This is a genomic window from Pseudomonas fragi (assembly GCF_025426255.1).
Taxonomy (GTDB): Bacteria; Pseudomonadota; Gammaproteobacteria; order Pseudomonadales; family Pseudomonadaceae; genus Aquipseudomonas; species Aquipseudomonas kulmbachensis.
In genome coordinates this window covers 4,233,373-4,345,346 of sequence record NZ_CP104861.1, presented here as the reverse complement: position 1 = coordinate 4,345,346, position 111,974 = coordinate 4,233,373, and the positions used below count along the sequence as shown (strand labels likewise).

The window sequence follows — 111,974 nt, the reverse complement described above, 5'->3', positions numbered from 1 at the left end:
TTACGCCGCCCATGGTCGCGGCCAGGCCGAACTGGCCCTTGGCGAGAATGATCGGGGTAATGAAAGCGAAACTCGAAGCCAGAAAGACCGGCACCTGGCGGCGGGTCACGATCTGGAACAGCAGAGTCCCGAGACCCGCCGTGAACAGTGCAACGTTGGGGTCGAGGCCGGTAATCAGTGGCATCAACACCAACGCGCCAAAGGCCACGAAGAGCATCTGTGCGCCAGAGATAATCTGGCGCCAGAGCGGGTCGTTGAACTCGTCCTGCATGTTATACGTCCTTTTGCTTGGTGCCGAAGATCTTGTCGCCGGCATCGCCCAAGCCCGGAATGATGTAGCCGTGCTCGTTCAAACGCTCATCAATAGAGGCGGTGTAGATGGTCACGTCAGGGTGAGCGGCTTCAACCGCAGCAATCCCTTCTGGTGCAGCAACCAGCACCATGGCGCGGATCTCTTTGCAGCCGGCTTTTTTCAGCAGGTCAATGGTTGCAACCATCGAGGAGCCAGTGGCCAGCATCGGGTCGATAATCATCGCCAGACGCTCGTTGATTTCCGGCACCAGCTTTTCCAGGTAGGTGTGGGCCTGGAGGGTTTCTTCGTTACGGGCAATACCGACAGCGCTGACTTTAGCGCCTGGAATCAGGCTGAGTACGCCTTCGAGCATGCCGATACCCGCACGCAGAATCGGTACGACGGTAATTTTCTTGCCAGCGATTTTTTCAACCTGGACGGTGCCGCACCAGCCTTCAATCTCGTAAGTTTCGAGGGTCAGGTCTTTGGTGGCTTCGTAGGTCAGCAACGCGCCGACTTCCTGAGCGAGCTCACGGAAGTTCTTCGTGCTAATGTCTGCGCGGCGCATAAGGCCGAGCTTGTGACGGATCAGCGGATGGCGGATCTCACGGATGGGCATAAGTAAAGGCTCCGGTTGGGCAGGCAAAAAAAGCGGCCTAGATTAATCTAATCCGGGGTGATGTCCTACAGACATTACTGCACGTTAGTCCATAAATGCTTGATCTGAGCCATGCGGATGCGTACCTTTGCCCGCTTTTCTTGCACAACCCCCCCTGGAGAGCGTCATGTCTGCTGATCTCGAGCATATCCGTCAAATCATGCGAGAGGCTGACTGCCTGTACACCGAAGCTGAAGTCGAGGTGGCAATTGCCCGCGTAGGTGCGCAAATCACGGCTGAAATGGCTGAGACCAATCCAGTGGTATTTTGTGTGATGAACGGCGGCCTGATTTTTTCCGGCAAGCTGCTCACCCATCTGAAATTTCCGCTTGAAGCGTCGTACTTGCACGCCACGCGCTATCGCAATGAAACCACAGGCGGTGATCTGTTCTGGAAGGCCAAGCCAGAAGTATCGTTCATTGACCGTCACGTGCTGATCATTGATGACATCCTGGATGAAGGTCACACCCTGAGCGCGATCGTCGAGTTCTGCAAACACGCCGGTGCCCGTCAGGTGCATACCGCGGTATTGATCGACAAGGACCACGACCGCAAGGCGCGCCCGGACCTGAAGGCCAACTACGTAGGTTTGCCGTGTATTGACCGTTACATCTTCGGCTACGGTATGGACTACAAAGGCTACTGGCGTAATGCCGCTGGCATCTATGCGGTCAAAGGCATGTAACAAAGGATGTTGAAGCTTTCATCACGAAAGCTTCAACCCGGTTCTACCTCCATGAGTGTGCTGACATGCTGGCTATTTTCCTTCAGACGCTCACGATCACAGCCCCGGTGTTTGCCATGCTGTTTTTGGGCGTGGTACTCAAGCGTGTGGGCTGGATCAATGACAACTTTATCCATACAGCGTCGGCCCTGGTGTTTAACGTCACCATGCCGGCGTTGTTGTTTCTGGGTATTTTGCATGCGGATCTGAGAGCTGCCCTGCAGCCCAAGGTGCTGGCTTACTTCGTTCTGGCAACTTTTCTCAGTTTTGCGCTGGCGTGGGGTTGGTCGATCTGGCGCTGCCCGCGTGAAGATCGCGGGATCTACACCCAGGGTGCATTTCGCGGGAACAACGGGGTTATCGGCCTGGCGCTGGCGGCCAGCATGTATGGCGATTACGGGATATCGTTGGGCGCGGTGCTCGCCGGTCTGGTGATTCTGCTCTACAACACCCTGTCGACCATTGTGCTGGCAGTCTATAGCCCGGTGATCAAGTCCGACCCCTGGAGCATCTGCAAAAGTGTGTTCAAAAACCCACTGATCATCAGTGTGCTGGCTGCTGTGCCGTTCGCGGTGTTCAAGATCAGCTTGCCCGGCTGGTTGCAGGCATCGGGTGAGTACCTGGCGGCGATGACCTTGCCGCTGGCACTGATTTGCATCGGCGGTACGCTGTCGTTGGCGAGTTTGCGTAAAAGTGGCGACATGGCGCTGAGCGCCAGCCTGGTGAAAATGGTCAGCATGCCGCTGTTGGCAACCTTGGGTGCCTGGCTCTGCGGCTTTCGCGGGCCGGAACTGGGGATTCTGTTTTTGTACTTCGCCAGCCCGACGGCCGCTGCCAGTTATGTCATGGCGCGGGCGGCCAATGGCAATCACGAGTTGGCCGCCTCGATTATCGTGATCACCACCTTGATGGCAGCCATCACGACCAATATCGGCATTTTTGTGTTGCAGTGGGGCGGTTGGATTTAGCCTCTGCGGCTCAGTGCTGTCGCCGCCATGCGCGCAGGGTGCTGAACAGCAGAAACAGCAGCAGCGCCGGCAAGATAAAGAACAGCATCAGGTGTTCAAGCTTGCCGGCCAACGGCATGCCGGTGGTGAAGGACACCACGTGCAGGCCATAAGCCAGATACAACCCCAGAAACAACACCCCTTCGCCACGGGTCACGCGGTAGCCGGTGTAGAACACGGGCAGGCACAGCGCCGCAACACCCAGCATCACCGGCAGGTCGAACGCCAGCGCATTGGGCGACACGGACAAGGGTGTGGGTGCCACCAACGCAGTCAGGCCGAGAACACCCAACAGGTTAAAGACGTTACTACCAATCACGTTGCCGACGGCAATTTCGCGCTGGCCGCGAAACGCTGCAATCAGGGAAGTGGCCAGTTCTGGCAGCGAGGTGCTGACGGCAATGATGGTCAGCCCGATTATCCGCTCTGACAGTCCCAGTTCAGTGGCTAGCGTGACTGCGGCCCCGAGCAGCAGATGCCCGGCAAGCCCGAGCAGACCCAGAGCTGCGAGCATCAGCAGTAAGTTGTGCAGCCAAGAGGTACGGGGCAAATCGTGGCTGACGTGATGATGGCCGCTGTGGCGAGATTGGCGCAGCAGCAGGGCCAGATAGATCAGTAGGCCGCCTAGCAAGACCACGCCGTCCAGGCGGTCGAGTTGTTTGTTCAGCGCCAGGGCGAATACCAGGCCGCTGGCCAGGATCATCAGGGGTATGTCCAGCCGTACCAGTTGACGGGACACGCGCAGGGGAATGATCAGTGCCGAGAGCCCGAGGGTGACCAGGATATTGAAGATGTTACTGCCGATCACACTGCCCACGGCAATGTCGGCGGTGTCATTGAATGCAGCCTGCAGGCTGACGGTCATCTGCGGTGCGCTGCTGCCCAGTGCCACCACGGTCAAACCGATCAGCAGTGGACGCACTTTCATGTTGGCAGCGATGCGCACGGCGCAACGCACCAGTAATTCGGCTCCTGCGATCAGCAGCACGAGGCCACAGAGCAATTGCAGCAAGTTCCACGGTGATAGAGCGCTCAAGCCAAAAATAGCGACAACTCCCTCAGTTAATCACTCAAGCCCTGAACCCGGACTTTGGCTGTGCCTGTACGCAGCATATCCAACTGCTGGGCGGCCTTGCGCGAAAGATCGATCAGGCGGCCACGGGTGTGCGGCCCGCGATCATTGATGCGCACCACGACGGATTTGTCGTTGCTTAAATTGGTCACCAGTACCCGCGTGCCGAAAGGCAGGCCAGGGTGGGCGGCAGTGAGGGCATGTTGGTCGAAGGGTTCGCCGCTGGCGGTTCGCTTGCCGTGGTGGCGAGCGCCGTAATAGGAGGCAATGCCGGTTTTGTCATAGCCGCGGGGGTCTATGTCATGGCTGGCACAGCCAGCGAGCAAGCTGAGCAGGGCGCAGGCGCCGAGTAGCCGCTTCATGGGGAATCCTTTTTGTTAGCCGTTAAATAAGCTGTAGCCGCTGCTGCAGGCTGCGATGGGTTGCATAGTGCCCCCGCTTTTTTATCAAAAGCGAAGGTCCTGCGGCCCTTGTCGCAGCCTACGGCAGCGGCTACAAGCTTTGCTTTTAGCCTTCGAGCTTGCTTTTGAGCAGTTCGTTGACCTGTTGCGGGTTGGCTTTGCCTTTGGAGGCTTTCATCGCCTGGCCCACAAAGAAGCCGAACATCTTGCCGCGCTTGGCTTCGTCTGCCGCACGGTATTGCTCGACCTGTTCTGCGTTGGCCGCCAGCACTTCATCCAGCACCTTTTCAATCGCGCCGCTGTCGGTGACTTGCTTGAGGCCGCGCTTTTCAATGACATCGTCGGCAGTGCCTTCGCCATTGGCCATCGCTTCCAGCACGACCTTGGCGATTTTGCCGGAGATGGTGTTGTCCTTGATGCGCTGCAGCATGCCGCCCAGTTGCTCGGCGCTGACCGGCGACTGGTCGATGTCCAGGGCTTGCTTGTTGAGCAGGCTGCCCAACTCGACCATCACCCAGTTGGCCGCCAGTTTGGCGTCGCCACTGATGCTCACGACTTTCTCGAAGTAGTCTGCTTGTTCGCGGCTCGAAGCCAATACGCTGGCGTCGTAGGCCGACAGGCCGAACTGGGACTGGAAACGCTCGCGTTTCTGCGGTGGCAGCTCCGGCAGGGTGGCGCGCACGTCTTCGATAAACGAATCTTCGATGACCACTGGCAGCAGGTCCGGGTCGGGGAAGTAACGGTAGTCGTTGGCTTCCTCCTTGCTGCGCATGGCGCGGGTTTCGTCCTTGTTCGGGTCGTACAGGCGGGTCTGTTGAATGACCTTGCCGCCGTCTTCGATCAGTTCGATCTGACGTTGTACTTCGCTGTTGATCGCCTTCTCGATGAAGCGGAACGAGTTGACGTTCTTTATCTCGCAGCGTGTACCGAACTCGGCCTGGCCAACCGGGCGAATCGACACGTTACAGTCGCAACGCAACGAGCCTTCTGCCATGTTGCCGTCGCAGATGCCCAGGTAACGCACAAGGGCGTGCATCGCCTTGACGTAGGCCACGGCTTCTTTGGCGCTGCGCATGTCCGGCTCGGACACGATTTCCAGCAGCGGCGTCCCCGCACGGTTCAGGTCGATGCCGGTGGCGCCGCTGAAGTCTTCGTGCAGGCTTTTGCCAGCATCTTCTTCAAGGTGGGCACGGGTGATGCCGACGCGTTTGACGGTGCCGTCTTCCAAGGTGATATCCAAGTGGCCCTTGCCGACAATCGGCAGTTCCATTTGGCTGATCTGGTAGCCCTTGGGCAGGTCCGGGTAGAAGTAGTTTTTGCGGGCAAATACGTTGTGCTGAACAATTTCAGCATCAACTGCCAGACCGAACATCACGGCCATGCGCACGGCTTCCTGGTTCAGCACCGGCAGTACGCCGGGCATGCCCAGGTCAACCAGGCTGGCCTGGGTGTTCGGTTCTGCACCAAAAGTGGTAGCGCTACCGGAGAAAATCTTCGATTGGGTGGCGAGCTGGGAGTGAATTTCCAGCCCGATCACAACTTCCCATTGCATATGTTTTTCCTCAGAAGCCGGCAGGTGAGCGCGTGTGCCAGTCAGTGTTCAGCTGGTACTGATGGGCAACGTTGAGCAAGCGACCTTCCTGGAAGTAAGGCGCGAGCAATTGCACGCCCACTGGCAAGCCATCGACAAAACCGGCTGGCATCGACAGGCCCGGCAGGCCCGCGAGGTTGGCGGTAATGGTGTAGACGTCTTCCAGATAGGCCGAAACCGGATCGCTGTTTTTAGCGCCGATTTTCCAGGCCGGGTTAGGCGTGGTCGGGCCGAGGATGATGTCGACTTCGTTGAACGCAGCCATGAAGTCATTTTTGATCAGGCGGCGGATTTTTTGCGCTTGCAGGTAGTAAGCGTCGTAGTAACCCGCCGACAGGGCGTAGGCACCGACCAGAATCCGGCGCTGTACTTCCGGGCCAAAGCCTTCGGCGCGCGAGCGCTGGTACAGGTCAGTGAGGTCTTTCGGGTTTTCGCAGCGATGGCCGAAGCGTACGCCGTCAAAACGCGACAGGTTGGACGAAGCTTCGGCTGGCGCGATCACGTAGTACGCAGGAATCGCGTGCTGCATGTTCGGCAGGCTGATGGGCTTGATCACGGCACCGAGCTTTTCCAGCTCTTTGATGCTGTTGTGGACCAGCTCTGCGATGCGCGAGTCGAGACCTTCGCTGAAGAACTCCTGAGGCACGCCAATGCGCAGGCCTTGCAGCGAACCATTAAGGTTGGCGCTGAAGTCCGGCACGGGTTCGTCGATGCTGGTGGAGTCTTGCGGGTCGAAACCGGCCATGCCTTGCAGCAGGATGGCGCAGTCTTCGGCCGTGCGGGCCAACGGGCCGCCCTGATCGAGGCTGGAGGCGTAAGCAATCATGCCCCAGCGCGAAACACGACCGTAGGTCGGTTTCAGGCCGGTGAGATTGGTCAGCGCTGCCGGCTGTCGGATAGAACCGCCGGTGTCGGTGCCAGTCGCGGCAGGTAACAGACGAGCGGCAACGGCTGCTGCCGAACCGCCAGACGAACCGCCCGGAACATGCTCAAGGTTCCACGGGTTTTTGACCGCCCCGTAGTAGCTCGATTCGTTGGCCGACCCCATGGCGAACTCGTCCATGTTGGTCTTGCCCAAGGTCACAGCGCCAGCGCTAGCCAGTTTGGCAACCACGGTGGCGTCATACGGGGCCTTGAAGTTGTCGAGCATTTTGGAGCCGCAGCTGGTGCGTACGCCCAAGGTGCAGAACAAGTCCTTGTGACCGATCGGCGCGCCCAGCAGGGCACCGGTTTCACCGTTGGCGCGACGTGCGTCAGCGGCCTTGGCCTGCTCTAGGGCGAGGTCTTCGGTGAGGGTGATGAAACTGTTGAGCTGAGGATCGAGCTGGGCGATACGCGCCAGCAGGGTCTTGGTCAGCTCTTCGGAGGAAAACTTTTTATCGGCGAGTCCGCGGGCGATCTCGGCCAGAGTCAATTGATGCATGCAGGCTCTTTCCCTTTACTCGATGACTTTCGGAACCAGATAGAGGCCGTTTTCGACCGCTGGTGCGATGGACTGATAAGCCTCGCGATGATTGCTTTCAGTCACGACGTCTGCGCGCAGGCGCTGGCTGGCTTCCAGTGGGTGGGCCAGAGGCTCGATACCGGTGGTGTCGACGGCCTGCATCTGATCAATCAGCCCCAGAATGCTGTTAAGGGCTTCGGTGGTGCGTGGAATATCGGCATCATTGAGGCCAATACGGGCCAAATGAGCGATTTTTTCCACGTCGGAGCGGTCAAGCGCCATGGGATTCTCCAGTGGAAAACAGGACGGATGCTATCCGTGTGTTAGATTGTCGGAACACTACCGCATTTCTACGGTCATATGGCCGCGATTATGGGCATTGGTGCTCGGAAAAGCGTCCAATTTAACATATTGGCGCCTTGCCCAAAATCCCTGTCGTTGTTAGAGTTTGCCGCACTTTTTTACCCACGCGTTGCCTAGGGTCCCTTTCCCATGTTCAAGAAACTGCGTGGCATGTTTTCCAGCGATCTTTCCATCGACCTGGGCACTGCCAACACCCTTATTTACGTGCGTGAGCGCGGTATTGTCCTGAATGAGCCATCGGTTGTGGCTATTCGGACACACGGTAACCAGAAAAGTGTCGTTGCCGTCGGCACCGAGGCCAAGCGCATGCTTGGCCGTACACCGGGCAACATTGCTGCCATTCGTCCGATGAAAGACGGCGTTATTGCCGATTTCAGCGTTTGCGAAAAAATGCTGCAGTACTTCATCAACAAGGTGCATGAAAACAGTTTCCTGCAACCTAGCCCGCGAGTTCTGATTTGTGTGCCTTGCAAATCGACTCAGGTAGAGCGTCGTGCCATTCGTGAATCGGCACTCGGTGCCGGTGCCCGTGAAGTGTTCCTGATCGAAGAACCAATGGCTGCTGCCATCGGTGCCGGCTTGCCGGTTGAAGAAGCACGCGGTTCGATGGTTGTCGATATCGGTGGTGGTACCACTGAAATCGCCCTGATCTCCCTGAACGGTGTGGTTTACGCCGAATCCGTACGGGTGGGTGGCGACCGTTTCGACGAAGCGATCATCACTTACGTACGTCGCAACTACGGCAGCCTGATCGGTGAGTCGACTGCCGAGCGCATCAAGACCGAAATCGGTACGGCTTTCCCTGGCGGTGAAGTACGTGAAGTCGACGTGCGCGGCCGTAACCTGGCAGAAGGCGTACCACGTGCCTTCACCCTGAACTCCAATGAAGTGCTTGAGGCTCTGCAAGAGTCGCTGGCAACCATCGTTCAGGCTGTGAAAAGCGCACTGGAGCAGTCTCCGCCAGAATTGGCTTCGGACATCGCCGAGCGTGGTCTGGTACTGACCGGTGGTGGCGCCTTGCTGCGTGATCTCGACAAGTTGCTGGCTCAGGAAACTGGTCTGCCGGTGATTGTTGCCGAAGACCCGCTGACCTGCGTTGCGCGTGGCGGTGGCCGTGCGCTGGAAATGATGGATAAACACACAATGGACCTGCTCTCCAGCGAATAAGATCGTGTGGTGCAGTCCTTTGGTTATCATCAGAAGGTAGCACTTTGCAGTGCTGCCTTTTGGCGTTTATCTTCTGTCAATCTTCATCCAGGCCGCTTGAAGCCGTATGAATAAATTGAACACTTGCCCGGGAGGAGCGGCTTATTAAACCGCTCTTTTCCAAAGGCCCCTCATTGGGCGTGCGCTTTTTGGTGCTGGTCGTGCTATCGGTCACGCTGATGGTAGTGGACGCTCGCTTCACGTTGCTCAAACCCGTGCGCAGTCAAATGTCGCTGGTGCTGATGCAGTCCTACTGGATTACCGATTTGCCGCAGCGCTTGTGGCAGGGTGTGGCCAGTCAGTTCGGCAGCCGTACCGAGCTTGTGGCGGAAAACGAGAAACTCAAAACTGAAAACCTTCTGCTTCAAGGCCGCATGCAAAAGCTGGCCGCCTTGACCGAGCAGAACGTGCGCCTGCGCGAGTTGCTGAACTCATCCGCGCTGGTCAACGAAAAGGTTGAAGTGGCCGAGTTGATCGGCATGGACCCTAACCCCTTCACCCATCGCATCATCATCAACAAAGGTGAGCGCGACGGCGTGGTACTGGGGCAGCCCGTGCTTGATGCCCGTGGGCTGATGGGGCAAGTGGTCGAGCTGATGCCCTACACCTCGCGTGTCCTGCTGCTCACCGATACGACCCACAGCATTCCGGTGCAGGTAAACCGTAATGGCTTGCGCGCGATTGCCAGCGGTACGGGTAATCCGGAGAGCCTGGAACTGCGTCATGTTGCAGACACTGCGGATATCAAAGTGGGCGACCTGCTGGTCAGCTCGGGCCTGGGGCAGCGTTTCCCGGCCGGTTATCCGGTGGCAACGGTCAAAGAAGTGATTCACGACTCGGGCCAGCCTTTTGCCATTGTGCGGGCAGTGCCGACGGCGGCCTTGAACCGTAGCCGTTACCTGCTGCTGGTGTTCAGCGATAGCCGAACCCCGGAAGAGCGGGCCAATGACGCTGCCAAGGCCCAGCAGGCAGAGCAAAACGGTGAAGCACCTTCCATTGTTCCGGCGACAGTGCCAAAACCTGCAGCACCGGTGGCTGCACCTGCACCTGCACCTGCACCTGTAGTTGCACCGTCGGTGGCGCCTGTGGCCGCCAAGCCTGCTTCTGCCAAGGCCCCGGCTGCCAAGGCCCCGGCTGCCAAGCCTCCTTCTGCAACCCCCGCCGCAGCCAGGCCGCCAGCCGCTGTGCCGGCCACTACTCGGGAGAGGCAATAATGGCGAGTACGCGTTCGAGTAACAGCTGGCTGATCTGGCTGACATTTGCCATCGGCCTGTTGCTCAGCATTTCACCGATGCCGCAGTTCATGGAAATCCTGCGCCCGCTCTGGCTGGCCTTGTTGTTGGCCTTTTGGGCCTTGTACATGCCGCATAAAGTGGGAATGCTCACTGCGTTTTGCCTGGGGCTGGCCGAGGATGTGCTGTACGGCACGTTACTGGGGCAGAACGCCCTGACACTGACCCTCATCACCTTCCTGGTCTTGTCACTGCAGCAGCGCCTGCGGGTGTTCCCGATGTGGCAGCAAAGCCTGGTGATTCTGGTGATTTTCGGTCTGGCTCAGCTCGCCCAGTTGTGGCTCAGTGCCTTGACCGGGAACCGCCAACCGACCCTGGCGCTGATCTTGCCGGCTTTGGTCAGTGCACTGCTGTGGCTCTGGATCAGTTACGGGCTTCGCGGGTTATGCAGACGTTTCAAAATCAATTAATCGGATACGAGCCATTTCCTGGTTTGTGCACCTCGACAGGGAGATGTCTTGATGATCTCGCTTTATCTGGCCTCTGGCTCACCGCGCCGACGCGAGTTGCTGACTCAAATCGGCGTGCCGTTTCAAACAGTCAGTGCGGCCATTGACGAAACCCCCCTCCAGAATGAATCCCCTGTGGCCTATGTCGAGCGCCTGGCGCGTGAAAAGGCCCAAGCTGGACGCCAGCAACTGCTGGCATCGAAACCGGACGACGGGTTTTGCGTGCTGGGGGCCGATACGGCTGTGGTGCTCGATGAGCACATTCTCGGTAAACCAGTCGACGAGGCCGACGCCTTGGCTATGCTCATGGCGTTATCTGGCCGGGAGCATGAGGTGTTGACCGCCATCGCGATTGTGGATGCCGGGCGTTGCGAAACTCGAGTGGTGCGCAGCCAGGTCCGTTTTCGAAACATCGACAAACAAGAAGCCAGCCTGTACTGGGCCAGCGGTGAGCCGCAGGATAAAGCCGGTGGTTACGCCATTCAGGGCTTGGCAGCGGTGTTCGTGGCGGGTCTAAATGGCAGTTATTCAGCCGTTGTTGGGTTGCCCGTGTGCGAAACCGCAGAACTGCTCGGGCATTTCGGCATACCCTGTTGGCAAAACCTTACCGTGCGCTGAATACCGCACCTACGAGACGTGGCACTACTGTGATGACGCCTGAACGAGACCCAGCCATGAGTGAAGAGATCCTGATCAACATCACGCCGATGGAATCGCGCGTGGCGGTGGTAGAGAACGGTGTTCTGCAAGAGGTGCATGTCGAGCGTACCCAGCGCCGGGGCATTGTCGGCAACATTTATAAAGGCAAAATTGTCAGGGTTTTGCCCGGCATGCAGGCGGCCTTTGTTGATATCGGGCTGGACCGCGCGGCCTTTATCCATGCCTCCGAAATTTCCCTGCGCGAAGGCCAGGCCGTTGAAAGCATCAGCACGCTGGTGCACGAAGGCCAGAGCCTGGTGGTGCAGGTTACCAAGGATCCGATCGCTTCCAAGGGCGCACGTCTGACTACTCAGCTGTCGATTCCTTCACGCTATCTGGTGTACATGCCGCGCACCGCGCATGTTGGTATTTCGTTGAAAATTGAAGACGAAGCCGAACGTGAGCGTTTGAAGCGGGTGGTCACCGATTGCGTGGCCCAGGAAGGCATCCAGGAAGCCGGTGGTTTTATCCTGCGTACGGCGGCCGAGGGCGCCGGGGCGGATGAAATCCTGATGGATATTCGCTACCTGCGCCGCTTGTGGGACCAGATCGGGGCCCAGATCAAAACCGTTGGTGCGCCGACTGTGATCTACGAAGACCTGGGCTTGGCACTGCGCACATTGCGCGATCTGGTCAGTCCCAAGATCGAGAAAATCCGCATCGATTCGCGTGAAACCTTCCAGAGAACCACTCAGTTTGTTGCCGAACTGATGCCTGAAATTGCCGACCGCCTTGAGCACTACCCAGGCGAACGGCCGATTTTTGACTTGTACGGCGTGGAAGACGAAATCCAGAAAGCCCTGGATCGCAAAGTCCCGCTCAAGTCCGGCGGTTATCTGGTGGTCGATCCGGCTGAGGCCATGACCACCATTGACGTCAATACCGGCGCATTTGTGGGCCATCGCAACCTTGAAGAAACCATCTTCAAGACCAACCTCGAAGCGGCCACCGCCATTGCCCGGCAATTGCGCCTGCGCAACCTGGGCGGGATCATCATCATTGACTTCATCGACATGGAAGATGAAGAGCATCAGCGTCAGGTGCTGCGCACCCTCGAAAAACAGCTGGAGCGTGATCACGCCAAGACCAACATCATCGGGATTACCGAGTTGGGTCTGGTGCAGATGACCCGCAAACGCACCCGCGAGAGCCTTGAACAGGTTCTGTGCGAGCCGTGTGTGTGCTGCCAGGGTCGGGGCAAGCTGAAAACCGCTGAAACCATCTGCTATGAAATTTTCCGTGAAATCCTGCGTGAGGCCCGGGCCTATCAGGCGACAGGTTATCGGGTGCTGGCCAATCAGAAAGTGGTCGACCGCTTACTGGACGAAGAGTCGGGCAACGTTGCGGAACTGGAAGGTTTTATCGGGCGTACGATTCGTTTTCAGGTCGAAACCATGTATTCCCAGGAACAATACGATGTGGTGCTGCTCTGAAGTATCAGACGTCGTATAGCGTTAAAAAGGGGCTGAGCTCAGCCCCTGTGATCATTACTGAAGGGGCCACCTGACATGGAGCGTCTGACACGCTTTTTTGCCGCGCTGACCCGTTGGGGGTTGGGCCTGTGCGCCCTGGTTTTAGTGTTGACGGCGCTGTACGTCAGCCTCGGCCGTGAATTGACCCCGCTGATCGCTGAATACCGCATCGAGGTGCAGAACAAAGCCCGCGAAGCCTTGGGCATGCCATTGACGATTGGCAGCCTTGAGGGGCGCTGGAGCGCCATGGCGCCCATATTGCTGGCACACGATGTGATGATTGGCGAGGGCAACAGTGCCTTGCGCCTGGATGAAGTGCAGGTGGTGCCCGACGTGTGGGCCAGCCTGTTGAGCCGTGACATCCGTATCGCCCGCGTGCAACTCAATGGTCTGCAACTTAGCTTGCGTCAGGACCAGGACGGCCATTGGGCCCTCGAAGGGTTGCCGGTACAGGACGACCAGCCACTGGATCCTGAGCAATTACTCAATCAGCTGCAGCGTGTATCGCAGTTGTCGGTGCTCGACAGTCAGGTGACGCTCGAACCCTTCAAGCACGCTCCGCTGACCATGACCTATGTAGGGCTGACGCTGGACGTTGGCGCCTCGGATCAGCGCCTCGACGCGCGGCTTACCTTGCCCGATGGTCAACCTGTAGCGCTGAGCCTCAAGACCCAGGTTCAGGCTAGCCAGTGGCGAGATGGTGCGGCCCAGGCTTATGTCAGCCTGCCCCAGAGTGACTGGGCCAAATGGCTGCCCGCCACGCTGCTTCAACCGTGGAAAGTGTCTGAACTCAAGGCGGGTGGCGAGCTCTGGTTTAACTGGAAAAAAGGCTCGGTACAGAGCGCGGTTGCACGCTTGAATGCACCAAGAATCAGCGGTGCCTACGCCGACCGTAAAGCCGAGACCATTGACAGCCTGGCGCTGCATGCCTGGGCTGAACGGGGCAAGCAAGGTTTCAATGTAGTACTCGATTCGCTGGCAATGGACCTGGGCAAGACCCGCTGGGAAACCCGCATGCAGTTGCAGCAGTTCGCGGCGACCGACAAGGAGCAGGAACGCTGGCACTTGCAGGCTGACCGCCTGGACCTGACCCCGATTACACCGTTGCTCGATTCGCTGGCGCCGTGGCCCGACGGTTTGGCCAAGGTGATCGACCAGCTCAAGGTCACGGGTACGCTGCGTAATGTGCTGCTCGACTACCGTCCCGACGCGACAGGCGATGAAAAGCTCAGCTTCGCTGCCAATCTGCAACAGGTCGGGTTCAATGCCACCCACGGTGCCCCGGCTGCGCGCAACGTCAGCGGCCTGATCAGCGGTGACCTGGGCAAGGGCGAACTGCGGCTCGACAGCAAGGATTTCATGCTGCATCTGGAGCCGATCTTCGCCAAGCCCTGGCAGTACCTGCAAGCCAATGCTCTGCTGACCTGGACCTTGAACAAGGACAGCTTCACCCTGATCGCGCCGTACATCAAAGTGCTGGGGGAGGAGGGCAAGATCGCGGCTGACTTTTTGATTCGGATCCACCTCGACCATTCCCAGGAAGACTACATGGACCTACGGGTCGGTCTAACGGATGGCGATGGTCGTTTTACCCCCAAATACCTGCCTGAAGTGTTGAGCCCGGCGCTTACCGAATGGCTGAGTACCGCGATTATCAAGGGCGCGGTCGAAGAAGGTTTTTTCCAGTACCAAGGATCGCTGAGCCACGACGCCGTTGCGGCGGCACGCAATATCAGCCTGTTCTTCAAAGTGCAGGGTGCAGAACTGGCGTTCCAGCCCGGCTGGCCCCATGTGCGCAATGTCTCGGGTGATGTATTTATCGAAGACAGCGGCGTGCGGATCATGGCCAGCAAAGGCCAACTGCTCGACACGCAGGTTCGCAACGTTGCGGTGAGTATTCCCCATGTGCCCAGCGGCAAGGTCAGTCATCTGTTGCTGGATGGCGATTTTGACGGTGGTCTTGGTGACGGCCTGAAAATTCTTCAGGAGGCGCCGATTGGCACCGCTGAAACCTTTGCAGGCTGGCAGGGGGAGGGCTCGCTCAAAGGCCGGGTCGATCTGGATATCCCGCTGGGCAAAGGTGAAGAGCCGAAAATCCTGGTGGATTTCAATACCGACAAGGCGCGCTTGAAAATCAGCGAACCTGAGCTCGAACTCACTCAACTCAAGGGCGACTTTCGCTTTGACAGTGCCAAGGGGCTGAGTGGCAAGGGCATCAGCGCACGTGCGTTTGATCGTCCGATCACGGCGCAGATCTTTGCCGACGGCAAGCCCGGTCGCATCAGCACCCGTGTGGTGGCAAGCGGTCAAGTGGGGGTTAAAAAACTCACTGACTGGCTCAAGTTCAATCAGCCGATCCCGGTGACGGGTGATTTGCCTTATCAGCTACAGCTTACTCTGGACGGTGCCGACAGCCAGTTGCGCGTCAGTTCCAGCCTCAAGGGCGCTGTGGTGGATTTACCAGCGCCGTTCGGTCTGGCGGCCAATGAGAGCCGCAACAGCGTGTTCCGCATGACCCTGCAAGGGGCCGAGCGCCGCTACTGGTTTGACTACGGTGACCTGGCCAACCTGACCTTTGCCGCCCCCAATGGCAAGTTTGAAGACGGGCGTGGCGAATTGTTCCTGGGCGATGGCGACCCGGTGCTGCCTGCCAGCAAGGGCTTGCGTATTCGCGGCGTGCTCTCGGAACTGGACGTTGCCCCGTGGCAGGCGCTGGTCGAGCGTTATGCAGGCAAGGACCCCGGCGGCAGTGCCAAGCAACTGCTCAACAGCGCGGACTTTAAAGTCGGCAAGTTGATCGCCTTCGGCACTCAACTGGATCAGGTTCGCTTGATGATGAAGCGCAATGCCGCCTCCTGGGCGTTGCAAATCGACAGCAAGCAGGCCCTCGGTGCGGTGACTTTGCCAGATGCCAAAAACGCCCCGATTGTGGTCACGATGCAGAACATTCGTCTGCCCGCGCCCGACCCCAAAGTGGTGGCCGACGAAAATGCCCCGGACCCGCTGGCGGCGGTTGATCCGCGAAACATTCCGGCGCTGGACATCGTCATTCGACAGCTCTACCAAGGACCGGACTTGCTTGGCGCCTGGTCGCTCAAAGTACGGCCAAACAGTCGTGGCATTAGCCTCAACAGCCTGAACCTGGGGCTCAAGGGCCTGCTGCTCGAAGGCTCGGGTGGTTGGGAAGGCGTCGCGGGTAGCAGCAAGAGCTGGTATCAGGGCCGTCTGGGTGGCGGCAATTTGGCTGACGTACTCAAGAACTGGGGCTTTGCCCCCAGTGTGACCAGCAATAATTTTCATCTGGACGTCGATGGCAACTGGCCGGGTTCACCGGCCTGGATCGGCCTCAAGCGTTTTTCCGGTACCCTGGATGCTTCACTCAATAAAGGCCAGTTTGTGGAAGTCGATGGCAGCGCCCAGGTGCTGCGCATTTTTGGTCTGCTGAACTTCAACGCCATTGGCCGTCGCCTGCGTCTGGACTTCTCCGACCTGTTTGGCAAAGGCCTGAGCTACGACCGGGTCAAGGGCGTGCTCAATGCCAGCAGTGGTGTCTATAGCACCAGCAAACCGATTCTGATGACCGGGCCATCTACCAACCTGGAGCTTAATGGCACGCTGAACATGGTCACCGATCAGGTCAACGCCAAGCTGCTGGTGACCTTGCCGGTGACCAACAACCTGTCCTTGGCCGCGTTGGTGGTGGGTGGGCCAGCGGTAGGTGGGGCGGTATTTTTGCTCAACAAGCTGATCGGCGATCAGGTGTCGCGCTTCGCCAGTGTGCAATACAGCATTCAAGGCCCGTGGAACGATCCGAAGATCACCTTCGACAAGCCGTTTGAGAAAAAATAGGAGCGCGTCATGTCGTTTGCAGTGATTCAAATGGTCAGTCAGAGCGATGTGCTGGCTAATCTGGCTCAGGCTCGACGCCTACTGGAAAAGGCGGCTGCTGGCGGCGCGCAACTGGCCGTACTGCCTGAAAACTTTGCCGCCATGGGCCGTCGTGATATTGCCGATATCGGTCGCGCCGAGGCATTGGGTGAAGGCCCGATCCTGCCATGGTTGAAACAGGCCGCTCGCGACCTCAACTTATGGGTAGTTGCCGGGACGTTACCGTTGCCGCCAGAAGGCCAGCCAGATGCCAAGGTCAATGCCTGTTCGCTGCTGATCAATGCTGACGGCGAGCAAGTGGCCCGCTACGACAAACTGCACTTGTTCGACGTGGATGTGTCTGACAGTCGTGGTCGTTATCGTGAATCTGACGACTATGCTCATGGTGAGCGAGTGGTGGTGGCTGATACTCCAGTCGGCAAGCTGGGCCTGACCGTGTGCTACGACCTGCGCTTTCCAGAGCTGTACAGTGAGTTACGAAGCGCTGGCGCGGAGCTGATTACTGCACCCTCGGCATTTACCGCCGTGACGGGGGCGGCGCATTGGGACATTCTGATTCGCGCGAGGGCCATCGAAACCCAGTGTTACGTGCTTGCAGCGGCCCAGGGAGGCGTTCATCCGGGCCCGCGCGAGACCTACGGGCACGCTGCCATCATCGACCCTTGGGGGCGGGTGCTGGCCGAGCAGGCGCAAGGCGAGGGCGTATTGCTGGCCGAGCGTGACTCCGTCGAACAGGCGGATATCAGGGCGCGCATGCCGGTGGTGAGCCATCGGCGATTTTTTTCGCAGGGTGCGCAGACGCGCGTTTAGAAGCACGGTTTTGGTTGGATGCATTTTTTGTGGGAGCTGGCCTGCCAGCGAAAACATTACTGCGCTGAGCCAGGCAGACCGAGTCGCCTGGATCGTCAGCAGGCTGGCTCCCACAGTAATTTTCAGGCCCGTGGGTTCAGCACTCAAAGATGCTGATGCGGGGGCCAAGACGGAGTGAGTATGAGCGAGTTGTTGACCTCAGTCAGCGAACACCTGTTGGCACCGGGCGGTGTCACCATCGAAAGTCTGCAAAGCGTATTGGGTGACCTGGCCGGGCCAGGTATCGATGCGGCAGACCTGTATTTTCAGGGCCAGATTTCCGAGTCTTGGGCACTTGAAGACGGCATCGTCAAAGAAGGCAGCTTCAATCTCGATCAGGGTGTAGGCGTGCGCGCCCAGTCTGGCGAGAAAACCGGTTTTGCCTACAGCAACGCGATCACCCTGGAAGCCCTGGGGCTGGCTGCTCGTGCTGCTCGTTCCATCTCCCGCGCTGGTCAAAACGGCACGGTGCAGGCATTCACCACCCAGGACGTGGCCCAGCTGTATGGCCCGGATAACCCGCTGGAAGTCATCAGCCGCGCTGAAAAGGTCGAACTGCTCAAGCGTATTGATGCCGCTACCCGCGCCCTCGATCCGCGTATTCAGCAAGTCACCGTGAGCATGGCCGGGGTCTGGGAACGGATTCTGGTGGCCTCCACTGACGGTGGCCTGGCGGCAGATATTCGTCCTCTGGTGCGTTTCAATGTCAGCGTCATCGTCGAGCAAAATGGTCGTCGCGAACGCGGCGGGCATGGCGGTGGCGGGCGTACCGATTACCGCTATTTCCTCACCGACGACCGTGCCATGGGTTATGCCCGTGAGGCACTGCGTCAGGCGCTGGTCAACCTTGAAGCCGTACCGGCACCCGCAGGCACCATGCCTGTAGTCCTTGGTTCTGGTTGGTCTGGTGTGTTGCTGCACGAAGCCGTGGGCCACGGTCTGGAAGGGGACTTCAACCGCAAGGGCAGTTCGGCCTACAGCGGCCGCATGGGTGAAATGGTTGCCTCCAAGCTGTGCACCATTGTCGATGACGGCACCCTGGCCGGTCGCCGTGGCTCGCTCAGCGTCGATGACGAAGGCACCCCGACCGAGTGCACTACTCTGATCGAAAACGGCGTGCTCAAGGGCTATATGCAAGACAAACTCAATGCTCGCCTGATGGGTGTGGCCCGCACCGGCAATGGCCGTCGCGAGTCCTACGCGCATCTGCCAATGCCGCGCATGACCAACACCTACATGCTGGGTGGTGAAAGTGACCCGGCCGAAATTATTGCCTCGGTGAAAAAGGGCATCTACTGCGCCAATCTGGGCGGCGGTCAGGTCGACATCACCAGCGGCAAGTTCGTGTTCTCCACCAGCGAGGCGTACATGATCGAAGACGGTAAAATCACTTACCCGATCAAAGGCGCAACCCTGATTGGCAACGGGCCGGAAGCGATGAGCAAGGTGTCGATGGTCGGTAACGATCTGTCGCTGGATAGCGGCGTGGGGACATGCGGCAAGGACGGACAGTCGGTGCCGGTAGGCGTTGGGCAGCCAACCCTGAAGATTGACGCGATTACTGTTGGCGGTACGGGCGGTTGATGGAAGTTTCCGGGAAGGCTGCCAGGCAACCCTCCCGGATACGAGGCTTAACGCAGACCGCGTTGAGACTCGTCCAACCCACGAATGTACTTGAACAATTTGCGGCTTGAAGCCGGTGCCTTGTTCTGAGCCAGTTCGTGTTTGGCCTGACGTATGACCGAGCGCATTTGCTGGCGATCAGCTTCAGGGAACTCGGCAACAAACTTTTCCAGTACTGCGTCATCACCTTCGATCAGGCGATCACGCCAGCGCTCGAGGTTGTGAAAACGTTCGTTGTACTGGCGAGAAGAGGCATCGACTTGATCGATCAAAGCAAGAATTTCATCAAGCGGTTGATCGCGCATCAGTTTGCCGATGAACATCATATGGCGCTTGCGCGCAATATTGGCCGTGTGTTTTGGAGCATCTGCCAGAGCCTTTCGCATTGCGTCAGTCAGGGGCATTTTGTTCAGCAAGTCAGGCTTGAGTGTCGTGAGACGCTCGCCCAGATCAACCAGAGCATGAAGCTCGCGTTTGACCTGCGATTTGCTTTTTTCGCCGTCGAAGGCGTCGTCGTAAGAATCAACCATGGTGGCAGTCCGCAAAGAAACGCCGCCATGATAACCAGTCGGGGGCCGCTTGTCCGGCCCGGTCGCTCGGCGGCCCTGCCGAAAACAGAATTTGAGTGGAGAAAACCATGAGTGCAGTACAAAGCGTCGGCCCGCAGGCCTTGTCGGCACTGCAAGAGCAGGTAGAGCAAATCATCGCCGAAGCCAAGCGTCAGGGCGCCAGTGCCTGTGAAGTAGCTGTGTCGCTGGAGCAGGGCCTGTCGACCTCGGTACGTCAGCGCGAAGTCGAAACCGTTGAGTTCAACCGCGATCAGGGTTTTGGCATCACTCTTTACGTGGGGCAGCGCAAAGGTTCGGCCAGCACTTCGGCCACCGGCCCGGATGCGATCCGCGAAACCGTCGCCGCGGCGTTGGCGATTGCCCAGCACACCTCCGAAGATGAAAGCTCGGGTTTGGCTGATGCCAGCCTGATGGCTCGAGACCTGAAAGATTTCGATGTGTTCCACACCTGGGACATTACCCCTGAGCAAGCCATCGAAAAGGCCCTGGCCTGTGAAGCCGCAGCGTTCGAGGCCGACAGCCGGATCAAGAACGCCGATGGCACCACGCTAAGCACGCATCAGGGTTGCCGCGTATACGGCAACAGCAACGGCTTTATCGGTGGTTCGGCTTCGACCCGTCATAGCCTGAGCTGCGTGATGATCGCCGAAGGCGATGGCCAGATGCAGCGCGACTACTGGTATGACGTCAATTGCCAGGGTGAGCTGCTGATGGACGCCGCAACCATTGGCCAGCGCGCTGCAGAGCGCGCCGCTCGCCGCCTGGGTTCACGCCCGGTGCCGACCTGCGAAGTGCCGGTCCTGTTCTCGGCCGAGTTGGCCGGTGGCTTGTTCGGCAGCTTCCTGGGCGCAATCTCGGGCGGCAACCTGTACCGCAAGTCATCGTTCCTGCTGGATACCATGGGCCAGCAGATTTTCCCTGAATGGCTGACCCTGGATGAGCGTCCGCATTTGATGCGCGCCATGGGCAGTTCGTCGTTCGATAACGATGGTTTGGCCACTTACGCCAAACCGTTTATCAAAGATGGCGAATTGGTGTCCTACATCCTCAGCACCTACTCCGGGCGCAAGCTGGGCATGCCAAGCACCGCCAACGCGGGCGGCGTGCACAACCTGTTCGTGACCCATGGCGATGAGGATCAGGCCGCATTGATCCGGCGCATGGGCCGCGGCCTGTTTGTCACTGAACTGATGGGCAGCGGCTTGAACATGGTCACCGGCGACTACTCCCGTGGCGCGGCGGGCTTCTGGGTCGAAAACGGCGAAATCCAGTTCCCGGTGCAAGAAGTGACGATTGCCGGCAACATGCGCGACATGTTCAAACAGATCGTGGCCGTGGGCAACGATCTGGAACTGCGCAGCAACATCCGCACCGGCTCGGTGCTGATCGAACGCATGATGGTGGCGGGTAGCTAAGCGCGAGTCATATGGGGCTTGCGCCGTACTCTGTAGCCGCTGAGGAGCTCCGCGAGGCTGCGTCCGGCTGCGCAGCAGCCGTAAACCATACAACCTGGGTATATCAGAGTTTTAACCATTGCCGGGTTTACGAGGACTCTGTCCTCGGACGCAGCCTCGTTCTACTCGTCAGCTGCTACAGATCGCAATCGTTGCAAAAACACCGTAGCCGCAGCGAGGCTGCGATGGGTTGCGCAGCATTTGAAGGGCCTTCGGCCCTTTTCGCAGCTTCGTACCTCGACAGCGGCTACAGGTTTTACTGCGCCGCTAGTCATAGTTGAGCGATAGCGGGATGGAGTAGCTGCCTATCCCCGTCGTACCATCGCGTCACTGCTCAGATTACGCACCATGACACTGGCTTCTTTTTTATTTCCTTCAAATACTGCTCTGGTTGAATTGAGCGTAATTGAGGCCTCTGCTTGACTGTACAGAAACACGGTAAACAGAACGGCGACTATGTTCAAACTTTGAAATAACATATTAATAGTCTCGGTGCGCGTGTGAAAGTTAAGGAAAGGCAGAGGTCTTTCTTTGTTGTTACTTAGTCGTAAATAAACGTAAAACCATGCTTGCATTGGCAGCGCCAGCCGCCAGTGATATGCCGCTTTTGATATATGCGGCGCACAGATCTATTTTTGCAGTGGCCGCACCCGTGCCATTAACCGTGGGTGGTGTAGTTAGACGATTACCAACATCAATATTAAAAATCGTGTTGTTGTCCATCAGCAACCTCTAAGGGTGTAGGAAGCTGCAGTGGGTACTGAGTGAATACGAGGGAGATGATAGGTTTCTGGCTGCAGTACGGATGTGGGATGAGACCCTATTACTTGTAAGGATTTTCCTAATACTTCTATGGCCAGCAGTAGCACCACCGGCGGAGTGAGATTTTTCTCAGGCAATAAAAAGACCGCGATCAATGATCGCGGCCTTGCGGATCCGGGAGCAGGGCTCTAAGCCATCATCAGGCTTGTTTTGATAATCAATATCGCTTAATAATGAATCTCATTATCGAGTGAGCTTGGGTCATGAGTTCAGCCTTGCGTGAAGGGCCGTATCTAGAAAGCTGGCGTTGGATGAGCCGCCAGATCCGTTGCGGGCTGGCGCCGAACGAGCCACGCCTGATCGAGCATTATCTGGCTGAAGGCCGCTATCTTGCGGGCTGCACGGCGACCTCGCCGTGGATGATTGCCGTAACTACCTTCCGGCTGCTGCTGGACACCGCAACCGATACCGCGCTGCCGTGGCACTGGCGCACTCAGTGTCTGGACCACGCGTGGCGCCCGCTGCGCGACCTCGAAACCCAAGCCCTATGTAACTGCCGACTCAAGCGCTGGCAAAGCTGTGCCTGGCAGTTGGCGACCTGCGAGCTCGAGCCTTCAATTTCTTTAACAGAACTGGTGCAAGGATTTCCTGATGAGTAACACTCGTATCGAACGTGACAGCATGGGCGAATTGCACGTACCTGAGGCGGCGCTCTATGGCGCACAAACCCAGCGTGCAGTCGACAACTTCCCCATCAGCCATCAACGCATGCCAGCGCAATTCATTCGCGCACTGATTCTGGCCAAGGCCGCAGCCGCCCAAGCCAACATTGAACTCAAGCAAATCAGCGCTGCCCAGGGCGAGGCCATAGTCGAGGCCGCCCAGATTCTGCTGACCGGTGACTTTATGGAGCACTTCCCGGTGGATATTTTCCAGACCGGATCGGGCACCAGTTCCAACATGAATGCCAATGAAGTGATCGCAACCCTTGCCACGCGGCTGCTGGGTGAGCCGGTTAACCCCAACGATCACGTCAACTGCGGGCAAAGCAGCAACGACATTATCCCGACCACCATCCATGTCAGCGCGGCTCTAGGCTTGCACGAGCAACTGCTGCCCGCGTTGACGCATCTGGTGCAGGTTATCGAGCACAAAGCCGAGCAGGTTCATCAGTACGTCAAAACCGGCCGTACGCACTTGATGGATGCCATGCCCGTGCGCATGAGCCAGGTGCTCAACGGCTGGGCGCAACAGCTCAGGGCTAATATCGAACATTTGCACAATCTGCAGCCTGCGCTGCAATCGCTGGCGCAGGGCGGTACGGCGGTGGGCACCGGGATTAACGCGCACCCGCAGTTTGCCGCTTTGTTCAGTCAGCAGCTCACGGCCCTGACCCAGGTGAAATTCACTCCGGGCAAAGATCTGTTTGCCTTGATTGGCTCGCAGGACACGGCCGTGTCGGTGTCGGGGCAACTCAAGGCCACTGCGGTTTCGCTGATGAAAATTGCTAACGACCTGCGCTGGATGAACTCAGGTCCCTTGGCAGGCCTGGGTGAGATCGAGCTTGAGGCCTTGCAGCCGGGCTCTTCGATCATGCCGGGCAAGGTCAACCCGGTGATTCCGGAAGCCACGGCAATGGTCGCAGCTCAAGTGATCGGCAACGACACGGTGATCACCATCGCGGGGCAGTCCGGCAACTTTGAACTGAACGTGATGTTGCCGGTAATTGCCCAGAACCTGCTGAGCAGCATCGAGCTGCTGGCCAATTCCAGCCGCCTGTTGGCCGACAAGGCCATCGCCAGTTTCAAGGTCAACGAGGGCAAGCTTAAAGAAGCGCTGGCGCGTAATCCGATTCTGGTGACGGCCCTGAACCCGATCATTGGTTATCAGAAGGCTGCCGAAATCGCCAAGACCGCCTATCAACAAGGCCGCCCGGTGATTGATGTGGCCCTCGAATACACCGACCTGCCACGCAGCCAGCTTGAGGTCTTGCTCGACCCCGAGAAGTTGACTGCAGGCGGCGTTTAACGCATCGACACTGCTTTGGAGGCTCACATGGAACACTGGAAACGCACGATCGAAAGAGCCAATCGCTGTTTCGCCGAGGGCGAGCTGGTCGATGCGCGGGAGCATTACTTGCAGGCGCTGGCGCTGGCACAAGTTCTGTTCGAGCGCTGGAGTGATGCCGACGAAGCAGTAGCGGCTTGTGTCATTTCGCACCACAACCTGGCGGATCTGCACCTGCGGCTCAACCAGCCGGAGGAGAGCGTCGAGTACCTCTGCGCGATCCACCAGCGTTTATTGCAAACCATGCAGAACGCTCGCCTGTCGTCGGCCTTGCGTGAAGCAGCGTTGCGTCAGAGCAGTAAAACCTATGTTGAGCTTTTGAACTTTATCAGTGAGCACGGTGAGTACCCGCGCTCCAATCTTTTACTCAAAAGCAACCTGGCTCAGAGCAGCCATGAATATTCGACAGTTAGCGGCCATCACTTGGGAGCACATTGATATGACTTACACCTTGCCTGCCTTGCCTTATGCCTACGACGCGCTCGAGCCGCACATTGATGCGCAAACCATGGAAATCCACTACACCAAGCATCACCAGACCTATATCAACAACCTGAATGCGGCGGTGGAGGGCACGGAGTGGGCCCAGTGGCCTGTGGAAAAACTGGTGGCCAGTGTTAATCAGTTGCCCGAAAAGCTGCGGGCAGCGGTGATTAACCAAGGTGGCGGGCATGCCAACCATTCGCTGTTCTGGGAAGTTATGAGTCCTCAAGGCGGTGGCAAGCCCGAAGGTGAGTTGGCCAAGGCGATTGATCAGCAACTGGGCGGGCTGGAGACCTTCAAGGAGAACTTCACCAAGGCAGCGCTGACACGTTTTGGTAGTGGCTGGGCCTGGCTGAGTGTGACCCCGCAAAAAACACTGGTGATCGAGAGCAGTGGTAACCAGGACAGTCCGTTGATGAATGGCAATACGCCGATTCTCGGGCTGGACGTATGGGAGCACGCCTATTACCTGCGCTATCAAAACCGTCGCCCGGAATACATCAATGCGTTTTACAACGTAATTAATTGGCCTGAAGTGGCGCGTCGCTATCAAGCAGCGATTGGCTGAGCCCACTCAAAAGGATTCAGGCGGATTATGGGCACGCAAATATTGGCGGTAGGTGGCGTGCGGATGTTTCGCTATGCCCTCGGCACGCTCTTGCTACTGGCGGGCACAGCCTTGCTGGTAGCCAAGGGTTTGGTCTGGCTGGATCTGGAGCCGAAACTGTTGCGGGCGCTGCAGGGCGGTTCGCTCTGTGCGCTGGGCACTGCATTGGGTGCGGTGCCGGTATTGGTCATTCGTAAAATGCCGGTGGCGGTCAGCGATACCTTACTTGGCTTTGGTGCCGGGGTGATGTTGGCGGCCACGGCCTTTTCGCTGATTGTGCCGGGGATTGCTGCCGCTCAAGGCCTGGGGTTGTCGCCCTGGTCTTCCAGCGGGCTGATCAGTCTGGGCATCATGCTGGGCGCTTTCTGCCTGTTTCTGGTGGATCGCAAGGTCTCGGGTGTCGGGCCGGAGGTGTTCGCCAGCCGCCCAGGCGAGCCGGTTATTGCACCGCGGATCTGGTTGTTTGTGATTGCGATTGTGGCGCACAACATTCCCGAAGGCATGGCGGTCGGGGTGTCGGCGGGGGGCGGTATGCCTGATGCCGATAGCCTGGCGATGGGCATAGCCTTGCAGGATGTGCCTGAAGGGCTGGTGATTGCCTTGGTGCTGGCAGGGGCGGGCATGTCGCGGGTCAAGGCGTTCCTGATTGGCGCAGCCTCCGGTCTGGTTGAGCCGGTGTTCGCGGTGCTCTGCGCTTGGCTGGTCAATCTGGCTGAGGTGTTGTTACCGTTGGGGCTGGCATTGGCGGCAGGGGCGATGCTGTTGGTGGTCACGCAAGAGGTGATCCCGGAGTCGCGGCGCAATGGTCACGAAAAACTGGCGAGCCTGGGGTTGTGTGTTGGCTTTTGCCTGATGATGGTGATGGATACGGCGCTTGGGGCGTAGTCGCAGCCTTCGTTCCTCGCCGGCGACAAGGCGAGCAAAACTCCTGTAGCAGTTGACGAGTAGAACGAGGCTACGTTCGGCTGCGAAGCAGCCGTAAAACCATTCAGCCTTGGTGTTTCAGATAAATCGCGTATACCGGGTTTACGACGATTGCATCGCCGAACGCAGCCTCGTGGAGCTCGTCAGCTGCTACGAGCAATTGCGTCGCTTTGCTCACTCACCCTCATCAAAGAAGTTGTTGATCAGTTTGGCCAGTGCATCCAGAGCTTCCTGCTCCTGCTCACCTTCGGTCATCAGGTGGATGGTGGTTCCCTTGCCCGCAGCGAGCATCATCATGGCCATGATGCTTTTGCCATCTACCATTGATTCAGGAGTACGACCCGCCCGGATCTGACATGGGAACTGCCCTGCGATACCGACGAACTTTGCTGATGCCCGGGCGTGCAAGCCCAGTTTGTTGATGATTTCAATTTCCAGTACAGGCATCGCGGGGTAGATCCTTCAAGTAAGGTCGCGGTGGCGAACCTGGACGTTCTTCAGAGTTTCTTGCAGGCATTTGCCCAAGCGTTCGGTCAGGTACACCGAGCGGTGATGCCCGCCTGTGCAGCCAATACCAATCGTTACATAGGCACGATTACTGGCAGCAAAGCGCGGTAGCCACTTCAACAGGTAACTGGAGATATCCTGGAACATCTCTTCGACATCGGGTTGTGCTGCCAGATAGTCGGCAACCGGTTGGTCGAGTCCCGATTGCTCGCGCAGCTCGGGTTTCCAGTACGGGTTAGGCAGGCAACGTACGTCAAAGACCAGATCAGCATCCACTGGCATCCCGCGCTTGAAGCCAAACGACTCAACCAAAAAGGCGGTGCCGGCTTCAGGCTTGTTCAGCAGGCGCAACTTGATGGTGTCACGCAACTGATACAAGTTCAGATTGGTGGTGTTGATGGTCAGGTCTGCGAGGTCAACAATTGGCCCGAGCAGTTGGGTTTCGTCTCGAATAGCTTCGGCAAGTGAGCGGCTTGCGCTGCTGAGCGGGTGACGTCGACGTGTTTCCGAGAAGCGCTTGAGCAAGGTTTCTTCGTCGGCGTCCAGGTACAGAACATCGCACTGGATATGCCGATTACGAACCTCTTCAAGCAGTTGGGGGAAACGTGACAAGTGGCTCGGCAGGTTTCGCGCATCGATCGATACGGCCACCAGCGGCTGCGCCAATTCGGTGTGAATCAGCGCACGCTCGGCCAGTTCCGGCAGCAAGCCGGCTGGCAGGTTGTCGATGCAGTAGAAGCCGTTATCTTCAAGGACGGCGAGGGCTGTACTTTTACCGGAGCCGGAGCGTCCGCTGACAATTACTAAGCGCATGATTAATGACCGTTCTGTACGTCCAGAACAACCTGATACAACGCTTCGTTGCTGGATGCGTTACGCAGTCTTTCGCGAACGTCTTTACGATCGAGCATGCTGGCAATCTGCCGGAGCAGTTCCAGGTGTGCATCGGTTGCCGCTTCTGGCACCAGCAAAACGAACAGCAGGTCGACCGGCGCGCCATCGATGGCGTCGAAATCTATAGGGGCGTCGAGGTGAAGCAAGGCGCTGACTGGCGACTCACAGCCCTTGAGGCGGCAGTGGGGTATGGCGATGCCGTTACCAAAACCGGTAGAACCCAGTTTTTCACGGGCGATAAGGCTCTCAAAAACATCCTGCATTTCGAGACCAGGCACTTCGCGGCTGATCAGGTTGGCAATGTGTTCGAGTGCGCGCTTTTTACTGCCGCCCGGCGCGTTCACCAAGGAACGGCCGGGGGTCAGGATACTTTCAAGTCGGATCATGGGTAGGGAGTATTAACGACCGGTCGCGCCCTGGAGCAGGCTTTGGGTCTTTTCCTTATGCTTTTTCAGTTGGCGATCAAGCTTGTCAGTGAGCAGATCAATGGCGGCATACATGTCGTCATGCTCGGCGTTGGCAACGACTTCTCCTCCATGGATGTGCAAGGTGGCTTCGATCTTCTGTTTAAGTTTTTCGACCGCCATCGTTACCTGTACGTTGGTAATCTTGTCGAAGTGACGCTCCAGTCGGTCGAGTTTTTCGCCGATGTAAGCGCGTAGCGGTTCGGTGACTTCCAGTTGGTGTCCACTGATGTTGACTTGCATACAGTTTCTCCTTTGATGCCATTGCATAAAGCGGCAGGCCGAGCAGCCTGCCACTGAAACGCTGGGGTCCGTGGCTTACATCAACCGCTTACGTTCGCTTGAAGGCGCTATCCCTAGGGATTCGCGGTACTTGGCGACGGTGCGACGGGCTACCTGAATACCTTGTGCCTCCAGTAAACCAGCGATCTTGCTGTCACTCAACGGCTTTTTCTGATTTTCAGCCGCAACCAGTTTTTTGATGATGGCACGGATCGCGGTGGAGGAGCATTCGCCGCCTTCGGAGGTGCTGACGTGGCTGGAGAAAAAGTACTTAAGCTCATAAATACCGCGGGGGGTATGCATGAATTTCTGCGTAGTTACTCGCGAAATCGTTGATTCGTGCATGCCGACAGCTTCTGCGATGTCATGCAGTACCAACGGCTTCATGGCCTCGTCGCCATATTCCAGAAAGCCGCGCTGATGCTCGACGATTTGGGTAGCCACTTTCATCAGGGTTTCGTTGCGGCTTTGCAGGCTTTTGATGAACCAGCGTGCTTCCTGCAACTGGTTGCGCATAAAGGTGTTGTCGGCACTGGTATCGGCGCGGCGCACGAAACCCGCGTATTGCGGGTTGACCCGCAAGCGTGGCACTGACTCTTGATTGAGTTCTACCAGCCAGCGTTCGTTGTCCTTGCGTACGATCACGTCAGGTACGACGTACTCGGCTTCGCTGGACTCGATTTGCGAGCCAGGGCGCGGGTTGAGGCTTTGCACCAGCTCAATGACCTGGCGCAGCTCGTCTTCCTTGAGCTTCATGCGGCGCATGAGTTGGCTGTAGTCGCGCGCGCCCAGCAGATCGATGTAGTCAGTGACCAGGCGTTTGGCTTCGTTCAGCCAGGGTGTCTTGGCCGGGAGCTGACGCAATTGCAGCAGCAGGCACTCGCCCAGGTTGCGCGCACCGATGCCAGATGGCTCGAATTGCTGAATGCGGTGCAGAACGGCTTCGATTTCATCGAGCTCAATGTCCAGTTCCGGATCGAACGCTTCGAGAATTTCCTCGAGGGTTTCGTCCAGGTAGCCCTGGTTGTTGATGCAGTCGATAAGGGTCACGCCGATCAGTCGGTCGGTGTCAGACATCGGTGCCAGGTTCAATTGCCACAGCAGGTGGCTTTGCAGGCTTTCGCCAGCAGAGGTGCGGGTGGTGAAGTCCCACTCGTCATCGTCGTTGCTTGGCAGGCTGCTGGCGCTGGTCTGGTAGATGTCTTCCCAGGCGGTATCGACTGGCAGTTCATTGGGAATGCGGTCGTTCCAGTCGCCTTCGTCCAGGTTATCTACAGTTTGCGCAGATTCCTGGTAAGTCGGTTCCTGAACGTCGGTATTGGGTTTTTGCTCGATGTTGTCGGCCAGGGGGTCTGCATTGTCGAAGTCGTCGCCTTCTTCCTGGCGTTCGAGCATCGGATTGGACTCCAGGGCTTCCTGGATTTCCTGTTGCAGGTCGAGGGTCGACAATTGGAGCAGGCGGATGGCCTGTTGCAGCTGAGGTGTCATCGTCAGCTGCTGGCCCATTCTCAAGACTAGCGATGGTTTCATGGCAGGGGCTTAACACCTTATTCGCCGGCGCACATGGCGCCATCCACTACAGGGCGCGTGAGCGCCAAACATAAGCAAATTATATGCCTGAAACCGATGCGTTTGCCTAGGGGGTGCTCAGATTAGTTTTTTGCTTGCGCAACTAATCGAGAGCGCTCCCCATCGAGCGCCTGGATAATAAAAATCATGCGGACTTTTTTCTGTCCTTGGCGCTCCGGCAACACGCTATATCCTGGCCTTACAAGCGGAATTCATTGCCCAGATACACTTCTCTCACCAACTTGTTGGCAAGAATCGTTTCAGCATCACCTTCGGCAATAAGTTGACCGTCGTTAACGATATAAGCGGTTTCGCAGATGTCGAGGGTTTCGCGCACGTTGTGATCGGTGATCAGTACGCCAATGCCCTTGGCTTTGAGGTGGTAGATGATTTGCTTGATGTCGCCGACCGAGATCGGGTCAACCCCGGCAAAGGGTTCGTCGAGCAGGATGAACTTGGGGGCGGTGGCCAGTGCCCGGGCAATTTCTACTCGGCGACGCTCGCCGCCCGACAGGCTCATGCCCAGGTTGTCGCGGATGTGGTTGATATGGAACTCTTGCAGCAAGCTTTCCAGCTCTTTGCGTCGACCTGCCTTGTCGAGTTCCTTGCGGGTCTCGAGGATCGCCATGATGTTGTCGGCTACCGACAGCTTGCGAAAAATCGAGGCTTCCTGCGGCAAGTAACCAATACCGGCGCGTGCGCGACCGTGCATCGGCTCATGGCTGACGTCCAGGTCATCGATCAGGACGCGGCCCTGATCGGCATGTACCAGGCCGACAATCATATAGAAGCACGTGGTTTTGCCCGCGCCGTTAGGGCCGAGCAAACCCACGATTTGCCCGCTGTCGATCGACAGGCTGACATCACGTACTACCTGACGGCTCTTGTAGCTTTTGGCCAGATGCTGGGCTTTCAGAGTTGCCATTACTGGGCCTTCTTCTTGGGCTGGATCACCATGTCAATGCGTGGGCGAGGTGCTGTGACCTGGCTGCCATTGGCGCGACCGGCGCTGGCGACTTGTTTCACCGTGTCGTAGATGATTTTTTCACCTTCGGTGGTGTTGCCGTCGTTGATGACTTTAGCCTTGTCGATCAGCACGATGCGGTTTTGCGGCGCATGGTATTGAATGGTAACGGCATAAGCCTGAACCGGCTTGGGGTCCGTGGCTTTCTGCAGTTGCTCGAAGTAAGCCAGGTTGCCGACGGAAGTAACCACGTCGATCTCGCCCGCGCTATTGCGAGTAATGGTGACGGTGTTACCAGTGATTTTCATCGAACCCTGGGTGATGATTACATCGCCCTTGTAGGTGGCAACGCCTTGCTTGTCATCCAGTTGGGCTTCGTTGGCCTGGATGCGGATAGGTTGCTCGTTGTCGTTCGGCAGAGCCCAGGCGCTCACGCTTCCCAGTGCTGCGCTCAAGCTGAGCAATAAAGGGAGGGTTTTAACGAGACTCATACTGTCCTCTTACGTTGGACAGCAGGTCCATCCTGCCGTCTTTCAAATATGCTTTCATGCCCTTGCCGGTCGTTACGCCGCCAGCACCGTCGATTCTAACGTCTCGCTCGGTCTGCGCATATTGCTTCTGCGGGAATACAGTCATGCGGGTACTGGTAATAACGGTGCTGCGGTTCTTTTCGTCGGTGCGGGCAACACGCACCGAGTCGATCAGCTCGACCTGCGTACCGTCCGGGTTGACTTCGCCACGCTCGCTCTGCACGTGCCATGGGTATGCCGTGCCGCGATACATTTGCATGTCGGGGCGGGTCAGTTGAGTGACTTCCGACGCTTTAAGATGTTCAAGCTTGTCGGAGGTCATCTCGTATTGCAGCTTGCCGTCTGGCAAGTACTGAAGGCTGCGTGCATTGACGGCGTAATAGTCGATAGCCTGTTCATCAACAGCCACGGTAGGGGTGTCGAGAAAGCGTTCCGGTCTGATATTCCAGTAGCCAACTGCCGCAAACAGCGAAGCAATGACCGCGAATAGCAGAATGTGGCGAATCTTTTTGCTCAGCATATAAAGCTCTATAGGTAGGCGGCGTGGGCTGCGTCCAGGCTGCCCTGGGCACGCAGAATCAGCTCGCAGAATTCGCGGGCGGCACCTTCGCCACCACGTGCCTGAGTAACACCATGGGCGTGTTCGCGAACAAAGCCAGCGGCATTGGCCACCGCCATGCCCAGGCCGACACGACGGATGACCGGCAAGTCAGGCAGATCATCGCCCAGATAGGCGACCTGTTCATAGCTTAGGTTGAGTTGGCCAAGAAGCTCGTCCAACACGACCAATTTGTCTTCTCGACCCTGATACAGGTGTGGAATACCCAGGTTTTGCGCGCGGCGCTCGACCACCGGGGTTTTGCGGCCGCTGATGATCGCGGTCTGGACTCCTGCAGCCATCAGCATCTTGATGCCCTGGCCGTCGAGGGTGTTGAAGGTCTTGAACTCGCTGCCGTCTTCGAGGAAGTACAGGCGGCCGTCGGTCAAAACGCCGTCAACGTCGAAAATGGCCAGCTTGATGTTTTTACCGCGCTTGAGAAGTTCCTGGGTCATTACATTACTCCTGCGCGTAGCAGATCGTGCATGTTCAAGGCACCAACCGGGCGGTCTTCCTTGTCGACAACAACCAGCGCGCTGATTTTGTGGTCTTCCATAATTTTCAGGGCTTCGGCCGCCAGGATGTCAGCGCGGGCGGTTTTACCGTGTGGGGTCATGACCGCATCGATGGTTGCATTGCGGATATCGATCTCACGGTCCAGGGTGCGACGCAAGTCGCCGTCAGTAAAGATTCCGGCCAAGCGGCCGTCTTCTTCAACGACCACGGTCATGCCCAGGCCCTTGCGGGTCATTTCCATCAGCGCTTCCTTGAGCAGCGTGCTGCGCTGTACCTGCGGCAGCTCGTCGCCAGAGTGCATGACGTTTTCGACTTTCAGCAACAAGCGACGGCCCAGGGCGCCACCAGGGTGGGAAAAGGCAAAGTCTTCTGCTGTGAAGCCGCGGGCTTCAAGCAGTGCAATGGCCAGTGCATCGCCCAGAACCAGGGTTGCCGTGGTGGAGGAGGTCGGTGCCAGATTCAGCGGGCAAGCCTCTTGGGCTACGCGTGCGTCAAGGCTGACGTCGGCGGCCTTGGCCAGTGGCGACTCTAGATTGCCGGTCATGCTGATCAGTTTGATGCCAAGGCGTTTGATCAGGGGCAGCAAGGTGACAATTTCGGCGGTTGAGCCGGAGTTGGACAGTGCGAGGATGATGTCATCGCGGGTGATCATGCCCATGTCGCCGTGGCTGGCTTCTGCCGGGTGAACGAAAAAAGCCGTGGTGCCGGTGCTGGCCAGGGTGGCGGCAATCTTGTTGCCTATGTGCCCTGACTTGCCCATGCCGACCACGACTACCCGGCCTTTACTAGCCAAAATCATCTCGCAAGCGCGTACGAAATCTGCGTCGATATGTGCCAGTAAACCTTCTACGGCTTCCAGTTCGAGGCGGATAGTGCGTTGGGCAGATTGAATCAGGTCGCTGGATTGGCTCATGGTTGAAGTCGGGTAGCCTGAGAAAAGGCAACGATTATAGCGGTTATGTGCGCATCCCTCACGCTTGATCGCAGTGCTTTGTTGTCTCTTTAGGCAAAGACTTCGCGTGATTTAAGAAAAACCCTCTTTATTTCACTGTATTGAGGCTTAACCGGCACTCCTTCGGCCTTGGGCGGTCACTATGAGCGGTGGTATAGTTCGCCGCCAGTTCGGCCCGCCAGGGAACGCGTGCTTCTTGATAAGAAGTTTGGTGTCCGGGTGAGAGGCAGACGCTGTATCGCAAGGAGTTTAGATGAGCGCCGATAACGCCTACGCGGTCGAGCTGAAGGGAGTGTCCTTCAAGCGCGGCACGCGCAGCATCTTCAATAATGTCGATATTCGTATTCCGCGTGGCAAGGTCACGGGAATCATGGGCCCGTCGGGCTGCGGCAAAACCACACTATTGCGCCTGATGGGCATGCAACTGCGTCCCAGTAGCGGCGAAGTGTGGGTCAATGATCAAAACCTGCCGACCCTGTCGCGCAGTGATTTGTTTGATGCCCGCAAGCATATGGGCGTGCTGTTTCAGAGCGGTGCGCTGTTTACCGATCTGGACGTGTTCGAGAACGTTGCCTTCCCGCTGCGGGTGCATACCGAGCTGCCGGAAGAAATGATTCGCGACATTGTGTTGCTGAAATTGCAGGCAGTGGGCTTGCGCGGGGCTATCGATCTGATGCCCGACGAATTGTCTGGCGGCATGAAGCGCCGGGTGGCTTTGGCGCGGGCGATTGCCCTGGATCCGCAAATCCTGATGTATGACGAGCCCTTCGTGGGCCAGGATCCCATTGCAATGGGGGTGCTGGTACGGCTGATTCGCCTGCTCAACGATGCGTTGGGTATCACCAGTATTGTGGTTTCTCATGACCTAGCTGAAACCGCGAGTATTTCTGACTATCTGTATGTAGTCGGCGATGGTCAGGTGCTGGGGCAGGGCACGCCGGAAGAGCTGATGAATGCCGATAATCCGCGTATTCGCCAGTTCATGACCGGCGATCCGGATGGCCCGGTTCCGTTTCACTTTCCGGCCTCGGACTACCGAACCGATCTTCTGGGGAAGCGCTGATGCGCAAACATTCATTAATGGACCGTGTCGGATTGTTCGGTCGTGCCGGGATAGACATTGTCTCGGTGCTGGGGCGTTCGACGATTTTCCTGTTTCATGCACTGCTGGGGCGTGGCGGTATCGGTGGCGGGTTTGGGCTTTTGCTCAAGCAACTGCACTCTGTAGGCGTCATGTCCTTGGTCATTATTGTGGTGTCCGGCATATTCATCGGCATGGTGTTGGCGCTGCAAGGCTTCAGCATTCTGTCCAGCTATGGTTCCGAGCAGGCTGTCGGGCAAATGGTTGCCTTGACCCTGTTGCGTGAGCTGGGGCCGGTTGTAACTGCCTTGCTGTTTGCCGGGCGAGCGGGGTCTGCATTGACCGCTGAAATCGGCAACATGAAATCGACCGAGCAACTGTCCAGCCTGGAAATGATTGGGGTTGACCCACTCAAGTACATCATTGCGCCACGGTTGTGGGCCGGGTTTATTTCCCTGCCTGTGCTGGCGATGATTTTCAGTGTGGTCGGGATCTGGGGCGGCTCGTGGGTTGCAGTAGATTGGCTGGGCGTCTATGACGGCTCCTACTGGGCCAATATGCAAAACAGCGTAACCTTCAGTGGTGACGTACTTAACGGGATCATCAAAAGCATCGTTTTTGCCTTTGTAGTGACCTGGATTGCCGTGTTTCAAGGTTATGACTGCGAGCCCACTTCAGAGGGGATCAGCCGTGCCACTACCAAGACCGTGGTGTATGCCTCATTGGCAGTCCTCGGCCTGGACTTTATTTTGACTGCCTTGATGTTTGGAGATTTCTGATGCAAAACCGCACCATGGAAATCGGTGTCGGCCTGTTCCTGCTGGCTGGCATCCTGGCTTTGCTGTTGCTCGCCCTGCGGGTCAGTGGACTGTCCCCGACCGCCAGCACCGACACGTACAAGCTGTATGCCAATTTTGACAACATTGCCGGTCTTACCGTGCGCGCCAAAGTCACCATGGCGGGCGTGACCATCGGCAAGGTTACGGCGATCGATCTGGACCGTGACAACTACATGGCTCGTGTCACCTTGCAACTCGAAAAAGCTGTGGATAATCTGCCGACCGATTCGACTGCGTCTATTCTCACAGCGGGTCTGCTGGGTGAGAAATATATCGGTCTCAGCGTGGGTGGTGAAGACACCCTGCTCAAAGACGGTGGCACTATTCACGACACTCAGTCGTCGTTGGTTCTGGAAGACCTGATCGGTAAATTCCTGCTTAATACCGTTAGCAAAGACGCCAAATAAGGAGCTTTTAGATGATCTCTCTCTTGCGCCGTGGCCTGCTGGTAGTTCTGGCTGCAGCCCTTCCTCTGATGGCAAATGCTGCGCCGGGGCAATCTGCCCACGATATCGTTTCAGACACAACAACCCGGTTGCTGGCCGACCTGTCTGCCAACAAAGAGCAGTACAAGCAAAGCCCGTCCAAGTTTTACGATGCCTTGAACGAAATCGTTGGCCCAGCAGTGGATGTTGACGGTATTTCCAAAAGCATCATGACCGTGAAGTACTCGCGCAACGCTACACCTGCGCAGATGCAACGTTTTCAAGAGAACTTCAAGCGCAGCCTGATGCAGTTCTATGGCAACGCCTTGCTTGAATTCAACAACAAGGGCATCACCGTTTCGCCTGCCAAGGATGAAAGCGGGGATCGCACCAGTGTCGATATGACCGTGAAAGGTGATAGCGGCGCCATTTACCCGCTCTCCTATACCCTTAACAAGGTGAACGGCGAGTGGAAAGTGCGCAACGTGATTATCAATGGCATCAACATCGGCAAGCTGTTCCGTGATCAGTTCGCTGATGCCATGCAGCGCAACGGCAATAACCTGGATCAGACCATCGATAACTGGGCTGGTGAAGTTGCCAAGGCCAAGGAAACTACCGATGCAGCTGCTCCCAAGGCAGCTGGCAAATGAGTGAGGCGGGTGTAACCCTGGCCGGCGAGAGCGAGCTGCGTCTTAGTGGCGTGCTCGATTATCAGACCGGCCCTCGTTTGCGCAAAGAAGGCCAGGCCCTGATCAAAAAAGCCCTGGCCAAAGCCCTGGTGGTGGATTGCTCGGCAGTCACCAAATCCAGCAGCGTCGGATTGTCACTGTTGCTGTGTTACATCCGTGATGCGCAAGCCCTGAACAAGCCATTGAGCATTCGTGCCATGCCCGAAGACATGCGCGAAATCGCCCAGGTCTCGGGCCTGACCGAGCTGCTGGCACATCATTAATTGCCACCTATAGAAAAGCCCCCCGTCAGAGTCCTGTTATACGGGGTTCGCAGGCGCGGGGCTTTTTTGTATGATGGCCGACCCGCGCGCGTTAGGCGCCGAATGAGGTTGAGCATGCAGGCCGTAGAAGTGAAGAGCTTTCTTGAGGGAAAGCTGCCTGGAACCCAGGTAGAAGTTGAGGGCGAAGGCTGCAACTTTCAGCTGAACGTGATCAGTGACGAACTGGTGGCCCTGAGCCCGGTCAAACGTCAACAAAGCATCTATGCCCATTTAAACCCGTGGATCGCTGATGGCAGCATCCATGCGGTCACTATGAAATTCTTCAGCAGCGCGGCCTGGGCCGAGCGCACCTGAGCCCCCTGAGCCCATTGGCGTCGAGATTGTTATGGATAAATTGATTATTACCGGCGGTGCCCGTCTTGATGGCGAAATCCGCATTTCCGGGGCGAAGAACTCCGCCCTGCCGATTCTGGCGGCGACCTTGCTGTGCAATGGCCCGGTAACCGTAGCCAACCTGCCGCATCTGCATGACATCACCACCATGATCGAACTGTTCGGTCGCATGGGCATTGAGCCGGTGATCGATGAAAAGCTCAGCGTCGAAATCAACCCGAACACCATCAAAACCTTGGTTGCACCGTACGAACTGGTGAAAACCATGCGTGCGTCGATTTTGGTTCTGGGACCGATGGTTGCCCGCTTTGGTTACGCTGAAGTGGCGTTGCCAGGCGGTTGCGCCATTGGTTCGCGCCCGGTTGACCTGCACATCCGTGGCCTTGAAGCCATGGGCGCAGTGATTGACGTTGAAGGCGGCTACATCAAGGCCAAAGCGCCAGAAGGCGGCTTGCGCGGTGCCAACTTCTTCTTCGATACCGTCAGTGTGACCGGTACCGAAAACATCATGATGGCCGCAGCACTGGCCAATGGCCGCAGCGTATTGCAGAACTCTGCACGCGAGCCTGAAGTCGTCGACCTGGCCAACTTCCTGAACGCCATGGGCGCCAAGGTTAGCGGTGCGGGCACTGACACCATCACCATTGATGGCGTAAAAGAGTTGCACACTGCGACCTATCGCGTGATGCCGGACCGTATCGAAACCGGTACCTACCTGGTAGCCGCAGCCGTGACCGGTGGCCGTGTGAAGGTCAAGGACACTGATCCGACCATCCTCGAAGCGGTTCTTGAAAAGCTCAAGGAAGCGGGCGCAGAAATCACCACCGGTGAAGACTGGATCGAGCTGAACATGCACGGCAAGCGCCCTAAAGCGGTGAACGTGCGTACCGCTCCGTACCCGGCGTTCCCGACCGACATGCAGGCGCAGTTCATCTCCCTCAACGCCATTGCCGAAGGCACGGGTGCTGTGATCGAGACCATCTTCGAAAACCGCTTTATGCACGTGTATGAACTGCACCGCATGGGCGCCAAGATCCAGGTTGAAGGCAACACTGCCATCGTTACCGGCACTGAAACCCTCAAGGGCGCGCCAGTAATGGCCACCGACCTGCGTGCTTCGGCCAGCCTGGTGATTTCGGCTCTGGTAGCTGAAGGCGACACCCTGATCGATCGCATTTACCACATAGACCGTGGCTATGAGTGCATCGAAGAAAAACTGCAGATGCTGGGCGCCAAAATCCGCCGCGTTCCGGGCTAGTTTTTGCTGTTTGGCTTCATGGGCACAGGGATAGTGTCCAGCCGCCAGGTGACGTAATGGCTTGCAAGCGTTACTTTACCTGGCCTCGAATCGTTCAAGTCGAGCCTGATATCAGGCTCGATGCTTGTCCGGCGCCGATTGCGTTCGGGCAAAAGTACCCTGATAAGGACTTACGTTTCCCATGTTGACCATTGCACTGTCCAAGGGCCGTATCCTTGACGACACCCTGCCGCTTCTGGCTGAAGCGGGCATTGTGCCGACCGAGAATCCGGACAAAAGCCGCAAGCTGATCATCCCGACTTCCCAGCCAGACGTCCGGCTGCTGATCGTCCGTGCCACCGACGTGCCAACTTACGTTGAACATGGTGCCGCCGACCTCGGTGTGGCCGGTAAAGACGTGCTGATGGAATACGGCGGCCAGGGCCTGTATGAGCCGCTGGACCTGCAGATTGCCCAGTGCAAACTGATGACTGCCGGTGCCATCGGTGCCCCCGAGCCTAAAGGCCGCCTGCGCGTTGCGACCAAGTTCGTCAATGTCGCCAAGCGTTACTACGCCGAGCAGGGCCGTCAGGTCGACATCATCAAGCTGTACGGCTCGATGGAGCTGGCGCCGCTGATTGGTCTCGCGGACAAGATCATCGACGTGGTCGATACCGGCAACACCTTGCGTGCCAATGGCCTGGAACCTCAGGAATTCATTGCCGCCATCAGCTCCCGTCTGGTGGTTAACAAGGCTTCGATGAAAATGCAGCACGCCCGTATTCAAGCCCTGATCGATACCCTGCGCAAAGCAGTGGAATCGCGACACCGCGGCTGACTCATCTGCGCGACCTTGAGTCGCGCCCATCTATCCGTGTAATAGCCAGAAATCTCAGGTACCCACGCGGATGGCTTGGTAGTCTTGTGGTGCCTGAGCTGTGCAAAACCAATATCCCAAGCATTCGCCCAATACCGAGGCCCTCGCTATGACCGCTCCCACTGCAATTCGTCGACTCAACGCTGCTGACCCGGATTTCGCGCAGCATCTGGATCATTTGCTGAGCTGGGAAAGTGTGTCTGACGACTCGGTCAACCAGCGCGTGCTCGATATCATCAAAGCTGTGCGCGAGCGTGGCGACGCTGCGCTGGTTGAATTTACCCAGCGCTTTGACGGGCTGAGCGTTAACTCGATGGCGGATTTGATCCTGCCGCGCGAGCGTCTGGAGCTGGCTCTGACACGCATTACCACGCCACAGCGTGAAGCGCTGGAAAAAGCCGCACAGCGTGTACGCAGCTACCACGAAAAACAGAAACAGGATTCCTGGAGCTACACCGAGGCCGACGGCACGGTACTGGGCCAAAAGGTCACGCCACTGGACCGTGCCGGTCTGTACGTGCCGGGCGGCAAAGCCTCGTACCCGTCGTCGGTATTGATGAACGCCATTCCGGCCAAGGTCGCAGGCGTCACCGAAGTGGTGATGGTGGTGCCGACCCCGCGGGGTGAAATCAATGAACTGGTACTGGCTGCCGCCTGCATTGCGGGTGTTGATCGGGTGTTCACCATTGGCGGCGCACAAGCTGTCGCTGCGCTGGCTTATGGCACCGAGAGCGTTCCGAAAGTCGACAAGGTGGTCGGGCCGGGCAACATCTATGTCGCGACTGCTAAACGCCACGTATTTGGTCAGGTCGGCATCGACATGATCGCCGGTCCTTCGGAAATTCTCGTGGTCTGCGATGGCCTGACCGATCCGGACTGGATTGCCATGGACCTGTTCTCCCAGGCCGAACACGACGAAGACGCGCAAGCGATTCTGGTCAGCCCGGACGCTGAATTCCTCGACAAGGTTGCGGCCAGCATCGCCAAGCTGCTGCCAACCATGGAACGGGCCGAAATCATCGAAACCTCGATCAATGGTCGTGGCGCGCTGATTCTGGTCAAGGACATGCAGCAGGCGATTGATGTTGCCAACCGTATTGCTCCGGAGCACCTGGAGTTGTCGGTGGCTGACCCGCAAGCATGGCTGCCGCAGATCCGCCACGCGGGTGCGATCTTTATGGGCCGCCATACCTCTGAGGCCTTGGGCGATTACTGCGCGGGTCCAAACCACGTATTGCCGACTTCCGGCACGGCGCGTTTTTCGTCGCCGCTGGGGGTGTACGACTTCCAGAAGCGCTCCTCGATCATTTTTTGCTCCGAGCAGGGTGCTTCCGACCTGGGCAAGACCGCTTCGATTCTCGCTCGCGGCGAATCGTTGACCGGTCACGCCCGTAGTGCCGAATACCGCATCATCGCCGACGAACAGGGGCAATAAGCATGAGCAAATTCTGGAGTCCATTCGTTAAAGAACTGGTGCCTTACGTACCGGGCGAACAGCCTAAGCTGACCAAACTGGTCAAGCTCAATACCAACGAAAACCCTTACGGGCCTTCGCCTAAAGCGCTGGCGGCGATGCAGGGCGAGATCAACGATAACCTGCGTTTGTACCCTGACCCGAACAGCGACCTGCTAAAGCAGGCTGTTGCCGAGTACTACGGGGTGCAGGCCAATCAGGTGTTTTTGGGCAACGGCTCGGACGAAGTGCTGGCCCATGCGTTCAACGGTTTGTTCCAGCACGACAAGCCGCTGTTGTTCCCGGATATCAGCTACAGCTTCTATCCGGTTTACTGCGGTTTGTACGGTATCGAATTCGATGCTGTGCCGCTGGATAAGCAGTTCCAGATTCAGCCTGCGGACTACGCCAAGCCTAATGGCGGGATCATCTTCCCGAACCCTAACGCTCCGACCGGCTGCCTGCTGGCGCTGGACGCCATTGAGCAGATCCTCAAGGCCAGCCCCGACTCAGTGGTGGTGGTCGATGAGGCGTACATCGACTTTGGCGGCGAGACGGCCATTAGTCTGGTGGATCGCTACCCGAACCTGCTGGTGACCCAGACCCTCTCCAAGTCGCGTTCCCTGGCCGGGTTGCGGGTCGGTTTGGCGGTGGGCCATCCGGATCTGATCGAGGCGCTGGAGCGGATCAAGAACAGCTTCAACTCCTACCCGCTGGATCGTATCGCCATTGCAGGCGCGGCGGCGGCGTTTGAAGACCGTGAGTACTTCGAGCAGACCTGTCAGTTGGTGATCGACAGTCGCGAGCAAGTGGTCGGGCAGTTGCAGGCGCTGGGTTTTGAAGTGCTGCCATCAGCGGCGAACTTCATCTTCGCCCGTCACCCGGAGCACGATGCGGCGGCGCTGGCGGCCAAACTGCGCGAGCAGGGCGTGATCGTGCGTCACTTCAAGCAACTGCGCATTGCCCAGTTCTTGCGCATTAGCATCGGCACGCCGGAGCAGAATGCGGCGTTGATCGAAGGGTTGTCGGATATCTAATACACAATGACTACTGTGGGAGCGAGCAGGCTCGCTCCCACAGTGTTGGGGTGTGTTGTTTATCAGTCATTCTGCGGCGGCTGTTCTTGCGGCGGGCGCAGGCCCACTTCGGCAGTGAGCTTCAGCTCTTTGCCGTTACGCATGACCTGAATCGTGATCTTGTCCGAAGGCTTGATCCGCGCCACCTGATTCATCGAGCGACGGCCATCGTTGGCGGGCTCGCCATCAATGCTCAGAATCACATCCCCCAGTTGCAGACCGGCTTTTTGCGCCGGGCCATCACGGAAAATCCCCGCGACAACAATCCCCGGACGCCCACTGAGACCAAACGATTCGGCCAGTTCCTGAGTGAGCGGTTGAACCTCAATCCCCAGCCAGCCACGAATTACCTGGCCGTGCTCGATAATTGATTTCATGACCTCCATCGCCAGATTGATCGGGATCGCAAAGCCGATGCCCTGGGAGCCACCGGACTTGGAGAAGATCGCGGTGTTGATCCCGGTCAGGTTGCCGTTGGCATCCACCAGCGCACCGCCCGAGTTGCCTGGGTTGATCGCGGCATCGGTCTGGATAAAGTCTTCGTAGTTATTCAGCCCCAACTGGTTGCGACCGGTGGCACTGATGATACCCATGGTGGTGGTCTGACCCACCCCGAACGGGTTGCCGATTGCCAGGGCAATATCGCCGATGCGCAGGGTGTCCGAGCGGCCGATGGTGATGGATGGCAGGTTTTTCAGGTTGATCTTGAGCACCGCCAAATCGGTTTCAGGATCGCTGCCGATAACCCGGGCCAAGGTTTCGCGCCCGTCCTTGAGCGCCACCACAATCTGGTCGGCCCCGGCGACCACGTGGTTATTGGTCAGCAAGTAACCTTCGGGGCTCATGATCACCCCCGAACCCAGGCTGGATTCCATGCGCTTTTGTTTGGGCGCGTTGTTGCCGAAAAAGTGGCGGAACTGCGGGTCCTCGAACAATGGCTTGGCGTTCTTGTTCACCACTTTGGTGGTGTACAGGTTGGCTACGGCGGGAGCCGCGCGTACCACCGCATCGGCATAGGTCACAGGGCCTTGCTGCACATAGCTGGCTTGCGGGGCTTGCTGCAGATTAACGTCCAGGCTCGGCAGTCCAACCCATTGCGGGTAACGCTGAATAATCAGCAAAGCGATAAGCACGCCAGCCAGCAGTGGCCAGCCAAAGAAACGCAAAGCCTTAAACATTGAACTCAGTCCTGAAGGTTGCAGAGCCATCTTGACGGCCCATAATGGCGCCATTATACGAGGGCCGCCCGGCTCTGAACGCTATATTTAGGAGTCTTTTATGGCTGTCGCCCTGAGCACGCTGGTAGAAGAAGCAAATCGTTACCTCAACTGTGCCTCCATCAGTGATTACTGCCCCAATGGTTTACAGGTCGAAGGCCGCCCGCAAGTGATGCGGATCGTCAGCGGCGTGACCGCCAGTCAGGCATTGCTGGATGCTGCCGTCGAGGCCCAGGCCGATCTGGTGCTGGTGCATCACGGTTATTTTTGGAAGGGCGAAGACCCATGCGTCACCGGGATGAAGCAGCGCCGCCTGAAAACCTTGCTCAAGCACGATATCAGCCTGTTGGCGTACCACTTGCCGCTGGATCTGCATCCTGAGGTGGGCAATAACGTGCAATTGGCGCGGCAACTGGACATTACCGTTGAAGGTCCGCTGGATCCGGGCAATTCGAAAGTAGTGGGGCTGGTGGGGTCCTTGGCTGAGCCGGTGACCGCCCGTGACTTTGCGCGCCGCGTTCAAGAGGCGTTGGGGCGTCAGCCGCTGCTGATTGAAGGCAGTGAAATGATCCGCCGCGTGGGTTGGTGTACCGGAGGCGGGCAGGGCTACATCGATCAGGCAGTACTGGCCGGAGTGGACCTGTACCTGAGCGGCGAAGCGTCCGAGCAAACCTTCCACAGTGCCCGCGAAAACGACATCAGTTTCATTGCCGCAGGGCATCACGCCACCGAGCGTTATGGCGTGCAGGCCCTGGGTGATTACCTGGCGCGACGCTTTGCCCTGGAACACCTGTTTATTGATTGCCCGAATCCGATCTGATTCCAAGCAACGATGACTAACCGTGGGAGCGAGCCTGCTCGCGAAGAGGCCATTATCAGCATCTCTTTCGCGAGCAGGCTCGCTCCCACAGGCAATTACAGCCCAAACTCGGCGATCTATTCTTAGACCGTTTCGATCTAGTAGACGCGATCAATAGAAGAGGGTGCTGTGCTAGCATTCGACCCTCGAACACGGCCCGCAGGCCGTTCATAAGATAGCTTTCGTGAGTAGCCATGGTCGACAAACTGACGCACCTGAAACAGCTGGAGGCGGAAAGCATCCACATCATCCGCGAGGTGGCCGCCGAGTTCGATAACCCGGTGATGCTGTACTCGATCGGTAAAGATTCCGCCGTGATGCTGCACCTTGCACGCAAGGCGTTTTTCCCTGGCAAGCTGCCGTTTCCGGTGATGCATGTCGACACCCAGTGGAAATTCCAGGAGATGTACAGCTTTCGCGACAAGATGGTCGCCGAGCTGGGCCTGGACTTGATCACTCACGTCAACCCGGACGGCGTGGCGCAAGGGATTAACCCCTTCACCCACGGCAGTGCCAAGCACACCGATATCATGAAAACCGAGGGTCTCAAGCAGGCTCTGGACAAATACGGCTTCGACGCCGCCTTTGGTGGTGCACGTCGCGACGAAGAAAAATCCCGTGCCAAAGAGCGCGTGTATTCCTTCCGCGACAGCAAGCATCGCTGGGATCCGAAAAACCAGCGCCCCGAGTTGTGGAATGTCTACAACGGCAACGTCAACAAGGGCGAATCGATCCGCGTATTCCCGCTGTCGAACTGGACCGAACTCGATATCTGGCAGTACATCTACCTCGAAGGCATCCCGATTGTGCCGTTGTACTTCGCCGCCGAGCGCGATGTCATCGAAAAGAACGGCACGCTGATCATGATCGACGACGAGCGCATCCTTGAGCACCTGTCTGACGAAGACAAGGCGCGCATCGTCAAGAAAAAGGTCCGCTTCCGTACCCTGGGTTGCTACCCGCTGACTGGCGCGGTGGAGTCTGAGGCTGAAACCTTGACTGACATCATCCAGGAAATGCTCCTGACGCGAACTTCCGAGCGCCAGGGCCGAGTCATCGATCACGATGGCGCAGGCTCAATGGAAGATAAAAAACGTCAGGGTTATTTCTAAGGGGTTGTTATGTCGCACGTATCTGATTTGATCAGCGAGGACATCCTCGCCTACCTGGGCCAGCACGAACGCAAAGAGATGTTGCGTTTTCTGACCTGCGGCAACGTCGACGACGGCAAGAGCACCCTGATCGGGCGCCTGCTGCACGACTCCAAGATGATCTATGAAGACCATCTGGAAGCCATTACCCGCGACTCGAAAAAAAGCGGCACCACGGGCGACGATATCGACCTGGCGCTGCTGGTAGACGGTCTGCAAGCCGAGCGCGAACAGGGCATCACCATCGACGTGGCGTACCGCTATTTCTCAACCGCCAAACGCAAATTCATCATTGCCGACACCCCAGGCCATGAGCAGTACACCCGCAACATGGCCACCGGTGCGTCGACCTGTGACCTGGCGATCATTCTGGTAGATGCCCGTTACGGCGTGCAGACCCAGACCCGTCGCCACAGCTTTATTGCCTCGTTGCTGGGCATCAAACATATCGTTGTGGCCATCAACAAGATGGACCTCAAGGGTTTTGATGAAGGTGTGTTCGAGTCGATCAAGGCCGACTACCTGAAGTTTGCCGAAGGTTTGAAGCTCAAGCCGACCAGCCTGCACTTTGTGCCGATGTCTGCCCTTAAAGGCGACAACGTGGTGAACCGATCCGAGCGTTCGCCGTGGTACACCGGTCAGTCGCTGATGGAAATCCTCGAAACCGTAGAAATTGCCGCGGACCGTAACCTCACCGACTTGCGCTTCCCGGTGCAATACGTGAACCGTCCCAACCTGAACTTCCGCGGTTTTGCCGGTACGCTGGCCAGCGGCATTGTGCACAAGGGCGATGAAATCGTTGTGTTGCCGTCGGGCAAGAGCAGCCGGGTCAAATCCATCGTCACCTTTGAAGGTGAGCTGGAGCACGCCGGTCCTGGCCAGGCGGTAACGCTGACCATGGAAGACGAGATCGATATCTCCCGTGGCGACCTGTTGGTGCATGCCGACAACGTGCCGCTGGTTACCGATAACTTCGAAGCCATGCTGGTGTGGATGGCTGAAGAGCCGATGCTGCCGGGCAAGAAGTACGACATCAAGCGCGCTACCAGTTACGTGCCTGGTTCGATTGCCAGTATCGTCAACAAAGTTGACGTAAACACCCTGGAAGAAGGTCCGGCCAGCGCCTTGCAGTTGAACGAGATCGGCAAGGTCAAGATCAGCCTCGATGCGCCGATTGCGCTGGATGGTTATGACAGCAACCGCACCACCGGTTCGTTCATTATCATCGACCGTCTGACCAATGGCACCGTCGGTGCAGGCATGATCGTTGCTCAGCCGCTGAGTCATGGCAGTGCAACCCATCACGGCAAACTGGCGCACGTAGCGGTTGAAGAGCGCGTCCAGCGTTTTGGCCAGCAGCCAGCGACTGTGTTGTTCAGCGGCTTGTCCGGTGCCGGCAAAAGCACCTTGGCCTATGCGGTTGAGCGCAAGCTGTTCGACATGGGTCGTGCGGTGTTCGTACTGGATGGCCAGAACCTGCGCCATGACCTGAACAAGGGGCTGCCACAGGATCGTGCCGGGCGTACTGAAAACTGGCGTCGTGCTGCGCATGTGGCGCGTCAGTTCAACGAAGCGGGCCTGCTGACATTGGCTGCGTTTGTTGCCCCGGATGCCGAAGGCCGTGAACAGGCCAAGGCGCTGATTGGCAGTGACCGTTTGCTTACCGTGTATGTCCAGGCATCCCCGGCCGTGTGCGCCGAGCGTGACCCGCAAGGGCTGTATGCGGCAGGTGGCGACAACATCCCGGGTGAGTCCTTCCCGTATGACGTGCCGTTGAATGCCGACCTGGTGGTCGACACGCAATCGCTGCCACTGGAAGACAGCGTCAAGCTGGTGCTGGATCTGTTGCGTCAACGCGGCGCGATTTAAGCCGCACTAAAAAAGCCCGCCACCGAGTGATCGGTGGCGGGCTTTTTTATTGGGTGCGGCAATCAAATAATTGTAGCCGCTGCCGAGGTACCAAGGCTGCGATCGACGGCGAAGCCGTCGTGAATAATGTCCCCGGTGTTTCAACATATCAGGGACTCAGGTTGTACGGGCTCTGCGATCCCGATCGCAGCCATCGTACCTCGGCAGCGGCTACAGGGTTGTGAATCAGGTTTTGGGATACTCCCGATGCAGCTCGCCCAGCAACCGGTCCTTGTCCTCCCAAAGCCGGTTGATCCAGCCCTGAAACGCCAGCCGGTACTCGGGGTCCTGATCGTAGTTTTTACCGAGAAACTCAGCCGGGATTTTCAGCTCTTCAAACACCACGACCACCTCTTTCACATTGCCGCACAGCAAGTCCCAGTACCCCGGACGTCCGCCCGGGTAGTGAATCGTCACGTTGACGATCGACTGCAGCTGTTCGCCCATTGCATCGAGTACAAAGGCGATGCCACCGGCCTTGGGCTTGAGCAAGTAGCGAAACGGCGAGTTCTGCTGTGCGTGTTTGGCCTCGGTAAAGCGCGTGCCTTCAACGAAGTTGAAGATCCCCACCGACTGGTCTTTGAACTTGGCGCAGGTTTTACGTGTGGTCGCCAGATCGGCGCCTTTCTTCTCCGGGTGTTTGGCCAGGTAGGCCTTGGAGTAACGTTTCATGAACGGAAAGCCCAATGCCCACCAGGCCAGGCCAATCACGGGCACCCAGATCAGCTCCTGCTTGAGGAAGAACTTCAGCGGGCGGATACGTTTGTTGAGCACGTATTGCAGCACCATGATGTCGACCCAGCTCTGGTGGTTGCTGGTCACCAGATACGAATGCTCGTAGTCCAGCCCCTCGAGCCCCTTGATATGCCAGCGGGTCTTGCGCAGTAAATCCATCCAGCGATTGTTGTTGCCGACCCAGGTTTCGTGGATACGGCGCATCAATTCGTCGGTCACCCGCTGCGCTGCCGGGAAGGGCAAGCACAGCTTGAAAATCGCGACGATAAACAGCGGCGTGCAACACACGATGGTGTTGAACGCCAGCAGCAGTGAAGCGATGACGCCGCGTAACGGCGCAGGCAGAAAGTCCAGCATTTACACATCCATAGGTCGGTTGGCGGCTTGAATCGCCGTAAGGGCGATGGTGTAGACGATGTCGTCCACTTGCGCGCCGCGTGGCAGATCGTTCACCGGTTTGCGCAGCCCTTGCAGCATCGGCCCAAGGCTGACGCAATCGGCGCTGCGCTGTACGGCTTTGTGTGTCGTGTTGCCGGTGTTGAGGTCGGGGAACACGAATACCGTGGCACGGCCCGCCACCTGGCTATTAGGGGCCAGTTGTTTGGCTACCACCTCGTTGGCGGCCGCGTCGTATTGCAGCGGGCCGTCAATCAGCAATGCGTGCTGGGCTTCGTGGGCCAATAGAGTGGCTTCGCGAACCTTTTCGACCTCTTCGCCACTGGCCGAATCACCGCTGGAATAGCTGATCATCGCCACTCGCGGAGTGATGCCGAAGGCGGCGGCAGAATCGGCGCTTTGCAGGGCGATTTCAGCCAGTTCGGTTGCGGTGGGGTGCGGGTTCATCACGCAGTCGCCGTATACCAGCACCTGCTCGGGGAACAACATAAAGAACACCGACGATACCAGGGTGCAGCCCGGCGCCGTCTTGATCAACTGCAGGGCAGGGCGAATGGTGTTGGCGGTGGAGTGGATTACCCCGGAGACCAACCCGTCCACTTCATCCAGCGCCAGCATCATGGTGCCAATCACCACCGGGTCTTCCAGTTGTTGCTCGGCCATCGGTGCGTTGATGCTTTTGGTCTTGCGCAGGGCCACCATTGGCTCGACGTAACGGGCCCGAATCAGGTCCGGGTCGATAATTTCGAGGCCCTCAGGCAGCTCGAAACCGTGGGCCTTGGCCACCGCCTGGACTTCTTCGGGCTTGGCCAGCAAGACACAGCGGGCGATGCCGCGAGCATGACAAATAGCTGCCGCCTGCACGGTCAGGGGCTCGCTGCCTTCTGGCAGAACGATGCGCTTGTTGGCTTTTTGGGCGCGCTGGATCAGTTGATAGCGAAATACCGCAGGGGTCAGGCGCATTTCCCGTGGCGTGCCGCAGCGTTGGTGCAGCCACTGGGCATCGAGATGGCTGGCGACAAAGTCGGTGATGATTTCCGCACGTTCGCGGTCATCGATCGGGATTTCCTTGTTCAGGCCATTGAGGCGGTTGGCGGTGTCGTACGACCCCGTACTCACCGACAGCACCGGCAGCCCGGCCTGTAGCGCTCCCCGACACAGTTCCATCAACCGCGGATCGGGTTGGGTGTCACTGGTCAGCAGCAAGCCCGCCAGCGGCACGCCGTTCATCGCGGCCAGACTCACGGCCAGAATGATGTCGTCGCGATCGCCCGGGGTCACCACCAGTACGCCTGGCTTGAGCAGTTGCAGGGTATTGAGCACGGTGCGGGCACACAGGATGATTTTCGACATGCGCCGGGTTTCATAGTCCCCGGCATTCAGCACCTGAGCCCCCAGCAACTCGGCCACATCGCGGGTGCGCGGGGCGTTGAGTTCAGGTTGGAACGGAATGCAGCCCAGCAGCTTGAAATCACCACTGCGCAGCAGCGGCGAATGCTCCTTGAGGCGTGCCGAGAAGACTTCCATGCTTTCGTCGGTGCGCACCTTGTTGAGGATCACGCCGAGCACCTTGGGGTCTTTGGGGCCGCCAAACAGCTGTGCCTGCAACTCAACCCGGCCGGAGAGTTCGGTCAGCACTTCGTTTTCCGGGGCGGAGACCAGGATCACTTCGGCATCCAGGCTTTTCGCCAGGTGCAAATTGACCCGTGCCGCGTAGCTGGCGGTGCGGGTGGGCACCATGCCTTCGACGATCAGTACGTCCTTGCCGACGGCGGCCTGCTGGTAAAGGTTGATGATCTCTTCGAGCAGCTCATCCAGCTGGCCGTCGCCGAGCATGCGCTCGACATGCGCCAGGCCCAGTGGGGTAGGCGGCTTGAGGCCGTGGGTGCGGGCGACCAGCTCGGTCGAGCGCTCTGGGCCAAGATCGCCTGGATGCGGTTGGGCAATGGGCTTGAAAAAACCGACTTTCAACCCGGCGCGCTCCAGAGTGCGAACCAGGCCCAGGCTAATGGATGTCAGACCCACACCAAAATCGGTGGGGGCGATAAAGAAAGTTTGCATGCGAGCTTCCTGACGTGGCAGTGCAAGGGCAACACCCTTTAAACGGGGTTTGTGCCTGAATCAATTGCCAAGATTAGCGCTATCCGCCTCCTGAGCACACCAACCGCAGTCAAAGGGCTGGCCTATTTTTTTCTGGCGCTGCAATGGATCAAGCACCCAGGGCCTGGATTGCCAGGGGGGTTGGTGACGCTGGTGCTGGGTGTGGCCGCAGGAGAGCACGACAACCCAGTGCTCCTCTTGATCCAGACGCCAGCCAATGATTGTTGAAGTTTTCAAAATTATCCGTTGGTCTTGGTTGTGTTCGCTTTCGAGTGATTGCTTGGTTAAACTTGCGCTTCTTTATTATTTTGCAAAAGGTCTCGCCCCATGACGATCGCCACCAACAAGGCAGTCTCCATCGAATATACCCTGACCAACGACGCTGGTGAGGTCATCGACAGCTCTGCCGGCGGCGCACCGCTGGTTTACCTGCAAGGCGCAGGTAACATCATCCCAGGTCTGGAAAAGGCTCTTGATGGCAAGGCCGTTGGTGAAGAACTGACTGTTACCGTTGAACCTGAAGACGCTTACGGCGAGTACTCCGCCGAGCTGGTCAGCACTTTGAGCGCCAGCATGTTCGAAGGCGTTGACCAACTGGAAGTGGGCATGCAGTTCCACGCTTCCGCTCCAGACGGCCAAATGCAGATCGTGACTATCCGTGACCTGGACGGCGACGACGTGACTGTTGATGGCAACCACCCATTGGCCGGTCAGCGCCTGACCTTCCAGGTTAAGGTTGTTGCTGTACGTGACGCGAGCGAAGAAGAAGTTGCTCACGGCCACGTACACGGTGAAGGCGGTCATCAGCACTGATAAGTGCTGCTAAGCTCACAGTGAGCTAGCTATAAAAAAGGCGCCTTCGGGCGCCTTTTTTGCATCGTAGATCATGGCAATTGGCACCTTGAGCGATTGCTTGAATGTAGCCCCGGGAAATTTGGAGTCCGTCATGAGTGCTTTTCACGACCTAACCTTGGACGCGTTGGACGGCAAATTACTGCCACTGGAAACCTTCAAGGGCCACGTGGTGCTGGTGGTGAACGTCGCCTCACAATGTGGTTTGACGCCGCAATACGCAGCATTGGAAAACATCTTCCAGCAGTACAAGAGCCAGGGTTTCAGCATATTAGGTGTGCCATGCAACCAGTTCGCCGGACAAGAACCTGGCACTGAGCAGCAAATCCAGGAATTTTGCAGCCTCAACTACGGTGTCAGCTTCCCTCTGAGCAGCAAGCTTGAGGTCAACGGGCCTGAGCGTCATCAGCTTTATCGTCTGTTGGCTGGCGAGGGGGCCGAGTTTGAAGGGGATATCACCTGGAACTTCGAAAAATTCCTGGTTGGTCAGGATGGTCGAGTACTGGCACGTTTTTCACCGCGCACCGCACCAGACGATGCAACGGTGATTCAGGCAATTGAAAAATCCTTGGCTTAAGTTTTTTTCGCCGCGATTTGAACCGCTGCTGCGGCTGCGCCAGCGCAGCCCTGGCAAGCCCGCTGCAACTGGTTTTCGAACTGTTCGATAATGCCCGGCCAGCTCTGGCGGCTGGCATGGCGGCGGGCATTGAGGCGCAGGGTGCGCAAGGTCTCGGGGTTTTCCAGCAGCCAGCAGGCAGCTTCGATCCAGGCGTATTCATCGCCAGGCATGGCCAGCACACCGTTGTAACCATGACGGATATGCAGGCCAGCAGCGGCTTCGTCATACGCGACCACGCCCAAACCTGAAGCCTGGGCCTCGAGCACCACATTGCCAAATGTCTCGCCCAGGCTCGGAAACAAAAACACATCTGCGCTGGCGAAGTGGCAAGCCAGCGCGTGTCCGGACTGCTGCCCGCAGAAAATTGCTTCAGGCAACGCTGCTTCCAGTACTGCGCGTTTTGCTCCGTCGCCCACCACAATCAGCTTGAAGCGGCGTGCGGGATAACGGGCTTGCAGCTCATCAAAACAGCGCTTGAGTGCGTCGAGATTTTTTTCCGGAGCCAGGCGTCCTACATATAACAGCGCAATGTCGTTTTCTCTGAGTCCCCAACTCTGGCGCAAGGCGTTTTGGCGTTTTGCAGGGTTGAACAGCTGGCTGTCGACCCCACGCGGGAGCAGATCCAGGCGTTCGAAATGACGGCGCTCAAGTTCCACGCGCTGGCTGGTGCTGGGGACCAGAGTCAGCGCCGAACGGTTATGGAACCAGCGCAGGTAGTGCGTCAGTGCGCGGGTGAACAGAGTCAGGCCGTGTTGGCGCAAGTACTGCTGGAAATTGGTGTGAAAGCCGGTGATCGCGGTAATGCCCAAACGCCGGGCAACCCTTAATGCACACAAGCCCAACGGTCCCTCTGTGGCGATATAGACCACATCCGGGGGTTGCTGGCGCCAGCGTTTGGTCAGGCGATGGGTAGAGGTCAGGCCCCATTGCAGGCCGGGATAACCGGGTAACGGCCAGCCGCGGCAGAGCATCAGCCCGTCGTTGCTGCGCTGGTTACCATCGTCGGTCTGGCGTGGGCGTATCAGTTCAATGCGATGATTGCGTGCGCGCAAACCGTCATATAGATGGCCAAGGGTATTGGCGACCCCATTGATTTCGGGCGCGAAGGTGTCGGTGATCAGGGCGATATGCAGGGCTGTGGTCATGACCCCAGTGTGCTTTGGAGTCATGACGCCCATGTGTCACGGTGATGATGGATTTATGAAGTCAGCGGCTGCGGCTGGAGGCTGCCAGTGCTTCATCGCCACGTTCGCGTACCCAGAACAGAGTCGCCCCGGCCACGGCAGCGGGCATCATCAGGATATTGACCACCGGGATCAGCAGCATCAGGTAGACGATGCCGCCAAAGCTCATGCTCTGCCAGCGCTTCTCGCGCAGCCAGGCGAGCATTTCGTTCCAGCCCAGCTTGTGGTTGTCGGCCGGGTAGTCGATGTACTGAATGGCCATCATCCAGATCCCGAACAGTAGCCATAACGGTGCGGCAATCAGGTTGAGCACCGGAATAAACGACAGGATCAGCAACGCAATGGCCCGCGGCAGAAAGTAGCCCAGCTTGCGCATTTCGCGGGCCAGGGTACGCGGCACCATTGCTGCCAGTTCGGCCCAGCTGAAGGGCGGGGAGTTATCGACCCCGCGTACCACGGCTTCGACTTTTTCCGATAGAAAACCGTTAAACGGCGCGGCAATGATGTTGGCCAGCATGGTGAAGGTGAAAAACACCATCAACGCGACCAGCACGACAAACAGTGGCCATAACACGTAATTGAGGAAGCTCAGCCAGCTGGGCAGCGACGGCATCAGGGCATCGACCCATAGGCTGAATTGATGCCCGGCGAAGTAAATCAATCCGACGAACAGCACCAGATTGATCAGCAATGGCAGCAGCACGAACAGGCGCAAGCCGGGGCTGAGAACCAATTTCAGGCCTTCACGCAGATACTGCGGGCCAGAGAGAACGGGGGCGGGCATAGAGTGCTCCGAGCAGTGGAAAACCGGGCGACCTTAACGGCTTTATCCGCAAGGCGAAAGTCTTGTATCAGGTTCGACAATTACTGTAACAAAGCCGTCTAAAATCGGATTCGACTACATAGAGACCCGCTATGAGCTGGATTGTTAATGCGTATTTCCTTACTCTCTGCGGCCTCTATATGCTTCACCCATATTTTTCAGGATCTGCGCGTTCCAGGCATAGCCTGGGCAGATTTACGGTTTCTTTTTATTCCAGCCGGTAAAGCGGCGTTCCGACCCGGTTGCAATGCGGGCGGTCATAGGAGTGAGTCATGTCTGAAGTACGTCATTCGCGTGTGATTATTCTGGGTTCCGGCCCTGCCGGTTACAGCGCCGCTGTCTACGCGGCCCGCGCCAACCTCAAGCCACTGCTGATCACGGGCATGCAGGCTGGCGGTCAATTGACCACCACGACTGAAGTCGACAACTGGCCGGGTGATGTTCATGGTCTGACCGGCCCGGCACTGATGGAGCGCATGCGCGAGCACGCCGAGCGTTTCGAGACTGAAATTGTTTTCGACCACATCAATGAAGTGGATCTGAAAAACAAGCCGTTTACCCTCAAGGGCGACAGCGGCACTTTCACCTGCGACTCGCTGATCATCGCGACAGGCGCCAGTGCCCGTTACCTGGGCCTGCCGTCTGAAGAAGCGTTCATGGGCAAGGGCGTTTCGGCCTGTGCGACCTGTGACGGTTTCTTCTACCGCAACAAGCCGGTTGCCGTGGTGGGTGGTGGCAACACTGCTGTTGAAGAGGCGCTGTACCTGGCCAATATCGCCAGCAAAGTGACCCTGGTCCACCGTCGTGAAACGTTCCGTGCCGAGAAGATCCTGATCGACAAGCTGCACGCCCGTGTCGCTGAAGGCAAGATCGAGCTCAAGTTGAACGCGACTCTGGACGAAGTGTTGGGCGACAACATGGGCGTGACCGGTGCCCGCCTGAAGAACAACGACGGCAGCTTTGACGAGTTGAAAGTCGACGGCGTCTTTATCGCCATTGGCCATACGCCGAACACCTCGTTGTTCGAAGGCCAACTGGAGCTCAAGGACGGCTACATGGTTGTGCAGGGCGGCCGTGAAGGCAACGCCACGGCTACCAGCATCGAAGGTGTGTTTGCTGCGGGCGACGTGGCTGACCACGTTTACCGTCAGGCCATCACCTCGGCGGGTGCTGGTTGCATGGCTGCGCTGGACGCCGAGCGCTACCTGGACGGCCTGCAGAACGCCCAGTTCTGATAGCCCGCCCCAATAAAAAAAACCGGCCTAGGCCGGTTTTTTTGTGTCTTGTGCCAACCCCACAACCCGTAGCCGCTACCAAAGGCTGCGATAAGGTTCGAAGAACCTTCAAAAGCGGGTTGCTGCGCACCCCATCGCAGCCTTCGGCAGCGGCTACAGGTTGGGATTACGCCTTGCGCGTCAGCGGCTGGGCGTCGAATTTGACCCCGGCCAGGCCGTGGGTAATCAGTGCACGGATATTGCTGTGGTCAGTGCCTTCGGGGGTGGCCAGTACCGAGCGGTAGTGCTCGCCGAAGGCCAGCAACGACTCCTGATCGCTCAGGCCTTCCAGCAGGGCCAGGCCCAGAGTCTTGCATGAACCTTCGTTCTGCCCGGCAGCGTTTTCCACGCCACCGTTGTTGAAGGCCTGTGGCTGGTAATCGTAGTGCGCTGCGATAAACGCCAGGGTATCGGCAAAAACGTGTTCGCCGCTGGTGAGGCTGGCGCGCAGGGTGTTCAAGTCAGTCATGCTTTTTTCCTTGGGCAAACGCCGCCGCCTGCTCGGCGCTGGCTTCTTTCTGGTATAGGGATTTCCACTCGGCATACGGCATGCCGTATACCACTTCACGGGCGTCATCGAGGCTGATGTCGATCTGGCGCTCGTCAGCCGCTGCCTTGTACCACTTGGACAGGCAATTGCGACAGAAACCCGAGAGGTTCATCAGGTCAATATTTTGCACGTCCTTGCGGCTGTCCAGATGCGCAACAAGGCGACGAAAGGCCGCGGCTTCGAGTTCAAGTTGTTCTTGGGCTGTCATGGGTTTCACCGAGGTTAAGAGGTTGCAGCCTGGCGGCTCGCCGCCAGGGTAATCGACACCGATTCGGCATAGCGCAGCGCGTGCGGCTTGTCGACTTCGACTTCGGCATACAGCACGGCCGCGTTGGCCATCACCAGGTCCAGCAACTCCTGGGTCAGGCGCTCCAGCAGGGCGAAGCGGTTTTCTTCGACGTGCTGGATCACGGCCTTGGTGATGGTGCGGTAATTGAGTGCGTGGTCGATATCGTTATCGCGTACTGCCTCTTGCGCCGCGTAGAGGATGGTGAGGTTGATCAATACATCCTGCTTATTGAGGATTTCTTCCTCATTGATGCCGATATAGGTGCGCAGGCACAGATCTTTGACGCGAATGCGGGCCATTCCTGGCTGAAGTTGTGACATTACGACTTGCTCCGTCCAATCAGTTGCAAGAATTCCATGCGGGTACTCGATTCGCGAAAGGCGCCGAGCATGACCGAGGTGTTCATGGTCGAATTCTGTTTTTCTACACCGCGCATCATCATGCACATGTGCTGGGCTTCAATCACCACGGCCACACCAGCGGCCTGGGTGACGCTCTGAATGGCGTCGGCGATTTCCCGGGTGAGGTTTTCCTGGATTTGCAGGCGACGGGCGAACATGTCGACGATGCGGGCGATTTTCGACAGCCCCAGCACTTGGCCGGTCGGGATGTAAGCTACATGGGCCTTGCCGATAAAGGGCAGCAGATGGTGCTCGCAGAGTGAATACAACTCGATGTTGGCCACGATCACCATCTCATCGCTGTCCGAGGCGAACAGAGCCCCGTTGACGATGGTTTCAAGGCTCTGCTCGTAGCCATGACACAGGTATTGCATGGCTTTGGCGGCGCGCTTTGGGGTGTCGAGCAAGCCTTCGCGCTCAGGGTCTTCGCCAAGACCAATGAGGATATTGCGGTAATGCCCGGGCAGTGATGCACTCATGAAAATACTTCCTCGCGGGACGGCTTATTTTAGATGCCGGCCGCCATTGACGGTCAGGGTAGTGCCGGTCACATGGGGGTTATCCAGCAGATAGCGCAGGCTCTGGTAGATCACCTCGGCACCGGGCTCGATGCCCAGTACGGATTTGGCCAGCGCTTTGGTGCGGTACGCCGCATCGTCGTCAGGGTTGAACAACAGCATGGCCGGGGCGATGCCGTTGACTTTGATCCGTGGTGCCAGTTTAGCCGCGAACGACAAGGTCAGGCTTTCAAGCCCGGCCTTGGTCGCGCAATAGGCAATGTGCTTGCTGCTGCCCTTGCGCGTCACATCATCGCTGATATGCACAATGTCCGCCGGGCTCGAGTGCTTGAGCAGTTCGCTGCAATGCAGGTTGATCAGGTACGGCGCGAGCATGTGCACGCTGAACATTTGCATGAAGGCGCTGGTTTCTGTGCCTGGCGTTTCTGCCAGCCAAGCTGAGGCGTTGTGGACAATCGCGCGCAAGCTGGGGGTGTGGTTTTTAAGACGCTCGATAAAATCAAGAATGCCGGCCTCGGTCGAGAAGTCGGCAAACAACGCAGTAGCGCCCAGGTCACGTAGGGTTTGCACCCCGGGTTTTTCGCTGCGATAGCTGAAAATCACCGGGTAGCCGTCTGCCAGCAATTGCTGCGCACAGTGCAGGCCAATACGTTGGCCTGCACCGGTGATCAGGATCGGAGCTGAAGAAGTGGGCATGACGGACTCAGTGCACAAAAGCCGGAAACAGTCGCGGCGCAGTGGCAAAACTATACCAGCGTGCGCGACATAACGCCCAAGCCCGAGTTTTAGTTGCGCTGTGTCGCAATCGTGTTGCGCATGGGTTTGCCCGGCGTGCTGTGCAGCCAGCTGGCAAGCAAGTGCGTAGACAGTGGAATAAACAGATAAACCATCAGCGGTGTCAGGGCCAGAGTGCTGACCAGTACCCGTGGCAACAAACTCAACTCGCCCAATAATGGTGCGCACACAAAGTTGAACAATAGCGAGACAGGGAAAAATGCCAGCCAGATGGCAACGGCTTGCTTCCAGCGCGGTGGTCGCTGCCCGGCAGCGCCAAACCAGCCGTCGATACCGCTGACACGGTGCTCGGAAGGGTCGGCGAACAAGTCGCTGCCGCGTAGCAACCAGGCTTTGCGCGAGACCGAATGCTCCCAGGCGTGCAGGGTGGATTCGTCGGCAAAGCGGAAAATGATTTGAAACTCGTCATCGCCTGCAGGCGGAGCCAATACGCCGGAGCCCAGATAACCGGGAAAGTCCGTGGCCAACTGTTCGCCTTCATGCAGCCAGGCAATTAATTCCTGATAGCGACCTTTGGCGACACGGCGCGCAACCATCAACGTGACAGGGGAGGTAGACATTGTGTATCTCCATGAGGCTAATGCTGCCCGGGTAGGGCAGACACAAAACACAGCGCCGGGGTGGTGGGCTGTGTGATGAAAGCATGCAAGGATTGTTCCTGAATAAGATCTACCGATCCACCTCACATCAGGGATGTGGGGTGGATCGGGTTCAAGCCAGCTCTGTGGTGGTATTTTTCACCACGGCCAACTCTGGATGCGCCACCAGCTTGTCAATGTGCAACTCGTCATTGTTCAACCAGGTTTCGGTCAGTACCCGATAGTGCTCCATGTCCCGGCAGCGCATGCGCAGGCTGTAATCGAAGGGGCCGCTGATCAATTGGCATTCAAATACCTGGGGGCAGGCTTTGACGCAGGCTTCGAAGGCTTTCTGTGCCGAGCGCCCGCTCTGGTTGGAGAGGGCCACCAGTACCAGCAGCGACAGCCCTGGCGAGACCATTTGCACATCAATGATCGCGCCGTAACCACGAATCACTCCGCGCCGCTCCAGCTTGCGCACGCGCTCCAGGCACGGCCTGGGTGTCAGGTGGACCAGTGCAGAGAGTTTCTCGTAAGTGATACGTCCCTGGTGGCGCAACACATCGATAATGGCCTCATCGATGCGATCCAGTGCAGGGGAGGAACGGTGGCCGGTGGCCTTTGGGTCCATGGTCAATGTCGTGTTCACTTCAAGCGGTTAGAGAGAAATTGCTGCAAGCGTTCGCTGTTCGGTTGATCCAGAATCTCGGCACCACCCTGTTCCTCGACCCGGCCCTGATGCAGAAACAGCACCTGGCTCGACACCTGTCTGGCAAAGCCCATTTCGTGGGTGACCATCAGCATGGTACGACCTTCCTCAGCCAACGTCTGTATGACTTTAAGGACTTCACCTACCAGCTCTGGGTCAAGCGCCGAAGTGGGTTCGTCGAACAATATGATCTCCGGCTCCATGGCCAGGGCACGGGCAATTGCCACCCGTTGTTGTTGGCCACCGGAAAGGAAAGCCGGGTATTGATCCGCTACCCTGCCCGGCAAACCGACCTTGTCCAGGTACATTCGCGCACGCTCTTGCGCCTGCGCAGCGCTCACCCCCAACACCCGACGCGGAGCCATGCAGATGTTTTCCATCACAGTCATGTGGCTCCACAGGTTGAAGTGCTGAAACACCATCGACAGGCGGGTGCGCAGGTTTTGCAACTGCGCCTGATGCGGTGCCTGAGTGCCGGATCGGCCTTGACGCATTTCAATGCTGATGCCGTCGAGGGTTATCACCCCGGCGTCTGGCTGTTCAAGAAAGTTGATGCACCGTAGCAGGGTGCTTTTGCCGGAGCCGCTGGCGCCGATCAGGCTGATCACGTCTCCGTTGCGGGCATTGAGTGAAACGCCCTTGAGTACCTGATGCTCAGCGTAACTTTTATGCAGGTCCTGGACCTTGAGTTTGACGTTGGCGTTTGCTGCCACGACGGTTTGCCTCGCTGCGGGGCGGGTCTCGGTGACGAGAGTTGGATGAGCGGCCAAGGCCTGCGCGGACTGATTCATGGGTTAGCCTCGAGTAGGAGCAAGAAAACGCATCCAGCGATGTTCGGCCAGTCGAAACAGGCCCACCAGAGCAAAGGACAGCAACATGTAAAGCAGAGCAGCAATACCGAAGGCCTGGAACGTCAGGAATGTCTCGGCATTGGCATCGCGGGCTATCTTCAGGATATCGGCGACGGTTGCGGTGAATGCCAGGGAGGTGGCATGGAGCATCAGGATCATTTCGTTGCTGTAGGCCGGTAACGAGCGGCGCAGTGCCGCTGGAATTACCACAAACATGTTCAGTCGCCAGCCGTGCAAGCCATAGGCCCGCGCTGCTTCGATTTCACCATGTGGAATATTGCGGATGGCTCCGGCGAAGATTTCTACCGTGTAAGCGCAGGTGTTGAGCACAAAGGCCAGCAAGGTGCAGTTGAGTGCATTGCGCAAAAACTGGTTGAGCATTGCGTTGTCTTGCACCACTTGCAGGCTATACAGACCGGTGTAGCAAATCAGCAGTTGGATATACAGCGGGGTGCCGCGAAACAGGTAGGTGTACAACTCCACCGGCCAGCGTACCCAGAAGTGTTCAGAAACTCGGGCGATGGCCAGCGGGATCGACAGAAAGAAGCCGAGGGTCACCGAAATGATGAATAGCCACAGTGTCATGGCTACGCCGCTGAAACCCTGTCCATCGGTAAACAGGTAGGCCAGACCATATTGCTGGATTAATTCGATCATCGCGCCATCCCCTTGATGCCGATGTTGTAGCGCCGTTCCAGGCGTTTGAAGATGCGGTTGGACAGGGTGGTGATCAGCAGATACACCAAGCCTGCGAGGATCAGGAAATACAGCGGATCATTGGTGGTCTTGCCGGCGTTTTGCGCAGCCTTGACCAGGTCCGATAAACCGATGATCGACACCAGCGCCGTGGACTTGAGCAGCACCAGCCAGTTATTGCCCAGACCCGGCAGGGCAAAGCGCATCAATTGTGGAAACATCACCAGATAAAAGCGTTGCCAGCGACTCAGGCCATAGGCCGTCGCAGCCTCCAGTTGGCCCGCTGGTACGCTGAGAATTGCCCCGCGAAAATTCTCCGTGAAGTAGGCGCCGTATATAAAACCCAAGGTGACTACGCCAGCGGTGAATGGGTCAATTTCAAAGTAATCCCAGCCGAGCACTTCAGTCAGGTCGTTCAGCCACAGTTGCAGGCTGTAGAAAATCAGAAGGATCAGTACCAGGTCCGGCACGCTGCGGATCAGCGTGGTATAGAGCGTGGCTGGTATCCGCAGCAGCTTGGCGCTGGAGAGTTTGGCTGCGGCCGCGACCAGTCCCAGAGCGAGGCTCAGGACCAGCGCCAGGAATGCCAGCTTGACCGTCATCCAGGCACCTTGGGCCAGCAGGGGGCCGAAGCCCTGCAAGTTAAGGAGTTCATTCACGGGGAAGTTCTCTGAAGGAGTTGTGTCGTCACAGTCGAGGTCCGAAGGACCGCTCTATGGGGCCGCTTCGCAGCCCATCGCAGCCTTGTGCCTCGGCAGCGGCTACGGGACTCGCATTACTCGTGGTAGATATCCAGGTCGCCGACATACTTCTTCTGGATTTGCTCGTAGGTGCCATCGGCATGCACAGCGGCGATGCCTTTGTTGAGCAGCTCCAGCAACTCCTTGTCGTTCTTGCGCAAGCCCATGGCGATGTCCAGAGGCAGGGTCGGGTCCTTGATGGCCGGGCCGCTTTTGAAATCGGCGCCTTCAGGTTTGGACAGGAAATTGAGCTGGGCTTCGAGTTTGTCGGTCAGGGTGGCGTCAAGGCGGCCGTTCTGCAGGTCGGCGTAGTTCTGGCTCTGGGACTGGTACGCCTTGATCTGGGCGCCGAGCTTGGCCAGGTGCGCGCGGGCATAGGCCTCCTGCAGCGAGCCCTGGAGTACACCGACCTGTTTGCCTTCAAGGGACTCCGGAGTATCGCCGAAGTCGGCACCCTTGCGGGTGATCACCGATGTGGGGCTCAGGAACAGCCTGTTGCTGAAGTCGATTTGCTTCTGCCGGGCCGGGGTCACGGCCATCGAGGACATAATGGCGTCGAATTTACGCGCACGCAGGGCCGGGATCATGCCGTCGAATTCGTTGTGTACCCAGACGCACTTGACTTCAAGCTTGGCGCAGATGGCATTGCCCAGGTCAATGTCAAACCCTTGCAGGCTGCCATCGGCGGCCACTGATTCAAAGGGTGGGTACTCGGGGAAGACCCCGAAGCGGATTTCCTTCCATTCCTGAGCCTGGGCGGCGGTGGCACACAAAGGAAGGAGCAGCGCAGCGCAAAGTGTTCGGAGTCGAGTCATGATGTGTATTCCCTATATTTTGTAATTGATGTCAGGGCAGTAGGAAGGTGTTACAGGTCGCATTCATTTTCTGACTCTTTGGTCGCGCTCAGAATGCTTCATGGCGAATCGTTTTTTGTGTCGTTTGCCTCGGGTTTGGCGCTCGGAATGTGCTGTTAAAATGCGAGTGACAGCGCAATCGGCTGCGACACCCGCCAAATCGGCTTTCGGTCCGATATTTTCCAGCCTGCTACTTGCGCAAAGCAGCAGGCTAGAGCTGTCTCAAGCGCGCTTTTTCTGCTGTGCAGCGGGTTGTTGCGCAAGGCGTGCAAACAGGTCCTTTGGGTTGGCCAGGTCCGGCACCAGTTCCAGCTCGCTGCCTACGTCCAGTGCCTTGGCCACGTCCAGTACGTAACGCAGCGCGGAGTAATCTTCGATCGCAAAGCCCACCGAATCGAACAGGGTGACTTGCTGCGCATTTTCTCGGCCGGCGACCTGGCCGTTGATGACCTGCCACAATTCGGTGACCGGCGAGTCCGCTGGCATATGCTGAATTTCGCCTTCGATACGACTTTGCGGTTCGTACTCGACGATCACGCGAGCGCGTTCAACGATGCGTCGATCCAGTTCGGTTTTGCCTGGGCAATCTCCGCCCACGGCGTTGAGGTGCATGCCGGGTTCGATCATTTCGTCGCTGAGGATGGTGGCGTAGGCCTTGTCGGCAGTGACGGTGGTAACGATGTCGGCGCCGCGCACAGCTTGGGCAACACTGCTGGCCACAATCACCCTGATCGCCGGGAAAGCTTTGAGGTTGGCGGCCAGCTTGGCGCTGGCATTGGCGTCGATATCGAACAGACGGATTTCGTTGATCCCCAGCATGGCGTGGAAGGCCAGGGCCTGGAACTCGCTCTGGGAGCCATTGCCGATCAGCGCCATGCTGCGGCTGTTGTCTCGGGCCAGATAGCGCGCCACCAGTGCCGAGGTGGCAGCGGTGCGGATTGCGGTGGTCAGGGTCATTTCGCTGAGCAGTACCGGTTTGCCGGTATCGACGTCTCCCAGAGCGCCGAAGGCCATGACGGTGAGCATGCCGCTCTGAGTGTTTTTCGGATGGCCATTTACGTATTTGAAGGCGTACAACGAGGCGTCCGAGACCGGCATCAGCTCAATCACTCCCTCGGGAGAATGGTTGGCCAGGCGCGGGCACTTTTCAAATTCCTGCCAGCGCAAGTAGTCGGCGCGGATGTACTCGGCCATCTCGGTGATGCACGTCAGCAGACCTTTTTTCGAAACCAGATGGCAGAGATCGTTGACGTCGATGTAACGGGTCATGGGAGGCTCCTTTTATTGAAATGAGGGACGCAATGGAAAATGCACTTCGGCCAACATGCAGCGGGCACTGCCGCCACCGATGCGTTCAATGTTGTCGATGTTCACCACCACCGGCCGGGTGTGCCGTTCTACGTGCTGGCGCTGGGCGGGCTTGAGGGATTGCCAGGCGCTGGCGGACATCACCAGCAACTGCTGGCCGTTGCGGTTGTGGACTTCCAGCATGTTGCCGGCGAAGGCTTCCAACTGATCAAAATCCAGGGCCAGGATGTCCTTGCCGGTATCGCGCAGGGAGCGTTCCAAGGTCAGGCGTTCGTGTGCTTCGGGCAGAGCTTGCAGGCAGACCACGGACAGATCACGGCCGACACTCATCATCACGTTGCTGTGGTAGATCGGTGCCTGATGGCGGTCGACGGCGTGAAAGGCGCACACCTGATAGCCCAGGCGTTCGGCAAACTGGTGCAAGGCGTTGCTGTGGGTGCGCCCGGAGTGGCAGGCGTAGCTGATCCGGTGCTGACGGTCGAGGACCATGCTGCCGGTGCCTTCGAGGAAGATATTCTGTTGTTCCAGATGGCTGAGGTCGATGGTATGGCTGATCGCGAATCGCTGCTCCAGCACTTGCAACACGCCTTTATTGCGTTCCAGTCGGCGGTTCTGGCCTTCCATCGGGTAGAGCACCAGGCTGCCGTCGGCATGGCTGCTCCACCAGTTGTTGGGGAAAATCGAATCCGGGGTGTGGGGGGCCGGCGTGTCCTGTACCACCAGTACGTCAACGCCGTTTTTACGCAGGGTATCGACGTAGCCGTCGAACTCCTCCAGCGCTTTATGCTGTGCCCCTATCGGGTCTGCTGGCGGCTGCTGAAAGCGGTTGTTGATCGCGGTATCCGGGTTGAAGGCAAAGTGCGCCGGGCGGATCATCAGGACGGTGTTGGTGGTTTGCATGGGGCACGGGTCCACGGGCTGGGTAGTGAGGCTATTTTGTGCGCTGTGATCGCGTAATCCCGGTTGAAGTAGGGGAGTGGCTCAGCCGGGAAAGCTGAAAAGCGATGCGCGGCAGCCGAATCTGTTGCGTCCCGCAGGATCAAATTCGGGGGAGGTCTTTACGCGGGAGCGGCGGGGTCATCCCCTGAAGCGTAGAATGGCCCCATCTATTGCAGACCGTGCCCTCCCGATGCCCGTGATTACTGATATTGAGCCCATTACGCAGACTGGCGATGGCCGTGATTCCGAAGGTCTCTACCCGATCCGGGAAGTCGCCAGACTCACTGGCATCAACCCGGTAACCCTGCGCGCCTGGGAGCGGCGTTATGGTTTGATCGAGCCAAAACGCACCGAAAGTGGGCATCGCCTGTATTCGGTGACCGATATTGGGACAATTCGTCGGGTAATGGACTGGCTGGAGCGTGGGGTTACGGTAAGCAAAGTCGCGCAACTGCTCGCCAGCAACACGGCCTGCGACGACCCGCAACCGGTCGCCAACGAATATGCCGAATGGCAGAACCGCATTAGCAGCGCCCTTGCTGCATTCAATGAACCTGAGTTGGAACGCCTCTATGGGCAGGTATTTTCCAGTTACCCGGCAGAAGTGGTGTTTCAGGGAGTTTTTCTGCCGTTGTGGCAGCAGCTGCTGAAAACCCGGGATGTTTTTGGGCGTACCAGCGAGTGGCTGCTGCTGGACGGTTTTTTGCGCGGGCGGGTGCAGCACCGTCTGCAATTGCAGGCGATGGATGCCCGACAGTGCGTGGTTGTAGTGGCAGTGCCTGAGCTATGCCACGAGCTGGAGTTGCTGGTGGCAGGCTTGCTGTTGACCCGCAGTGATCGGGTCGTCAGGGTTTTGGCCATCGGTCAGCCACTGGATGAGCTGTCTCTTGTTTGCGACAGGCTTGAACCGCAGGCCGTTGTGCTGTTTGCCAACCATGCGCTGAACACGGCGCAGCACCGCAGGCTGGAGCGGCTGGCGCAGGCCTTGAATTGTTCGGTGTCATTGGCCGGGGAGGCGGCAAATGTGGCCCAGGAAGCGCTGGCGGGATCATCCATTGGCTGCCTTGGCAGTGAGGCGCGATTGATGAACCAGCGGCTGGACGCTGATCTCAAGGCAACGCAGGGCAGTTGATCGGAGTCAGATGTGCAGGCTCGGATGCGCCAGGCGGTGTTGCTGCAGGATGTACTGGCGCAACTGTTCGATTTCGCCTTTGTCACGCTGGCTTAGCCGATATGCGTAAAAGCCCAGCTCAGTCTTGCGTTCCAGCGTGCCGCGTAGAGCGATCCGTTCATATCCGTCGGGGCTGAACCACTGCGCAAACTGGCGGGGCGGCCGGCTGTCGTGACGCATTTCAACCAGCACGCCTTTGAACGAAATTTCGGTTATCCACAGATGCCCGGCTTTGCCCCGGATATTTTCCAGCGGCACCGGTTCGGCCAGCGTCAGGCGCCAAGGGCGAGCCTTTGGCCCGTCTTCGAAGATACTCGGAGCACCCAGTTGCAGATGTTGGGCATGGAATTCGTCTTCGACCAGACGCAGCGGAAAACTCATTTGCTGGTTGGCAAATTGCGCCTGGATCGTGACCTGTTCATGGGCCGCCAGGCGTGTCAGCAGATCACGGATTTGTGACATTCCGTTGAGCATCAGGCTGGACGACGCATCCCGCGAATTCAGCAGCGGGTTCTGATGCATCGTTTGGATGAAATCCAGCTCGTCCTGAGTCAAAAGGGAATCATGAGACATGGATGGGGCTCAAAAAAGGGTATGAAAATTCGTCACAGTGATTATCAGACCGCTATTTCTACGTTTTGTTTAATCCGCTCGTCGCCTTGAGCGCTTGCAGTTCGGCCTGTACTGCGGCCAGTTGGGCTTCGAGCTGGGCGACACGCTGCTGGGCCTTGACCTGCTGGGTGACATCTTTTTGCACGCCAATAAAGTACGTCAGCTTGTCGTTCTCGTTGAACACCGGGGTGATCGACAGCTCATTCCAGAAATGCGTGCCGTCCTTGCGATAGTTGCGCAGCACCTGGCGGGTTGGCTGCCCGCTGGCGATGGCTTCGCGGATCAACTGCAGGCCAATCTGGTCGCGGTCGCCCGCCTGCAAAAAACGGCAATCCTGATACAGGATGTCGTCGCGGTTGTAGCCGGTGAGGGCTTCAAACGCGTTGTTTACATAAATCAGAATGTTGTCTTCGCCCTCTTGTTCGGCAACCACAATGCCGTCCTGGGACGCGTCTACCATGCGTTGCAACAAACGGGAGTTGATCATTGTGCGATTCTCTTTAGTCGAACAGATTCAAGGATGTTAAGGCATCGGTACGTGAGTGGCGTATCACCTGCTAGTATCCCAGCCTTTTAGTCAGTTACAGGATCAGATTGATGAAAGTCGCCATCCTTTCCGGCTCGGTGTACGGCACCGCTGAAGAAGTCGCCCGCAATGCCAAGCAACTGCTTACCGATGCCGGTTTTGAGGTTTTGCTCAATACTCGCGCCACCCTGGCCGATATTCAGGCGTTTGCTCCCGAGGCTTTTTTGGCCGTGACCTCGACCACTGGCATGGGTGAGCTGCCGGACAACCTTGTGCCGCTGTACAGCGCCATCCGCGATCAGTTGCCAGCCGCCTGGCGCGGTCTGCCCGGCGCCGTGATCGCGTTGGGTGACGAGAGCTACGGCGACACTTTCTGTGGCGGTGGCGAACAGATGCGCGAACTGTTCGCCGAGCTTGGTGTGCGTGAAGTGCTGCCGATGTTGCGTCTGGATTCCAGCGTCACGGTTACTCCTGAAGAAGACTCCGAACCGTGGGTTGCAGACTTGATTAAAGCACTGAACCCATAACCGGTCGTTCACGCAGCAGCTCAAGCCAGGCTTGAGCTGCCCGTGACAAATACGCGCCGTCGCGCCAGATAAACGCGATATCCCAGCGCAGGGAGTCCGGCGCCACAAGCTTGACCCGAACCACGCCGGGGCGCTCCAGAGCACGGGCAACCACGCTGGGCAGCAACACCACGCCTTGGCCTGCGGCTACCAGTGCCACCAAAAAATCCGCCTGGCCACTGCGTCCGCCTTCCTTGGGGGTAAAGCCTGCTTGCTGGCAAGCCTTGAGCACGCGGTCGTTGAGCATAAAACTGCGTTGGTAGAGCAAAAATGGCGTGTCGGCCAATTGCTCGAGGCGCACGCTGGGGCCTTCTGAAAGCGGATGATCGGCCGGGATCAAGACATCCAGCGGCTCGTCGCAAAAAGGTTGGTAAGCAAACGTGGGGTTTTTCGGGGTCAGACTACCGCCCAACTCCAGTTCACCACTCAAAACCGCCTGCTCGATATTCAGACTCCCTTCTTCCAGCAACTGCACTTGAATATTCGGATAGCGCCGCCGGTATTCTGCAAAGAGCCCGGCGAACAGTGTGTTACTGCCCAGCAGCGGCAGGCCGACCCGCAGCTCGCCCCGGGTCAGATGGCTCAAGTCGTCGAGTTCACTCAGCAACTCCTGATGCAAACGCAGCATACCTTCGGCCCGCTGCAACACCACCTTGCCCGCAGCCGTCAGCCTGACCTGTGAACCCAGCCGGTCAAACAGCGGCGTGCCGAGGCTGTGCTCAAGTTGCGCCACCTGCTTGCTCACCGCTGATTGGCTGATATGCAAGTTGTGAGCGGCTGGAGTGAAGCCGCCAAGGCGTGCGACTTCAACAAAGGTGCGCAGGTGTTTGAATTCCATGTGCGTGATTCCATTTTGGAATGGCTATAAGTCTGACAATTCGTTTTCGGGATGGTAGCAGGCTCTTTAAACTGAGGGTCTGTCTGGAATGGAAACATCATGAAACGCTTCGATGTAAAACGCTTGGGTCGTTTGCTCAGTGAACTGGCCGTGTTGTTGGCGCTGTACTTTCTGGGCTGCCAACTGGCGGCCTGGTGGCACTTGCCAATACCGGGTGGGGTTGTGGGTATGGCGCTGTTGTTGCTGGCGTTTGCTCTGGGCTGGGTCAAGCCTTCGACCCTGCAACTGGGCGCTGGTGCATTGATGGCGGAAATGCTGCTGTTTTTTATTCCCGCACTGATGAGCTTGCTCGATTACGGCGTAATTGTGCGCGATGACGGTTGGCGCATCCTGTTGGTGATTGGCGTCAGCACCTTGCTGGTGATGGTAGTCACGGCGTTTACCTTGGAAGCAGTGTGCCGCTGGAGAGTGCGCTATGAAGTTTGAACTGATGCCCATGTTCTGGCTGGCGCTCACGCTGGGGAGTTATGGCTTTAGCCGCTGGCTGTATCGGCGCACCGGGCGCTATCTGCTGTCACCGCTGATCCTGGTGCCGGCCATGTTGCTTGCCGTGGCTGTGCCGTTGCACACGGCGTATGCCGAATACTCCCGCAACACGCATTGGCTGATGCTGGTCTTGGGGCCGGTAACAGTGGCCTTCGCCGTGCCGATCTGGCAGCAGCGCAAGTTGCTGGCCCGGCATTGGGTGGCGTTGCTGCTGGGGATGCTGGCGGGCAGCGCGGCGTCTATTGCCAGTTCTTTCTGGTTGGCCAAGGCGTTGTCACTCGACACTGCATTGACGATGTCATTGGTGCCGCGCTCCATCACTACCCCGTTTGCCATGCCGCTGGCGCAAGACCTGGGTGGCGTGCCCGAGCTCACGGCGGTGTTTGTAATGTTTACCGGAGTATTCGGCGCATTGCTGGGCGGCATCCTGCTCAAGTGGTTGCCGCTGCGCAGCAGCCTGGCCCGAGGCGCACTGTTCGGCATCGGCGCCCACGGTGCAGGTGTGAGCCGCGCCCGTGAAGTGGGCAGCGAAGAAGGATCGGTGGCGGGGCTGGTGATGGTATTGACCGGCATCCTCAACCTGTTCGCGGCGCCGTTGCTGAACATGGTGTTTTAACCATAAATGCATCCCTTGCTTTTGTGGGAGCTGGCTTGCCTGCGATGGCATCCCACGGTTTTGCCTGACGGACTTCATCGCCTGTATCGCAGGCAAGCCAGCTCCCACAGAAGACGCGCTTGGATTATCGCAGGCATAAAAAAGGCCGCTGAAAACAGCGGCCAAAGAAGACGTTCATCAAGGAGCTACAAATCAACGTCAGGGTAAATTGGGGGGCAGAGTCGATGCGACTCAATGCGTTGGACGTGTGTCCGTGCTGGAAAGTTCGACAAGAATAAGGGCTCGCCCGCTGCGGAGTAAGCCCGCTTTGCGACAATCTCTTTTACAGCTTCGACAACAGTTACAGTGCGAAAAAACGTCTGTGGCTCAAGGGTTTGGTCGCTTCGACGGATAGCCAGGATCTGCTCGATGAAGCTAAATTCGTATGGATGTTTTGATAGCGTTCGTCGTCAGTCCGGCTGATACCCCATCCGCCAACTGATGGCCTGGCTCGCAGCCAATAAACGTTTGGCTGCGGGCCCGTTTTCATCGGCATGGAACAGCGACGTTGGGCCTACTACGGTCAGTACGCCCGCCACCTTGGCAGTCGCATCGAACACCGGGGCCGATAGCGCATCGACGCCGGGCATCAGCAAGCCGTGTACGAAGTGCAATCCACGCTGACGGATTTGCTCGCAGAGCCGGGTGTAGGCCTCGGGTTTTTCCAGGGGGTGCACCAGATCGGTTTTCAACTCCAGTTCACGCAAGTCAGCGGTTTCGCGATCCGGCAAAAAGGCGTTGAACACCAACCCTGTGGATGAACTCAGCAGCGGTAGAACCGAGCCCAATTGAGTGACCACCGTAATTGCCCGCACCGCAGGTTCGATATGCACCACGGTCGCGCCCTGATTGCCCCATACGGCCAAAAAGCAGGTTTCATTCAAGTCATCACGCAGCTCGGCCAAGGGCAGGGCGGCGACTTTCAGCACATCCATACTGTTGAGCGCGGCCAACCCCACGCGCAACGCCTCGCGCCCCAGCCCGTAATGGTTGGTGGCGATGTTCTGTTCGGCAAACCCGCTGGCAATCAGCGCCTGTAAATAGCGATGCACCTTGCTGGCGGGCATCTGCACGTGTTCGGCCAGACGCGACAGTGACGTCGAGGGGGACAGCTCGGCCAGGGCCTTGAGGATGTCTGTACCGACTTCGGCTGAGCGCACTTTTTGCTTGCCGGCACTGTCGTTGCTGCTGCGGGTCTTTTCCATGGTGATGCTTATATCTCGGGACGAATGGGCGTCTTTATAGCTTGACGCTTAATACCAATCAAATTACGTTATGCGTAATTGAATTACGATAAAAATAACGCAGCGACGCGCAAACTGTTTCACTGCAGCGCGCGGTCAACTGTCTTCTCCACTTTGGAGGCTCCATGAACCTCGACGCGTCTTCGCCAGCCCTTGGCTATCAATCCGGGTTTGGCAACGAATTCAGCAGCGAAGCACTGCCCGGCGCCTTGCCGGTTGGTCAGAACTCCCCGCAAAAAGCCCCGTACGGTTTGTACCCCGAATTGTTCTCTGGCACTGCGTTCACCATGGTTCGCAGCGAGGCGCGGCGCACCTGGATGTACCGCATCCAGCCGTCCGCCAACCATCCGGCGTTCGTCAAGCTGGAACGGCAATTGGCCGGTGGTCCGCTGGGCCCGGTGACGCCTAATCGCTTGCGCTGGAACCCGTTGCCGATCCCAGATGACGCCACGGATTTTATCGACGGTCTGGTAGGCATGGTGGCCAATAGCGGGTCGGAAAAACCCTCGGGTATCAGCATTTATCATTACCGTGCCAATACCTCGATGCAGCGGGTGTTCTTCAATGCTGACGGCGAGTTGCTGCTGGTGCCTGAACAAGGCCGCTTGCGCATTTGCACCGAGCTGGGGCGTCTGGATCTGGAGCCTTTGGAGATTGCGGTAATCCCTCGAGGTCTCAAATTTCGTGTCGAGCTGCTTGACCCGCAGGCGCGTGGTTACGTCGCTGAAAACCACGGTGCGCCGCTGCGCCTGCCCGACCTTGGGCCGATTGGCAGCAACGGCCTGGCCAACCCGCGTGATTTTCTGACCCCGGTCGCGCATTACGAAGACACGCGCCAAAACACGGTTCTGGTGCAAAAATTTCTGGGCGAGCTGTGGGGCTGCGAGCTGGATCATTCGCCGCTTAACGTCGTCGCGTGGCATGGCAATAACGTGCCGTACAAATATGATTTGCGCCGTTTCAACACCATCGGCACCGTCAGTTTCGACCATCCTGACCCATCCATTTTTACAGTTCTGACCTCGCCGACCAGTGTGCCGGGCTTGGCCAACCTGGACTTCGTGATCTTCCCGCCGCGCTGGATGGTGGCTGAAAACACCTTCAGGCCACCCTGGTTCCATCGCAACCTGATGAACGAGTTCATGGGCCTGATCCAGGGCAGCTACGATGCCAAGGCCGAAGGCTTTCTGCCCGGTGGCGCGTCGCTGCACAGTTGCATGAGCGCCCACGGCCCGGACGGCGAAACCTGTACCAAAGCGATTGCGGCCGAACTGCAACCGAGCAAAGTCGATAACACCATGGCCTTTATGTTCGAGACCAGCCAGGTGTTGCGCCCAAGCCGTTTTGCCCTCGAATGCCCGCAGCTGCAATCCAATTACGACGCTTGCTGGGCCACGCTGCCCGTGACCTTCACCCCGAATCGGAGATAACCCATGACCCAGTCCACTTTCCCCCGTAGCTGGATCACCTCCGCCAACGGTCACAGCGACTTCCCTCTGCAGAACCTGCCGATGGGCATTTTCAGCATAGATGGCTCGGCTGCGCGCAGCGGGGTTGCCATCGGCGATGCGATTTTCGATCTGGAGGCCGGGTTGGCGGCCGGTCTGTTTGAAGGCCAGGCCAAAGTGGCGGTAGAAGCCTCGTTGGGCGGCGCGTTGAATGCCTATTTTGCGTTGGGCCGCAGTTCCCGCGTTGCCCTGCGTGAGCGTTTGCTGGAATTACTGAGCGAAGGCAGTACCCTGCGCGGAAAAATCGAAGCCCAAGGCGCCAGGCTGCTGCCGCTGGCGGCCGATTGCCAACTGCATTTGCCTGCCAAAATCGGTGACTACACCGACTTTTATGTAGGCATCGAGCACGCTAAAAACGTCGGAAAACTGTTCCGCCCCGACAACCCGCTGTTGCCTAACTATAAATATGTGCCGATTGGTTATCACGGTCGTGCCTCGACCATTCGTGCGTCTGGCGCCGAAGTCCGTCGCCCTAAAGGGCAAACCTTGGCAGCCGGTCAGACCGAGCCGACCTTTGGCCCGTGCGCACGTCTGGACTACGAGCTGGAACTGGGGATCTGGATTGGTCAGGGTAACGACATGGGCGACTCGATCCCGGTCAGCGAAGCGGGCGAGCACATTGCCGGTTTCTGCCTGCTCAATGACTGGTCGGCCCGCGATATCCAGGCCTGGGAATACCAGCCGCTTGGCCCGTTTCTGTCCAAGAGCTTTATCACCAGCATCTCGCCTTGGGTCGTGACCGCCGAAGCGCTGGAGCCGTTCCGCCGTGCGCAACCGTCCCGTCCCGAAGGTGATCCGCAGCCGCTGGCCTATCTGCTGGATAGCAGGGATCAGTCCAGTGGCGCGCTGGATATCGAACTTGAAGTGCTGCTGCTGACTGAATCAATGCGTGAGCAAAACCTGCCAGCCCATCGCCTGGGCTTGAGCAACACGCTGAACATGTACTGGACCGCTGCACAGTTGGTGGCCCACCACAGCGTCAACGGTTGCCAGTTGCAGTCCGGTGATCTGTTTGGTTCGGGTACCTTGTCGGGCCCGGACCGCTCGCAGCTGGGCAGCCTGCTGGAAATCACCGAAGGCGGTAAACACCCGATCGAGCTGGCTTCGGGCGAGGTACGTAAATTCTTGGAAGATGGCGACGAAATCATCCTGCGTGCCCGTTGTACCCGCGAAGGCCATGCCTCCATCGGTTTTGGCGAGTGCCGGGGCAAGGTCGTCGCCGCGCGCTAAAGGAGCGGATCATGGAACTGTTTACGTATTACCGTTCAACGTCTTCTTACAGGGTGCGGATCGCGCTGGCGCTTAAAGGTCTGGATTATCAGGCAGTGCCGGTGAATCTGATCGCGCCGCCTGGCGGTGAACACCGCCAGGCGGCGTATCTGGAGATCAACCCGCAAGGCCGTGTACCTGTTCTGCGCACCGATGAGGGCAGCGTGCTGACCCAATCGCCAGCGATCATAGAGTATCTCGAAGAGTGCTACCCGCAGGTGGCGCTGCTGTCCCGGGACCTTGTCACCCGTGCGCACGAGCGGGCGGTGGCGGCGCTGGTGGCCTGCGATATCCACCCGCTCCACAACGTCAGCGTGCTCAATCAACTGCGCCAATTGGGGCAGAGCGAAGAGCAGGTGGTGCAGTGGATCAGTCACTGGATCACTCAAGGGCTGGCGGCCATTGAGCAGCTGATTGGTGATGATGGATATTGCTTCGGGGCCGAGCCAGGGTTGGCGGATGTGTATTTGATCCCGCAGTTGTATGCCGCGCAGCGGTTCAACGTCGCGTTGACGCCGTACCCGCGCATTACCCGGGTGGCGGCACTGGCAGATAAACATCCGGCGTTTATCAAGGCGCATCCGGCCAATCAACCCGATACCCCTGCCTAGCGATTATCTGTAGCCGCTGCCGAAGGCTGCGAAAAGGGACGAAGGACCTTCGTTGTTGAAAAACACGAACCCTTCGGGCTCGATCGCAACCTTCGGCAGCGGCTACAGAGTTTTCACGTTGCAAATCCAACACCATAAAAACAATCAGGTACCTTGCGATGCACAATCAGCTTGCCAGCTTTCGAGCGGCTCTCGACGCCCAGCCGGTGTCGCGTTATCAGTGGATATTGTTGCTATTGCTTGCTCTGTTACTGGTCACGGATGGCTATGACGCTCAAGTTTTAGGTTATGTAGTGCCCGCACTGGCACAGGATTGGGGGCTTGAAAAAGCCGTCTTCGGTCCGGTATTCAGTGCCAACTTGTTGGGTTTGACCCTCGGCTCATTGTTGGTGACGCCCTTCGCTGACCGCTTTGGCGTTCGGCGAGTCCTGCTCTGTTGCGTACTGATCTACGCCAGCCTGACCCTGTTGATGGTCTTCGCCAACTCCCTTGGCAGTCTGATGGCTGCCCGTTTTATCTGCGGGATCGGTATGGGCGGCGCAATGCCCAGCGCCATGGCCTTGATGTCGGACTATTCCCCGCCACGCCTGCGAACTTTTATGGTGACACTCGCTGCTTGCGGATTTTCGCTGGGCGGTGCTGCCGGTGGTTTTGTCGCGGCAGGGTTTATCGATCAATTTGGTTGGCAGGCCGTATTTCTGGCAGGCGGGGTGACACCGCTGCTGTTGTTTCCGTTCTTGCTGATATTGCTGCCTGAATCTGTGCCGCGCCTGCTGCGTGACGCACCACCCTATGCCCGTTTGCGCAAAGTCACCGCGCGCATGCTGCCCAACTGGCAGCCGCCGATCACCTCTGCAGGTGATGCACTTGAAGAACAAGGCAGCAAACTGACGGTCATCGAGTTGTTTCGTAACGGCTATGCACTCCCGACCCTACTGATTTGGTCGACCTTTTTTGTCAGCCTGATCCTGTTGTATTTCATGATCAGCTGGCTGCCTTCGTTGCTGCTGGAGAGTGGTTTGAGCCTCAACGAAGCGAATCTGGTGACGTCGATGTTCCTGTTTTCCGGCACTGTGGGCGCAATGTCGCTGGCCTGGTTCGCTGATCGTCTCAAGCGCAAGGTGCGTCTGCTGGCTGCGGTATTGAGTGGGTCTGCGCTGTGCGCGGTATTGCTGGGGCTCAACCACGACAACCCGAGCTGGCTGGTAGCCAGTGTCTTTGCAGCCGGTTTTTGCATTATTGGTGGGCAGCTCACGCTCAACGCATTCGCCAGTAACTTCTACCCGGCTCATGTACGAGCCACCGGTACGGGCTGGGCATTGGGCGTAGGGCGCTTTGGCTCAATTTTAGGGCCTTTGTTCGGCGGCATGTTCTTGGCGATGCATATGCCGGTACAGCAGATCTTTTTCTTTTGTGCAATTCCGGCTGTGGTGGCAGCGCTGTTGATTCTTCAGGTTCGTTCGCCAGTGTCATCCGAGACAGTTGATACCCCGCGTGAGGCGCAGGCTCAAAAGGGCTAGGGGTTATGTCCGAAATCGTGAAAACCGCGCAGGCTTATTCCTGCGCACTTCAACGATTTTTTTGGCGCCGCCTATACTGGCGAATACCCATAATCGTTCGAGGGCCTGATGATGTTTGCTCTCATGCAAAGCGCTCAGTTGGAGTCGCTGCACCTTAGTGTGGACCCCGTTACAGGCCTCAAGGCGGTTATTGCCATTCATAACACTCGCCTGGGCCCAGCGCTGGGTGGCTGTCGTTACCTGGCGTATCCGAACGACGAAAGTGCTGTGAACGATGCTATCCGTCTGGCTCAAGACATGAGCTACAAGGCGGCACTGGCCGGCCTGGCAGTCGGGGGTGGGCAAGCCGTGGTTGTGCGCGCGGCTCATGTCGAGAGTCGTGCGGCCCTTTTTGAGGCGTTTGGCCGCTGTGTCGATCAGTTGGACGGGCGTTATATCACCGCGATCGACAGCGGCACCTCTACCGCCGATATGGATTGCATCGCCCAACACACCCGGCACGTGACCAGCACCACTGCGGCAGGCGACCCTTCGCCCCATACAGCCATGGGGGTGTTTGCCGGTATTCGCAGCACCGCGTCATCGCGCTTGGGCAGTGACAACCTGGAAGGTTTGCGGGTTGCGGTCCAGGGCTTGGGTAAGGTCGGTTACGCGCTGGCTGAGCAACTGCATGCGGCGGGTGCCGAGTTGCTGGTCTGCGATACCGACCCCGGTAAAGTACGTCTGGCCATGGAACAACTGGGTGCGCATCCCATTGCCTGCGAAGCCTTGCTCAGCACGCCGTGCGACATCCTTGCGCCGTGCGGCCTGGGCGGTGTGTTGAACTGGCACAGTGTGGCGCAGCTGCGCTGCTCGGCCGTGGCCGGGTGTGCGAATAACCAACTGACCAATCTGCAAGTAGCCGATCAACTCGAACGGCGGGGTATTTTGTATGCGCCCGATTACGTCATCAATTCCGGCGGGCTGATCTATATGGCGCTGACCCATCAGGATGCTGCGCCCGAGGCAATCAACCAGCAGTTGTTGCAGATCAGCCAGCGCCTGACCGGCATCTATGCTCACGCCCAGGCCGAAAAGCGCTCACCGGCACGGGTCTCGGATGAGCTGGCGCAACGGTTGTTGTACCCAAAGGATTAAAAGCAGGCTAAATCCAGTTTTGGCGCGTCTACAGCAAACCGTGTTTCAAATTCCACTAGCCCCGCATGCACTTGCTGCAATGCCTCAATCTGGCTCATCACAGCGTGTTTTTTGCGGGCGATGGCGTCGTTCACCACTTCCCATGGCAATGTCTGGCCACGGTGTTGATCAAGAATTGCCTGCATTTCCTTGAGCTTGAAGCCCAACTGCTGCGCGCATTTGATAAACATCAGCAGTTCAACACTTTGCTCGCTGTAGACGCGATAGGCGCCACGGCGTTGCGCGGGTGGTAACAGGCCTATGTCTTCGTAATGGCGAATGCTTTTGATGGTGGTGCCCGACAACTGGGCGGCTTTGCCGATGTACATGAAAAATCCTTTTAATCGCCGCCCGCCAGATTATCGAGTGGCGAGCCTGCGTGCCTCTTGAAGCCAGGCGTCTCTTTGGGGTGACGTGGCGTCGAGAATCGGGCCAAACGTCAGGGTTGCGAGGGGCTTTATGCCACAAAATGCCAAGGTGGTTTTGCGTATTTGATGCAGCCCCGGCATGCGATAAACCCATTTGTAGTACCACGGCGGGGTGTCCATGGTTACCAGCAGGTGCGCGCTGCGGCCTTTCAACAGCTTGTCGGGGAATGCCTTGCCCTTGCGGTACTGAAAGGCAAAACCGGGCAGCAGGATGCGGTCGAAAAAGCCTTTCATTAATGCGGGAATCCCGCCCCACCAGATCGGGTAGACCAGAACCAGCTGCTCAGCCCAGAGAATATCAGCCTGGGCGTTGAGCAAGTCAGGCTCAAGCGCCTGGATCTGCCTGTAGCCTTCATGCAGCACCGGATCGAAGCGCAGAGCACCCAACTGCATGAACCGCACATCATGGTTGGCACCCTTGGCCGCTTCTATATAGGTGTCTGCCAGAGCACCGCAGAAACTATCCGTGCTGGGGTGACCCAGGATCACCAGTACTCGCTTGCTCATCATCACGCCAACCTGAAAGGGGGCCTTTGAGGGTAGGGGCTGCCCCGTAGGGGAGAGTCAAGCGAGAGCCCGGTGCGGTTACTCGCTGTCGACCAGCAACTCGGACAGGGCGTCCGGCTGGCTCTTGAATGCCTTGGCAAACACATCGCGATTTTTCGCCATGTAAATACCGGCTTCTTCGACCTGCTGCTCGCTCAGCGACGGCACAGCTTTTTGCAACACTTCTGCCAGCAACTCAGCCAGTTCCAGCATTTTGTCATGACGGTCAGCTTCGGCTTTATCCATGAACAAGCGCTCCAGATCTCGGCTGCTGCGGTATACCACTTCGACGGCCATTTACCACCTCATATGCCTTCACGTAAATTATCTTGCGATTACTGTATTTATATACAGCGAAAAGGATAAGCCAATCACCAGGTTTTGAATAGCGGCTTTTTCACTCTAGCTGCAATTGGTAGGCGTATCGGGTGCCTGACGTGTCTAATAGCCGCCCGTCATCATCTTATGTGGGAGCGAGCCTGCTCGCGACGGTCTTGGCACCTTCGCGAGCAGGCTTGCGCCCACAGTTGAAAGTAGTGCGCTCTCACATGGCCTTTTTTCTGCATGTAAAAAGCGTCATGTGCATCGCGGATGATCCGTTCGAGTCGATTCAAGGAGCTGCATCGTGAGAGTTAATAAAGCTGAAAAGCTACGTCGCCAGGTTCATGAACTGGCCGAATCGATGGGCAATCTGTTCGTCGAAACCTTCCATTACCTTGCGCTGTTTGCGATTGGTGCGGTCACTGCCTGGGCGGCGGTGATGGAATTTCTCGGGATGGTGGAGAAGGGCAACATCTCTATTGATGACATCCTGCTGCTGTTTATCTACCTCGAGCTGGGAGCGATGGTCGGGATTTATTTCAAGACCAACCACATGCCCGTGCGTTTCCTGATTTACGTGGCGATCACGGCGTTGACCCGCCTGCTGATTTCCAACGTATCTCATCACAACCCGCCGGACATGGGCGTGGTGTACCTGACCGGGGCGATTCTGTTACTGGCGTTTGCCATCCTGGTGGTGCGTTATGCCTCGTCGCAGTTCCCGTCGGTGAAAATCGAGAACCCGCATCGCAAGACCGGTGCCGGCTCCGGTGAACACCCTGAGGTGGAGAAGGGCGAGTTGTAACCGCAACAACATGAAAAAGGGCGGGCTTACCGAAGTAAGCCCGCCCTTTTTTTGCGTCCTGAACGCTGAATCAGCTATTGAGTTCGAGTTCTTTTTCTTTCTCTAGAAACTCTTCTTCCAGCAGGGCGTCAGCACTCTGCTTTGGCTCTTTCTCCTCAAACCCTTCCGGAGAGAGCGTCACGGTACGTTTGCCACGCAGCTTGCCGAACAAGTGCTCCAGCTTGTGCTCCAGTTTGGTAGCGGCACCTTCTACCGCTTCTGTCAGCGAATCAGCGTCGTGGGAAACCAGAAACGGTTGGTGCCCTTTAGGTCGAGCCTCCATTTTGCAACGTTTGTCTTTAGTTCCAGATTTGCCACCGTTTTCATCGGTGACATGCACGATAACTCGAGTCAGGTCTTCCAAGTGACGTTCGAGCGTAACTTCAACTGTCGCAGTCACCCAATTTTGGGTACGTACGTCAACGGCGATGTTCTTATCGGAAAAGACTTCAGTTTGCATAATTCTTCCCTTATATAGCGTGCTCGTGTGAGGTCTGACGGCCTCGTGTGTTCAAAGGTTCATCGTCATCGCTCAGTTACAGTGTTTGGGCCGATGACCAAATATTTCAAGTACTATTTTCAGGAAGTCTCACGTGCTGTGACCGGCGTCAGTCTTTGGCTGTGAGAAAAGCCCGCATGGGCGGGCTTTGGTTGATTTATATCAAAATGCGACAGATGTCTGAACGTAGAGCGTGCGCGGCTCGCCGACGTATTTGCCCTTGTTGTTATCGTCAAACGAACGGGTGTAGTACTCGTGATTGAGGATGTTTTTGACCCCCATCGCCACGTTCAAGTCAGACAGTTGATGCCCGAAGTCGTAGCCCACCCGTGTGTTGAACAGCATGTATCCGGGGATTGAGCCGGTGCTGCCATCAGCGCTTTCGGCGCGGGTGTTGGCGTTGTCGGCGAACTGATTGCTTTGGAAGGTCGTGTCCAGGTTGGCTTTCCACGGCCCTTCGGTGTAACCCAGGCCGATGCTGCCCTTGTTTTTCGAGGAGAAGGGCACGCGATTACCCTTGTTCGGTCCATCTTCGCGGATAGTCGCGTCAACATAAGCGTAGCTGGCGTATACGTCGAAACCGGCCAGTACCGGGCTCAGGCCATCCAGCGCGTAGTTGACGCTAGCCTCGATCCCCTGGTGCCGGGTCTTGCCCCGTGCGATCACTGTATCGGTGGTCTGATTGCTGTCGTATTGATTGTTGAAATTGATCAAAAATGCGCCGATCTCCGCGCGCAGGTTGCCATTGTCGTAGCGTGTGCCGAGTTCCCAGGTGCGGGCTTTTTCCGGTTTTACTTCGCCGCCGGTGACGCGATTGGGCATCTGGCTGTACTGCACGCTGCCGAACGAACCTTCGGTATTGGCATAGATATTCCAGCTGTCGGTGACGTGGTACATCACGTTCAGCGCTGGTAATGGGGTGTTGTAGTCGCCCTTGTATTTGACGTTGGTCAGCAGGTTGGTTTGTTGCTGTTCAATCATTTCGTAGCGAATGCCGGGGGTGAACGTCCATTTGCCGATGTCGATCTTGTCGTCGATAAAGAATGCATGGGCTTCAGTAGCGCCACGGGTATCGCGGTCATTGCGGCTGTTGGTGGTCGGCAATTCGTTGGCCGCAATCGGTGTGCGGTAACGCAGTTCATGACCTGCTTCGTTGATGTAGCGATAGCCCGCGCCCACTTCGTGGCGGGTGTTGCCCAGGTCAAAGCCTTGTGCAATGCGGGTTTCGATTCCGCGTACCCAATATTCCCGTGGCGACAGCGAAAGGAAGGTGCCCTGGTCCAGATAACCGCTGCGCAGGGTTTTGGTGAAGAAGCTGTTGACCGTGAATTCACGGCGGTCTTCCTGATAGCGGTAGCCGAAGTTGACCAGCGTACGACGGCCCCAGAACTTGTCGTTCGGACGTGTCGACTGATACGGATCAGCTTTGTAGGCCGCAGTGCTCAAGCCGCCGGGCATCTCGGCTTCGCCGTCGTAGTACTGGGCCATTGCGTGCAGGCTGTTGGCTTCGTCGATCTGGTAGTTACCCTTGAGGATCAGATCGTCGATACGGGTGTCGCTGTGTTCGCGCCAGTCGCCACCGCGGGTACCGGAGTACAGCAAGGCGCCGCCCAGGCCATTGTCGGCCGTGCCGCCGGCGAGCAGGTTGGCGGTTTTCTTGAAGCCGTCTTGCGTGGAGGACGGGCTGGTTTCGGTCTGGAAACCAGCCTTGACGGTCGGTTCGTCGGGAATGGCGCGGGTCACGAAGTTGACGATGCCGCCTACGTTTTGCGGGCCATAACGCACGGCACCGCCACCACGAACCACGTCAAGCGCGTCCATATTGCCCATGCTGATCGGGGCAAACGACAGTTGCGGCTGGCCATAGGGGGCGAAGGGTACGGGGATGCCGTCCATCAAGACGGTGGAGCGGGTAGCCAGCCGTGGGTTGAGGCCGCGAATGCCAAAGTTGAGCGCCATGTCGTGGCTGCCGGTGCCGTTGTTTTCCGGGGCGTTGACGCCTGGAATGCGATTGAGTACGTCGCGGGCAGTGGTGGCGCCCTGGCGTTCGAATGCTTCGCGGCGGATCACATCACGTGCGCCGGCGTGTTCGAACACATCGATTTGCGCTGCTTCACCGAGCCAGTCGCCGACTACGCTGGAGGCGCCCAGCTCAATGCTCGCTGGTGCCAGCGAGGCTGCAGCGGGTTGCAAGCTGAACGCTCCCTGACCTTCGGCGCGGGCTTGCAGGCCCGTGCCTTCGAGCAAGGCCTGCAGACCTTGTTCGGGGTCGTAGGTGCCTTCCAGGCCCTTGCTTTGAATACCGCTGGCGGTAGCGGAACTGAATGAAATCAGCACCCCGGCTTCGCGTCCAAATTGATTCAGGGCGTTTTCCAGCGATGACGGCGCGATGTGGTAAGCCTTGGTGTCGGCAAAGGCCATCGGCAGGACGCTGAAACTCAAACTGGCACCCAATAGCAAGCGGGCCAGGGATGTGAGGCGAAAGGGCTGAGCGGGCATGAAGGGATCCTGAGACGAAGGGAATCAAAGTGGCTTACCTTCTCTGTCACGCCAGATTTGAAATCAGCTCACATTTCTGAAATTAAAATAAAGCCTTTTTGTGGGAGCGAGCCTGTTCGCGAATGTCGTTAAATCGCGATGCCTGAGACCTTCGCGAGCAGGCTCGCTCCCACATTAAATTTCATGCAACCATTACGCCCGTGCCTCAACCGTTACCCAATACCGGGTAAAGCGCTTGATCCGCACCGGCAGGCTGACAGCAAGCAACTCCAGCACCCGTTCGCTGTCGTCCACCGGGTAAGTGCCGGAGATCAACAGGTCGGCAACCTTGGGATCGCAGTTGAGCTGGCCACGGCGATAGCGTGCCAGCTCGGCCAGGAAGTCTGCGAGGCGCATATGGGCGGCGACCAGCATGCCGTCGCTCCAGGCGCCGCTCCCCGCATCCAGCGGGCGCGGCGGGTTCCAGGCCTGACGGTTAAAACTCAGTTGCTGGTGTGGCTCGACCCAGAGCGGGGGGCCTGAGTGCACAGTAGGTGTGAGCCTGACCCGGCCAGAAAAAACGGCGATTTCAGTGTGATTACTGAATTGACGCACGTTCAGGCGTGCGGCCTGTGGCTGCAAACTGCCGTGGGCGGTGAGCACCTGCAAGGGGCGCGAATCCTGGGCGGCGGTCAGTAATATTTCACCTTCAAGCAAGCGAATCACTCGCTGCTGCGCGTCGAACTTCACATCGACCGAGCTTGCGGTGTTGAGCTGGATCTGGCTGCCATCGTGCAATTGCAGTTTGCGCCGCTGACCTACCGGGCTGCTGAAGTCGGCCAGCAGCGGGGTGACGGGCAGCTGATCGCGCAGACCATAGGTCAACGCCGAGCCTGCACCCAACAGCAGCAACAGTTTCATGGCCTGGCGTCGGCTGCTGGTCTTTGGTGCGTTCAGGGCTGCATGGGCCAGTGGTGACGACAAACCGCGCAAGCGCTGGTTGATCCGCTGGATATGCTCCCACGCCCGCTGGTGTTCAGTGTGTGCCTGCAGCCATTGCTCCCATGCCTGCTGGCGCCTCGGGCTCAGCGCGCCATCCTGCATTTCGATCAGCCAGCTCACCGCTTGCTCGGCGACTGCGGAGCCGATGTCGGGTGGCTGATTGAATCCACCGTTCACAGGGCGAAGTAGCAGCGCATGGCTGCCTTGCTCAAATGGCGTTTGACCGTGGCAATCGAAATACCCAGTCGTGCGCCGATTTCGGCGTAGCCAAGCCCATCGACCTGGGCCAGCAAAAAGGCGCGTTTGACTGGGGAGGGCAGGCCGTCGAGCAACTGATCCAGCTCCATCAGGGTTTGCAGAATGATCGCCCGCTCTTCTTCGCTGGGTGCGAGTTGCTCCGGCATCTGGGCGAGTGCCTGCAGATAGGCGCGCTCCAGATCCTGGCGGCGGTAATGGTTGAACAGCACGCGCTTGGCGACGACGGTCAAAAATGCCCGGGGTTCGTTCAGGCTCGGGGTTTCGCGGGCTGTAAGCAGCCGCATAAAAGTATCTTGCGCCAGATCGGCAGCACTTTGCGGGCAGCCCAGCTTGCGCCGCAACCAGCCCGTGAGCCAGCTGTGGTGGTCCTGATACAGGACCTCGACGGTATTTGACTGCGGCAACGACCACTCCAGCTGCGCTGAAAACGCTTTAGAGAACAAGAATTGTTCGCATTGTAGTAGTGGCTTATTGAGTAGAGCAATCACCGCTGATCAATGAGGTGAGCGCTGGCCGTCATCTGTTTTTGCATATGAGAATATTTATCATTAGTATCGCTTTCCTTTTTGACCTGCGCACCGATGTCCATGACATGACCCCACCCGAACTTGATGATGGCTCCAGTAGCGAAGCGCGCCATGGACGGGCGCATTTTCTGCAGGTGTTTTTAACCCAGCGTCCGCAAATGGAAGCGCTGGTGAGCCGCCGCGTGGGGTGCCGGGCCACGGCCGCCGATCTGGTGCAGGATTTATTCCTGCGTTTTTGGCGGCGGCCACTGGTGCAGGTCGAAGAACTCAGTACCTACTTACTGCGCTGCGCGGGCAATATCGCTATCGACCATTTGCGCAGCGAAGGTACGCGCGGGCGGATCAACCATCACTGGCAGCCCGAGCCGGATGCCCAAAGCTGCGAGCCCCAGGCAGCGCTGGAAGCAGGCAATGATTTGCGTCAGGTCGAAGCGGCCTTGCGCAGCCTGCCCGAGCGCACGCGGCATATCTTTTTGCTCAACCGAATCCACGGTCGCACCTATGCCGAGATCGCCAAGGTCATGGGCGTGTCCCAGAGTGCTGTTGAAAAACATATGATGCGTGCCCTTGAGGCCTGCAAGGCCAGTTTGCGTGAGCCGAGATCAGGGAAGGCGTTGTGATCAGTCGTTCGAAAACTCCCATCACCCGCGAGCAGGAGCGCACCGCGCTGGCGTGGCTCAGTGTGCTGCACGATCAGCCCGACAGCGGCGATCAGGCCACCTTCAGCCGTTGGCTCAAGGCTGATCCGGCCCATGCCGAAGCCTATGCCCAGGCACAAGTTGTGTGGGAACTGAGCGAGGTGGCGGCCAGCACCCTGGCGGACGAAGAAGCGCTGGTGATGCAGCGTTACCTGTCAGCGATGAAAACTTCAAAGCGCAGCCGCCTGCGGCACTGGTCAGGCGGGATGGCGATTGCCGCGTGCTTGCTGATGATGGTCGGCGTGTTTGCCGGTTGGCAGCCAGCGCGTTGGCTGGACGATCTGGGCGCTGATTACGTGAGTGCGCCGGGGCAGGTGCGCACCGTCATTTTGGCCGATCAATCGCAGGTTACGCTCGATGCCGACAGCGCCATTGCAGTGGACTTCAGCGGTGGCGAGCGGCATGTCCAATTGCGCCGTGGGGTGGCCTTCTTTCATGTCACCCATACCGGCGAGCCTTTTGTCGTGGATGCCGAGGGCGGTGAATCGCGGGTGTTGGGCACTGAGTTTGAAGTGCGCCTGCAACCCGATGGCGCCCAGGTCACGGTGTTGTCCGGGCGGGTAGGGGTCAAGGCGAGCAAGGACGGGGCGCAGCAAATCCTCACTGCCGATCAGCAACTGGCTTACGACGCTGGAGTGACAGATGTGGTGCATCGCGTCGACAGCAAGGCCCAACTGGGCTGGCGCTCGGGTTGGCTGACCTACTACAAAACGCCGCTGGTCGACGTTGTGGCGGATCTCAAGCGCTACTACCCCGGCCAGATCGTGTTGCTCGATAGCCAATTGGGCGCAAAGCGCATCAGCGGCAGCTTCCCCAGCAAGGACCCGCAAGCGGTACTCAATTCCCTGCAAGGGGTGTTGGGGTTTGAACAGCACAGCTTGTTTGGGCGGGTGATTGTATTGCGTTGACTGCTCCCCTCACCCCAACCCTCTCCCGGAGGGAGAGGGTTGGGGTGAGGGGAAAGGGCCGCACACAAAATTAATTTTCAATCGCAGGTGAGGTAACTCCCGCCCCCATCCGTGTAGTGCTTGAAAATGCGAAAAGTTCGCATTCCGTATCGAGTCGACACACAGGTCATGAGCATGAAGTCCAGGGCAAGTTCGGTGAAACAGTGGTTGGGGGCTTCTGCTTTTTTGATCGCCGGGTTGGCGCTAAACCCGCTGTGCCTGGCGATTGCCGGCGAGGCACCTCAACAGCAGGTCAGCGCGATGTTCGACTTCAACCAGCCGGCCAAGCCGCTGCCCCAGGCCCTGAACGATTTTTCCCGTTTGACAGGCTTTAGCGTGGTCTATACCGACGAAGCCCCCTTCGGCCTGCAAGCCCCGGCAATCAAGGGCCGCATGAGCGCAGATGAGGCCTTGCAGCAGTTGCTCGCGCAGTCGGGCTTTAATGTGCGGCGCACCGACGCCAATACCTTTGCCCTCGAACCCCAGCCCATGACAGGCGCCCTGAATCTGGGTGCCACCAGCATCACCTCGCAGGTCTCAAACGACACCAGCTACCAGCCGCCAGCCAACACCTCAGTGATGCGTGGCACGGGTTCGTCCATGGAAGTTCCGCAGACTATCAACGTAGTCGCGGCCCAAGTGATACGTGACCAGGCACCGCGCAATCTGGATGACGCCCTGAACAACGTCAGTGGCATTACCCAGGGCAACACGCTGGGCGGCACCCAGGACTCGGTGATGAAGCGCGGCTTCGGTGACAACCGCGACGGTTCGATCATGCGCGATGGCATGCCTCTGGTGCAGGGGCGGGCGATGAATGCGACCACGGAGCGGGTCGAGGTACTCAAAGGGCCAGCCTCATTGCTCTACGGGATTCAGGATCCGGGCGGGGTAGTCAATGTGGTCAGCAAAAAGCCGCAACTGGAGCAGTACAACGCGCTGACAGTGCGTGGCTCAACCTACGGTGCGGGCAAAAACGGCAGTGGCGGCAGCCTGGACAGCACCGGCCCGTTGGGTGATTCGGGGCTGGCTTACCGGATGATCATCGATCACGAAGACGAAGATTACTGGCGCAACTTCGGCCTGCATCGCGAGACGCTAATTGCACCGTCGCTGGCCTGGTATGGCGACAATACCCAAGTGCTGCTGGCATACGAGCACCGCGAGTTTCTGACCCCGTTTGACCGGGGTACGGCGATCAACCCGGCCACCAACCACCCGCTGGATATCCCGGCTACGCGCCGTCTGGATGAGCCGTTCAACAATATGGAAGGGCGCTCCGACCTGTATCGCCTTGAAGTCGATCACGACCTCAACGACGACTGGAAAGCCCATTTCGGCTACAGCTGGAACCGCGAGACCTACGATGCCAGCCAGGTTCGCGTCACCCAGGTCAACTCCGACGGCACCCTGACTCGCAAAATGGACGGCACTAAAGGCGCGATCACCACTGACCGCTTCTCCACCGTCAGCCTGCAAGGCAAGGTTCAGGCTGCGGGCATGCAGCATGATCTGGTGTTCGGGTTCGATGACGAGTACCGCAAAATCTACCGCGCCGATCTGATCCGCCAGGACAGTCAGTCCATCTTCAACTACGAGAATCCGGTGTATGGCAATGAAGTTGCCGGCACCACGGTCAGCGCCACTGACAGCAACCAGACCGACTTGCTACGCAGCGATTCGCTGTTTGCCCAGGACTCCATTCACCTCACCGACCAGTGGATTCTGGTGGCTGGGGCACGTTTTCAGAAGTACGACCAGTTGGGAGGCAAAAGCATTCCGTTCAAGGTCAGCACCGACACCAACGGGGTGAAATGGATTCCCCGTGCAGGCCTGGTGTACCGCTACACCGATGAACTGTCGTTCTATGGCAGCTACACCGAATCGTTCAAGCCCAACTCCAGCATCGCACCGCTGAGCGGGGGCGTAGTACTGGATTCGTCTGTTGCCCCGGAAGAGTCCAAGTCCTGGGAACTGGGCGCCAAACTTGATATTCCGGGGCGTATCACCGGCACCGTGGCTTTGTATGACATCAAAAAGCGCAACGTGCTGGTGTCCACCACAGTGGGTACTAACACTGTGTATTCGGTGGCCGGTGATGTCGGTTCGCGGGGCCTGGAGCTGGATGTCAGCGGTCAGTTGAGCGAGCAGTGGAGCCTGATCGGCAGCTACGCCTACACCGATGCCGAAGTGACAAAAGACACGAAATACCAAGGCATGCGTTTGCAGAACGTGGCTAAAAACAGCGGCTCGCTGTCGGCGGTGTATGACTTTGGCACTATCGTGGGTGGCGACAAACTTCGGGTTGGCGCAGGCGCACGCTACGTGGGCGAACGGGCAGGCGATGCACTGAACGACTTCGACCTGCCGGGCTACACCGTGGCCGATGCCTTTGCGACCTACGACACTCACGTCGAAGGGCAAAAGGTCAAATTCCAGGTCAATGTCAAAAACCTTTTCGACCGCACCTATTACACCTCAGCGGCCAGCCGCACCTTCATCTCCATTGGCGATGCACGGCAATTTACCTTCTCCAGTACGCTGGAGTTTTAAGGCCGCACGGGATGGATTTTGCATCTGGTGGGAGCGGGCTTGCCCGCGATCGGATCGCTGCGGTGTATATGCAATACCGCGCTGTTTGAATCGCGAACAAGTGCCACCGCCGCTCTCACTGCGCTACCTGAACGCCGCCCGATATTCCCCCGGCGTACTGCCCAGGCTTTGTTTGAAGCGATTGGCGAAGTGGCTGGCGCTGGCGAAACCGCAGGCAAGTGCTACATCGCCCAGTGCCAGAGTACTGTTGCGCAGCAAATCGCGGGCGCGGGCCAGGCGGCGGGACAGCAGGTATTGATGGGGCGGCACGCCGAAGCTTTCGCGAAACATGCGCGCAAAGTGATAAGGCGACAGCGCGCACTGCGTCGCCAGTTGACCGATGCTTAGCGCCTCGGCCAGCCGGTGTTCGATGTAGTCGACCAGTTGGCGTCGTTGATAGGCGGCCAGTCCGCCCTTGAGTTGCAGCCCCTCGCGCAAGCCCACTTGAGTCAGTACGGCATGGTCGAGCAGGGCGCTGGCCAGGCTGCTGGTCAGCAGGCGTTCGCCGGGCTCGTTCCAATTCATGCCGAGCAGTTGGTGAAAACGCCGGTTTTGCGGCTCGTCATCCTGAAAGGTGATTTCCCTCAGTTGCAGCTCTCGTGGCTCGCGGTCGAGCAGACTGATGCAGCCCAACGCAAATTGCTCCTGGCTGACATACACATGGGCCAGACGAATCTCGCCATTGATCACCCACGCCGATTGATGGTCGGCGGGCAGGACGCAGAGTTTGCCCGGTGCGCCTCTGGCCCCGGGTTGTTCACGGCGAAAGGTGCCGGTGCCGCCGGAGATGTAGCACGACAGGGTGTGGTGAGTCGGCGCTTCATAATTGCGGATGTCGTGATGGTTGCTCCACATGGCCGCAGCCATGCCGTCACCCAGTTCGACGCTACGTTCCAGCCGTGCATTGGGCGAGCGGCCCATAGCTTGAAAGACTTGCAGGGTTTGCAGTGGGTACATGGTCAGTTCTCCAACGCTTTGCATCCTACTCCGTCGCGCCTCGGCTGCCAGCCCCGTACCAACAAAAGCGCAAGAATCTGCAAGTGCGCGCACAAGCGAAGGCACAAACTGAAAGCTATTGTCTGGAGTGCGCCATGAACCTGTTCTTGTATGTATTGACCGTGCTGATCTGGGGCACCACGTGGATCGCCCTGAAGCTGCAACTGGGGGAGGTGGCGATTCCGGTGTCCATCGTTTATCGCTTTGGTCTGGCCGCACTGGTGCTGTTTGTCGTGCTGTTGCTCAGCCGCAAGTTGCAGGTGATGAACAGGCGCGGGCATCTGATTTGCCTGGCCCAGGGTCTGTGTCTGTTTTGCGTCAATTTCATGTGCTTTTTGACCGCTAGCCAGTGGGTCACGACCGGCCTGATTGCGGTGGTGTTTTCCACCGCCACACTGTGGAACGCACTGAATGCGCGGATTTTCTTCAAGCAGAAAATCGCCCGCAATGTGATTGCCGGTGGTGCCTTGGGGATGCTCGGCCTGGGTCTGTTGTTCTGGCCTGAATTGAGCGGGCATACCGCGACGCCGCATATTTTGCTCGGCCTGGGCCTGGCGCTGATTGGCACTTTATGTTTTTCGGCGGGCAATATGCTGTCGAGTGTGCAGCAGAAGTCTGGCCTCAAGCCTCTGACCACCAACGCCTGGGGCATGTTCTATGGTGCCAGCATGCTGGCGCTGTACTGCGTGTTTAGTGGCATCCCGTTTGGCATGGAATGGAACACGCGCTATATTGGCTCGTTGTTGTACCTGGTGATACCGGGCTCGGTAATCGGCTTTACCGCGTACCTGACGCTGGTCGGGCGTATGGGGCCGGAGCGCGCTGCTTACTGCACGGTGTTGTTCCCGCTGGTGGCGCTGAACGTGTCGGCCTTCGTCGAAGGCTATCAGTGGACCGCGCCGGCGCTGGCTGGGTTGGTGCTGGTGATGCTGGGTAACGTGCTGGTGTTTCGCAAGCCCAAGCCGGTGGCACTGCAAGCCAAGCTGGCGTGAGGAGCCACCCCGTAGCAGCTGCCGAAGGAACGAGGCTGCGTTCGGTTGCGCAGCGACCGTAGATCCTTAATCCGGAATTATCCTGACTCACCGCAGGGGCTGGTTTTGCGACGACTGCGCCGTCGAACGCAGCCTCGCGGAGCTCGACAGCTGCTACAGGGTTTATGTTGCCAGGCGGGTCAACCCTTGAACACCTGCGGGTTGACCAGATCTTGTGGGCGTTCGCCCAGCAGAGCGCTGCGCAGGTTGGCCAGGGCGCGGTTGGCCATCGCTTCACGGGTTTCATGGGTCGCCGAGCCAATATGGGGCAGGGTGACCGCATTTTTGAGTTGGAACAGCGGTGAATCGCTCAGCGGTTCTTTCTCGTAAACGTCCAGACCCGCGCCCCGGATGGTGCCGTTTTGCAGGGCCTCGATCAGCGCAGGCTCGTCAACCACCGGGCCACGGGAGATATTTACCAGGATCGCACTTTTCTTCATCAGCCCCAGTTCGCGGTGGCTGATCAGGTGCCTGGTTTTTTCGCTGAGTGGCACCACCAGGCACACAAAGTCAGCCTCGGCCAACAGTTGATCCAGGCTACGGAACTGCGCGCCCAGTTCTTGCTCAAGCTCGGTCTTGCGGCTGTTACCGCTGTACAGGATGGGCATGTTGAAACCCAGTCGACCCCGGCGAGCAACAGCTGCGCCGATATTGCCCATGCCGACGATCCCCAAAGTCTTGCCGTACACATCGCTGCCGAACAAGGCGGGCGGCACGCTGGCCTTCCACTCGCCGGCCTTGGTCCAGGCGTCAAGCTCCGCGACCCGGCGAGCGCTGCTCATGATCAGGGTAAAACCCAGGTCAGCGGTGCTTTCGGTGAGCACGTCCGGAGTATTGGTGAGCATGATGCCGCGCTCGTTGAAGTAATCGACATCGTAGTTGTCATAACCCACCGACACGCTGGACACCACTTCCAGCTGTTTGGCGTTTTCCAGCTGCTTGCGTCCCAGCTTGCGCCCGACGCCGATCAAACCGTGGGCGTGGGGCAATGCCTCATCGAACTGTGCGTTGATATCGCCCAGTTTGGGGTTGGGGGCAATCACATTGAAGTCTTGTTGCAAGCGCTCGATCATCTCGGGCGTGACACGGCTGAAGGCAAGTACGGTTTTTTTTGCGCTGGAAAGGCTCATCGGAACAAGGCTCATCGGCTGTCGGGAATGCAAGCAAGCTAACATTCCCGCCCACCATCCGCCAATCCTGTAGCCGCTGCCGAAGGCTGCGATGGGTTGCGAAGCCGCAGGTCCTGCGGCCCTTATCGCAGTCTGCGGCAGCGGCTACAGAGGCGTTTGTTTCAGCTATACGTCACCAGTTCGGTCTGATGCGCGGTTAAAATTTCCGGCAACGAGCTTTTCAGGTATTCGACCCAGGTTTTGATCTTCGCATCCAGGTATTGGCGCGAGGGATAGATGGCGTACAGGTTCAATTCCTGCGAGCGGTACTTGGGCAGCATGCGCACCAGTGTGCCGTTACGCAGGCCTTCGATGGCGGCGTACACCGGCAACACGCCCACGCCCATGCCGCTGGTGATCGCGGTTTTCATTGCATCGGCCGAGTTGACCAGAAACGGCGAGGAGTTGATCAGGACCATTTCCTGGCCTTCCGGGCCTTCGAACACCCATTTGTCCAATGCAATCACCGGGCTGACCAGGCGCAGGCAGGAGTGGTTGAGCAGGTCGCTGGGTTTGATTGCAGTGCCATTGGCTTTCACGTAAGCGGGCGATGCACAGACGATGCTGTAGGTGATCCCCAGACGCTGGGACACAAAGCCGGAATCCGGCAGCTCGCTGGCCAGCACGATGGATACGTCGTAACCCTCGTTGAGCAGGTCCGGCACACGATTGGCCATGGTCAGGTCAAAGGTCACATCAGGGTGCGTCTTGCGATAGCGGGCAATGGCGTCGATCACAAAGTGCTGACCGATGCCGGTCATGGTATGCACTTTCAGTTGGCCAGCAGGGCGTGAGTGGGCGTCGCTGGCCTCGGCTTCGGCTTCTTCGACATAGGCCAGGATTTGCTCGCAACGCAATAAGTAGCGTTTGCCGGCTTCGGTCAGGGCGATGCGGCGGGTGGTGCGGTTCAGCAGGCGGGTTTGCAGGTGGGCCTCAAGGTTGGAGACCGCGCGCGAGACGTTGGCAGTGGTGGTGTCCAGCATGGCGGCAGCGGCCGTGAAACTGCCGGCTTCGGCCACATAACTGAAGGCGCGCATGTTTTGCAAAGTGTCCATGAAGTGCTCTCAAGGGGCGATATAGGGGACAACTACCAATTACACAGCGACAAATTGTGACATGAAGTTTCAGGGTTTACCGGCCGGTTTTCATTCGACCAACGGATTATCCCAAGAACGGTAATAAAGATTCACATTTATGCCCGCTTATCGTTGTGCCTGCCAAGCCATAGACTTCTCTATCTCAAGCCTCATCTCCCCTCATGTCAGGAATTTGCAGCAGTGCAGCGTCGCATCAGCAGAGAGCTTAAAGCCCTCAGTGTTCTGGCTTTATCGTTAGCATTAAATGGCTGCATTGGTTTCGGCGGCATTGGTCCCAAAGACGCAATGTTACCTGCCAATACCCTGGCCACCGACGAGGCGATCCAAAGCGCCGCGAAAGATGCAAACTGGCCCAAAGCCCAATGGTGGCACGCTTACGGCGACCCGCAACTGGATCAATGGATCACTCTGGCGGTACAGGGTAGCCCAACCATGGCCATGGCTGCTGCCCGTGTACGTCAGGCCAAGGCTCTGGCGGGCGTCGCCGAGTCGGCTGAGTCACTGCAAATCAATGGCGAATCGACCCTCAAACGGCACAATTGGCCGTCTGACCCGTTTTACGGTCCGGGCGCGCTGGACAACACCACCACCTGGGACAACAACGCCGCGTTGGGCTTCAGCTTTGCACTGGACCTGTGGGGCCGCGAAAGCAATGCCACCGAACAGGCCGTGGACATGGCGCATATGAGCGTCGCCGAAGGGCGCCAAGCCCAGCTCGAATTGCAGAACAACGTCATTCGCGCCTATATCCAGTTGTCGCTGCATTACGCTCAGCTCGACATCGTCGAGTCGACCTTGCGTCAGCAAGAGCAGATTCTCGACCTGGCGCAAAAGCGTCTGGACGGTGGCATCGGTACGCATTTTGAAGTCAGCCAGGCGCAGGCGCCGCTGCCCGAAATTCATCGCCAGATCGATGCCCAGGAAGAAGAAATTGCCCTGGCCCGCAACCAGTTGGCGGCGTTGGCCGGTAAAGGCCCGGGCGAGGGCGCCGGTCTGAAGCGCCCAACCCTGGCGCTGAATACAGCGCTCAAATTGCCCTCGGCCTTGCCCGCACAACTGCTGGGTCAGCGCCCGGACGTGGTCGCCAGCCGTTGGGAAGTAGCGGCCCAGGCCCGGGGCATCGATGTGGCCCATGCTGGTTTTTATCCCAACGTCGATCTGGTTGGCAGCATTGGTTTTATGGCCACCGGTGGCAGCGCGCTGGGCTTTTTGACCGGCAAGAAGCTCAACTACAACGTCGGCCCGGCGATCTCGCTGCCGATTTTTGATGGCGGCCGCCTGCGTTCGGAGTTGGGCGTGGCATCCGGCGGTTATGACATGGCCGTGGCCAGGTACAACCAGACACTGGTGACTGCACTCAAGGGTATTTCCGATCAGTTGATCAAACGCGAGTCGATGGAAAAACAGCAGGTGTTCGCCGCCGAGTCGGTTGCCGCCGCGCAGAAAACCTACGACATCGCCATGGTTGCGTTTCAGCGCGGGCTTACCGATTACCTCAACGTACTGAACGCGCAAACCCTGTTGTTCAAGCAGCAGCAAATCCAGCAGCAGGTTCAGGCCGCCCGCCTGAGCGCCCATGCCGAGCTTGTTACTGCATTGGGCGGCGGTCTTGGGGCTGGCTTTGATGTGCCCAAAGATGACCGCTATGTCCCCGACAAACCCCCGGCCGTCATGGCGCTGTTTAATCACTAAACCCCTGATGGCTAATTTTGAGATCCGGTAGATGAACCACTTGCCCGCCCCGGTACGCTGGCTGTATTCCCTGGAATGGCGCCGTGGCTTCTTTGACTGGGCACGCAGCGATGGCGTGACCTGGGTGCATATCTTCAAAGTTTTGATCGCGGCCTTTTTGACCCTGTGGCTGGCCATGCGTCTTGAGTTGCCGCAACCGCGCACGGCGATGATCACAGTGTTTATCGTGATGCAGCCGCAAAGTGGCCAGGTGTTTGCCAAAAGTTTTTACCGATTTTTGGGTACCCTGACCGGTTCGGCGGTGATGGTCGCGTTGATTGCCTTGTTTGCGCAGAACACGGTGTTGTTCCTGGGCTCGCTGGCGATTTGGGTGGGTATCTGCTCGGCCGGTGCGGCGCGCTGCCGTAACTTTCGTGCTTATGGTTTCGTTCTCGCCGGTTACACCGCCGCCATGGTCGGTTTGCCCGCGCTGGCGCATCCCGATGGGGCCTTTATGGCCGCTGTGTGGCGGGTGCTGGAAATCTCCCTGGGCATCCTCTGCGCCACGGTCATCAGTGCCGCGATCTTGCCCAAAACCGCAGGCGCGGCCATGCATGACGCGCTGTACAAACGCTTTGGTGTGTTTGCCGGTTTTGTTGCCGAAGGCTTGCGCGGCCAGTCCACTCAAGAAGCCTATGAAGCCAGCAACGTGCGCTTTATTGGTGAGAGCGTAGGGCTGGAAGGCATGCGCAGCGTGACGGTGTTTGAAGACCCGCACATGCGTCGTCGCAGTGGCCGCTTGAGCCGTCTGAACAGTGAATTCATGGCCATCACCACACGCTTCAATGCCTTGCACCAACTGCTCGCACGTTTGCGCAGCCGTGGTGTGGTCGACGTGGTGTCGGCCATCGAGCCCGAGCTGGAAATACTTGCGCAGTTGCTCGACACCTACGCTGGTCGCTCGTTGACCGATAAAGACGCAGCCTTGCTGGCCGAGCAGTTGGATGCTTTCAAGAGCAGCCTGCCGGGACATGTACGTGCGCTGCGGGTGAAGTTTTTGGACAGTGAGCCCAGCCCCTCGGACTTTCTGGACTTCAATACCGCCTACGAACTGTTGTTCCGCTTCGTTGATGATTTGCACAGCTACGCGTTGACCCACGCCTCGCTGGCCGACCACACCCACGAACGGGAGCGCTGGGATCAGCCCTTTATCTCGCAAACCAACTGGTGGTCAGCGGCGGCGTCGGGGATTCGGGCGGCGTTTATTCTGGTGGTGCTTGGCACCTACTGGGTGATGACCGCCTGGCCCAGCGGCGCCACCATGACCTTGGTCGCTGCCGCCACCGTGGGCTTGTCCGCCGCCACGCCCAACCCCAAACGCATGGCGTTTCAGATGGCGTGCGGGACCTTTATCGGGGCACTGGTGGGCTTTGTCGAAATGTTCTTTGTGTTGCCCCATATCGACGGCTTCCCGTTGTTGTGCCTGGTGCTGACGCCGGTGATCGTGTTCGGCTCGTTCCTGACCTCGCGGGCCAATTACGCCGGGGTCGGACTGGGCTTGCTGATTTTTTTCAGCATCGGCTCGGTCCCCGACAACCTGACGATCTACAACCCGTACCAGTTCATCAACGACTACATCGCGATGGTGCTGGGCATGCTGGTGTGTGCGGCTGCCGGCGCGATTATTCTGCCGCCTAACAGCCGCTGGTTGTGGAGTCGCCTGGAGCAGGATCTGCGTGAGCAAGTGGTGTACGCCATCAGCGGCAAGTTGCGCGGTTTGAGTTCCAGCCTGGAAAGCCGTACCCGCGACCTGATGCACCAGGCTTATGGCTTGGCAGCTGGCAAGCCGCAGGTGCAACGCGAACTGCTGCGCTGGATGTTTGTGGTGCTGGAAGTCGGCCACGCGATCATCGAGCTGCGCAAGGAACAGGCAATTTTGCCGGTGCACCCGGCGTACGCCGAGGCCCAGCCATGGCGTCAGGCCATCCGGGTTATGGGCCGGGCGCTGGTGCGGCTGTTTATCGCCCCCAGCGAAAGCAACCTGGAGCGTGCGCTGATTGCCGTCGATCACGCCATCAGCCGGGTGCAGTCCACCGACGAACCTTTCGCCCGTAACTTCGACACTTCGGCGCTGGTCCGGGTGCAAAGCTACCTGCACTTTATCCGTACTTCACTGCTCGACCCGCAATCGCCGCTGGCCGCATATGCCCAGCCGCAAGGACTTGAACATGCCTCGTGAAATCGCCTTCCACGGCGTCTACATGCCCACCATGACCCTGATGTTTTTTATCGCGGCGGGGTTGGCATGGGGCTTTGACCGACTGTTTTCCGGCTACGACCTGTACCGCTTCTTCTGGCATCCGGCGCTGTTGCGCCTGAGCCTGTTTGCCTGTCTTTTTGGCGCCATGGCGCTCACTGTTTACCGTTGAGACCGATCCGATGAAAAAGTTTTTCAGCCTGCTCGCCACCTTGCTGGTTCTGGCCCTTGCGATATGGATCGGCCGCACCCTCTGGGAGCATTACATGAACACCCCGTGGACCCGTGATGGACGGGTGCGGGCCGATATCATCAACGTTGCGGCCGACGTTAACGGCTACGTGACAGGCGTGCCGGTCAAAGACAACCAGTTGGTAAAAAAGGGTGACGTACTGCTGGAAATCGACCCTGAGCATTACCAAATCGTGGTCAAGCAAGCGCAATCGCTGGTGGCGTCCCGCAAGGCCACCTGGGAGATGCGCAAGGTCAACGCCCATCGCCGGGCGGACATGGACAGCCTGGTGATCTCCCGCGAAAACCGTGACGACGCCAGCAACATCGCCGACTCGGCCCTGGCTGACTACCAGCACGCGCTGGCTCAGCTTGACGCGGCGCAGCTCAACCTCAAACGCACCAAAGTGCTGGCTACCGTTGACGGCTACGTCACCAACCTCAACGTGCACCGTGGCGACTATGCGCGGGTGGGCGATCCGAAAATGGCCGTGATCGACAAGGATTCGTTCTGGGTTTATGGCTTCTTCGAAGAAACCAAACTGCCGCACATCCGTGTGGGCGACAAAGCCGACCTGCAAATGATGAGCGGCGAAGTATTGAAGGGACATGTGGAAAGCATTTCGCGCGGCATCTACGACCGCGACAACCCCGAGAGCCGTGAACTGGTGGCCGACGTAAACCCGACGTTCAACTGGGTGCGCCTGGCGCAGCGGGTGCCGGTACGTATCCACATCGACGAAATCCCCGATGGTTTCCTGCTGGCCGCAGGCACTACGTGTACGGTGATTGTTGAGCAGGGCAAAGTGGACTGACCTTGGGTTAGTCCTGGAGCCGCTTTGCGGCCCATCGCAAGCGGCTACAGGCGAATCTGGTATTTCTGACAGTAGGCAGTCCGCTGGTTTGCGTTTCTACTCTGATCAAGAACTGCAAAGGCTCTTGATGATGAATATTCACTGCCACACACCAACCTTAACAACCATTGATTCGCGTCGATTGACCGTGCGTTCAATCACTTATTGCCGTTCTGCCAGCGATGCAGATGCCGAGGTTCGCATCAATCGAACCCGGTTCGACGAGGCGGGGCGAGTGGTGGCTCAGTGGGACCCGCGATTGTGGGTACTGCATGGCAGTGATGCCTCGACACCGGCCAATGCCGAGCACCTTTACACGCTGACAGGCATTCCCTTGAGATCCTTGAGTGTTGATGCAGGCCTGCGAGTCAGCCTGCCGGGTGAAGTGGGGCAGCTCCTGCACAGCTGGGATGGGCGAGGTAGTCAGCAACATATTCAGTACGACACCTTGCTGCGCCCCCTGGCGATTTTTGAGCATGAGTCAAATGCCCCGGTATCGTGTACTGAGCGTTATATCTATGGCTCTGTAGATCCAATCTGTATCGACCACAACCAGTACGGACAATTGATCCGCCACGATGACCCAGCTGGTACGCGTCACTTCAATGCATTCGGATTGACGGGGCAGGTGATTGAACAAACGCAGCAATTTTTGCAGGCATTGAATCTACCGCACTGGCCATCGGGCGAGAGTGAGCGTGATTGCTTGCTTGAGCCGGTAGGTGGCGCGTCCACGTTGTTTGCACACAACGGCATGGGTGAGGTGGTGCAACAGATTGATGCTCTGGGCAACCGGAACATGTTCGCTCACACGGTAGACGGTCAGTTGTACGAGACCAGATTGCATCTGAAAAATGCCCCAGGGCCTCAAATGCTGGTCCATGGTATTCAATACAGTGCCTGCGGCCAGATACAGCAGCAGACTGCTGGTAATGGCGTGGTCAGCGTGTTCGATTATTGCCCTCGTAGTGACCGTCTCTTGCGTTTGCGTGCTAGCGTTGCCCAGCATAAAGCCTTGCAGGACTTGAACTACGTCTACGATCCGGTGGGCAATATTTTGAGTATCGAGGACAAGGCCCTGCCGATTCGCTACTTCGCCAACCAGTGCATTGAACCGATCAACCGTTACCGCTACGACAGTCTCTACCAACTGATCAGCGCTACCGGATGGGAGGCCGGAGCTGCCAGTAAAGGCCCCGCTCAGATCAGAAACCCGCAGGCCGTGGCCACTTATCGCCAGACCTATCGCTACGATGCCGGTGGCAACTTATTGGAGACTGTCCACCAAGGTGCGCAATCTCATGGGCTTAGGCTGACGGCGGGAAAATACAGTAATCGCTGCCTGCCCGAACAAGACGCTCGCCCGCTGACTGAAGCCCAAATTGCCTCAGGTTTTGATCAGAGCGGTAACCTGTTGGCCTTGGACAAGGGGCGGACATTGAGTTGGGATTTACGTAATCAGTTAAGTGAGGTCCGACCGGTAGAGCGCGAGTCGGGCCTCGACGACAATGAGCGCTACATCTACGGCGCGGATGGCATGCGACAACGCAAGATTCGTTCAACGCAAACCCGTACGCGTACATTGATCAGCGAAACGCGTTACTTGCCAGGGTTGGAAATGCGTATTGACAGGGTTACAGGTACAACTCTGGGCGTAATCACTGCCCAAACCGGTCGCATTTCGGTGCAGGTGTTGCAATGGGAAACACCCTTGCCCAGGCAGTTGGCGTGTGAGCAGTTGTGCTACAGCCTTGCTGATCACTTGGGTTCTTGCACTCTGGAGCTGGATAGCAATGCCAAAATTGTCAGCCGCGAAACTTACCATCCATATGCAACCACGGCGTTCAGTGAGCGGGGGAACTCAAGCGAGTCGAGTTTTCGAACCTTGCGTTACTCAGCCAAGGAGCGGGATGCCACAGGGCTTTATTATTATGGTTTGCGATATTGCGTGATGGGATGGCGCTGGATCAATCCTGATCCCAGTGGCGTTATCTACGGACTGAATCAGTACCGAGCCGTACGCAATAATCCAATTGTCTACCGTGATCCGGATGGCTTGATAGAGGTCTCATGCGTCGATAAGGAAGATCGGCCGTATGACACACTTGCCGAGCAGGGTGCTATTCACCCACTACAGGCTGCCGGCATGGGATCTGTGCGCAGATATTTTTCGAACACTACAGACTCTGCTACCCGCAATTATCGGGATCAAATTCCAGTGGCACTTAACGACGTGATCGAGCGCCGGGGGCCTGCATTTACCAATACTCACGAGGCCCATGTGATTGCTGCTGCACGAACCGGTACGGCAGTCCCGGCGGGTAGCGTGTTGTATCACTCAGGAGAACTGACGTGCGGAATGTTGAACGTGTTAGTGGGGGAGAAAATCACAAGCGAGATAGTGGGCCCTCTGACTTGCGCAGTTAACAGTCCGATTGAGGATCAGGCAGTACTGGCGGCTCGGCGGGAGGGGGGTTGCTGATGTTATTGGTGTGGTAGGGGCAGTGGCCAAGCACGCTCGCAATCCTGTGGTCTCTTTTGCGGGCCAGATGGCCGTAAAATTCTCACGGCTAATGAAGAAGAGTGAAGCGCAAACACAGATGCAATATGCGCAACTGACGGATACAGCAATCAGATATGCAGTTATTCCTGCGCAGACTTCTATGCCTTCAATGGCAATTAACAGGTTACCTGTGGACGCGCATTTCGCGGCACTGACCGATTCGCCCATAGCCCTCGAGTCGCTCGTTTCCAGCGGTCGGTACAGCGCCATGAACAGGCGCCTGTTTGCCGCAGCATTTGATCAAGCATCAAATCCCCGGCAAGGGTCTGGAGCACGATCCAACTTTTGATCCCCTTGCCTTGCAGCGGTAACGCACAGTCATGACCGTTACCGTTGCACTTCGATCTCAAGTACCGGCTTGTTGCCTGTCAATCCGCACAAAATGTCTCATGCAAATGCCGCCACAGCACCTTGCCGTCGGCGGTTTTTTCAAATACCACGGTGGCCCGGCGATCAGTGCGGCTGCCGTTGTGTTCCTCTTGCAGCTCGCGGTAGCTGACCACCGCACCGCCTGCGTGCAAGGCAATGCCCTTGAACTCGCTGAGGGTGATTTTCAACCCAGGGCGCGCTCCGCGCAGTTGTTCAAACAGTGTTTCTACCCCGTCGAGATCCAGCACTTTGCCGCCGGGGGTAATCATCGAAAATTGCGGCGAAAAACGCGCTAGCAAAACCGGCAGTACGCCGGGCTCCAGGCCGGAAAACCAGCCTTCAATTTCGACGTGGGTTTCGTTTACCAGATCAAAGTAGCTCGCGTAGTCAGTCATCGGAATCTCCAGGTTAAGGTGCGAGTAAAGCCAGCACGCGGGATGTATCAAGGCGCAGAACGGGAATGAGCGGCACCAGCGTCAATGCACAACCGATGGCAAAGCATAGGGCATAGGCGTGCGGCGTCGAGGTGATCAGGGTCAAAGCGCCCAACAGGGCCATCATCAATGCCGGGCCAAGCAAGAAACTCAGCTGACGGTTGATATTCCATAGCGCGCTGGCGTGGCCCATGTGCTGGGCAGAGACATCAATAAACGCGGTATTTTGCGCCGTGCTGCTGCACAGGCTGCCGCCAAATCCCATCAGCCCGTACAGCGCGATTGGCAGCCAGGAGCTTGAACCATCAATCTGGGTCAACAACCCAATACCCACGGCTTGTGCCGTCATGCCCAGCAAAAGCAACGGCTTTGGCCCGACACGGTTAAATTGATAACGGCTCAGGCAAATGCCCAGCGCCGATGCCAGCGCCCACGGCAGCATCAAGGCGCCGGTTTGCGCAGGGCTCAAGCCCAGTTGGTGCAGGTACAAAATGCTCACCAACTGGGTGCCGATAAAAATTCCGGGAATAAACAGATACGTCAGCATCCCGACCCGCAGCAGTGGGCTTTTCAGCAAGCGCGCCATGTTCAGCGCTCCTGTCGCCACACTCCGATAATTCAGCGTCGGGCGCGAAGTGGGGCGGGGCTCTGCCTCAAGCCAGAGTGCGGCCAGCAACAGGGCAAGCACTGCCAGTGGCAGGTTGGCGTAAAACACCCAGCGCCATGACCATGACTCAACTACCCAGCCGCCCAAAACCGGCGACAGCGCGGGTACCAGCAACGCCACCAGTAAAATTACGGAAGTCAGGCGAGCTCGCTCGCGCACCGGAAAGTGCCGATACACCATGGCTTGCCCCACCGGAATCAATAATCCGCCGGCCAGCCCCTGCAGCAAACGCCAACCCATCAGTGCTTCTATCGAGCCCGACTGTGCCACGCACCAGGACGCCAGACTGAACAACAGGAGTGAAGCCATGATCAATCGCTTTTCGCCAAACACGGTTGCCAACCACACGCTGGGCAAAATGATCAGCGTCAGGCCGAGCATGTAGGCGTTGCCGATCCAGGCCAGCTGCGTGACGGATGCGTGCAGTTCCAGGCTGATTTGCGGGTAGGCAATGGCTGCGGCGAACATGTTCACCAGATCCAGCGCATAGCCCAGCAAATACACCAGCGCGATTTTGTTGCGGTAGGCCATGGTCGGCTCCTTGATCGGAGACCGCACAGTAAGCAGCTTTTGCTTGTGGAGGAACCGTCCGCTCGCTGCTAGATTGTCAAAATTATTTTGACAATTGGCAGGATGAAGCATGGTTAGTCTCGATCGATTCGACACTTTCAAAGCCGTGGTCGAAGCTGGCTCCCTTACCGGCGCTGCGGATCTGCTGGGGCAAACCCGTGCCGTGGTCAGCTTCAACATCAAGCGGCTTGAGGCTGAGCTGGGCGTGACCCTGCTGACGCGCAACACCCGGCGGCTGGCCTTGACCGAGGCGGGTGAACGTTTTTATCTGCACTGCCTGAGCATGCTGGAAGCGGCCCGGCTGGCGATTGACGAAGCCCGAAGCGAGCACACGGAACTCAAGGGCACGTTGCGTATCACCACCACTGTGGAATATGCATTGGCCAAAGTGGTGCCTGCACTGGAGCTGTTTCGCGCGTTGCACCCCGACCTCAACGTGCACTTGTCGACCTCATCGACCCATGCCGATCTGATCTCCGAACGTTTTGATGTGGCTTTGCGCTTGGGCCGTGTGCTCGACTCCAGCCACCGTGCCGTGCAGTTGAGTACTTTCGAGATTCTGCCCGTGGCTTCACCGGCGTTTATTGCCAGCGTGGCGCCCATCAATAGCGTGCAAGCCCTTGAACAAACACCCTGGCTGGAGCATGGACGGGTAGGGGAGTTGAACATTACCGACTCGAGCAGCGGTGTTGCCCAGCCTTATCAGCCCAATCCCGGCAAGGCGCGGATCAAGGCAGACAACTCATCGGTGCTGCTTGCCTTTGCCCTGACCGGGCAGGGCGTTGCGATCTTGCCCGACTGGCTGATTAAAGAGGATTTGCAGGCCGGTCGATTGGTGCATCTGCTTCCCGGCTGGCAATTTACTCGTCAGGGGGTATTTGCGCTGTACCCCGACACCCGGCATCTGCCACTGAAGGTGCGGGTGTTTATCGATTTTATGAAGGTCCATGGCTGACCTGCAGCCTTCGGCAGCGGCTACAGGTTTTTTGCAGTCACAGTTCTTTATCCAACCCGAACCGCTTCATCAGGATTTTCTGCAGTAAACCACTCGGCACCAACGCAGCCAGTAACGGCATGGCACGGCTGCCATTGCCATAGCGCAACAACATTGGTGGCCTGGTTTTTTGTACGGCCTTGAGTATCGCATCTGCAAAGGCTGTTACAGCTGTGGGGTTGTCTTGCGAGGCTTTGGCTCTTGCGCGAATACCGTCGCGCACGGGCCACCAGGCAGATTGCTGGCCAATCAACTGCTCGGCCTGGGCGCTGGCATTTTTCGCGAAGCTGGTGTCGATGGCGCCGGGCTGTACTTCCAGTACGCGGATGGCAAAAGGCGCCAGTTCCATGCGCAGTGCATCGCTCAATGCATGTACTGCGGCTTTTGAAGCGCAATAGGCCCCGGCAAACGGAGTCACCAATACACCGGAAACGCTGCCGACATTGACCACCAGCCCCTTGTTGCGGCGCAGCGCTGCAAATAGCGCGCGGGTGACACCGACCACTGAAAACACGTTGGTTTCAAATTGCTGCTGCAGCCCCTCGACGCCGCCATCGAGTAACGGGCCCATGGCGCCATAACCGGCATTATTAATCAGCACATCCAGCCCGCTGCCCTCGTGCGCCAGGCGTTCAGCCAGTTGCGCCAATGCGTGTGGGTCATTTACGTCCAGTTGCACTGCGGTGAACCCCGCTGCCGCCAACCGGGCCACATCCTCAGGCTTGCGAGCGCTGGCCCAGACCTCATGACCCGCTGCCTTGAAGGCATCGGCCAGGGCGCGGCCAATGCCGCTGGAGCAGCCGGTGATCAAAACACGGAGCATCGAAAAATCCTTAATTGGAAAAGCTGCCTTGCAGACGTTCTGCTCGGAACTCCAGGGTTTGCGGTCGATAACCGGCGCGCAGGGGCGGCATCGGTAAACAGTCTTGCCAGCTGGCTTGGGCTTGCAGTTCGCCGGGCCCGCGATAGCGTGGGGCGGTATAGAGGTTATCGGCGAGGTTGACGGTATCGCCCGGTGCATAGGCGGCGATGCGCCAGCCAAGTTCGACCAGTGGCACGTCATTGCGGTTTTTCAGGGTCAGTTGCAATGGGCGGTCTGCCGGGCAATGCACGGGGTCATAGACAATACGCAGCTCCAGGCGTGCCAGTTGCTGTGCTTCGCGGTTGTCGAGCCAGGCCACAGACGCTGCAACAATTGCTAGCCCGAACACTGCCGCCAGCGAAACCGGGAAAGCCTTGGACGGATAGCGCAGCAACAGCACAAGCCAGGTGATGATCAGTAACACGCCGATAAACATGGCAGCGCCTCTTGCATGGAATGAGTCTAACTTACCAGCCTGAGGCCCCTGGAGGGGTCATTCCTCAGCGTGGTCGCGCAAAAACACCAACAGATCCGGCTTGGATTGTTCAGCGCTAAAACGATAACCCTGCTCATCGAACTGCTTGAGCTGCTCGGGGTTGTTGATGCGTTCCTTGATTACAAACCGGCTCATCATGCCGCGGGCTTTTTTGGCGTAGAAGCTGATGATCTTGTACTGGCCGTTTTTCAGGTCCTTGAATTCAGTATTGATGATACGTGCGTTCAGGGCCGATTTTTTCACTGCCGAGAAGTACTCGTTGGACGCCAGGTTGAGCAGAACGTCATCGCCCTGTTCCGCCAGTGCTTCATTGAGCCATTGGCTGATTTGCGTGCCCCAGAAGGCGTACAGGTCCTTACCCCGGGCATTGGCCAGCTTGGTGCCCATCTCCAGGCGATACGGCATCATCAGGTCCAGCGGGCGCAACAGGCCGTAGAGTCCCGAGAGCATGCGCAGATGGGTTTGCGCGTAATCAAAGTCCGCTTCGCTAAAGTCCACGGCGTTAAGGCCGGTATACACATCGCCCTTGAATGCCAGCAGTGCCTGTTTGGCATTTTTTGGGGTGAACGCTGGAGTCCAGCTGCCGAAGCGTGCCGCATTGAGCCCCGAGAGCTTGTCGGACAAATGCATCAGCTCGCCAATCTGTTGCGGGCTCAGTTCGCGCAATTGTTCGATCAGCTCCTGGGAGTGGTCCAGGTATTGCGGCTGGGTGAAACGCGCAGTGGCCGGCGGCGTCTCGTAATCGAGGGTTTTAGCGGGTGAAATCACCATCAGCATGAGGTCGTCTCCTTTTAGCGTCTGGGGATTCTAGGGGGTTGGGCGGTTTGACTCCACCTATCGTCGCGATAGGCGTTTGAGACTCTGTAGCCGCTGCCGAAAGCTGCGATAAAGTCCGCAGGACTTTCGGGGCTGCTGCGCAACCTATCGCAGCCTTCGGCAGCGACTACAGGTCACGGGCATTTGTCCGGGTTATAGTGCTGCCAGTTTTTATTGGGAGATTGATCCGTGCGCATTGCTCTTTTTTTCTCGGCCATGCTGGTGTGCCTGGGGGCAGTGGCGGCGCCCAATGAGCCCGCAACGCTGGATCGCAGTACCTGGCCCGAGCAATTGATCAGCCCCGCATTGTTCGATGTTGCTTCGCGGGCCGAAATTCTTGCCTTCGCCCATGCCTTGCTGGTCAGTGAAACGCTGGACGAAAGCGCGCTCAAGCAGCGCCTTGGCCTGAAGACCATCAACCTGGACACCATTGATAACCTGCGTAAACGCATGTGGCAGCGGCTGTTGGCCAATTACAACCTTGCCCAGCAAAGCTGCGATCAGGATGCCTCGTTTTGCTATTACGTCGACGGCATGGACAGCTTGCGCGAGCAGGCCGGCAAGTTTGAAATCGCCGACGACTCGTTTTATGTGGCCTGGGCCGAGCCGAGCCGTGAGTTTCACCAGCGTTATCTGGATGAACAACTGCGCAAGGCCGCGCTGTTCCCGCAAATCAGCAGCGAAATCGAGCTGTTCGGCGAGCAGGAAAGCAACGGCGAAGCGATGCATGATCGACTGTTTTCATTGACGTTCGACAGCGGCCCCAGCCAATTGCCCGGCACCACCGACTGGTTGACCGACTACCTGCGCAAGCAATCCATGAGCGCGACTTTTTTTGTGTTGGGCAATAGCGCGCAGGTGCGCCTCGACAAAAACGGTACACAAGCTCTGCAAGCGCTGTACAAGGGCCAGTGTGTGGGCGTGCAGGGCTGGGAATATCGCTCACACAGTCATTGGCAAGACTGGCAGGACTCGATTTTGCGCACCACGGCCTTGGTCAAACAGGTTGTACCGAACAACTACGTCGCTCTGTTTCGCCCGCCCTATGGGCAGCGGCGGGCAGATAGCGGGGGGGTTTTCCAGGCGCAGGGTTTGCAGGTGTCATTGTGGGATATTGATGCGCAAGACATGTCAGCCAGCCTGAGCGCCGAACAGTCAGCGCAACGGGTGTTGAGCCTTATGCTGTTGTGGCGTCATGGGGTGATTGCGTTTCACGATACCCAGGACAAAGTGCGTACGGCGTTGCCTTGGTTGCTGAAGGCGACGGCACAAAGTGGCTTGGGTTGGGAAGATTGCGAAGTGTTGTAGAACACGCAGTTAATATATGACTCTAGCCCCGCTTCAGGCATCCGCCAAGGGTATTCGTCATTCCATGAAATAAATTGCCTATTCGCTAAAAAAGCTTTTTTTTGTCACACATTTAGGAGTATTACGAAGACAGACGGCCGAAACCTGCAACACAGGTGGCGTCTTCCAAGACCCACCGGGCAGGGTAATTACGGCAGTCACTCCGAGGCGCAGAACTGTTGTGGTATTGCGTCGAATGGCTCCCAAAAAGGTGACCGAGTATGGATGATCACGGACGCACTCCTTCTTCCAACCAGCCAATCCTTTATGTGCTCGATACCAACGTACTGATTCACGATCCAAACGCATTGCTGAACTTCGAGGAACATCACGTCGCGATCCCCATGACGGTGCTCGAAGAGCTCGACAAACTCAAAACCGGCAAGCTGCTGGTGGCCGCGGAGTGTCGTCAGGCTATCCGTTTGATTGATCAGTTGCTGGGAGTTGCCAGCCCTGAAGATGTCGAAAAGGGTGTGCCGATCCAGCGTGGCAAAGGCGCGCCCAAAGGCTTTCTGTCGATCATGATGAGCAAGCGGCGCGAGCCCAACACGCTGCTGCCAGAAAACCTCAACGACAACATCATCATCAACCAGTTGATTGACCTGCACGCCCGCGAACCGAAGTTGCGTGTTGTGCTGGTGACCAAAGACATCAACATGCGCCTCAAGGCTCGGGCTTGCGGGATCGAGTCCGAGGATTACAGCACCGACCAGTTGGTTGACGACGTATCGATGCTGTCGCGTGGTTACCACACCATGACCGGTTCGTTCTGGGACCGCGTCAACAAGGTCGAGACCCGCCAAGGTCATGGCCGTACCTGGCATCAGGTGCAGATGAACGAAAACCTGCCCTCGGTGCATATCAATGAATTCATCATTGATGAGCAGGGCTTTGTCGGCTGGATCAAAGAGGTGCGCAAGGACCAGCTGCTGATTCTCGACATGCACCAGGAGCCACTGCTGCACCAGGAAGCCTGGGGGCTCAAGCCTCGGGATATTTATCAGGGGCTGGCGCTGTTTGCTTTGCTCGACCCGGATATTCATCTGGTCAACCTGTCGGGTGCGGCGGGTTCGGGTAAAACCATCCTGGCGCTGGCGGCCGCGATTGAACAAACCATGGTCAGCAAGCGCTACCGGCGGATTATCTGTACCCGCAGCGTGCAAGGGCTGGATCAGGAAATCGGCTTCTTGCCGGGCACCGAAGCCGAGAAGATGGAGCCTTGGCTGGGGGCTATCACCGACAACCTTGAAGCCCTGCACATGGAGGATGAAAACACCCACGGCAGCGTCGACTACATCCTGAGCAAGGTGCCGTTGCAGTTCAAATCCCTGAACTACATTCGTGGTCGCAGCTTCCAGCAGAGCCTGATCTTGATCGATGAGTGTCAAAACCTCACGCCGCACCAGATGAAAACCATCATCACCCGTGCGGGCGCCGGTTCCAAAGTGGTGTGCCTGGGCAACCTGGCACAGATCGATACGCCGTACCTGTCGGCCACCAGCTCGGGGCTGACCTACCTGACGGAGCGTTTCAAAGACTTCCCCAACGGGGTGCACATTGCCCTGCAAGGGGTGCCTCGCTCGATTCTGGCCGAATACGCCGAATCGCATTTGTAACCTTGCTGGTTTAACCCTGACCCGGGCGGCCTTGAGCCGCCCGGTTGCGTTTCAGGGGGAGGGAGCCGGCGTGTGTCTTCTGGAGATCAGGCTGTAGATCGACGGCAGTACAAACAACGTAAACAGCGTCCCCACCACCATCCCCACGACAATCACGATGCCCAGTCCGAAGCGGCTGCTGGCCCCTGCGCCGCTGGCAAACAGCAAGGGCACCAGGCCGACCACCATGGCGGCGGTGGTCATCAGGATTGGCCGTAAGCGGATGCGGGCCGAGCGGATGATGGCGTTGGCCGGTGAGCAGCCCGTAGCGGCTTGCAGTTCATTGGCAAACTCGACCATCAGGATCCCGTGCTTGCTGATCAGCCCGATCAACGTCACCAGGCCGATCTGGGTGTAGATGTTGAGCGTGGCCCAGCCCAGTGCCAGCGGGATCAGGGCGCCGCAGATCGACAGCGGTACGGTGATCAGGATGATCAGCGGGTCGCGCAGGCTTTCGTACTGCGCCGCCAGCACCATGTAAATCACGATCAGGGCGAACACAAAGGTCAGCATCAGCGCGTTGCCTTCGTGGATAAATTGCCGCGAATCGGACTGCCAGTCATGGCTGAAGCTGGCGGGCAATTGCTTGCTGTGTTCGGTCAAAAAAGCCACGGCCTGGCCCAGGCTCACGCCGGGTGCCGCGATGCCCTGGAAGGTTGCCGAATTTTGCTGGTTGAACTGTTTCAGGCGGTTGGGCTGGATATCGCTGTGCAGGCTGACCACGGTGGCCAGCGGTACTTGCACCCCGGTATCGGTGGCGAGGTAGAAGCCGTTCAAGGCCTCGGGCGTCAGGCGCTGGCTGGCCCCGGTTTGCGCGATCACATCATAGGAGCGGCCCTGCATCGCGAAGCGGTTGGTGTAGTTTTCGCCGACCAGTATTGCCAGGGTGCTGGCGATGTCTTGCAGGCGGATACCCAGGCTGTTGGCCTTGTTGCGGTCGATCCGCACCTCGGTCACCGGGTTGTTGAACGCCAGGTCACTGTCGACCACGGCGAACAATCCGCTGGCCCGGGCCTGCTGCTTCAGCTGTTCCATGGCCAGGTACAGCGAGCGGTAATCCTCGGTGCTGCGGATCACCAGTTGTACCGGCAAACCACCGGTGGAGGCGGGCAGCGCCGGCATCTGGAAGACGAAGATGGCATTGCCTTCCACGCCGTCGACCCGCTGCTGCAATTGCGTCTGGATCTGCGCTGCGCTGCGCCCGCGCTGGTTCCATTCCTTGAAATTGACTCCGGCATAGCTGGCCGCCACACCGTCGGTGCCGTTGATGATCCAGGTGCCGGTAGCTTCGGGGATGGCACCGAGGACGCCACTCAATTGCGCGGCATAGCGCTCAACAAAGTCGAGGTTGGCGTGTTGCGGGGATTTGATCGCCAGCAGCAGGTTGCCCTGGTCTTCATTGGGCGCCAGTTCTTTTGCGGCCTGGCCGTAGAGCAGTGGCAGGCTGAGCAGGATCAGCACGGCAAAACCCAGGACCACGCCGCGCTTACGCAATGACAGCAGCAAGCCTCGCTGATAACGCCGCGATAAACGGTGGAAGAACCCCTCGGCCAGCATGCCCATGGCGCCTTCGTCTTGTCCGGCCGGCAGCAGTTTTGCGCACATCACCGGGGTCAGCGTGAGGGCGATCACTCCTGACACGAGCACCGCGCCGGCCAGAGTCAGGGCGAACTCCTTGAACAGTGCGCCGGTCAGGTCGTTCATCAGGCCGATGGGCATGTATACCGCGGCCAGGGTGACAGTCATGGCGATCACCGGTGAGGCGATTTCACGGGCGCCAATCAGCGCAGCCTCAAGCGGGGCGAGGCCTTCCTTGATATGGCGGTGGATGTTTTCGGTGACCACAATCGCGTCGTCCACCACCAGCCCGATGGCCAGCACCATCGCCAGCAGCGTCAGCAGGTTGATGCTGAAGCCAAATAACGCCATTAAGGCCAGGGCGCCGAGGATCGACAGCGGGATGCTGAGAATCGGGATCAGCACCGTGCGCCATGAGCCCAGGCACAGGAAAATGATCAGCACTACAATCAGGATCGCTTCGAGCAGGGTCTGGATCACTTCCACAATCGAGGCTTCGATAAAGTGCGCGGTTTCGAACGCAAGTGCGGCTTCGACCCCAGGTGGCAGGGTTTTCTGGATGTCCGGCAACAGGCGTTTGATGCCCTCGACAATTACCAGCGGGTTGCCCCCGGGCGTGGCGTACAGCCCCAGATGCACCGCGGGTTTGCCGTCCATCAGGGCGCTGGTTTCGTAGGCGGCCGAGCCCAGCTCGACCTCGGCAATATCGCGCAGGCGTAGCAGGCGGTCCCCACGATTGCTGATCACCAGGTCGCGAAATTCGTCTAGGGTGGTGAGGTCGCTGTTGACCTGAATCGATGACACCACGTATTGCCCTTTGATTTGCCCCGGGGCGGCCTGGAAGTTGTTGGCGCGGATCGCCTGTTCGACCTCGGCGGCGCTGATGCCATGGCCGGCCATGCGTTGCGGGTCGAGCCACAGGCGCATGGCCAGGCGCTGGCCGCCAAAGGTATCGACCTTGGCCACGCCTGCAATCGTGGCGAACAAGGGCTGCACCACCCGGCTCAGGTAGTCGCTCAGGGCTGCGGCCGAGAGGGTGTCGCTGGTAAAACCGACATACGCCACGGCGGTGGACTCACCGGCCGAGCGCTCGATCACCGGGTCGTAGGCCTGTTCCGGCAAGCGATACTTGACCTGGTTGACCTTGGCGATCACCTCGCTCAGGGCCTTGGCCGAGTCCTGGTTCAGCGCCATGCGCAACGTCACCAGGCTATGGCCCTGCACCGAGGATGAGCTGATGTAGTCGACGCCTTCCACCGAGGCCAGCGACTGGTTGATGGGCTGGGTGACAAAGCCCTGCATCAGTTCGGCCGGGGCCCCGGGGTAGTCGGTGCTGACGGTGATCACGGAGCTTTCCAGCAACGGGTACTGGCGCACGGGCAAACCCATATAGGCTTTGAGCCCGGCCAGCAGGATCATCAGGCTGACCACCAGCGCGAGCACCGGGCGGCGGACGAACATATCTGTGAACTTCACTCGATGGCTCCTGCGTCAACGGCCAGTACGCTGTTGGTAATGGGCTCGATACGTGCGCCATCGCTGAGTTTGATCTGACCGGAGATCACCACTTGATCCCCCGGCGCCACCCCCCGGGTGATCACCACCCAACCCTCGCGGCGCTCGCCGGTCTCGACCGAGACCCGGCGCACAGTGGGTATGCCTGCAGGTTGCACGACATAGAGGTCTTCGCCATACGCGCTGTAGGTCACTGCCGTTTCTGGCACGCTCAAGGTGTTTTCGGGCAGCGGCTGGGGCAAGCGCACCCTGGCAAACATGCGCGGCAGAGCAGCACTTGGCGGGTTTTTCAGGTGTGCCTGCACGCTGGCGGTACGGGAACGCTCAAGGAACGGATCGATGCTGCTGACCACGGCCGTCAGCGGTTGATGGGGCAGGGCATCGAGTTCGACCAGCAGGCTTTTGCCGGTGGCGAAGTGGGGCAGGGCCTGCTCGGGCACACTGAAATTGACGTAAAGGCCCTTGTTGCCGATCAGGTTGATCAGGGTATCGCCGGGGTTCACGTACTGGCCTAAATGGACTTTACGAATGCCCAAAGTGCCGTCGAACGGTGCCCTGATGGTGCGCTGCTCTATCTGTGCCACCAGCCCCTGAACAGCACCGCGGGCGGTGGTGTATTCGGCTTGGGCGTTGTCCAGCGCTTCCCGGGAAATGGCATTGGAATCGATCAGTTTTTTCATCCGCTCAAGGCGTACCCGGGTGTTGTCCAGTTGGCCCTGCAAGCGCACCAGTTGGCCACGCTCGGGCGCATCGTTGAGGCGCAGCAGAACTTGCCCGCGGGTGACTCTTTGCCCGGATTCAATGGGCAGCTCGACGATCCGCCCGCCGATCTCGGCGGGCACGCTGACTTCCTGCACCGCTTCCAGCTCGCCAATCGCGTCCAGATAACGGATAAACGGCTGGTTGCTGACCATGGCCACGGCCACCTTGACCGGCGCGACCTCATACGCGGCGGGTGCCGGTTGTTGCCAGCACCATACAGCCCAGAAGATCAGGATCAGCATCAGGCCTGAAAACCCGTAAAGGGCGTTGCGTAGGGTAAGCTGGCGCGTGTTACGCGCCGTGGCAGTGGAGGGTGTGGGATCTAGCATGCAGCGCTCCCTTGGAGTGGGCTAATGACAGGAGAGTCGGAGTGTTACTGCGCAATATCGATTTGAATCTGCTGGTGGTGCTTGATGCGTTGCTCACGGAAAAACACGTGACCCGCACCGGTGTTCGCTTGCATCTGAGCCAGCCGGCCATCAGCCACTCGCTGAACAAGCTCAGGCTGCTGCTGGATGACCCGTTACTGATTCGCCAGGGCAATGAGGTGGTGCTCAGTGCGCTGGCGCAAAACCTTCAGGCGCCGCTCAAGGCCGTGCTCGGCCAGATCGAGACCTTGCTTGGCCAGTCCATCGACTTTGTGCCGGCAGACTCGCAGCGCACCTTTCGCGTGGCGATGTCCGATTACGGCGCCGCTATCGTGCTGCCCAAATTGCTGGTGCAACTGCGCAAGCTGGCGCCGGACACCTCGCTGGTGGTGATTCAGGACAGCCGCCTGGGCATGCTGGAGCAAATCGAACAGGG

Annotated in this window: 113 protein-coding genes and 1 pseudogene (2 of these 114 only partly in view); 55 read left to right on the top strand and 59 right to left on the bottom strand. The window is 58.2% G+C overall.

Annotated features, from left to right (window positions below):
- Positions 1–271, bottom strand: partial view of a uracil-xanthine permease family protein gene (locus tag N7D90_RS20205; RefSeq protein WP_261739650.1) — the 5' end (the start) only. It extends 1,004 nt beyond the left edge of the window; the window shows 271 of its 1,275 coding nt (coding positions 1–271); the start codon lies at positions 269–271; the stop codon falls past the left edge of the window.
- A gap of 1 nt (position 272) precedes the next feature.
- On the bottom strand, positions 273–911 hold the full coding sequence (gene upp, locus N7D90_RS20200) for a uracil phosphoribosyltransferase (RefSeq protein ID WP_261739649.1): 639 nt from the start codon (positions 909–911) through the stop codon (positions 273–275).
- A gap of 166 nt (positions 912–1,077) precedes the next feature.
- Between upp and N7D90_RS20195 the strand changes: the two genes are divergently transcribed.
- Both N7D90_RS20195 and N7D90_RS20190 read left to right on the top strand, forming a co-directional pair.
- Positions 1,078–1,635 carry a hypoxanthine-guanine phosphoribosyltransferase gene (locus tag N7D90_RS20195; protein ID WP_048360104.1) on the top strand — a complete coding sequence of 186 codons (558 nt, stop codon included), beginning with the start codon at positions 1,078–1,080 and terminating at the stop codon, positions 1,633–1,635.
- A 65-nt stretch (positions 1,636–1,700) separates the two neighbouring features.
- Positions 1,701–2,642, top strand: a complete 942-nt coding sequence (locus N7D90_RS20190; protein WP_261739648.1) for an AEC family transporter — start codon at positions 1,701–1,703, stop codon at positions 2,640–2,642.
- A 10-nt stretch (positions 2,643–2,652) separates the two neighbouring features.
- Here the strand turns inward: N7D90_RS20190 and N7D90_RS20185 are convergent, their stop codons facing one another.
- The 5 genes from N7D90_RS20185 to gatC form a co-directional block, all read right to left on the bottom strand.
- A complete protein-coding gene (locus N7D90_RS20185) occupies positions 2,653–3,693 on the bottom strand; it encodes a calcium/sodium antiporter (protein ID WP_261742496.1) in 1,041 nt (346 codons plus the stop codon).
- A 50-nt stretch (positions 3,694–3,743) separates the two neighbouring features.
- The gene (locus tag N7D90_RS20180; RefSeq protein WP_261739647.1) at positions 3,744–4,115 is read right to left on the bottom strand and encodes a septal ring lytic transglycosylase RlpA family protein; all 372 of its coding nucleotides are present in this window, start codon (positions 4,113–4,115) and stop codon (positions 3,744–3,746) included.
- Positions 4,116–4,260: 145 nt separating this feature from the next.
- Entirely contained in the window at positions 4,261–5,706 is a 1,446-nt protein-coding gene (gatB, locus tag N7D90_RS20175) for an Asp-tRNA(Asn)/Glu-tRNA(Gln) amidotransferase subunit GatB (protein WP_261739646.1), read from the bottom strand.
- 10 nt (positions 5,707–5,716) lie between these two features.
- Positions 5,717–7,168: an Asp-tRNA(Asn)/Glu-tRNA(Gln) amidotransferase subunit GatA gene (gatA, locus tag N7D90_RS20170; protein WP_261739645.1), complete on the bottom strand. Its 1,452-nt coding sequence runs from the start codon at positions 7,166–7,168 to the stop codon at positions 5,717–5,719.
- A 15-nt stretch (positions 7,169–7,183) separates the two neighbouring features.
- Entirely contained in the window at positions 7,184–7,471 is a 288-nt protein-coding gene (gene gatC / locus N7D90_RS20165) for an Asp-tRNA(Asn)/Glu-tRNA(Gln) amidotransferase subunit GatC (protein WP_095040392.1), read from the bottom strand.
- A gap of 210 nt (positions 7,472–7,681) precedes the next feature.
- Here gatC and mreB point away from each other — a divergent pair, with 210 nt between their 5' ends.
- From mreB to tldD, 8 genes are all read left to right on the top strand, one after another.
- Positions 7,682–8,719, top strand: a complete 1,038-nt coding sequence (mreB, locus tag N7D90_RS20160; RefSeq protein WP_003439856.1) for a rod shape-determining protein MreB — start codon at positions 7,682–7,684, stop codon at positions 8,717–8,719.
- 173 nt (positions 8,720–8,892) lie between these two features.
- Complete coding sequence (gene mreC / locus N7D90_RS20155; protein ID WP_261739644.1) at positions 8,893–9,972, top strand: rod shape-determining protein MreC; 1,080 nt, start codon at positions 8,893–8,895, stop codon at positions 9,970–9,972.
- Positions 9,972–10,460 (top strand): rod shape-determining protein MreD, encoded by a 489-nt coding sequence (gene mreD / locus N7D90_RS20150; RefSeq protein ID WP_261739643.1) that lies wholly within the window; start codon positions 9,972–9,974, stop codon positions 10,458–10,460. Before mreC ends, mreD begins: the two co-directional genes overlap by 1 nt.
- A 51-nt stretch (positions 10,461–10,511) precedes the next feature.
- Complete coding sequence (locus N7D90_RS20145; protein ID WP_261739642.1) at positions 10,512–11,117, top strand: Maf family protein; 606 nt, start codon at positions 10,512–10,514, stop codon at positions 11,115–11,117.
- Between the two features lie 56 nt (positions 11,118–11,173).
- Positions 11,174–12,631, top strand: coding sequence for a ribonuclease G (gene rng, locus N7D90_RS20140; protein WP_261739641.1), 1,458 nt, complete (start codon positions 11,174–11,176; stop codon positions 12,629–12,631).
- Between the two features lie 75 nt (positions 12,632–12,706).
- A complete protein-coding gene (locus N7D90_RS20135) occupies positions 12,707–16,519 on the top strand; it encodes a YhdP family protein (protein ID WP_261739640.1) in 3,813 nt (1,270 codons plus the stop codon).
- A gap of 9 nt (positions 16,520–16,528) precedes the next feature.
- Positions 16,529–17,368 (top strand): carbon-nitrogen hydrolase family protein, encoded by an 840-nt coding sequence (locus N7D90_RS20130; protein WP_261739639.1) that lies wholly within the window; start codon positions 16,529–16,531, stop codon positions 17,366–17,368.
- A 180-nt stretch (positions 17,369–17,548) separates the two neighbouring features.
- Positions 17,549–18,991, top strand: a complete 1,443-nt coding sequence (tldD, locus tag N7D90_RS20125; RefSeq protein ID WP_261739638.1) for a metalloprotease TldD — start codon at positions 17,549–17,551, stop codon at positions 18,989–18,991.
- Positions 18,992–19,038: 47 nt separating this feature from the next.
- On the opposite strand, the gene yjgA is transcribed toward tldD, so the two are convergent.
- Positions 19,039–19,560, bottom strand: a complete 522-nt coding sequence (yjgA, locus tag N7D90_RS20120; RefSeq protein WP_261739637.1) for a ribosome biogenesis factor YjgA — start codon at positions 19,558–19,560, stop codon at positions 19,039–19,041.
- 107 nt (positions 19,561–19,667) lie between these two features.
- On the opposite strand from yjgA, the gene pmbA reads away from it, so the two are divergent.
- Positions 19,668–21,014 carry a metalloprotease PmbA gene (pmbA, locus tag N7D90_RS20115; protein WP_261739636.1) on the top strand — a complete coding sequence of 449 codons (1,347 nt, stop codon included), beginning with the start codon at positions 19,668–19,670 and terminating at the stop codon, positions 21,012–21,014.
- A gap of 576 nt (positions 21,015–21,590) precedes the next feature.
- On the opposite strand, the gene N7D90_RS20110 is transcribed toward pmbA, so the two are convergent.
- A complete protein-coding gene (locus tag N7D90_RS20110) occupies positions 21,591–21,776 on the bottom strand; it encodes a hypothetical protein (protein WP_261739635.1) in 186 nt (61 codons plus the stop codon).
- Between the two features lie 302 nt (positions 21,777–22,078).
- On the opposite strand from N7D90_RS20110, the gene N7D90_RS20105 reads away from it, so the two are divergent.
- From N7D90_RS20105 to N7D90_RS20085, 5 genes are read left to right on the top strand one after another with little or no spacing between them, the layout of a single operon-like run.
- A complete protein-coding gene (locus N7D90_RS20105; protein ID WP_261739634.1) occupies positions 22,079–22,474 on the top strand; it encodes a FagA protein in 396 nt (131 codons plus the stop codon).
- Entirely contained in the window at positions 22,467–23,843 is a 1,377-nt protein-coding gene (locus tag N7D90_RS20100) for a class II fumarate hydratase (RefSeq protein WP_261739633.1), read from the top strand. The genes N7D90_RS20105 and N7D90_RS20100 overlap by 8 nt, the downstream gene beginning before the upstream one ends.
- A gap of 27 nt (positions 23,844–23,870) precedes the next feature.
- A complete protein-coding gene (locus tag N7D90_RS20095) occupies positions 23,871–24,320 on the top strand; it encodes a DUF2753 domain-containing protein (protein ID WP_261739632.1) in 450 nt (149 codons plus the stop codon).
- A gap of 1 nt (position 24,321) precedes the next feature.
- Entirely contained in the window at positions 24,322–24,933 is a 612-nt protein-coding gene (locus N7D90_RS20090; RefSeq protein ID WP_261739631.1) for a superoxide dismutase, read from the top strand.
- A 27-nt stretch (positions 24,934–24,960) separates the two neighbouring features.
- Entirely contained in the window at positions 24,961–25,857 is an 897-nt protein-coding gene (locus N7D90_RS20085) for a ZIP family metal transporter (protein WP_261739630.1), read from the top strand.
- 213 nt (positions 25,858–26,070) lie between these two features.
- Here the strand turns inward: N7D90_RS20085 and N7D90_RS20080 are convergent, their stop codons facing one another.
- From N7D90_RS20080 to N7D90_RS20035, 10 genes are all read right to left on the bottom strand, one after another.
- Positions 26,071–26,343 (bottom strand): HPr family phosphocarrier protein, encoded by a 273-nt coding sequence (locus N7D90_RS20080; protein WP_261739629.1) that lies wholly within the window; start codon positions 26,341–26,343, stop codon positions 26,071–26,073.
- A gap of 15 nt (positions 26,344–26,358) precedes the next feature.
- Positions 26,359–27,216 carry an RNase adapter RapZ gene (rapZ, locus tag N7D90_RS20075; RefSeq protein WP_261739628.1) on the bottom strand — a complete coding sequence of 286 codons (858 nt, stop codon included), beginning with the start codon at positions 27,214–27,216 and terminating at the stop codon, positions 26,359–26,361.
- A 2-nt stretch (positions 27,217–27,218) separates the two neighbouring features.
- Positions 27,219–27,683, bottom strand: coding sequence for a PTS IIA-like nitrogen regulatory protein PtsN (ptsN, locus tag N7D90_RS20070; RefSeq protein ID WP_261739627.1), 465 nt, complete (start codon positions 27,681–27,683; stop codon positions 27,219–27,221).
- A gap of 12 nt (positions 27,684–27,695) precedes the next feature.
- The gene (hpf, locus tag N7D90_RS20065; RefSeq protein ID WP_016781796.1) at positions 27,696–28,004 is read right to left on the bottom strand and encodes a ribosome hibernation-promoting factor, HPF/YfiA family; all 309 of its coding nucleotides are present in this window, start codon (positions 28,002–28,004) and stop codon (positions 27,696–27,698) included.
- 75 nt (positions 28,005–28,079) lie between these two features.
- Complete coding sequence (locus tag N7D90_RS20060) at positions 28,080–29,573, bottom strand: RNA polymerase factor sigma-54 (protein WP_261739626.1); 1,494 nt, start codon at positions 29,571–29,573, stop codon at positions 28,080–28,082.
- A 238-nt stretch (positions 29,574–29,811) separates the two neighbouring features.
- Positions 29,812–30,537, bottom strand: a complete 726-nt coding sequence (gene lptB, locus N7D90_RS20055; protein WP_261739625.1) for an LPS export ABC transporter ATP-binding protein — start codon at positions 30,535–30,537, stop codon at positions 29,812–29,814.
- On the bottom strand, positions 30,537–31,067 hold the full coding sequence (lptA, locus tag N7D90_RS20050; RefSeq protein ID WP_261739624.1) for a lipopolysaccharide transport periplasmic protein LptA: 531 nt from the start codon (positions 31,065–31,067) through the stop codon (positions 30,537–30,539). The genes lptB and lptA overlap by 1 nt, the downstream gene beginning before the upstream one ends.
- The gene (gene lptC, locus N7D90_RS20045; RefSeq protein WP_261739623.1) at positions 31,054–31,626 is read right to left on the bottom strand and encodes an LPS export ABC transporter periplasmic protein LptC; all 573 of its coding nucleotides are present in this window, start codon (positions 31,624–31,626) and stop codon (positions 31,054–31,056) included. Before lptC ends, lptA begins: the two co-directional genes overlap by 14 nt.
- Positions 31,627–31,634: 8 nt before the next feature.
- The gene (locus N7D90_RS20040; RefSeq protein ID WP_261739622.1) at positions 31,635–32,159 is read right to left on the bottom strand and encodes a KdsC family phosphatase; all 525 of its coding nucleotides are present in this window, start codon (positions 32,157–32,159) and stop codon (positions 31,635–31,637) included.
- Positions 32,159–33,133 carry a KpsF/GutQ family sugar-phosphate isomerase gene (locus N7D90_RS20035; RefSeq protein WP_261739621.1) on the bottom strand — a complete coding sequence of 325 codons (975 nt, stop codon included), beginning with the start codon at positions 33,131–33,133 and terminating at the stop codon, positions 32,159–32,161. The genes N7D90_RS20040 and N7D90_RS20035 overlap by 1 nt, the downstream gene beginning before the upstream one ends.
- Before the next feature lie 292 nt (positions 33,134–33,425).
- On the opposite strand from N7D90_RS20035, the gene N7D90_RS20030 reads away from it, so the two are divergent.
- The 10 genes from N7D90_RS20030 (at position 33,426) to hisC (ending at position 41,469) form a co-directional block, all read left to right on the top strand.
- Positions 33,426–34,235 (top strand): ATP-binding cassette domain-containing protein, encoded by an 810-nt coding sequence (locus N7D90_RS20030; protein ID WP_048360074.1) that lies wholly within the window; start codon positions 33,426–33,428, stop codon positions 34,233–34,235.
- Positions 34,235–35,032, top strand: a complete 798-nt coding sequence (mlaE, locus tag N7D90_RS20025; RefSeq protein ID WP_261739620.1) for a lipid asymmetry maintenance ABC transporter permease subunit MlaE — start codon at positions 34,235–34,237, stop codon at positions 35,030–35,032. The genes N7D90_RS20030 and mlaE overlap by 1 nt, the downstream gene beginning before the upstream one ends.
- Positions 35,032–35,499, top strand: a complete 468-nt coding sequence (gene mlaD / locus N7D90_RS20020) for an outer membrane lipid asymmetry maintenance protein MlaD (protein ID WP_261739619.1) — start codon at positions 35,032–35,034, stop codon at positions 35,497–35,499. The genes mlaE and mlaD overlap by 1 nt, the downstream gene beginning before the upstream one ends.
- 11 nt (positions 35,500–35,510) lie before the next feature.
- Positions 35,511–36,170, top strand: a complete 660-nt coding sequence (locus N7D90_RS20015) for a phospholipid-binding protein MlaC (protein ID WP_261739618.1) — start codon at positions 35,511–35,513, stop codon at positions 36,168–36,170.
- The gene (locus N7D90_RS20010) at positions 36,167–36,472 is read left to right on the top strand and encodes a lipid asymmetry maintenance protein MlaB (RefSeq protein ID WP_261739617.1); all 306 of its coding nucleotides are present in this window, start codon (positions 36,167–36,169) and stop codon (positions 36,470–36,472) included. The genes N7D90_RS20015 and N7D90_RS20010 overlap by 4 nt, the downstream gene beginning before the upstream one ends.
- Positions 36,473–36,586: 114 nt before the next feature.
- On the top strand, positions 36,587–36,826 hold the full coding sequence (locus tag N7D90_RS20005) for a BolA family protein (protein WP_003439919.1): 240 nt from the start codon (positions 36,587–36,589) through the stop codon (positions 36,824–36,826).
- Positions 36,827–36,857: 31 nt separating this feature from the next.
- Entirely contained in the window at positions 36,858–38,123 is a 1,266-nt protein-coding gene (gene murA / locus N7D90_RS20000; protein ID WP_261739616.1) for a UDP-N-acetylglucosamine 1-carboxyvinyltransferase, read from the top strand.
- A gap of 181 nt (positions 38,124–38,304) precedes the next feature.
- Positions 38,305–38,940, top strand: a complete 636-nt coding sequence (gene hisG / locus N7D90_RS19995) for an ATP phosphoribosyltransferase (RefSeq protein WP_261739615.1) — start codon at positions 38,305–38,307, stop codon at positions 38,938–38,940.
- A 148-nt stretch (positions 38,941–39,088) separates the two neighbouring features.
- Entirely contained in the window at positions 39,089–40,414 is a 1,326-nt protein-coding gene (hisD, locus tag N7D90_RS19990) for a histidinol dehydrogenase (protein WP_261739614.1), read from the top strand.
- Positions 40,415–40,416: 2 nt separating this feature from the next.
- Positions 40,417–41,469, top strand: a complete 1,053-nt coding sequence (hisC, locus tag N7D90_RS19985) for a histidinol-phosphate transaminase (protein ID WP_261739613.1) — start codon at positions 40,417–40,419, stop codon at positions 41,467–41,469.
- 62 nt (positions 41,470–41,531) lie between these two features.
- Here the strand turns inward: hisC and algW are convergent, their stop codons facing one another.
- Entirely contained in the window at positions 41,532–42,686 is a 1,155-nt protein-coding gene (algW, locus tag N7D90_RS19980; protein ID WP_261739612.1) for a Do family serine endopeptidase AlgW, read from the bottom strand.
- A 100-nt stretch (positions 42,687–42,786) separates the two neighbouring features.
- Here algW and N7D90_RS19975 point away from each other — a divergent pair, with 100 nt between their 5' ends.
- The 3 genes from N7D90_RS19975 to cysN all read left to right on the top strand — a co-directional run bounded on the left by N7D90_RS19975 (position 42,787) and on the right by cysN (position 46,604).
- The gene (locus N7D90_RS19975) at positions 42,787–43,545 is read left to right on the top strand and encodes a Nif3-like dinuclear metal center hexameric protein (protein ID WP_261739611.1); all 759 of its coding nucleotides are present in this window, start codon (positions 42,787–42,789) and stop codon (positions 43,543–43,545) included.
- Positions 43,546–43,778: 233 nt separating this feature from the next.
- Positions 43,779–44,696: a sulfate adenylyltransferase subunit CysD gene (gene cysD, locus N7D90_RS19970; protein WP_131655038.1), complete on the top strand. Its 918-nt coding sequence runs from the start codon at positions 43,779–43,781 to the stop codon at positions 44,694–44,696.
- A gap of 9 nt (positions 44,697–44,705) precedes the next feature.
- The gene (cysN, locus tag N7D90_RS19965; RefSeq protein ID WP_261739610.1) at positions 44,706–46,604 is read left to right on the top strand and encodes a sulfate adenylyltransferase subunit CysN; all 1,899 of its coding nucleotides are present in this window, start codon (positions 44,706–44,708) and stop codon (positions 46,602–46,604) included.
- Between the two features lie 225 nt (positions 46,605–46,829).
- On the opposite strand, the gene N7D90_RS19960 is transcribed toward cysN, so the two are convergent.
- From N7D90_RS19960 to N7D90_RS19950, 3 genes and pseudogenes are all read right to left on the bottom strand, one after another.
- On the bottom strand, positions 46,830–47,735 hold the full coding sequence (locus tag N7D90_RS19960) for an acyltransferase (protein WP_261739609.1): 906 nt from the start codon (positions 47,733–47,735) through the stop codon (positions 46,830–46,832).
- Positions 47,736–49,835: a phosphate acetyltransferase gene (gene pta / locus N7D90_RS19955; protein ID WP_261739608.1), complete on the bottom strand. Its 2,100-nt coding sequence runs from the start codon at positions 49,833–49,835 to the stop codon at positions 47,736–47,738.
- A gap of 60 nt (positions 49,836–49,895) precedes the next feature.
- A pseudogene (locus N7D90_RS19950) lies at positions 49,896–50,203 on the bottom strand (DUF3565 domain-containing protein).
- On the opposite strand from N7D90_RS19950, the gene N7D90_RS19945 reads away from it, so the two are divergent.
- Entirely contained in the window at positions 50,202–50,687 is a 486-nt protein-coding gene (locus N7D90_RS19945; protein WP_261739607.1) for a peptidylprolyl isomerase, read from the top strand. The pseudogene N7D90_RS19950 and the gene N7D90_RS19945 overlap by 2 nt on opposite strands.
- A 133-nt stretch (positions 50,688–50,820) precedes the next feature.
- The gene (locus N7D90_RS19940) at positions 50,821–51,303 is read left to right on the top strand and encodes a glutathione peroxidase (RefSeq protein ID WP_261739606.1); all 483 of its coding nucleotides are present in this window, start codon (positions 50,821–50,823) and stop codon (positions 51,301–51,303) included.
- On the opposite strand, the gene N7D90_RS19935 is transcribed toward N7D90_RS19940, so the two are convergent.
- Positions 51,300–52,490, bottom strand: coding sequence for a glycosyltransferase family 4 protein (locus N7D90_RS19935; protein ID WP_261739605.1), 1,191 nt, complete (start codon positions 52,488–52,490; stop codon positions 51,300–51,302). The two genes, N7D90_RS19940 and N7D90_RS19935, sit on opposite strands and share 4 nt — an antisense overlap.
- Before the next feature lie 61 nt (positions 52,491–52,551).
- Positions 52,552–53,313: a sulfate transporter CysZ gene (gene cysZ / locus N7D90_RS19930; RefSeq protein ID WP_261739604.1), complete on the bottom strand. Its 762-nt coding sequence runs from the start codon at positions 53,311–53,313 to the stop codon at positions 52,552–52,554.
- A gap of 311 nt (positions 53,314–53,624) precedes the next feature.
- Between cysZ and trxB the strand changes: the two genes are divergently transcribed.
- On the top strand, positions 53,625–54,587 hold the full coding sequence (trxB, locus tag N7D90_RS19925; RefSeq protein ID WP_261739603.1) for a thioredoxin-disulfide reductase: 963 nt from the start codon (positions 53,625–53,627) through the stop codon (positions 54,585–54,587).
- 166 nt (positions 54,588–54,753) lie between these two features.
- On the opposite strand, the gene N7D90_RS19920 is transcribed toward trxB, so the two are convergent.
- The 13 genes from N7D90_RS19920 to ctlX all read right to left on the bottom strand — a co-directional run bounded on the left by N7D90_RS19920 (position 54,754) and on the right by ctlX (position 63,815).
- Positions 54,754–55,095, bottom strand: a complete 342-nt coding sequence (locus N7D90_RS19920; protein ID WP_261739602.1) for a HopJ type III effector protein — start codon at positions 55,093–55,095, stop codon at positions 54,754–54,756.
- The gene (locus tag N7D90_RS19915) at positions 55,088–55,384 is read right to left on the bottom strand and encodes a DUF1244 domain-containing protein (protein ID WP_261739601.1); all 297 of its coding nucleotides are present in this window, start codon (positions 55,382–55,384) and stop codon (positions 55,088–55,090) included. The genes N7D90_RS19920 and N7D90_RS19915 overlap by 8 nt, the downstream gene beginning before the upstream one ends.
- A gap of 14 nt (positions 55,385–55,398) precedes the next feature.
- On the bottom strand, positions 55,399–55,785 hold the full coding sequence (gene folX / locus N7D90_RS19910) for a dihydroneopterin triphosphate 2'-epimerase (RefSeq protein ID WP_261739600.1): 387 nt from the start codon (positions 55,783–55,785) through the stop codon (positions 55,399–55,401).
- Positions 55,785–56,345, bottom strand: coding sequence for a GTP cyclohydrolase I FolE (gene folE, locus N7D90_RS19905; protein ID WP_261739599.1), 561 nt, complete (start codon positions 56,343–56,345; stop codon positions 55,785–55,787). Before folE ends, folX begins: the two co-directional genes overlap by 1 nt.
- Before the next feature lie 24 nt (positions 56,346–56,369).
- On the bottom strand, positions 56,370–57,080 hold the full coding sequence (folM, locus tag N7D90_RS19900) for a dihydromonapterin reductase (RefSeq protein WP_261739598.1): 711 nt from the start codon (positions 57,078–57,080) through the stop codon (positions 56,370–56,372).
- Between the two features lie 89 nt (positions 57,081–57,169).
- Complete coding sequence (locus N7D90_RS19895) at positions 57,170–57,739, bottom strand: antibiotic biosynthesis monooxygenase (RefSeq protein WP_261739597.1); 570 nt, start codon at positions 57,737–57,739, stop codon at positions 57,170–57,172.
- A gap of 151 nt (positions 57,740–57,890) precedes the next feature.
- Positions 57,891–58,388 (bottom strand): Lrp/AsnC family transcriptional regulator, encoded by a 498-nt coding sequence (locus tag N7D90_RS19890; RefSeq protein ID WP_261739596.1) that lies wholly within the window; start codon positions 58,386–58,388, stop codon positions 57,891–57,893.
- 14 nt (positions 58,389–58,402) lie between these two features.
- Complete coding sequence (locus tag N7D90_RS19885) at positions 58,403–59,257, bottom strand: ABC transporter ATP-binding protein (RefSeq protein ID WP_261739595.1); 855 nt, start codon at positions 59,255–59,257, stop codon at positions 58,403–58,405.
- 3 nt (positions 59,258–59,260) lie between these two features.
- Positions 59,261–59,974, bottom strand: coding sequence for an ABC transporter permease (locus N7D90_RS19880; RefSeq protein WP_261739594.1), 714 nt, complete (start codon positions 59,972–59,974; stop codon positions 59,261–59,263).
- Positions 59,971–60,672 carry an ABC transporter permease gene (locus N7D90_RS19875; protein ID WP_315968125.1) on the bottom strand — a complete coding sequence of 234 codons (702 nt, stop codon included), beginning with the start codon at positions 60,670–60,672 and terminating at the stop codon, positions 59,971–59,973. Before N7D90_RS19875 ends, N7D90_RS19880 begins: the two co-directional genes overlap by 4 nt.
- 116 nt (positions 60,673–60,788) lie before the next feature.
- Positions 60,789–61,568: an ABC transporter substrate-binding protein gene (locus tag N7D90_RS19870; protein WP_261739593.1), complete on the bottom strand. Its 780-nt coding sequence runs from the start codon at positions 61,566–61,568 to the stop codon at positions 60,789–60,791.
- A gap of 261 nt (positions 61,569–61,829) precedes the next feature.
- Complete coding sequence (locus N7D90_RS19865; protein WP_261739592.1) at positions 61,830–62,876, bottom strand: ornithine cyclodeaminase; 1,047 nt, start codon at positions 62,874–62,876, stop codon at positions 61,830–61,832.
- A 12-nt stretch (positions 62,877–62,888) separates the two neighbouring features.
- Positions 62,889–63,815: a citrulline utilization hydrolase CtlX gene (ctlX, locus tag N7D90_RS19860; RefSeq protein WP_261739591.1), complete on the bottom strand. Its 927-nt coding sequence runs from the start codon at positions 63,813–63,815 to the stop codon at positions 62,889–62,891.
- 229 nt (positions 63,816–64,044) lie between these two features.
- On the opposite strand from ctlX, the gene N7D90_RS19855 reads away from it, so the two are divergent.
- The gene (locus tag N7D90_RS19855; protein ID WP_261742494.1) at positions 64,045–64,986 is read left to right on the top strand and encodes a MerR family transcriptional regulator; all 942 of its coding nucleotides are present in this window, start codon (positions 64,045–64,047) and stop codon (positions 64,984–64,986) included.
- Between the two features lie 6 nt (positions 64,987–64,992).
- Here N7D90_RS19855 and N7D90_RS19850 read toward each other — a convergent pair whose 3' ends face one another.
- A complete protein-coding gene (locus tag N7D90_RS19850) occupies positions 64,993–65,598 on the bottom strand; it encodes a hypothetical protein (protein ID WP_261739590.1) in 606 nt (201 codons plus the stop codon).
- A 58-nt stretch (positions 65,599–65,656) separates the two neighbouring features.
- A complete protein-coding gene (locus N7D90_RS19845; RefSeq protein WP_261739589.1) occupies positions 65,657–66,124 on the bottom strand; it encodes a PAS domain-containing protein in 468 nt (155 codons plus the stop codon).
- Between the two features lie 110 nt (positions 66,125–66,234).
- Here N7D90_RS19845 and N7D90_RS19840 point away from each other — a divergent pair, with 110 nt between their 5' ends.
- Positions 66,235–66,690, top strand: a complete 456-nt coding sequence (locus N7D90_RS19840; RefSeq protein ID WP_261739588.1) for a flavodoxin — start codon at positions 66,235–66,237, stop codon at positions 66,688–66,690.
- Here the strand turns inward: N7D90_RS19840 and N7D90_RS19835 are convergent.
- Positions 66,671–67,567, bottom strand: coding sequence for a LysR family transcriptional regulator (locus N7D90_RS19835; RefSeq protein ID WP_261739587.1), 897 nt, complete (start codon positions 67,565–67,567; stop codon positions 66,671–66,673). The genes N7D90_RS19840 and N7D90_RS19835 overlap by 20 nt on opposite strands.
- A gap of 99 nt (positions 67,568–67,666) precedes the next feature.
- Here N7D90_RS19835 and N7D90_RS19830 point away from each other — a divergent pair, with 99 nt between their 5' ends.
- Positions 67,667–68,053: a CidA/LrgA family protein gene (locus N7D90_RS19830; RefSeq protein WP_261739586.1), complete on the top strand. Its 387-nt coding sequence runs from the start codon at positions 67,667–67,669 to the stop codon at positions 68,051–68,053.
- Positions 68,043–68,729, top strand: coding sequence for an LrgB family protein (locus N7D90_RS19825; protein ID WP_261739585.1), 687 nt, complete (start codon positions 68,043–68,045; stop codon positions 68,727–68,729). Before N7D90_RS19830 ends, N7D90_RS19825 begins: the two co-directional genes overlap by 11 nt.
- Before the next feature lie 449 nt (positions 68,730–69,178).
- Here the strand turns inward: N7D90_RS19825 and N7D90_RS19820 are convergent, their stop codons facing one another.
- Positions 69,179–69,973 (bottom strand): IclR family transcriptional regulator, encoded by a 795-nt coding sequence (locus N7D90_RS19820; protein WP_261739584.1) that lies wholly within the window; start codon positions 69,971–69,973, stop codon positions 69,179–69,181.
- 164 nt (positions 69,974–70,137) lie between these two features.
- Between N7D90_RS19820 and hmgA the strand changes: the two genes are divergently transcribed.
- From hmgA to N7D90_RS19795, 5 genes are all read left to right on the top strand, one after another.
- Complete coding sequence (hmgA, locus tag N7D90_RS19815) at positions 70,138–71,442, top strand: homogentisate 1,2-dioxygenase (protein ID WP_261739583.1); 1,305 nt, start codon at positions 70,138–70,140, stop codon at positions 71,440–71,442.
- A gap of 3 nt (positions 71,443–71,445) precedes the next feature.
- Positions 71,446–72,750: a fumarylacetoacetase gene (gene fahA, locus N7D90_RS19810; protein ID WP_261739582.1), complete on the top strand. Its 1,305-nt coding sequence runs from the start codon at positions 71,446–71,448 to the stop codon at positions 72,748–72,750.
- Positions 72,751–72,761: 11 nt separating this feature from the next.
- The gene (gene maiA, locus N7D90_RS19805) at positions 72,762–73,400 is read left to right on the top strand and encodes a maleylacetoacetate isomerase (protein WP_261739581.1); all 639 of its coding nucleotides are present in this window, start codon (positions 72,762–72,764) and stop codon (positions 73,398–73,400) included.
- A gap of 158 nt (positions 73,401–73,558) precedes the next feature.
- Positions 73,559–74,920 carry an MFS transporter gene (locus N7D90_RS19800; RefSeq protein ID WP_261739580.1) on the top strand — a complete coding sequence of 454 codons (1,362 nt, stop codon included), beginning with the start codon at positions 73,559–73,561 and terminating at the stop codon, positions 74,918–74,920.
- A gap of 111 nt (positions 74,921–75,031) precedes the next feature.
- Entirely contained in the window at positions 75,032–76,057 is a 1,026-nt protein-coding gene (locus N7D90_RS19795; protein ID WP_261742493.1) for a Leu/Phe/Val dehydrogenase, read from the top strand.
- Here N7D90_RS19795 and N7D90_RS19790 read toward each other — a convergent pair.
- From N7D90_RS19790 to N7D90_RS19780, 3 genes are all read right to left on the bottom strand, one after another.
- On the bottom strand, positions 76,054–76,425 hold the full coding sequence (locus tag N7D90_RS19790; RefSeq protein ID WP_261739579.1) for a MerR family transcriptional regulator: 372 nt from the start codon (positions 76,423–76,425) through the stop codon (positions 76,054–76,056). The two genes, N7D90_RS19795 and N7D90_RS19790, sit on opposite strands and share 4 nt — an antisense overlap.
- Positions 76,426–76,455: 30 nt before the next feature.
- Positions 76,456–77,034 carry an NAD(P)H-dependent oxidoreductase gene (locus N7D90_RS19785; RefSeq protein WP_261739578.1) on the bottom strand — a complete coding sequence of 193 codons (579 nt, stop codon included), beginning with the start codon at positions 77,032–77,034 and terminating at the stop codon, positions 76,456–76,458.
- Positions 77,035–77,109: 75 nt separating this feature from the next.
- Positions 77,110–77,367: a YebG family protein gene (locus tag N7D90_RS19780; protein WP_019410845.1), complete on the bottom strand. Its 258-nt coding sequence runs from the start codon at positions 77,365–77,367 to the stop codon at positions 77,110–77,112.
- Between the two features lie 328 nt (positions 77,368–77,695).
- On the opposite strand from N7D90_RS19780, the gene N7D90_RS19775 reads away from it, so the two are divergent.
- Positions 77,696–78,196, top strand: a complete 501-nt coding sequence (locus tag N7D90_RS19775) for a phosphate-starvation-inducible protein PsiE (protein WP_261739577.1) — start codon at positions 77,696–77,698, stop codon at positions 78,194–78,196.
- Positions 78,197–78,266: 70 nt separating this feature from the next.
- Here the strand turns inward: N7D90_RS19775 and N7D90_RS19770 are convergent, their stop codons facing one another.
- The 4 genes from N7D90_RS19770 to N7D90_RS19755 form a co-directional block, all read right to left on the bottom strand.
- Positions 78,267–78,695: an HPF/RaiA family ribosome-associated protein gene (locus N7D90_RS19770; protein WP_261739576.1), complete on the bottom strand. Its 429-nt coding sequence runs from the start codon at positions 78,693–78,695 to the stop codon at positions 78,267–78,269.
- A 201-nt stretch (positions 78,696–78,896) separates the two neighbouring features.
- Positions 78,897–81,233, bottom strand: coding sequence for a TonB-dependent Fe(3+) dicitrate receptor FecA (gene fecA, locus N7D90_RS19765; RefSeq protein WP_261739575.1), 2,337 nt, complete (start codon positions 81,231–81,233; stop codon positions 78,897–78,899).
- A 192-nt stretch (positions 81,234–81,425) separates the two neighbouring features.
- Positions 81,426–82,391 carry a FecR domain-containing protein gene (locus tag N7D90_RS19760; RefSeq protein ID WP_261739574.1) on the bottom strand — a complete coding sequence of 322 codons (966 nt, stop codon included), beginning with the start codon at positions 82,389–82,391 and terminating at the stop codon, positions 81,426–81,428.
- Positions 82,388–82,876 (bottom strand): sigma-70 family RNA polymerase sigma factor, encoded by a 489-nt coding sequence (locus N7D90_RS19755; RefSeq protein WP_261739573.1) that lies wholly within the window; start codon positions 82,874–82,876, stop codon positions 82,388–82,390. Before N7D90_RS19755 ends, N7D90_RS19760 begins: the two co-directional genes overlap by 4 nt.
- Positions 82,877–83,064: 188 nt before the next feature.
- Here N7D90_RS19755 and N7D90_RS19750 point away from each other — a divergent pair, with 188 nt between their 5' ends.
- The 3 genes from N7D90_RS19750 to N7D90_RS19740 all read left to right on the top strand — a co-directional run bounded on the left by N7D90_RS19750 (position 83,065) and on the right by N7D90_RS19740 (position 87,197).
- Positions 83,065–83,619 (top strand): RNA polymerase sigma factor, encoded by a 555-nt coding sequence (locus N7D90_RS19750; RefSeq protein ID WP_261739572.1) that lies wholly within the window; start codon positions 83,065–83,067, stop codon positions 83,617–83,619.
- Positions 83,616–84,605 (top strand): FecR family protein, encoded by a 990-nt coding sequence (locus N7D90_RS19745; RefSeq protein ID WP_261739571.1) that lies wholly within the window; start codon positions 83,616–83,618, stop codon positions 84,603–84,605. The genes N7D90_RS19750 and N7D90_RS19745 overlap by 4 nt, the downstream gene beginning before the upstream one ends.
- A 174-nt stretch (positions 84,606–84,779) precedes the next feature.
- The gene (locus N7D90_RS19740) at positions 84,780–87,197 is read left to right on the top strand and encodes a TonB-dependent siderophore receptor (protein WP_261742492.1); all 2,418 of its coding nucleotides are present in this window, start codon (positions 84,780–84,782) and stop codon (positions 87,195–87,197) included.
- A gap of 123 nt (positions 87,198–87,320) precedes the next feature.
- Here the strand turns inward: N7D90_RS19740 and N7D90_RS19735 are convergent, their stop codons facing one another.
- Positions 87,321–88,193 carry a helix-turn-helix domain-containing protein gene (locus N7D90_RS19735; RefSeq protein ID WP_261742491.1) on the bottom strand — a complete coding sequence of 291 codons (873 nt, stop codon included), beginning with the start codon at positions 88,191–88,193 and terminating at the stop codon, positions 87,321–87,323.
- A gap of 134 nt (positions 88,194–88,327) precedes the next feature.
- On the opposite strand from N7D90_RS19735, the gene N7D90_RS19730 reads away from it, so the two are divergent.
- Positions 88,328–89,224, top strand: a complete 897-nt coding sequence (locus tag N7D90_RS19730; protein ID WP_261739570.1) for a DMT family transporter — start codon at positions 88,328–88,330, stop codon at positions 89,222–89,224.
- A 179-nt stretch (positions 89,225–89,403) separates the two neighbouring features.
- Here N7D90_RS19730 and N7D90_RS19725 read toward each other — a convergent pair whose 3' ends face one another.
- Both N7D90_RS19725 and N7D90_RS19720 read right to left on the bottom strand, forming a co-directional pair.
- Positions 89,404–90,393, bottom strand: coding sequence for a 2-hydroxyacid dehydrogenase (locus tag N7D90_RS19725; protein WP_261739569.1), 990 nt, complete (start codon positions 90,391–90,393; stop codon positions 89,404–89,406).
- 161 nt (positions 90,394–90,554) lie between these two features.
- The gene (locus tag N7D90_RS19720; RefSeq protein WP_261739568.1) at positions 90,555–91,487 is read right to left on the bottom strand and encodes a LysR family transcriptional regulator; all 933 of its coding nucleotides are present in this window, start codon (positions 91,485–91,487) and stop codon (positions 90,555–90,557) included.
- Positions 91,488–91,709: 222 nt separating this feature from the next.
- Here N7D90_RS19720 and N7D90_RS19715 point away from each other — a divergent pair, with 222 nt between their 5' ends.
- From N7D90_RS19715 to N7D90_RS19695, 5 genes are all read left to right on the top strand, one after another.
- Positions 91,710–93,221 carry an efflux transporter outer membrane subunit gene (locus tag N7D90_RS19715; RefSeq protein ID WP_261739567.1) on the top strand — a complete coding sequence of 504 codons (1,512 nt, stop codon included), beginning with the start codon at positions 91,710–91,712 and terminating at the stop codon, positions 93,219–93,221.
- A gap of 31 nt (positions 93,222–93,252) precedes the next feature.
- Positions 93,253–95,439: an FUSC family protein gene (locus N7D90_RS19710; protein ID WP_261739566.1), complete on the top strand. Its 2,187-nt coding sequence runs from the start codon at positions 93,253–93,255 to the stop codon at positions 95,437–95,439.
- Positions 95,429–95,629, top strand: coding sequence for a DUF1656 domain-containing protein (locus N7D90_RS19705; protein ID WP_016781859.1), 201 nt, complete (start codon positions 95,429–95,431; stop codon positions 95,627–95,629). Before N7D90_RS19710 ends, N7D90_RS19705 begins: the two co-directional genes overlap by 11 nt.
- 10 nt (positions 95,630–95,639) lie before the next feature.
- Positions 95,640–96,503 (top strand): HlyD family secretion protein, encoded by an 864-nt coding sequence (locus tag N7D90_RS19700; protein ID WP_261739565.1) that lies wholly within the window; start codon positions 95,640–95,642, stop codon positions 96,501–96,503.
- 187 nt (positions 96,504–96,690) lie between these two features.
- Entirely contained in the window at positions 96,691–99,024 is a 2,334-nt protein-coding gene (locus tag N7D90_RS19695; protein WP_261739564.1) for an RHS repeat-associated core domain-containing protein, read from the top strand.
- Between the two features lie 449 nt (positions 99,025–99,473).
- Here the strand turns inward: N7D90_RS19695 and N7D90_RS19690 are convergent, their stop codons facing one another.
- Together N7D90_RS19690 and N7D90_RS19685 are read right to left on the bottom strand one after the other, a co-directional pair.
- Positions 99,474–99,869 (bottom strand): DUF4440 domain-containing protein, encoded by a 396-nt coding sequence (locus N7D90_RS19690; protein ID WP_261739563.1) that lies wholly within the window; start codon positions 99,867–99,869, stop codon positions 99,474–99,476.
- 13 nt (positions 99,870–99,882) lie between these two features.
- Positions 99,883–101,106 carry an MFS transporter gene (locus N7D90_RS19685; RefSeq protein ID WP_261739562.1) on the bottom strand — a complete coding sequence of 408 codons (1,224 nt, stop codon included), beginning with the start codon at positions 101,104–101,106 and terminating at the stop codon, positions 99,883–99,885.
- Between the two features lie 109 nt (positions 101,107–101,215).
- On the opposite strand from N7D90_RS19685, the gene N7D90_RS19680 reads away from it, so the two are divergent.
- On the top strand, positions 101,216–102,100 hold the full coding sequence (locus tag N7D90_RS19680; RefSeq protein WP_261739561.1) for a LysR family transcriptional regulator: 885 nt from the start codon (positions 101,216–101,218) through the stop codon (positions 102,098–102,100).
- Positions 102,101–102,137: 37 nt separating this feature from the next.
- On the opposite strand, the gene N7D90_RS19675 is transcribed toward N7D90_RS19680, so the two are convergent.
- From N7D90_RS19675 to yaaA, 3 genes are read right to left on the bottom strand one after another with little or no spacing between them, the layout of a single operon-like run.
- On the bottom strand, positions 102,138–102,962 hold the full coding sequence (locus N7D90_RS19675) for an SDR family oxidoreductase (protein ID WP_261739560.1): 825 nt from the start codon (positions 102,960–102,962) through the stop codon (positions 102,138–102,140).
- Between the two features lie 10 nt (positions 102,963–102,972).
- The gene (locus N7D90_RS19670) at positions 102,973–103,437 is read right to left on the bottom strand and encodes a multidrug transporter (RefSeq protein WP_261739559.1); all 465 of its coding nucleotides are present in this window, start codon (positions 103,435–103,437) and stop codon (positions 102,973–102,975) included.
- Between the two features lie 57 nt (positions 103,438–103,494).
- The gene (gene yaaA, locus N7D90_RS19665; protein ID WP_261739558.1) at positions 103,495–104,274 is read right to left on the bottom strand and encodes a peroxide stress protein YaaA; all 780 of its coding nucleotides are present in this window, start codon (positions 104,272–104,274) and stop codon (positions 103,495–103,497) included.
- A 228-nt stretch (positions 104,275–104,502) separates the two neighbouring features.
- Here yaaA and N7D90_RS19660 point away from each other — a divergent pair, with 228 nt between their 5' ends.
- Together N7D90_RS19660 and N7D90_RS19655 are read left to right on the top strand one after the other, a co-directional pair.
- Positions 104,503–105,621 carry a polysaccharide deacetylase family protein gene (locus N7D90_RS19660; RefSeq protein ID WP_261739557.1) on the top strand — a complete coding sequence of 373 codons (1,119 nt, stop codon included), beginning with the start codon at positions 104,503–104,505 and terminating at the stop codon, positions 105,619–105,621.
- Positions 105,622–105,881: 260 nt separating this feature from the next.
- Positions 105,882–107,276: a PhoH family protein gene (locus tag N7D90_RS19655; RefSeq protein ID WP_261739556.1), complete on the top strand. Its 1,395-nt coding sequence runs from the start codon at positions 105,882–105,884 to the stop codon at positions 107,274–107,276.
- A gap of 51 nt (positions 107,277–107,327) precedes the next feature.
- Here the strand turns inward: N7D90_RS19655 and N7D90_RS19650 are convergent, their stop codons facing one another.
- Both N7D90_RS19650 and N7D90_RS19645 read right to left on the bottom strand, forming a co-directional pair.
- Positions 107,328–110,369, bottom strand: coding sequence for a MexW/MexI family multidrug efflux RND transporter permease subunit (locus tag N7D90_RS19650; RefSeq protein ID WP_261739555.1), 3,042 nt, complete (start codon positions 110,367–110,369; stop codon positions 107,328–107,330).
- The gene (locus N7D90_RS19645; RefSeq protein WP_261739554.1) at positions 110,366–111,499 is read right to left on the bottom strand and encodes an efflux RND transporter periplasmic adaptor subunit; all 1,134 of its coding nucleotides are present in this window, start codon (positions 111,497–111,499) and stop codon (positions 110,366–110,368) included. Before N7D90_RS19645 ends, N7D90_RS19650 begins: the two co-directional genes overlap by 4 nt.
- 41 nt (positions 111,500–111,540) lie before the next feature.
- Here N7D90_RS19645 and N7D90_RS19640 point away from each other — a divergent pair, with 41 nt between their 5' ends.
- Positions 111,541–111,974, top strand: the start of a protein-coding gene (locus N7D90_RS19640; RefSeq protein ID WP_261739553.1) for a LysR family transcriptional regulator. 478 nt of this gene lie beyond the right edge of the window; 434 of the gene's 912 nt are visible here — the first part of the coding sequence; its start codon is at positions 111,541–111,543; the stop codon falls past the right edge of the window.

Coding starts and splice junctions, on each gene's coding strand:
- cysZ (WP_261739604.1), bottom strand. CDS start 53,313: ATGCCCGCCCCCGTTCTCTCTGGCCCGCAGTATCTGCGTGAAGGCCTG.
- cysN (WP_261739610.1), top strand. CDS start 44,706: ATGTCGCACGTATCTGATTTGATCAGCGAGGACATCCTCGCCTACCTG.
- N7D90_RS19820 (WP_261739584.1), bottom strand. CDS start 69,973: ATGGAAAAGACCCGCAGCAGCAACGACAGTGCCGGCAAGCAAAAAGTG.
- mreB (WP_003439856.1), top strand. CDS start 7,682: ATGTTCAAGAAACTGCGTGGCATGTTTTCCAGCGATCTTTCCATCGAC.
- N7D90_RS19845 (WP_261739589.1), bottom strand. CDS start 66,124: ATGATCAACTCCCGTTTGTTGCAACGCATGGTAGACGCGTCCCAGGAC.
- tldD (WP_261739638.1), top strand. CDS start 17,549: ATGAGCGAGTTGTTGACCTCAGTCAGCGAACACCTGTTGGCACCGGGC.
- N7D90_RS20015 (WP_261739618.1), top strand. CDS start 35,511: ATGATCTCTCTCTTGCGCCGTGGCCTGCTGGTAGTTCTGGCTGCAGCC.
- N7D90_RS19940 (WP_261739606.1), top strand. CDS start 50,821: ATGAGTGCTTTTCACGACCTAACCTTGGACGCGTTGGACGGCAAATTA.
- N7D90_RS19710 (WP_261739566.1), top strand. CDS start 93,253: ATGAACCACTTGCCCGCCCCGGTACGCTGGCTGTATTCCCTGGAATGG.
- N7D90_RS19855 (WP_261742494.1), top strand. CDS start 64,045: ATGCCCGTGATTACTGATATTGAGCCCATTACGCAGACTGGCGATGGC.
- trxB (WP_261739603.1), top strand. CDS start 53,625: ATGTCTGAAGTACGTCATTCGCGTGTGATTATTCTGGGTTCCGGCCCT.
- hisG (WP_261739615.1), top strand. CDS start 38,305: ATGTTGACCATTGCACTGTCCAAGGGCCGTATCCTTGACGACACCCTG.
- murA (WP_261739616.1), top strand. CDS start 36,858: ATGGATAAATTGATTATTACCGGCGGTGCCCGTCTTGATGGCGAAATC.
- N7D90_RS19870 (WP_261739593.1), bottom strand. CDS start 61,568: ATGACTCGACTCCGAACACTTTGCGCTGCGCTGCTCCTTCCTTTGTGT.
- N7D90_RS19790 (WP_261739579.1), bottom strand. CDS start 76,425: ATGTACATCGGCAAAGCCGCCCAGTTGTCGGGCACCACCATCAAAAGC.
- N7D90_RS19750 (WP_261739572.1), top strand. CDS start 83,065: ATGACCCCACCCGAACTTGATGATGGCTCCAGTAGCGAAGCGCGCCAT.
- lptB (WP_261739625.1), bottom strand. CDS start 30,537: ATGGCAACTCTGAAAGCCCAGCATCTGGCCAAAAGCTACAAGAGCCGT.
- N7D90_RS19700 (WP_261739565.1), top strand. CDS start 95,640: ATGAAAAAGTTTTTCAGCCTGCTCGCCACCTTGCTGGTTCTGGCCCTT.
- N7D90_RS20005 (WP_003439919.1), top strand. CDS start 36,587: ATGCAGGCCGTAGAAGTGAAGAGCTTTCTTGAGGGAAAGCTGCCTGGA.
- N7D90_RS19725 (WP_261739569.1), bottom strand. CDS start 90,393: ATGAGCCTTTCCAGCGCAAAAAAAACCGTACTTGCCTTCAGCCGTGTC.
- N7D90_RS19850 (WP_261739590.1), bottom strand. CDS start 65,598: ATGTCTCATGATTCCCTTTTGACTCAGGACGAGCTGGATTTCATCCAA.
- N7D90_RS19920 (WP_261739602.1), bottom strand. CDS start 55,095: ATGACTGACTTGAACACCCTGCGCGCCAGCCTCACCAGCGGCGAACAC.
- hpf (WP_016781796.1), bottom strand. CDS start 28,004: ATGCAAGTCAACATCAGTGGACACCAACTGGAAGTCACCGAACCGCTA.
- hmgA (WP_261739583.1), top strand. CDS start 70,138: ATGAACCTCGACGCGTCTTCGCCAGCCCTTGGCTATCAATCCGGGTTT.
- folX (WP_261739600.1), bottom strand. CDS start 55,785: ATGTCACAACTTCAGCCAGGAATGGCCCGCATTCGCGTCAAAGATCTG.
- lptC (WP_261739623.1), bottom strand. CDS start 31,626: ATGCTGAGCAAAAAGATTCGCCACATTCTGCTATTCGCGGTCATTGCT.
- yjgA (WP_261739637.1), bottom strand. CDS start 19,560: ATGGTTGATTCTTACGACGACGCCTTCGACGGCGAAAAAAGCAAATCG.
- N7D90_RS20100 (WP_261739633.1), top strand. CDS start 22,467: ATGAGTAACACTCGTATCGAACGTGACAGCATGGGCGAATTGCACGTA.
- N7D90_RS19645 (WP_261739554.1), bottom strand. CDS start 111,499: ATGCTAGATCCCACACCCTCCACTGCCACGGCGCGTAACACGCGCCAG.
- N7D90_RS20130 (WP_261739639.1), top strand. CDS start 16,529: ATGTCGTTTGCAGTGATTCAAATGGTCAGTCAGAGCGATGTGCTGGCT.
- N7D90_RS19785 (WP_261739578.1), bottom strand. CDS start 77,034: ATGATGAGCAAGCGAGTACTGGTGATCCTGGGTCACCCCAGCACGGAT.
- N7D90_RS19770 (WP_261739576.1), bottom strand. CDS start 78,695: ATGCAAACTGAAGTCTTTTCCGATAAGAACATCGCCGTTGACGTACGT.
- N7D90_RS19655 (WP_261739556.1), top strand. CDS start 105,882: ATGGATGATCACGGACGCACTCCTTCTTCCAACCAGCCAATCCTTTAT.
- N7D90_RS19825 (WP_261739585.1), top strand. CDS start 68,043: ATGAAGTTTGAACTGATGCCCATGTTCTGGCTGGCGCTCACGCTGGGG.
- N7D90_RS19780 (WP_019410845.1), bottom strand. CDS start 77,367: ATGGCCGTCGAAGTGGTATACCGCAGCAGCCGAGATCTGGAGCGCTTG.
- folE (WP_261739599.1), bottom strand. CDS start 56,345: ATGAGTGCATCACTGCCCGGGCATTACCGCAATATCCTCATTGGTCTT.
- N7D90_RS20060 (WP_261739626.1), bottom strand. CDS start 29,573: ATGAAACCATCGCTAGTCTTGAGAATGGGCCAGCAGCTGACGATGACA.
- gatB (WP_261739646.1), bottom strand. CDS start 5,706: ATGCAATGGGAAGTTGTGATCGGGCTGGAAATTCACTCCCAGCTCGCC.
- N7D90_RS19960 (WP_261739609.1), bottom strand. CDS start 47,735: ATGCTGGACTTTCTGCCTGCGCCGTTACGCGGCGTCATCGCTTCACTG.
- N7D90_RS20010 (WP_261739617.1), top strand. CDS start 36,167: ATGAGTGAGGCGGGTGTAACCCTGGCCGGCGAGAGCGAGCTGCGTCTT.
- algW (WP_261739612.1), bottom strand. CDS start 42,686: ATGTTTAAGGCTTTGCGTTTCTTTGGCTGGCCACTGCTGGCTGGCGTG.
- N7D90_RS19680 (WP_261739561.1), top strand. CDS start 101,216: ATGGTTAGTCTCGATCGATTCGACACTTTCAAAGCCGTGGTCGAAGCT.
- gatA (WP_261739645.1), bottom strand. CDS start 7,168: ATGCATCAATTGACTCTGGCCGAGATCGCCCGCGGACTCGCCGATAAA.
- N7D90_RS20110 (WP_261739635.1), bottom strand. CDS start 21,776: ATGGACAACAACACGATTTTTAATATTGATGTTGGTAATCGTCTAACT.
- N7D90_RS19800 (WP_261739580.1), top strand. CDS start 73,559: ATGCACAATCAGCTTGCCAGCTTTCGAGCGGCTCTCGACGCCCAGCCG.
- N7D90_RS19690 (WP_261739563.1), bottom strand. CDS start 99,869: ATGACTGACTACGCGAGCTACTTTGATCTGGTAAACGAAACCCACGTC.
- N7D90_RS19735 (WP_261742491.1), bottom strand. CDS start 88,193: ATGTACCCACTGCAAACCCTGCAAGTCTTTCAAGCTATGGGCCGCTCG.
- fecA (WP_261739575.1), bottom strand. CDS start 81,233: ATGCCCGCTCAGCCCTTTCGCCTCACATCCCTGGCCCGCTTGCTATTG.
- N7D90_RS19740 (WP_261742492.1), top strand. CDS start 84,780: ATGAAGTCCAGGGCAAGTTCGGTGAAACAGTGGTTGGGGGCTTCTGCT.
- rapZ (WP_261739628.1), bottom strand. CDS start 27,216: ATGCGCTTAGTAATTGTCAGCGGACGCTCCGGCTCCGGTAAAAGTACA.
- N7D90_RS20190 (WP_261739648.1), top strand. CDS start 1,701: ATGCTGGCTATTTTCCTTCAGACGCTCACGATCACAGCCCCGGTGTTT.
- N7D90_RS19840 (WP_261739588.1), top strand. CDS start 66,235: ATGAAAGTCGCCATCCTTTCCGGCTCGGTGTACGGCACCGCTGAAGAA.
- N7D90_RS20030 (WP_048360074.1), top strand. CDS start 33,426: ATGAGCGCCGATAACGCCTACGCGGTCGAGCTGAAGGGAGTGTCCTTC.
- N7D90_RS19675 (WP_261739560.1), bottom strand. CDS start 102,962: ATGCTCCGTGTTTTGATCACCGGCTGCTCCAGCGGCATTGGCCGCGCC.
- N7D90_RS20085 (WP_261739630.1), top strand. CDS start 24,961: ATGGGCACGCAAATATTGGCGGTAGGTGGCGTGCGGATGTTTCGCTAT.
- N7D90_RS19730 (WP_261739570.1), top strand. CDS start 88,328: ATGAACCTGTTCTTGTATGTATTGACCGTGCTGATCTGGGGCACCACG.
- N7D90_RS19720 (WP_261739568.1), bottom strand. CDS start 91,487: ATGGACACTTTGCAAAACATGCGCGCCTTCAGTTATGTGGCCGAAGCC.
- mreD (WP_261739643.1), top strand. CDS start 9,972: ATGGCGAGTACGCGTTCGAGTAACAGCTGGCTGATCTGGCTGACATTT.
- N7D90_RS19890 (WP_261739596.1), bottom strand. CDS start 58,388: ATGGACCCAAAGGCCACCGGCCACCGTTCCTCCCCTGCACTGGATCGC.
- N7D90_RS20040 (WP_261739622.1), bottom strand. CDS start 32,159: ATGACCCAGGAACTTCTCAAGCGCGGTAAAAACATCAAGCTGGCCATT.
- fahA (WP_261739582.1), top strand. CDS start 71,446: ATGACCCAGTCCACTTTCCCCCGTAGCTGGATCACCTCCGCCAACGGT.
- N7D90_RS19835 (WP_261739587.1), bottom strand. CDS start 67,567: ATGGAATTCAAACACCTGCGCACCTTTGTTGAAGTCGCACGCCTTGGC.
- N7D90_RS20095 (WP_261739632.1), top strand. CDS start 23,871: ATGGAACACTGGAAACGCACGATCGAAAGAGCCAATCGCTGTTTCGCC.
- N7D90_RS20090 (WP_261739631.1), top strand. CDS start 24,322: ATGACTTACACCTTGCCTGCCTTGCCTTATGCCTACGACGCGCTCGAG.
- N7D90_RS19670 (WP_261739559.1), bottom strand. CDS start 103,437: ATGTTTATCGGCGTGTTACTGATCATCACCTGGCTTGTGCTGTTGCTG.
- N7D90_RS19975 (WP_261739611.1), top strand. CDS start 42,787: ATGGCTGTCGCCCTGAGCACGCTGGTAGAAGAAGCAAATCGTTACCTC.
- N7D90_RS20195 (WP_048360104.1), top strand. CDS start 1,078: ATGTCTGCTGATCTCGAGCATATCCGTCAAATCATGCGAGAGGCTGAC.
- folM (WP_261739598.1), bottom strand. CDS start 57,080: ATGCCCACTTCTTCAGCTCCGATCCTGATCACCGGTGCAGGCCAACGT.
- ctlX (WP_261739591.1), bottom strand. CDS start 63,815: ATGCAAACCACCAACACCGTCCTGATGATCCGCCCGGCGCACTTTGCC.
- N7D90_RS20180 (WP_261739647.1), bottom strand. CDS start 4,115: ATGAAGCGGCTACTCGGCGCCTGCGCCCTGCTCAGCTTGCTCGCTGGC.
- N7D90_RS19830 (WP_261739586.1), top strand. CDS start 67,667: ATGAAACGCTTCGATGTAAAACGCTTGGGTCGTTTGCTCAGTGAACTG.
- N7D90_RS19880 (WP_261739594.1), bottom strand. CDS start 59,974: ATGATCGAATTAATCCAGCAATATGGTCTGGCCTACCTGTTTACCGAT.
- N7D90_RS20145 (WP_261739642.1), top strand. CDS start 10,512: ATGATCTCGCTTTATCTGGCCTCTGGCTCACCGCGCCGACGCGAGTTG.
- pmbA (WP_261739636.1), top strand. CDS start 19,668: ATGAGTGCAGTACAAAGCGTCGGCCCGCAGGCCTTGTCGGCACTGCAA.
- lptA (WP_261739624.1), bottom strand. CDS start 31,067: ATGAGTCTCGTTAAAACCCTCCCTTTATTGCTCAGCTTGAGCGCAGCA.
- ptsN (WP_261739627.1), bottom strand. CDS start 27,683: ATGATCCGACTTGAAAGTATCCTGACCCCCGGCCGTTCCTTGGTGAAC.
- rng (WP_261739641.1), top strand. CDS start 11,174: ATGAGTGAAGAGATCCTGATCAACATCACGCCGATGGAATCGCGCGTG.
- N7D90_RS19935 (WP_261739605.1), bottom strand. CDS start 52,490: ATGACCACAGCCCTGCATATCGCCCTGATCACCGACACCTTCGCGCCC.
- pta (WP_261739608.1), bottom strand. CDS start 49,835: ATGCAAACTTTCTTTATCGCCCCCACCGATTTTGGTGTGGGTCTGACA.
- N7D90_RS19685 (WP_261739562.1), bottom strand. CDS start 101,106: ATGGCCTACCGCAACAAAATCGCGCTGGTGTATTTGCTGGGCTATGCG.
- N7D90_RS19915 (WP_261739601.1), bottom strand. CDS start 55,384: ATGACAGCCCAAGAACAACTTGAACTCGAAGCCGCGGCCTTTCGTCGC.
- N7D90_RS20105 (WP_261739634.1), top strand. CDS start 22,079: ATGAGTTCAGCCTTGCGTGAAGGGCCGTATCTAGAAAGCTGGCGTTGG.
- N7D90_RS19885 (WP_261739595.1), bottom strand. CDS start 59,257: ATGAATCAGTCCGCGCAGGCCTTGGCCGCTCATCCAACTCTCGTCACC.
- N7D90_RS20135 (WP_261739640.1), top strand. CDS start 12,707: ATGGAGCGTCTGACACGCTTTTTTGCCGCGCTGACCCGTTGGGGGTTG.
- cysD (WP_131655038.1), top strand. CDS start 43,779: ATGGTCGACAAACTGACGCACCTGAAACAGCTGGAGGCGGAAAGCATC.
- maiA (WP_261739581.1), top strand. CDS start 72,762: ATGGAACTGTTTACGTATTACCGTTCAACGTCTTCTTACAGGGTGCGG.
- hisC (WP_261739613.1), top strand. CDS start 40,417: ATGAGCAAATTCTGGAGTCCATTCGTTAAAGAACTGGTGCCTTACGTA.
- N7D90_RS19895 (WP_261739597.1), bottom strand. CDS start 57,739: ATGTCTACCTCCCCTGTCACGTTGATGGTTGCGCGCCGTGTCGCCAAA.
- upp (WP_261739649.1), bottom strand. CDS start 911: ATGCCCATCCGTGAGATCCGCCATCCGCTGATCCGTCACAAGCTCGGC.
- N7D90_RS19865 (WP_261739592.1), bottom strand. CDS start 62,876: ATGACCCGTTACATCGACGTCAACGATCTCTGCCATCTGGTTTCGAAA.
- gatC (WP_095040392.1), bottom strand. CDS start 7,471: ATGGCGCTTGACCGCTCCGACGTGGAAAAAATCGCTCATTTGGCCCGT.
- yaaA (WP_261739558.1), bottom strand. CDS start 104,274: ATGCTGATGGTGATTTCACCCGCTAAAACCCTCGATTACGAGACGCCG.
- mlaE (WP_261739620.1), top strand. CDS start 34,235: ATGCGCAAACATTCATTAATGGACCGTGTCGGATTGTTCGGTCGTGCC.
- N7D90_RS20035 (WP_261739621.1), bottom strand. CDS start 33,133: ATGAGCCAATCCAGCGACCTGATTCAATCTGCCCAACGCACTATCCGC.
- N7D90_RS20080 (WP_261739629.1), bottom strand. CDS start 26,343: ATGCCTGTACTGGAAATTGAAATCATCAACAAACTGGGCTTGCACGCC.
- N7D90_RS19945 (WP_261739607.1), top strand. CDS start 50,202: ATGACGATCGCCACCAACAAGGCAGTCTCCATCGAATATACCCTGACC.
- N7D90_RS19705 (WP_016781859.1), top strand. CDS start 95,429: ATGCCTCGTGAAATCGCCTTCCACGGCGTCTACATGCCCACCATGACC.
- hisD (WP_261739614.1), top strand. CDS start 39,089: ATGACCGCTCCCACTGCAATTCGTCGACTCAACGCTGCTGACCCGGAT.
- mlaD (WP_261739619.1), top strand. CDS start 35,032: ATGCAAAACCGCACCATGGAAATCGGTGTCGGCCTGTTCCTGCTGGCT.
- N7D90_RS19795 (WP_261742493.1), top strand. CDS start 75,032: ATGTTTGCTCTCATGCAAAGCGCTCAGTTGGAGTCGCTGCACCTTAGT.